General features: G+C 61.8%; 72 protein-coding genes and 1 tRNA gene. 47 read left to right on the top strand and 26 right to left on the bottom strand.

Annotation, left to right across the window (positions count from 1 at the left end; genetic code table 11):
- Window positions 1-216: 216 nt before the first annotated feature.
- The 14 genes from ACTJGZ_RS00365 to ACTJGZ_RS00300 all read left to right on the top strand — a co-directional run bounded on the left by ACTJGZ_RS00365 (window position 217) and on the right by ACTJGZ_RS00300 (window position 16,930).
- Window positions 217-2,340 (top strand): primosomal protein N', encoded by a 2,124-nt coding sequence (locus ACTJGZ_RS00365; RefSeq protein ID WP_441660975.1) that lies wholly within the window; start codon window positions 217-219, stop codon window positions 2,338-2,340.
- Between the two features lie 103 nt (window positions 2,341-2,443).
- Window positions 2,444-4,501, top strand: a complete 2,058-nt coding sequence (locus tag ACTJGZ_RS00360; RefSeq protein WP_441660974.1) for a UvrD-helicase domain-containing protein — start codon at window positions 2,444-2,446, stop codon at window positions 4,499-4,501.
- A 147-nt stretch (window positions 4,502-4,648) separates the two neighbouring features.
- Window positions 4,649-5,593 (top strand): D-2-hydroxyacid dehydrogenase, encoded by a 945-nt coding sequence (locus ACTJGZ_RS00355; protein ID WP_441660973.1) that lies wholly within the window; start codon window positions 4,649-4,651, stop codon window positions 5,591-5,593.
- A gap of 306 nt (window positions 5,594-5,899) precedes the next feature.
- Window positions 5,900-6,934 (top strand): 2-dehydro-3-deoxygalactonokinase, encoded by a 1,035-nt coding sequence (locus ACTJGZ_RS00350; protein WP_441660972.1) that lies wholly within the window; start codon window positions 5,900-5,902, stop codon window positions 6,932-6,934.
- 138 nt (window positions 6,935-7,072) lie between these two features.
- Window positions 7,073-7,723 carry a 2-dehydro-3-deoxy-6-phosphogalactonate aldolase gene (locus ACTJGZ_RS00345; RefSeq protein WP_441660971.1) on the top strand — a complete coding sequence of 217 codons (651 nt, stop codon included), beginning with the start codon at window positions 7,073-7,075 and terminating at the stop codon, window positions 7,721-7,723.
- 97 nt (window positions 7,724-7,820) lie between these two features.
- On the top strand, window positions 7,821-8,969 hold the full coding sequence (gene dgoD, locus ACTJGZ_RS00340) for a galactonate dehydratase (RefSeq protein WP_441660970.1): 1,149 nt from the start codon (window positions 7,821-7,823) through the stop codon (window positions 8,967-8,969).
- Between the two features lie 3 nt (window positions 8,970-8,972).
- Window positions 8,973-9,680, top strand: a complete 708-nt coding sequence (locus ACTJGZ_RS00335) for a FadR/GntR family transcriptional regulator (RefSeq protein WP_441660969.1) — start codon at window positions 8,973-8,975, stop codon at window positions 9,678-9,680.
- A gap of 173 nt (window positions 9,681-9,853) precedes the next feature.
- The gene (locus ACTJGZ_RS00330; RefSeq protein WP_441660968.1) at window positions 9,854-10,801 is read left to right on the top strand and encodes a Bug family tripartite tricarboxylate transporter substrate binding protein; all 948 of its coding nucleotides are present in this window, start codon (window positions 9,854-9,856) and stop codon (window positions 10,799-10,801) included.
- Window positions 10,802-10,940: 139 nt separating this feature from the next.
- Window positions 10,941-11,483, top strand: coding sequence for a tripartite tricarboxylate transporter TctB family protein (locus ACTJGZ_RS00325; protein ID WP_441660967.1), 543 nt, complete (start codon window positions 10,941-10,943; stop codon window positions 11,481-11,483).
- 30 nt (window positions 11,484-11,513) lie between these two features.
- On the top strand, window positions 11,514-13,010 hold the full coding sequence (locus ACTJGZ_RS00320; RefSeq protein WP_441660966.1) for a tripartite tricarboxylate transporter permease: 1,497 nt from the start codon (window positions 11,514-11,516) through the stop codon (window positions 13,008-13,010).
- A 121-nt stretch (window positions 13,011-13,131) separates the two neighbouring features.
- Complete coding sequence (locus ACTJGZ_RS00315; RefSeq protein WP_441660965.1) at window positions 13,132-14,070, top strand: 2-hydroxyacid dehydrogenase; 939 nt, start codon at window positions 13,132-13,134, stop codon at window positions 14,068-14,070.
- A gap of 268 nt (window positions 14,071-14,338) precedes the next feature.
- Entirely contained in the window at window positions 14,339-15,151 is an 813-nt protein-coding gene (locus tag ACTJGZ_RS00310; RefSeq protein ID WP_441660964.1) for an ABC transporter substrate-binding protein, read from the top strand.
- 227 nt (window positions 15,152-15,378) lie between these two features.
- Window positions 15,379-16,098 (top strand): amino acid ABC transporter permease, encoded by a 720-nt coding sequence (locus ACTJGZ_RS00305; protein ID WP_441660963.1) that lies wholly within the window; start codon window positions 15,379-15,381, stop codon window positions 16,096-16,098.
- Between the two features lie 124 nt (window positions 16,099-16,222).
- Window positions 16,223-16,930, top strand: a complete 708-nt coding sequence (locus ACTJGZ_RS00300; RefSeq protein WP_441660962.1) for an amino acid ABC transporter permease — start codon at window positions 16,223-16,225, stop codon at window positions 16,928-16,930.
- A 155-nt stretch (window positions 16,931-17,085) separates the two neighbouring features.
- On the opposite strand, the gene ACTJGZ_RS00295 is transcribed toward ACTJGZ_RS00300, so the two are convergent.
- From ACTJGZ_RS00295 to ACTJGZ_RS00260, 8 genes are all read right to left on the bottom strand, one after another.
- The gene (locus tag ACTJGZ_RS00295; protein ID WP_441660961.1) at window positions 17,086-17,355 is read right to left on the bottom strand and encodes a hypothetical protein; all 270 of its coding nucleotides are present in this window, start codon (window positions 17,353-17,355) and stop codon (window positions 17,086-17,088) included.
- A gap of 439 nt (window positions 17,356-17,794) precedes the next feature.
- Complete coding sequence (locus tag ACTJGZ_RS00290; protein WP_441660960.1) at window positions 17,795-19,153, bottom strand: MFS transporter; 1,359 nt, start codon at window positions 19,151-19,153, stop codon at window positions 17,795-17,797.
- A gap of 350 nt (window positions 19,154-19,503) precedes the next feature.
- Window positions 19,504-19,704 carry a 2-hydroxymuconate tautomerase family protein gene (locus ACTJGZ_RS00285; RefSeq protein ID WP_441660959.1) on the bottom strand — a complete coding sequence of 67 codons (201 nt, stop codon included), beginning with the start codon at window positions 19,702-19,704 and terminating at the stop codon, window positions 19,504-19,506.
- Between the two features lie 17 nt (window positions 19,705-19,721).
- Window positions 19,722-20,528: a 2-oxo-3-hexenedioate decarboxylase gene (dmpH, locus tag ACTJGZ_RS00280; protein ID WP_441660958.1), complete on the bottom strand. Its 807-nt coding sequence runs from the start codon at window positions 20,526-20,528 to the stop codon at window positions 19,722-19,724.
- 11 nt (window positions 20,529-20,539) lie between these two features.
- The gene (gene dmpE, locus ACTJGZ_RS00275) at window positions 20,540-21,325 is read right to left on the bottom strand and encodes a 2-oxopent-4-enoate hydratase (protein ID WP_441660957.1); all 786 of its coding nucleotides are present in this window, start codon (window positions 21,323-21,325) and stop codon (window positions 20,540-20,542) included.
- Window positions 21,326-21,332: 7 nt separating this feature from the next.
- A complete protein-coding gene (locus tag ACTJGZ_RS00270) occupies window positions 21,333-22,793 on the bottom strand; it encodes a 2-hydroxymuconic semialdehyde dehydrogenase (RefSeq protein ID WP_441660956.1) in 1,461 nt (486 codons plus the stop codon).
- Between the two features lie 93 nt (window positions 22,794-22,886).
- A complete protein-coding gene (locus ACTJGZ_RS00265) occupies window positions 22,887-23,579 on the bottom strand; it encodes a class II aldolase/adducin family protein (protein WP_441660955.1) in 693 nt (230 codons plus the stop codon).
- A complete protein-coding gene (locus ACTJGZ_RS00260; RefSeq protein WP_441660954.1) occupies window positions 23,576-24,439 on the bottom strand; it encodes a VOC family protein in 864 nt (287 codons plus the stop codon). Before ACTJGZ_RS00260 ends, ACTJGZ_RS00265 begins: the two co-directional genes overlap by 4 nt.
- Before the next feature lie 98 nt (window positions 24,440-24,537).
- Here ACTJGZ_RS00260 and ACTJGZ_RS00255 point away from each other — a divergent pair, with 98 nt between their 5' ends.
- A complete protein-coding gene (locus ACTJGZ_RS00255; protein WP_441660953.1) occupies window positions 24,538-25,440 on the top strand; it encodes a LysR family transcriptional regulator in 903 nt (300 codons plus the stop codon).
- Window positions 25,441-25,587: 147 nt separating this feature from the next.
- On the opposite strand, the gene ACTJGZ_RS00250 is transcribed toward ACTJGZ_RS00255, so the two are convergent.
- Both ACTJGZ_RS00250 and ACTJGZ_RS00245 read right to left on the bottom strand, forming a co-directional pair.
- A complete protein-coding gene (locus ACTJGZ_RS00250; RefSeq protein WP_441660952.1) occupies window positions 25,588-26,427 on the bottom strand; it encodes a class III extradiol dioxygenase family protein in 840 nt (279 codons plus the stop codon).
- Window positions 26,428-26,466: 39 nt separating this feature from the next.
- Complete coding sequence (locus ACTJGZ_RS00245) at window positions 26,467-26,808, bottom strand: protocatechuate 4,5-dioxygenase subunit alpha (protein WP_441660951.1); 342 nt, start codon at window positions 26,806-26,808, stop codon at window positions 26,467-26,469.
- Between the two features lie 80 nt (window positions 26,809-26,888).
- Here ACTJGZ_RS00245 and ACTJGZ_RS00240 point away from each other — a divergent pair, with 80 nt between their 5' ends.
- Together ACTJGZ_RS00240 and ACTJGZ_RS00235 are read left to right on the top strand one after the other, a co-directional pair.
- The gene (locus tag ACTJGZ_RS00240) at window positions 26,889-27,821 is read left to right on the top strand and encodes a LysR family transcriptional regulator (RefSeq protein WP_441660950.1); all 933 of its coding nucleotides are present in this window, start codon (window positions 26,889-26,891) and stop codon (window positions 27,819-27,821) included.
- Window positions 27,822-28,075: 254 nt separating this feature from the next.
- Window positions 28,076-28,780, top strand: a complete 705-nt coding sequence (locus ACTJGZ_RS00235; protein ID WP_441660949.1) for a TerC family protein — start codon at window positions 28,076-28,078, stop codon at window positions 28,778-28,780.
- 207 nt (window positions 28,781-28,987) lie between these two features.
- Here ACTJGZ_RS00235 and ACTJGZ_RS00230 read toward each other — a convergent pair.
- The 5 genes from ACTJGZ_RS00230 to ACTJGZ_RS00210 all read right to left on the bottom strand — a co-directional run bounded on the left by ACTJGZ_RS00230 (window position 28,988) and on the right by ACTJGZ_RS00210 (window position 32,576).
- Window positions 28,988-29,062, bottom strand: a tRNA-Arg gene (locus ACTJGZ_RS00230).
- Window positions 29,063-29,145: 83 nt separating this feature from the next.
- A complete protein-coding gene (locus ACTJGZ_RS00225; RefSeq protein WP_441660948.1) occupies window positions 29,146-30,642 on the bottom strand; it encodes an amino acid permease in 1,497 nt (498 codons plus the stop codon).
- 94 nt (window positions 30,643-30,736) lie between these two features.
- Window positions 30,737-31,324 carry a YceI family protein gene (locus tag ACTJGZ_RS00220; protein ID WP_441660947.1) on the bottom strand — a complete coding sequence of 196 codons (588 nt, stop codon included), beginning with the start codon at window positions 31,322-31,324 and terminating at the stop codon, window positions 30,737-30,739.
- 122 nt (window positions 31,325-31,446) lie between these two features.
- Window positions 31,447-32,004 carry a YceI family protein gene (locus tag ACTJGZ_RS00215; RefSeq protein ID WP_441660946.1) on the bottom strand — a complete coding sequence of 186 codons (558 nt, stop codon included), beginning with the start codon at window positions 32,002-32,004 and terminating at the stop codon, window positions 31,447-31,449.
- Window positions 32,001-32,576 carry a cytochrome b gene (locus tag ACTJGZ_RS00210; RefSeq protein WP_441660945.1) on the bottom strand — a complete coding sequence of 192 codons (576 nt, stop codon included), beginning with the start codon at window positions 32,574-32,576 and terminating at the stop codon, window positions 32,001-32,003. The genes ACTJGZ_RS00215 and ACTJGZ_RS00210 overlap by 4 nt, the downstream gene beginning before the upstream one ends.
- A gap of 199 nt (window positions 32,577-32,775) precedes the next feature.
- Here ACTJGZ_RS00210 and ACTJGZ_RS00205 point away from each other — a divergent pair, with 199 nt between their 5' ends.
- Together ACTJGZ_RS00205 and ACTJGZ_RS00200 are read left to right on the top strand one after the other, a co-directional pair.
- Window positions 32,776-33,492 carry a heavy metal response regulator transcription factor gene (locus tag ACTJGZ_RS00205; protein WP_441660944.1) on the top strand — a complete coding sequence of 239 codons (717 nt, stop codon included), beginning with the start codon at window positions 32,776-32,778 and terminating at the stop codon, window positions 33,490-33,492.
- Window positions 33,489-34,955: a heavy metal sensor histidine kinase gene (locus ACTJGZ_RS00200; protein ID WP_441660943.1), complete on the top strand. Its 1,467-nt coding sequence runs from the start codon at window positions 33,489-33,491 to the stop codon at window positions 34,953-34,955. Before ACTJGZ_RS00205 ends, ACTJGZ_RS00200 begins: the two co-directional genes overlap by 4 nt.
- Before the next feature lie 123 nt (window positions 34,956-35,078).
- Here ACTJGZ_RS00200 and ACTJGZ_RS00195 read toward each other — a convergent pair whose 3' ends face one another.
- Together ACTJGZ_RS00195 and ACTJGZ_RS00190 are read right to left on the bottom strand one after the other, a co-directional pair.
- Window positions 35,079-35,762, bottom strand: coding sequence for a ProQ/FinO family protein (locus tag ACTJGZ_RS00195; protein WP_441660942.1), 684 nt, complete (start codon window positions 35,760-35,762; stop codon window positions 35,079-35,081).
- A 266-nt stretch (window positions 35,763-36,028) separates the two neighbouring features.
- A complete protein-coding gene (locus tag ACTJGZ_RS00190; RefSeq protein WP_441660941.1) occupies window positions 36,029-36,901 on the bottom strand; it encodes a pirin family protein in 873 nt (290 codons plus the stop codon).
- A 541-nt stretch (window positions 36,902-37,442) separates the two neighbouring features.
- Here ACTJGZ_RS00190 and ACTJGZ_RS00185 point away from each other — a divergent pair.
- The 4 genes from ACTJGZ_RS00185 (at window position 37,443) to ACTJGZ_RS00170 (ending at window position 42,326) form a co-directional block, all read left to right on the top strand.
- Window positions 37,443-37,754, top strand: coding sequence for a DUF485 domain-containing protein (locus ACTJGZ_RS00185; protein WP_441660940.1), 312 nt, complete (start codon window positions 37,443-37,445; stop codon window positions 37,752-37,754).
- Window positions 37,751-39,412: a cation acetate symporter gene (locus tag ACTJGZ_RS00180; protein ID WP_441660939.1), complete on the top strand. Its 1,662-nt coding sequence runs from the start codon at window positions 37,751-37,753 to the stop codon at window positions 39,410-39,412. Before ACTJGZ_RS00185 ends, ACTJGZ_RS00180 begins: the two co-directional genes overlap by 4 nt.
- Before the next feature lie 212 nt (window positions 39,413-39,624).
- Complete coding sequence (acs, locus tag ACTJGZ_RS00175) at window positions 39,625-41,577, top strand: acetate--CoA ligase (RefSeq protein WP_441660938.1); 1,953 nt, start codon at window positions 39,625-39,627, stop codon at window positions 41,575-41,577.
- A 95-nt stretch (window positions 41,578-41,672) separates the two neighbouring features.
- Window positions 41,673-42,326, top strand: coding sequence for a response regulator transcription factor (locus ACTJGZ_RS00170; RefSeq protein ID WP_441660937.1), 654 nt, complete (start codon window positions 41,673-41,675; stop codon window positions 42,324-42,326).
- Between the two features lie 66 nt (window positions 42,327-42,392).
- Here ACTJGZ_RS00170 and nadB read toward each other — a convergent pair whose 3' ends face one another.
- The 5 genes from nadB to def form a co-directional block, all read right to left on the bottom strand.
- Window positions 42,393-44,009: an L-aspartate oxidase gene (gene nadB / locus ACTJGZ_RS00165; protein WP_441660936.1), complete on the bottom strand. Its 1,617-nt coding sequence runs from the start codon at window positions 44,007-44,009 to the stop codon at window positions 42,393-42,395.
- Window positions 43,993-45,156: a quinolinate synthase NadA gene (nadA, locus tag ACTJGZ_RS00160; RefSeq protein WP_441660935.1), complete on the bottom strand. Its 1,164-nt coding sequence runs from the start codon at window positions 45,154-45,156 to the stop codon at window positions 43,993-43,995. The genes nadB and nadA overlap by 17 nt, the downstream gene beginning before the upstream one ends.
- Before the next feature lie 162 nt (window positions 45,157-45,318).
- Window positions 45,319-46,146: a carboxylating nicotinate-nucleotide diphosphorylase gene (nadC, locus tag ACTJGZ_RS00155; RefSeq protein ID WP_441661041.1), complete on the bottom strand. Its 828-nt coding sequence runs from the start codon at window positions 46,144-46,146 to the stop codon at window positions 45,319-45,321.
- 395 nt (window positions 46,147-46,541) lie between these two features.
- Window positions 46,542-49,994: a hybrid sensor histidine kinase/response regulator gene (locus ACTJGZ_RS00150; RefSeq protein ID WP_441660934.1), complete on the bottom strand. Its 3,453-nt coding sequence runs from the start codon at window positions 49,992-49,994 to the stop codon at window positions 46,542-46,544.
- 75 nt (window positions 49,995-50,069) lie between these two features.
- Window positions 50,070-50,603, bottom strand: a complete 534-nt coding sequence (gene def / locus ACTJGZ_RS00145) for a peptide deformylase (protein ID WP_441660933.1) — start codon at window positions 50,601-50,603, stop codon at window positions 50,070-50,072.
- A gap of 320 nt (window positions 50,604-50,923) precedes the next feature.
- Between def and ACTJGZ_RS00140 the strand changes: the two genes are divergently transcribed.
- Together ACTJGZ_RS00140 and ACTJGZ_RS00135 are read left to right on the top strand one after the other, a co-directional pair.
- Entirely contained in the window at window positions 50,924-52,252 is a 1,329-nt protein-coding gene (locus ACTJGZ_RS00140) for a tetratricopeptide repeat protein (RefSeq protein WP_441660932.1), read from the top strand.
- Between the two features lie 374 nt (window positions 52,253-52,626).
- Entirely contained in the window at window positions 52,627-53,385 is a 759-nt protein-coding gene (locus tag ACTJGZ_RS00135) for a Crp/Fnr family transcriptional regulator (RefSeq protein ID WP_441660931.1), read from the top strand.
- On the opposite strand, the gene ACTJGZ_RS00130 is transcribed toward ACTJGZ_RS00135, so the two are convergent.
- Window positions 53,382-54,269, bottom strand: coding sequence for a LysR family transcriptional regulator (locus tag ACTJGZ_RS00130; RefSeq protein ID WP_441660930.1), 888 nt, complete (start codon window positions 54,267-54,269; stop codon window positions 53,382-53,384). The genes ACTJGZ_RS00135 and ACTJGZ_RS00130 overlap by 4 nt on opposite strands.
- Window positions 54,270-54,591: 322 nt before the next feature.
- Here ACTJGZ_RS00130 and ACTJGZ_RS00125 point away from each other — a divergent pair, with 322 nt between their 5' ends.
- Window positions 54,592-55,071: an Lrp/AsnC family transcriptional regulator gene (locus ACTJGZ_RS00125; RefSeq protein ID WP_441660929.1), complete on the top strand. Its 480-nt coding sequence runs from the start codon at window positions 54,592-54,594 to the stop codon at window positions 55,069-55,071.
- Between the two features lie 131 nt (window positions 55,072-55,202).
- Here ACTJGZ_RS00125 and ACTJGZ_RS00120 read toward each other — a convergent pair whose 3' ends face one another.
- Window positions 55,203-56,900, bottom strand: a complete 1,698-nt coding sequence (locus ACTJGZ_RS00120; RefSeq protein ID WP_441660928.1) for an alpha-keto acid decarboxylase family protein — start codon at window positions 56,898-56,900, stop codon at window positions 55,203-55,205.
- 400 nt (window positions 56,901-57,300) lie between these two features.
- Here ACTJGZ_RS00120 and ACTJGZ_RS00115 point away from each other — a divergent pair, with 400 nt between their 5' ends.
- A complete protein-coding gene (locus tag ACTJGZ_RS00115) occupies window positions 57,301-58,326 on the top strand; it encodes a TRAP transporter substrate-binding protein (protein ID WP_441660927.1) in 1,026 nt (341 codons plus the stop codon).
- 95 nt (window positions 58,327-58,421) lie between these two features.
- Here the strand turns inward: ACTJGZ_RS00115 and ACTJGZ_RS00110 are convergent, their stop codons facing one another.
- A complete protein-coding gene (locus tag ACTJGZ_RS00110; protein WP_441660926.1) occupies window positions 58,422-59,969 on the bottom strand; it encodes a purple acid phosphatase family protein in 1,548 nt (515 codons plus the stop codon).
- A gap of 305 nt (window positions 59,970-60,274) precedes the next feature.
- A complete protein-coding gene (locus tag ACTJGZ_RS00105) occupies window positions 60,275-61,441 on the bottom strand; it encodes an SGNH/GDSL hydrolase family protein (protein ID WP_441660925.1) in 1,167 nt (388 codons plus the stop codon).
- Window positions 61,442-61,806: 365 nt separating this feature from the next.
- Here ACTJGZ_RS00105 and brnQ point away from each other — a divergent pair, with 365 nt between their 5' ends.
- The 20 genes from brnQ (at window position 61,807) to acuR (ending at window position 85,675) form a co-directional block, all read left to right on the top strand.
- Entirely contained in the window at window positions 61,807-63,114 is a 1,308-nt protein-coding gene (brnQ, locus tag ACTJGZ_RS00100; RefSeq protein ID WP_441660924.1) for a branched-chain amino acid transport system II carrier protein, read from the top strand.
- Between the two features lie 396 nt (window positions 63,115-63,510).
- Window positions 63,511-64,878 carry an amino acid permease gene (locus ACTJGZ_RS00095; protein WP_441660923.1) on the top strand — a complete coding sequence of 456 codons (1,368 nt, stop codon included), beginning with the start codon at window positions 63,511-63,513 and terminating at the stop codon, window positions 64,876-64,878.
- Between the two features lie 86 nt (window positions 64,879-64,964).
- Window positions 64,965-65,396 (top strand): hypothetical protein, encoded by a 432-nt coding sequence (locus tag ACTJGZ_RS00090; protein WP_441660922.1) that lies wholly within the window; start codon window positions 64,965-64,967, stop codon window positions 65,394-65,396.
- Window positions 65,397-65,445: 49 nt separating this feature from the next.
- A complete protein-coding gene (locus ACTJGZ_RS00085) occupies window positions 65,446-65,964 on the top strand; it encodes a fimbrial protein (protein ID WP_441660921.1) in 519 nt (172 codons plus the stop codon).
- A gap of 109 nt (window positions 65,965-66,073) precedes the next feature.
- On the top strand, window positions 66,074-66,583 hold the full coding sequence (locus tag ACTJGZ_RS00080; RefSeq protein WP_441660920.1) for a fimbrial protein: 510 nt from the start codon (window positions 66,074-66,076) through the stop codon (window positions 66,581-66,583).
- 39 nt (window positions 66,584-66,622) lie between these two features.
- Window positions 66,623-67,366, top strand: a complete 744-nt coding sequence (locus tag ACTJGZ_RS00075; RefSeq protein WP_441660919.1) for a fimbrial biogenesis chaperone — start codon at window positions 66,623-66,625, stop codon at window positions 67,364-67,366.
- Window positions 67,367-67,380: 14 nt separating this feature from the next.
- A complete protein-coding gene (locus ACTJGZ_RS00070) occupies window positions 67,381-69,930 on the top strand; it encodes a fimbria/pilus outer membrane usher protein (RefSeq protein ID WP_441660918.1) in 2,550 nt (849 codons plus the stop codon).
- Window positions 69,931-70,034: 104 nt separating this feature from the next.
- Entirely contained in the window at window positions 70,035-71,039 is a 1,005-nt protein-coding gene (locus tag ACTJGZ_RS00065; RefSeq protein ID WP_441660917.1) for a fimbrial protein, read from the top strand.
- 165 nt (window positions 71,040-71,204) lie between these two features.
- Window positions 71,205-72,038 carry a LuxR C-terminal-related transcriptional regulator gene (locus ACTJGZ_RS00060; protein ID WP_441660916.1) on the top strand — a complete coding sequence of 278 codons (834 nt, stop codon included), beginning with the start codon at window positions 71,205-71,207 and terminating at the stop codon, window positions 72,036-72,038.
- A gap of 30 nt (window positions 72,039-72,068) precedes the next feature.
- On the top strand, window positions 72,069-72,446 hold the full coding sequence (locus ACTJGZ_RS00055) for an acyl carrier protein (protein ID WP_441660915.1): 378 nt from the start codon (window positions 72,069-72,071) through the stop codon (window positions 72,444-72,446).
- Window positions 72,443-73,654, top strand: a complete 1,212-nt coding sequence (locus tag ACTJGZ_RS00050; RefSeq protein WP_441660914.1) for a beta-ketoacyl-[acyl-carrier-protein] synthase family protein — start codon at window positions 72,443-72,445, stop codon at window positions 73,652-73,654. Before ACTJGZ_RS00055 ends, ACTJGZ_RS00050 begins: the two co-directional genes overlap by 4 nt.
- Before the next feature lie 160 nt (window positions 73,655-73,814).
- On the top strand, window positions 73,815-74,672 hold the full coding sequence (gene asd / locus ACTJGZ_RS00045; protein ID WP_441660913.1) for an archaetidylserine decarboxylase: 858 nt from the start codon (window positions 73,815-73,817) through the stop codon (window positions 74,670-74,672).
- 269 nt (window positions 74,673-74,941) lie between these two features.
- Window positions 74,942-77,461: an isoleucine--tRNA ligase gene (locus ACTJGZ_RS00040; protein ID WP_441660912.1), complete on the top strand. Its 2,520-nt coding sequence runs from the start codon at window positions 74,942-74,944 to the stop codon at window positions 77,459-77,461.
- A 283-nt stretch (window positions 77,462-77,744) separates the two neighbouring features.
- The gene (locus tag ACTJGZ_RS00035) at window positions 77,745-78,749 is read left to right on the top strand and encodes an MDR family oxidoreductase (protein ID WP_441660911.1); all 1,005 of its coding nucleotides are present in this window, start codon (window positions 77,745-77,747) and stop codon (window positions 78,747-78,749) included.
- A gap of 64 nt (window positions 78,750-78,813) precedes the next feature.
- Window positions 78,814-79,650 (top strand): enoyl-CoA hydratase/isomerase family protein, encoded by an 837-nt coding sequence (locus ACTJGZ_RS00030; protein ID WP_441660910.1) that lies wholly within the window; start codon window positions 78,814-78,816, stop codon window positions 79,648-79,650.
- A gap of 42 nt (window positions 79,651-79,692) precedes the next feature.
- Entirely contained in the window at window positions 79,693-81,306 is a 1,614-nt protein-coding gene (locus ACTJGZ_RS00025) for a long-chain-fatty-acid--CoA ligase (RefSeq protein WP_441660909.1), read from the top strand.
- Window positions 81,307-81,359: 53 nt separating this feature from the next.
- The gene (locus ACTJGZ_RS00020) at window positions 81,360-81,920 is read left to right on the top strand and encodes an OsmC family protein (RefSeq protein WP_441660908.1); all 561 of its coding nucleotides are present in this window, start codon (window positions 81,360-81,362) and stop codon (window positions 81,918-81,920) included.
- A 354-nt stretch (window positions 81,921-82,274) separates the two neighbouring features.
- Complete coding sequence (locus ACTJGZ_RS00015; protein ID WP_441660907.1) at window positions 82,275-83,699, top strand: TIGR00366 family protein; 1,425 nt, start codon at window positions 82,275-82,277, stop codon at window positions 83,697-83,699.
- 13 nt (window positions 83,700-83,712) lie between these two features.
- Window positions 83,713-84,945: an MFS transporter gene (locus tag ACTJGZ_RS00010; protein WP_441660906.1), complete on the top strand. Its 1,233-nt coding sequence runs from the start codon at window positions 83,713-83,715 to the stop codon at window positions 84,943-84,945.
- A 79-nt stretch (window positions 84,946-85,024) separates the two neighbouring features.
- Entirely contained in the window at window positions 85,025-85,675 is a 651-nt protein-coding gene (acuR, locus tag ACTJGZ_RS00005; RefSeq protein ID WP_441660905.1) for an acrylate utilization transcriptional regulator AcuR, read from the top strand.
- The last annotated feature ends 125 nt before the right edge of the window (window positions 85,676-85,800 follow it).

The raw sequence follows: 85,800 nt of genomic DNA, 5'->3' as shown, positions 1-85,800 counted from the left end.
CTTATTTTTTGCGTTAATTTTATATCTTATTGATTTATAAGATATATTTTTCATTTCTGTGCTTTGGTGATGGGTCGGGCTCGTATTTGTGAGTGCTTTTCATGAAAGGTGGCCCGGCTTTTCCCCAAAGTTATCCACAGGGTGGCAAGGGCTGAAACCCATGTCAGCCATGGGGCTTAACGCAGTTATCCAGAAATGGCTTTAAGTTGGGTGAGCATGGACACAAGTCCGGACAGCAGTGCAGAAACAAACGTGACACCTCCGTGCTGGGTGCGCGTGGTGCTGGATGTTCCTTTGCCCGGGCCGTTCGATTACCGTCATGACCAGCCTCTGGCGCCGGGCTTGCGCGTCATCGTGCCATTCGGCAAGCGGCAGCTGGTCGGTCTGGTAGTGGATAACCCGGCCGAGCCCGCTTACGACCCGGCCCAGGTACGGGCCATCGAACAGGTGCTGGATGATTTGCCGCCATTGGCGGCGGATTGGTTCGCGCTGGCGCGTTTTGCCGCGGATTATTACCAGCGGCCCTTAGGGGAAGTGGCCTTGCCCGCCTTGCCTGGGCCGCTGCGGCGTCCGGCGGCGTATCAGGGCAGCCGGGCCGGTGGCGGGCCGGTGGCGCGTTTGGCGCGCCGCCGTCAGCGTGCCGCCAAGGCCAAGGACGATGGCAATAGCGCAGACAACGGCGCAGGCTTGCCGGGCGCTCAGGCGCCACTGCTGAATGATGCCCAGCGTCTGGCGGTGGATACCATCGCGGCGCAGCAGGGTTTCAAGGCTTTTCTGCTGCACGGCGTGACGGGCAGCGGCAAGACGGAAGTCTATTTGCATGCGGCATCAGAGGTGTTGCGTGCCGGGCGCCAGGTGCTGATGCTGGTGCCGGAAATCAATCTGACGCCGCAGTTCGAGCATGCTTTGCGTGCCCGCCTGGCGCCGCTGGTGGGGCCGGAGGCAGTGGCAGTCATGCATAGCGGCCTGGCCGATGGCGAGCGGCTGGATGCCTGGGTGAAAGCGGTGAATGGCACGGCACGGGTGATGCTGGGGACTCGCATGGCCGTGTTTGCGCCCATGCAGCAACTGGGCCTGATTGTTGTCGATGAAGAGCATGATACGTCTTACAAACAGCAGGACGGCTTGCGTTATTCGGCAAGGGATCTGGCCGTCTGGCGCGCCCATGCGCTGAATATTCCGGTGGTGCTGGGGTCGGCGACGCCTGCGCTGGAAACCTGGCTGCATGCGCAGCGGGGCAATTATCAGCGTTTGAGCCTGCCCGCGCGCGCGCGGGCCAGTGCCTTGCCTGCCATAAGGCTGGTGGATACGCGCCGGCTGGCGATGGAAGAAGGCTTGTCGCCACATTTGTTGACGGCAATAGAAGAACGGCTGGCGCGCGGGGAGCAGTCCCTGGTGTTTCTGAACCGGCGCGGTTATGCGCCCGTACTGCATTGTGACGCCTGCTCCTGGGTCAGCCAGTGCCCGCGCTGCTCGGTGCATACGGTGCTGCACCGGCGCATGCGCGGCGGCAATTATCTGCAGTGCCACCATTGCGGTTACCAGGCGCCGGTGCCTAGGGCTTGCCCCGAGTGCGGCGACCAGGATCTGCGCGCCATGGGGCGTGGCACCCAGCGGGTGGAGGAAGCGCTGGCCGGGCGTTTCCCCGAGGCGCGTATTTTGCGTATTGACGCCGATAGCACGCGGCTCAAGGGCAGTGCGGAAAGAATGTTCGATAGCGTGCGCGCCGGGGAGGTGGATATCCTCATTGGCACGCAGATGGTGGCCAAGGGCCATGATTTCCCGCGCCTGACGCTGGTTGGGGTGCTCAATGCCGATGCCATGCTGTATTCCCAGGATTTCCGGGCGCCGGAGCGGCTGTTCGCGCAATTGATGCAGGTATCGGGCCGCGCCGGGCGGCATGAGCGGCCAGGGGAAGTCCTGATACAGACAGGCTACCCGGACCAGGAGATTTATCAGGCGGTTCTGCGTCACGATTATGAAGGTTTTGCCCGTTATTCTCTGGAAGAACGGGAGGCGGCCGGATTGCCGCCGTTCCTGCACCAGGCCTTGCTCGCCACGGAGGCACGCGAGCTGGCGCAGGCGCTGGATTTCCTGAGCCAGGCGCGTGATCTGGCCGGGCAGGTGATGGCGGATTGCGGCATGGCGCCCAATAGCGTGACCTTGTATGACCCGGTGCCTTTGCGTGTGGTGAAAGTGGCGCATATGGAACGGGCGCAGCTGTTGCTCGAAAGCGCGCACCGCCCGTCATTGCAGTTTTTCCTGCGCGACTGGGTGCCCAGGCTGCAGGGGCTGGGGCGTTTGCGCTGGCAGCTGGAAGTTGATCCGCTCGATATCTAAGTCGCGGGCGGCAGTGCTATTCTGCTAGCCTGCGCCGCAGGCGAGGTGTCTGTCCTGTATGGACGGGCGCGGCGGCGGCGTTTTTTTCGTAATGGAAGCCAAGATGTCGAACGAGGCCGTGGCCGGAATGAACCCGGCGCAGCGCGAGGCCGTGCTGTACCTGGATGGACCCTGTCTGGTGATTGCCGGCGCCGGCTCGGGCAAGACCCGTGTTATCACCCAGAAGATCGCCTATCTGCTGCGGGATTGCGAATATGCCGCTAAGCATGTGGTCGCCCTCACGTTCACCAATAAGGCGTCCCGTGAGATGGCAGAACGTGTGGCGGGGCTGGTGGATAAGCGGCTGGCCCGCGGCTTGACCGTCAGCACCTTTCATTCGCTGGGCATGAAGATTCTGCGCGAGGAAGCCCGCCATGCGGGTCTGAAGCCGCAATTCTCCATTCTGGATGCGGATGATGCGATGGCGATTATCCAGGAGCTGCTGGATACCACGGACAAAGGGCGTCTGCGTTCCGTGCAATCGACGATTTCGTTGTGGAAAAATGCCTTGCTGGACCCGGATGGCGCCGCGGCGGTGGCAAGCACGCCCGATAATGCCGAGGCTGCCCATGTCTATCGCAGTTATGACGCGACCTTGCGCGCCTATCAGTCTGTGGATTTCGATGACCTGATCCGCATCCCTGCCTTGCTATTCGAACATAATGAAGAGGTGCGGCGGCGCTGGCAGGCGCGGGTGCGTTACCTGCTGGTTGATGAATACCAGGATACCAATGAATGCCAGTACCGCCTGGTGCGCTGGCTGACAGGGGAGCGGGCGCGTTTTACGGCGGTCGGGGATGACGACCAGGCCATTTATGCCTGGCGCGGGGCGACGCTGGAAAATCTGGCGCGCCTGACCACGGATTACCCGGGGATGAAGGTCATCAAGCTGGAACAGAATTACCGTTCGGTGCGGCGCATTCTGCACGCGGCCAACCAGGTCATCGAACGTAATCCCAAATTGTTTGAAAAGAAGTTGTGGTCGGAGCTGGGCGAGGGCGAGCCGATTACTGTCACGGCTTATGGCGATGAGGCGGTCGAGGCGGAATCCATCGCCATGAAAATTTCGGCTGCGCGCTTCGAGCGGCAGGCCGCCTGGCGTGATTTCGCGATTCTTTACCGCAGCAACCATCAGTCGCGCATTCTGGAACAGGCGCTGCGCAATCTGCGCATTCCTTATACGATTTCTGGCGGGCAGAGTTTTTTCGACAAGGCAGAGGTGCGCGACATCCTGGCCTACCTGCGCATTCTGGCCAATGAGGAAGATGATCCGGCTTTTATCCGCGCGGCGACCACGCCCAAGCGCGGGATCGGGCAGGCGACCTTGCAGGTGCTGGGGGAGCATGCCGCCGCGCGGGGGATCGCGCTGGCGCGGGCCGTCACGGAAACCGGTGTGGCGGCCAAACTGGCGGCGCGCCAGTATGAGCCATTGAAAGTTTTCGGTGAATTCCTGGATCGTTTGCGCCGCCGTTCGGTGCGGGATGATGCGACAGGCATGCCCGCCGCGCCGGCATCCGAATTGCTGGATGAATTGCTGGGCGCCATTCAGTATGAGCGCTATTTGTTCGATACCTGGGACGAGCGCCCGGCCCAGACGCGCTGGATGAATGTGCTGGAACTGGTGGATTGGCTCAAGCGCAAAGCCGACGAAGATGGGCTGAGCCTGCATGAGCTGGTGCAGCGTGTGGCGCTGATTACCATGCTGGATCGCCAGGAAGACGAGGAAGAGCCCGATGCCGTGAAACTTTCCACGCTGCATGCGTCCAAAGGGCTGGAGTATCCGCATGTCTATATGGCGGGCGTGGAAGAAGGCCTGTTGCCGCACTGGGGACGTGATGATGAGGATGGTGACCCGTCCCAGGCGGCGGAGTCGCTGGCGGCGCGTATCGAAGAGGAGCGCCGGCTGATGTATGTCGGCATCACGCGGGCGCAGCGCACCTTATCCATCAGCTGGTGCCGCAAGCGCCGCCGGGCGCGGGAAGACCTGGTGCGCGAACCGTCGCGGTTCATCGAGGAGATGGGGCTGGAGGCGCCAGGCATGGGCTTGCCGGATGAGGATGCGGCCTTGTCGCCGCGCGCCCGCCTGGACATGCTGAAGGCTTTGCTGCAAAAGAAGGATTGAGAACGTCCAGGCGTTCTACGGCCGGGCCGCGCCGTGTTGCCGGGGCGGCGCCGGGTTTTGTTTCGCGCGGGCGGCATGGCCTGGGCCATGATTGCCATTCCCTGTTTTGCCACGGATGATGGGACAGGACTGAACAGAGGATGACTCATGAACGCTATTCTGATTGTTGATAAACGTGCCGACCATTACGCGGAGCTGATTGCAGGCGCTTTGCCGCAGGCCCGGATCTCTGGCTTTGCCTCGCCGGAGGATAGCGGCCTGGCCCAGGCGGCGGCGGAGTCGCCGGTATGGCTGGCCAGCGCCAGCTATGCGGCGCGCGCGCTGGCTCGCGGCGTGACGGTGCCCGCATGGCTGCAAACCACCTCAGCAGGGGTGGAGCCGCTGTTTGCGCCGGGGCTGCCGCGTCCGCAACGTGCCAGCCGGGCGGTAGATGTATTCGGGCAGCTCATGGCCGAGTATGTGCTGACGTATCTGCTGGCCTGGCGCCGCCATGTGTTTATCTGGGCTGGGGCGCAACGCCAGGAAGTGTGGGAAGGCCCGGAGCCGGGCAGCCTGAGGGGGCTGCGTATCGTGATCGCCGGGGCAGGCGTGATCGGCCAGGAAGTCGCCAGTTTTCTGGCGCCCTTTGGCGTCTGCGTGCGCGGCGTAGCGCGCCAGGCCAGGCCAGTGGCGGGTTTTGATCACATCTATGCGCAGGCTGATCTGCTGGAAGCGGCAGCCTGGGCCGAGGTGGTCATCAATGTGCTGCCCGAAACCCCTGAAACGCAGGACGTGTTCGATGCCCGTTTTTTCGCGGCGATGCCGGCTGGCGGCTTGTTCATTAACGCGGGCCGGGGCACCGCCGTACAGGATATGGATTTGGTGCATGCCCTGGAAAGCGGGCATTTGGGGGCGGCGGCGATTGATGTGTGCCGCACAGAGCCTTTGCCAGCGGCCCATCCCTTTTGGCGTGCCCCCCGATTGTGGCTGACGGGCCACAGTGCGGCACCGACTTTGCCGGTATTGCTGACGCCTTTGTTTCTGGACAATTTGAAACGCTGGGAACGCGGCGAACCGCTGCGGGGGGAGCTGCATTTTGAGCGCGGCTATTGAAGCGCCGCAGCCGCATTACAGAATTGTCCCGGAAGCGGGCGCTGGCCGTGCTCTGGCTCCAAGCTGAGTGTCCGCGCTGGCCGGGCAAGGCGCAGGGCCGTTATCTAGCCGCCGGTTTGCCGTGCTGGCCAGGGGGGGGGCGCCTGCGGGCCTGCCGCCAGGCCAAAAGGAGTCCGGCGCGGCAAGGGGGCGTTGGGCGCGTGCCATGACAACTAGGGGGCGCTGAGGGGAAACACCATGTGATTCCCGGATGCAGCGCGTCGCTGATTTGTATTATGATAATTCGATTACAAGGATGCGTATCCCGTGAAGAGTCAGATTTCCTCTTTTTGCCGCGCTGTCAGCGATGGCGTTACCCAGTTTGTGGCCCTGGATTGGGGCACGAGTTCTTTGCGTGCCTATTTGTTGTCGGCGTCGGGTGTCATCCTGGATGTCCGGGGCAACGATTGGGGCATCATGGGCCTGCCCGGCAGCGGTGATGATGCCGCCAGCCGTTCGGCGCGTTTTGCCCAGGCGTTCTGGCAGATAGCGGGCGATTGGCTGGCGCAGCCCAATACCTCGCGCCATGTCGTGGCCTGTGGCATGGTCGGCAGCGCCCAGGGTTGGCGCGAAGCGGCCTATATCCCCTTGCCTGCGACCACGGATGGCCTGGCTGGCGCCATGGTCAGTGTTGATGCGGGCAATGGCGTGCAAGTCCATATTGCGCCGGGCCTGATTGAGCATGGCGAGCTGCCTAATGTCATGCGTGGCGAGGAAACGCAGATAGCCGGCGTGTTGTCGCATCTGGAGCATGCCGGTCTGGGAACCAGCGGACGCTGGCTGATCGGGTTGCCGGGCACGCATAGCAAATGGGTGCGGGTCGAAGACGGCGTGATCGTTCATTTCGATACGTTCATGACAGGCGAGGTCTTTGCGCTGCTGTCGCGTCACAGCGTGCTGGGCCGCTCCATGGCCGAGCAAGGCCTGGAAGCCAGCGATCCTGCCGCCCGCCAGGCGTTTGACCGCGGCATCCGCAATGCGGCCTCCCAGCATGGTGACCGCGGTTTGCTTTCGACAATTTTCAGCAGCCGTACCCTGGGCCTGACCAATGTGCTGTCTGGGGCGGAACAAATTGATTATCTCTCCGGCTTGCTGATCGGGCATGAGATCCGCGGCCTGCTGGCCGGTCTGCCCGAAGAGTGGCGGACGGCGCGGGTGGCCGTGGTTGGGCGCGAACATCTGTGCCAGCGCTACCGCCAGGCCATGATCGTCAACGATCTGGATGCCATTTCGGTGGATGAGGATGCCACGGTGCGTGGCCTCTGGGCGCTGATCAGCGCCCAGGCGGAACAAGCGGATTAAGGCGGCGCGGCCGCGGGTGGCGGCTTGACGCAGCCAGGCAGAAAAAAACGGCGGGTCCGGATGCCGGGGCCTGCCCTTGTCTTCAGGCGGCAAGCTGACCGGGTCGGCTCGCCGGGTTAACAGGAATCAGAAATAGCCATGAATCACGAATTATCAGCCCAGTTCAAGCAAACCTTGTCCGCAACCGGCATGGTTGCCATTTTGCGCGGCGTGCGTCCCGATGAGGTGGTCGCCATTGGCGAGGCCTTGTATGCCGCCGGTTTTCGCCTGATCGAGGTGCCGTTGAATTCGCCGGAACCGCTGGAAAGCATCCGCCGCCTGCTGGCCGCTTTGCCGCAGGACGTGATTATTGGCGCCGGGACGGTGATGAGCCCGGCGGCTGTGCAGGAAGTGTATGAGGTGGGCGGCCGCTTGGTCGTGATGCCGCATGCCGATCTGGCTGTCGTGCGTGCCGCGCATGCTGCGGGGATGGTTGTGACGCCGGGCGTGGCGACGCCGACGGAAGCCTTCGCGGCGCTGGACGCGGGTGCCGATGGCCTGAAAGCCTTCCCGGCCGAAGCCATGCCGCCAGTGGTCATCAAGGCTTGGCGCGCCGTGGTGCCCAAGTCTGTGCCTTTGCTGCCGGTAGGCGGCATCAAGCCGCAAAGCATGCAGGCATACCTGGAAGCCGGCGCGTCGGGCTTCGGCTTGGGGTCGGCGCTGTACCGGACGGGTGACGATGCGGCGACGGTAGGCCGGAATGCGGAAGCATTCATGACGGCCTGGCGTGCCTTGCGCCAGCCCGCCTGAGGCACGCGATTTCTTTCCGGGCCGCTTGCCCCATTGACGCAAGCGGCCCATTCCTTTTGAGGCGTGCCCGGTGGGGCGCCTGACGGCAGGATGCACGATGAAGATTACCCGTTTGACCACCTATATGGTGCCGCCGCGCTGGCTATTCCTGAAGATTGAAACCGATACCGGCATCGTGGGCTGGGGCGAGCCTGTGCTGGAAGGCAAGGCGGCCAGCGTCGCGGCTGTCGTTGAGGAAATGGCCGACTACCTGATAGGCCGTGACCCGCGCACGATCGAGGACCACTGGAACGTGCTTTACCGTGGCGGTTTTTACCGTGGCGGCGGCCTGCACATGAGCGCGCTGGCCGGGATCGACCAGGCGCTTTGGGATATCAAGGGCAAGGCGCTGGGCGTGCCTGTGGCCGACCTGCTGGGCGGTCCGGTGCGCCATAGCATCAAGGTGTATTCGTGGATTGGCGGCGACCGGCCTGCCGATACGGCGCGCGCGGCGCAAGAAGCGGTGGCGCGGGGTTTCCAGGCCGTGAAGATGAACGGCACCGAGGAAATGCAGTACATCGACAGTTTCGATAAAGTCACGGCCGCGCTGGCCAATGTGGCGGCTGTGCGTGATGCTGTCGGCCCGAACATCGGCATAGGCGTGGATTTCCATGGCCGCGTGCACAAACCGATGGCGAAAGTGCTGATGCGCGAACTGGCGCCCTATAACCTGATGTTCATTGAGGAGCCTGTGCTGTCGGAGCACTACGAGGCCCTGAAGGAACTGGCGCCGCATGCCAGCGCGCCGATTGCGCTGGGCGAGCGTCTGTATTCACGCTGGGATTTCAAGCATATCCTGAGCCAGGGTTATGTTGATATTGTGCAGCCGGATGCCTCGCACGCTGGCGGGATTACGGAGTGCCGCAAGATCGCGGCCATGGCGGAAGCCTATGATGTCGGGCTGGCCCTGCATTGCCCGCTGGGCCCGATCGCATTGGCCGCCTGCTTGCAGATAGATGCAGTGTCATACAATGCGTTCATTCAGGAACAGAGCCTGGGTATCCATTACAACGCCAGCAATGATTTGCTGGACTATGTCAGCAACCCCGAAGCGTTCGCTTACGAGGACGGCTATGTACGGATTCCGCAGGGCCCGGGTCTGGGAATTGAAGTGAACGAGGATTATGTCGCGGAGCGCGCCAAAATTGGCCATCGCTGGCGTAATCCTGTGTGGCGTCATCGGGACGGTAGCGTAGCGGAGTGGTAGGGCTTGGCAACTTATTCGGGTCGTAGCCTGCATGGGCAGGTGGTGCATGAGCTGGGGCGGCGCATTGCGGCAGGCCGTTATGCGCCGGGCACGGCTTTGCCCAGTGAGGAAGAGCTGGCCCTGGAATTGAGTGTCAGCCGGACGGCTTTGCGGGAGGCGACCAAAGTGCTGGTCGCCAAAGGCCTGCTGGACGTCAAGCCGCGGCTGGGCATGCGTGTGCGGCCCCTGGAAACCTGGAACCTGCTGGACCCGGATATCCTGGCCTGGCGGGCAGCCGCCGGCCTCAGCCTGGAATTCCTGCGGCAGTTGGCGGAAGTGAGGGAAGTGCTGGAGCCAGGTGTGGCGGCGCTGGCAGCGCGCAAGCGTACCCCGGAGCAGTTGCGGCGTATCGAGCATGCGTATGCATTGATGGAAGGCGCCAAGGATCAGCACGCCTGGGTGGAAGCGGATCTGGCATTTCACCGGGCAGTGCTGACTGCCGGCGGCAATGCCATGCTCAATACCCTGGTATCCCTGATTGAAATGGTGCTGGAAGGTGTGCTGGTGCTCAATGCCAAACACGCTTCCAGTTTCAATCTGTCGTTGCCGGAACATGGCCAGGTATGCGCGGCCATTGCCCGGCAAGATGAAGTGGCGGCGCACAAGGCCATGCTTGGCATGCTGGTGGATGCGCGCAGGCGCTTGCCGGATGGGCAGGCGCCGCGTCAATAGTACCGACGCAGCATCGGTCGGAGGGGGGGCGGGTAAATTCGGAGAAGTCTGCCGGACCTTAGCCCCAAGTTAATTGTATGATGATATTTTTATATCTCTAATGGCTGCGGAGCACCCGGCGGCGCAGACCGGAAAATAGAGTGCTCTCGACTGGAGGAAACATGAAACAAGGCATGATTCGATGGGCTGGCGCGATGGTCGCGGCAGTGATGTTTGCAGGCAGCGCCCAAGCGGCGGATTATCCGACCCGTTCTATCGAACTGGTGGTGCCGACGGCTGCGGGCGGCGGCACCGATGCGGTGGCGCGCGCATTCGCAGAAGCCATTAAACCGCATCTGGGCCAGGCCATGGGCGTGGTGAACAAGCCGGGTGGCGGCACGGCCATCGGCACGGCAGACGTCGCCAAGGCGCGCCCCAATGGTTACAAGCTGGGGATGGTCGTGGTGGAAATGGCCATTTTGCCCAGCCTGGGCCTGGCGCCGTTCAAAACCAGTGATTTCACGCCCATCGCCCGTATCAACGCCGACCCGGCTGCCGTCACCGTGCGCGCGGATGCGCCGTGGCAGACGCTGGAAGAGTTCAATGAGTACGTCAAGCAGAACCCGGGCAAGGTGCGTGTCGGTAACGCGGGCACCGGCTCGATCTGGCACCTGGCGGCCATCGCCTATGAGCAGAAGCTGGACAGCAAGTTCAATCACGTGCCTTATGATGGCGCCGCGCCGGCCGTGACGGCCTTGCTGGGCGACCACATCGAAGCCGTGACGGTCAGCCCGGCGGAAGTCGCGACCCACGTTTCCTCGGGCACCTTGCGCACGCTGGGCGTGATGGCTGATGAGCGTGCCCGTGGCTTCGAAGAAGTGCCCACCCTGAAGGAAAAGGGCATTGATCTGTCCATCGGCACCTGGCGCGCCCTGGTCGGCCCGAAGGGCTTGCCGCCTGAAGTCGTGGCCAAGCTGCGCGAGGCTGCCCGTCAGGCGGCGGAAGAGCCGGCATTCATCGAAGTGCTGGAGCGTCTGGACCTGGGGCGTGTGTTTGATGATGCCGATGCCTTCCAGGCCAGCCTGGTCCAGGAAGAGGCCACTTTCAAGGCCTTGATCGACGAACTGGGTCTGCGTCGCTAAACGTTGTCGGATGGCCAAAAGCGCCCGTTGCATATGCCGGGCGCTTTTTGCCGTCATGCCGCCGGTATGATGTCCCGAGCAGCTGTTCAGCCTGGTGGCGGCAGCCGGCGGAAAATTGAGTCCTGTCAGGAAAATCATCGTGTTGATAAAAAATAAAGCTAGCGCCCTGGCGGGCCTGTTGTCCATTGTCGGCGGCCTTGCTGCTGCCGTGGTGGCGCGGGGCTTTCCTCCTAGCTTGACCGATACCGATATTGGGCCCAGCGTGTTCCCGATGGCTTACGGCCTGGTGCTGGCGCTGCTGGGCTTGCTGCTGCTCGTCAAGAGCCTGTGGGCGCGTGAGCCGGCGGCACCCAAGGCCGACCCCTCAGCTGTGGTCAGCGAAGCTTTGCAAGAGGCGGCCGATAGCGCCGACCCGGAACATGCGCCGGTGCATCTGGGGCGTTTGTTACTGGGTGTTCTGGGGGCTGCCCTGTATATCGCGGCCATTGTGTATGCCGGATTTGCCTTGTCCACAGTGCTGTATCTGTGGCTGATGATCTCCCTGCTCAAGGGGCCGGGCGCCATGTGGCGTTTCTCTACCATCGCGCTGGCCGTTTTTATCGGCCTGGTGGTCTATGGCGTATTCGTCGAACTGTTGCAAGTGCCGCTGCCCGCAGGCGAGTGGTTTCTTGGCGACGATTGACGCACGGAGTCAGGAAGAATGGATAATTTGATGTCACTTTTGCAAGGCGCGCAAAGCCTTGTGATGCAGTGGGACGCCATGGTGCTGGCCATTGCCGGCGTGGCGCTGGGGATTCTGGTTGGCGCCTTGCCGGGCCTGTCGGTCACCATGGGCGTGGCCATCATGCTGCCCTTTACTTATGGCATGGAGCCTTTGCACGGCCTGCTGTTGTTGTCCGGGATTTTCTTTGGCGGTGTCTATGGCGGTTCGATTACTGCCATTTTGCTGCGTATCCCTGGTACCCCGGCAGCGGCGGCCACGGCGCTGGATGGCTATGTCATGACGCGCCGCGGCGAGGCCGGGCAGGCGCTGGGCGTGGCGGTGTTTTCTTCCGTGACGGGCGGCATCATCAGCGTGCTGGTGCTGATTTTCCTGGCCCCCATGCTCGCTAATTTTGCGCTGCGGTTCAGTGCTGCCGAATCGTTCGCGCTGGCGGTGTTCGGGCTGAGCATTATTTCCAGCGTGTCGGGCGGCTCGGTGCTCAAGGGCTTGCTGGCGGGTTTTGCCGGCTTGCTGCTGGCGACAGTCGGTATGGATCCGCTGGTGGGGCTGCCCCGGTTTACCGGGGGCATGTCCGAACTGTATTCGGTGCCTTTCATTCCGATCATGATTGGTTTGTTTGCGGCAGCCGAAGCATTCAAAATGCTGTCGGAAAGCAGCAAGGTCAATGAAGTCAAAACGATGATCGGGCGCATTCTGCCCACCCGGGCGAATTGCCGCAAGGTCTGGGGCACGATTTTGCGTTCCAGCGGTTTGGGCACGGCTATCGGCATCATTCCGGGTGCCGGGGCGGATATCGCGGCCTTTGTGGCCTATGGGGAAGCACGCCGTTTCAGCAAGCAGCCCGATACCTTTGGCAAGGGGGCGGTGGAAGGCGTCGCTGCTGCCGAGGCCGGTGCCAATGGCTGCACGGGCGGCGCCATGCTGCCCATGCTGACGCTCGGGATTCCGGGCGATGCCGTGACGGCCATCATGCTGGGCGCGCTGACGTTGCAAGGCATGCAGCCCGGCCCGCGTTTGTTCCAGGAGCATGGCGATCTGGTTTACACCCTGTTTGCCGGTTTGCTGTTCTGCTATGTGATGCTGCTGGTGGTGGCCTTGATGTCCATGCGCTTCGTGGCCCGCATTGTGCAGATCCCGAAAACCGTCCTGATGCCGCTGATTATGGTGCTGGCGGTGGCGGGCGCCTATGCCATCGGCAATAGCCTGTTCGATGTGGGCATCATGATGGTCGCGGGTGTGGCGGGGTATCTGATGATCAAGGCCTCCATCCCGGTATCGCCCATGGTGCTGGGCCTGGTGTTGGGCCCTATGGCGGAAAGCAATTTCCGCCGCGCCCTGGCCTTGTCCGAAGGCAGTTACGATTTCCTGTATGAGCGCCCCATTACCCTGGGCCTGCTCAGCCTGGCCGCGCTGACGGTGCTGGCGCCGGGGTTCAGCGCCTGGCGCAAACGCCGGGCAGCGCGTCAAGCGGCAGGGCAAGCCTGAACCGCGCCTGGGCAGCGTGCCTGGGTGAGCCTTGGCAGTGCAGCTTGGGGCTGCGCCGCCAAGGCCGGTTTCAGGATGCCTTGAGCATGCATTAAGCAAGAATGATTGAGGAGACAGATTGATGGAACAGGTCCATGTGCTGCAGGTCGCCTATGTGCCGCATTTCCTGGAAGAGCAAATGAACCGCCACTTCCAGGTACACCGGGCCAGCGAAGATGCGGCTCCGGGGTCGCTGGGCGAGGCGGCATCCCGCATTCGCATTCTGGTTGCCAATGGTGAATCCACGATTCGGGCTGCCTTGCTGGATCAGTTGCCGGCGCTGGAGCTGATCGTGGTGTTCGGTGTCGGCTATGACGGCGTGGATGTCGCGGCGGCACGGGCGCGCGGTATTGCCGTGACCCATACCCCGGATGTGCTCACGGATGACGTGGCCGATATGGCGTTTGCGCTGTTGCTGGCGCAGGCCCGCCGGGTGGTGGAGGCCGATGCCTTCGTGCGCGCGCAGCGCTGGCAGGAAGGTCCGTTCCCCTGGTCTTTCAAGGTATCGCGGCAAAAATTGGGCGTGGTTGGCATGGGCCGTATCGGCCGTGCCGTGGCGGAGCGGGCGGCAGCCTTCTCCATGGAGGTGAGCTACACCGCGCGGCGCCAGGCGGCAGATGTCAGCTGGCGTTACGAGCCTTCCTTGCTGGCCTTGGCCAGGGACGTTGATTTTCTGGTGGTGTGCACCTATGGCGGCGCGAGCACGCAGGGGCTGATCAGCGCGGAAGTGCTGGACGCCCTGGGGCCGGGTGGCCGCTTGATCAATATTGCGCGCGGCTCGGTGGTGGATGAGGCTGCCTTGATCTCTGCCTTGCAGCAAGGGCGTTTGGGCGGCGCGGCGCTGGATGTCTATGCGCATGAGCCGCAGGTGCCGCAAGCGCTGTGCGCCTTGCCTAACGTGGTGCTGACACCGCATTCGGCCAGCGCGACCACGCAGACGCGCAAGGCAATGAGCGATCTGGTGTTTGCCAATATGCAAGCGCATCTGGAAGGGCGGCCTTTGCCAACGCCTGTGCCCTGAATCCGGGGCTGAGGCTGAGCCGGGTGTGAAGCCCGGCACAGCTTTGAGCCGGAGTCTGATTTGCCCGCCGCAGCGCGCTTGCCGCTGCGGCTTTTTTTCGCCCTGGCGCGGCATTGCGCGCAGCTGGGGTTTCTTTATTTCCATAAAGAATAAGTAATAATAAATTCTGTATATCCTGGTTTTAAGAAGCCGTGTTTATATAACACCCATGCCAAGCCCTGCGGGTTTTCCCCAGCGAGCGCATGGCGCAACTTTGGAGCAGATTGAGATGAAAAAGACTTTGAAAGCCGTGGCTGCGCTGTCCCTGGCCCTGGTCGCCGGTCTGGCGCATGCGGATCGCCTGGATGACATCAAAAAGGCGGGCGTCCTGAAAGTCGCCGCTTTCGACAGCAACCCCCCGTTTGGCTTTGTGGATGAGAAGAGCCGCCAGATCTCTGGCCTGGATGTGGATTTCGGCAAGGCTTTTGCTGACAAGCTGGGCGTCAAGCTGGAAATCGTGCCGACCAACCCGGCCAACCGCGTGCCGCTGCTGACTTCCAATAAGGTGGATCTGGTGCTGGCCAACTTCACCATCACCGAAGAGCGCGCCAAACAGGTGGATTTCAGCATTCCGTATTTTGCTTCCGGCACCCAGTTCATCGCCCGCAAGGGGACGTTGACCTCGCCCGATCAGCTGAATTCGCTGCGTGTGGGCGTGGATAAGGGCACGGTCAATGAAATCGTGCTGCGCGAAAAGTATCCCGGCGCCACCATCGTGGCCTATGACGATACGCCGTTTGCCTTCACCGCGCTGCGCAATGGCAACGTGCAGGCCATCACGCAGGACGGCCCCAAGCTGATCGGCCTGCTGGCCAATGTGCCGGACAAGGAAACCTGGGAAATCCCGGCATTCGCGATCTCCAGCGATTTGATTGGTGTGGGCATTCCCAAGGGTGAAGACAGCCTGAAGGCTTTTGTCGATGAGACGCTGGTGGAGCTTGAGCAAGGCGGCAAGGCCCAGGAAATCTATGATGCCTGGTTCGGCCCGGAAACCAAAACCCCGCTGACCCGCATCTATCGTATCGGCGACAAGCAGCCCTGATTGCTGATGCGGCACCGATTCGCTGTGCCTGGCGGCTGAGTCTGCCCGGCCACTGATGCAGGCCCGGACGGTATCCAGACTGTCCGGGCCTGCGTGTGATTGTGCCGCGGGCTGCTGCCAGCCTGCCGGTACAATCGCACGCAGGCATCTTGCGCTTATGTCATACACGGTTTGTTTTCTGGCCCTCGCCATGCAAGGCGGCAGGGCCGCCTGATTTTTCCTCGCCCATGTTTGCAGACTGGCTCGCGCCCAAATATCTCGATTGGCTCTTTGAGGGCTTCAAGGTCACCCTGCTGCTGTCCCTGATGGCCTGTGTTGCAGCCACGGTGCTGGGCGCCGTGTTGTGCCTGGCACGTTATTCGCGCTGGCGCGCAGTACGGCTGCCGGTATCGCTGGGACTGAGCTTCTTTCGTAATACGCCGCTGCTGGTGCAGCTATTTTTCTGGTATTTCGGGGTGTCGGCATTGCTGCCGCAATCCTGGATGCTTTGGCTCAATAGCGTGCATCGTTTTGAATTCGGCATCTTTGGCGTGCAATGGCCGAGCTTCGAGTTTCTGGCCGGCTGGTGGGGGCTGACGCTCTACACCACCGCTTTCATTGCTGAAGAACTGCGCGCCGGCATCCAGGCGGTGCCGCATGGGCAGTGGGAAGCCGGGCGGGCGCTGGGCTTGCCGGGGCGTGATATCTGGCGCCGGATTGTGCTGCCGCAGGCATTCCGGGTGTCCTTGCCGCCCTTGCTGGGGCAATACATGAACGCAGTCAAGAATTCCTCGCTGACCATGGCCATAGGGCTGGCGGAATTGTCTTACGCGTCACGCCAGGTAGAAACCGAAACGTTCAAGACCTTTCAGGCCTTTGGCGTGGCCACTCTGTTGTATATCGCGATTATTGCCGTGATCGAAGCGGTGGGTTACTGGATGCAGCATCGTTATCGTTTGAAAACGTGACGCCGTGCCATGAGAAAACGCATTGCCGTTCCCTGAAAGGCTGCGGCGCGGCCTCATGAGTGTCACCCAAGGTTATTGAAGCTGCCGCCCGGCCGGTACTGGCGCGGCGGGAAATGGATAAAGCATGGATTTCAGTGTCATTGCCAACAACTGGCTGTATTTCCTGGTGGGGGCCTATCCCTATGGCCCGCTGGGCGGCTTGTCGCTGACGCTGCTGCTTAGCCTGCTGTCTGGTCTGGCGGCCAGTATTCTGGGCCTGTTTCTGGGCATGGCGCTGGCATTGGGGCGCGGCCCGCTGCATGGTCTGTTAACGCTGCTTATCGGTTTTCTGCGGGCCATTCCCGTTTTGATGCTGATTTTCTGGGTGTATTTCCTGCTGCCCATGCTGTTCCAGGTGGATATCCCCAAACTGGTGACGGTTGTGGCGGCGCTGTCGCTGATAGGCGGCGCGTATCTGGCGCATTCCGTGGCGGCCGGCATACGCAGCCTGCCGGCAGGCCAGTGGGAGGCGTCGCGTTCGCTTGGGCTGAGCGTGTGGGAAACCTTGCGTTTTGTGGTGTTACCCCAGGCCTTGCCCATCATGGCGCCTTCTTTCATTAATCAGTGGGTGGCCTTGATCAAGGATACGTCGCTGGCCTATGTCGTGGGAGTAGCGGAGCTGTCATTTGTCGCCACGCAAGTCAGTAACCGCACGATGATTTATCCGCTGGAAATCTACCTGTTCGTGGCTTTTGTGTATTTCCTGCTGTGTTCGGCACTGGAAATGGCGGCCAACCGTATGGCGGCGCGTTATGGCGCGCGCCATGCCCAGGCGGGGGGTGTGCCGGCCTGAGTGCTTGCCGCTTGAATATGAAAAAGCCCGGTTTCCAGAAGGAAACCGGGCTTTTTTCTTACCGCACGGGCCTGCGTCAGACAGCGCGATTGCAAGCAGCGCGCTGCCGCAGCATGTGCCTGCTGCGGGCAGGTACTACAGGGAGCCGCGTGGAATTATGCTGCTTTGCCGTGAAGGCTGGCCGAGCGGGCCATGCTGCTGCGCAATGCGGCGCGGGCTTGATGCTTGCGCGCTTCGACGATGGTGTTGAAAACAGCCTTGAACGTGCGGTTCACGCCATTGCCGATGGCGCGGAACATGGCGCGCATGGCTTCGGCGCGTTGAGCGTCGATTTCATCCAGCATGGCGCGTTGCAGCAGCGCACGCTCCAGCGAGTCGGTCATGCGGATGTCGGAATACAGTTCGGTGTTGGTTTGCTTGGTCATGGTGGCGGCTCCTTATTGTTTGTGATGTGTCATACAGTGCGGTCTTGGATAAGACAGACTTCTATATGACCTAGGGAAAACCCTTGAGACGAATTATAGGGAAAACCCTGAATTCATGCAAGGGTTTTCCCTAGGGCTTCTTAGTATCGTGTTGTTATATAGAAGAAAACCGCCGGAATAAGCCGGAAAGGCGCAGCAAAGCCGCCGGTGCGGGCAGGCCTGGTGATTGCGGGGAAAGAGGAGGAGGCCGGGCGGGAAGGAAGGCCGGAAGGCGCGCAGGCAGAAAGGCAGGAGCCAGCAGAGCGGAGAGCAGGGGGAGGAAGGGCGAGGAAGGGCGAGTCTGGCAAACGCCTTGGCAAGCGGACCGCCGGCCAGGCCGGCGGACAGCAGGAGGAAGAGCGCAAGGGGCGGCAAGCGCTATGCCGCCCCGGACAGCCTATCAGGAGTGGTGAGCGGCAGGCACCGTGCCAGGCAGGTTGCGGCGGCGGGCCAGGCTCATGCGGTACAGCACGAAGATGGCAGCCGAACCGATCAGCACCGGCAGCGCGAGCCAGTGGAAAAACACTTGCGATGAACCGGCAGAGGCAATCATCCAGGCGCCCAGCATGGAGCCGACGATGGAACCGAAGCGGCCGCTGGCCATTGCGTAGCTGACACCGGTGACGCGGGCCGTCGTGGGGTAAATCGTGGCGGAAACCAGGTTCAGGCCATTCTGCGCGCCGGCGACACCGAAACCGATCAGGAAGACGGCGGCAGCCAATTCATAAATATCGCCCATCATGTAGCCAGTCAGCGCGATGATGACGGCAGCGCCCAGGTACGACAGGGCCAGCACGCGGTAAGGGCCGACGCGATCCATCAGCAGGGCCATCAGAATGGCGCCCACCGTGCCGCCCAGCGGCACCATGGCGCCGATACGCGAGGCATGGGCAATGTCATAGCCCGCATCCTTCAGAATGGTCGGCAGCCAGCTGGTCAGCAGATAGAACACGAACAGCGAGCAGAAGAAGGCCACCCACAGCAGCAGCGTCTGGAGCGTGCGGCCTTCCGCGAACAGATTGCTGACGGGGGAGCGGCTTTGCGCGGGGCGCTCATCGTCCAGGATCGTGACGCCTTGCCAGGATTTGCCGGTGATGCGTTGCACGACTTTATGCAGGGCGTCGGCATGCTTGGGGCTGGACGCCAGGAAACGCACCGATTCAGGCATCAGCCAGGCCAGCAGCGGCAGCATCAGCAGCGGCACGGCGCCGCCGAACATCAGCACACCACGCCAGCCGTAGGCGGGAATGATCTGGCCAGCCAGCAGGCCGCCCAGCGCCAGGCCGGCAGTAAAGCCGCTCCAGCTCAGGGTCACCATAATCATGCGGCGGCGTGCGGGCGAATACTCGGAACTGAGCGTAATGCAGGTCGGCATGGCGCCGCCCAGGCCGATACCGGTCAGGAATCGCAGAACGGTCAGGGATTCGATGGAGTGGGCATAAGCCGTGGCCAGGGTGCCCAGGCCGAAGATCAGAACGGAAACCAGCAGCACGCGTTTGCGGCCGATGGCGTCGGCGACTGGCCCGAAAATCAGGCTGCCGACCATCAGGCCGATCAGCCCGGCGCCGAAGGCGGGGGAAAGCTGCGCGGCCTGAAGACCCCATTCCTCACGCAAAGAAGGCGCGATATAGCCGATGACGGCGGTATCGAAACCATCCACCAGGACGATAAGGAAACACAGGGAAAGAATAATGATCTGAAAGGGCGAGATTCTCGCGTTGTCGATGATGTCGCCAATTCTGGCGGTGTTCTGGCTCATGGTGTCTCCTCGTTGCTCGGTTCTTTTTTTACCGCCTGTCTGTCATTGCGCAGGGGTTTTTTATGGGTTTTCAGATACTGCTCAGGGACTGCGTGCTGCGGGATAGTGTTAAGTCAGTGGGGGTATTTTGTGTCCGGTGTTGGTCGGGCCGGGAAAACATGCCAGCCCGGCCATTGCATTCACGCAGTGGCCGGGCCAGGCAAACGACGCCTCCGGATTCCAGGCCGGGACGTTCATCTGCCCGGCGCGGCACAGTCCGGGGCCGGACGCGCGGGGCGGATGGTAGATCGGTTTTGTTCTTGATGGCGCTAGTCTGTCCTGGCAAAGTTAAGGGGGCTTGCGGGCGGCTGTCAGCCGCTCGCCTGGTGGCGTTCAGCCAGCGTGACACCGCCGGATGCCCATTGGGTTTCCGGCACTTCCTGCAGCAATACGCGCACGCTGGCGATGGGAGCATCCAGGCTGCGGGCGATGGCTTCGGTGACATTGCTCAGCAATGCGCGCTTGGCCTCTTCGCTGCGGCCGGCGGCAATGTGGATCATGGCGATGGGCATGGCGGCGGTGTCCAGGGTCAGGCAGGTTTGCTGCCGGAAACAAAACGCATGGAAACGCTGCCCAGATGCTGGTAGCGCACCGTGACGCAATCGCCCGCGGCCACAGCAATGGCTTCGGTGATGCCGCCAGTCATGATGAAGGTGCCTGCCGGAATTTCGCGGCCTTGCGCGCCCAGCATGTTGGCCAGCATCGCAACGCTTTGCGCCGGGTGGCCCAGTACAGCGGCGCCAGCGCCGGTGGCGACCACTTCGCCGTTCTTTTCCAGCACGACGCCCAGGCATTTCAGATCCAGGCCTTCGACGCCGGCCATCTGGCCGCCAGTCACGAAACGCGCCGAGGAAGTATTGTCCGCGATCACGCTCTTCAGATCGAAGTTGAAATTCTTGTAGCGCGAGTCAATGACTTCAACGGCGGGCAACACGAAATCGGTCGCGGCCAGCACGTCGCCGATATGACAGCCCGGCCCCTTGAGCGGATGCTTCAGGACAAAGGCGATTTCGGCTTCGACCTTGGGGTGGATCAGGGTATCGACATCAATGGCCGACCCTTCCAGGCAGGAACCGTAGTCGGTCAGGAAGCCATGGATGGGTTCGGTCACGCCCATTTGCCGCATTTTGGCAAAGGACGTCAGGCCCATTTTCAGACCGGCGATACGCACGCCGCGGGCTTCCTTGCGCTGGCGGATGGCGTTCTGGATCGCGTAGGCATCGTCCCAGTCCATGTCGGGATGGGCTTCGGTGATCTTGGTCACTTCCGTGCGCGTCAGCTCGGCCTGTTCCAGGTGTTCGGCCAGTTGGGTAATGGTGTCAGCGGAGAGTTTCATGATGCATTCCTTCAAGCAAAACGGACGGAGGCAGCGCCTATGCCGCCCAGACTGATGCGCAGATGGTCGCCGGCCTGCACCGGCACCATGGCGGCCAGGGAGCCGGACAAGATGACTTCGCCCGGTTCCAGGGCAATACCCAGTTGTCCCAGGGTATTGGCCAGCCAGGCCACAGCATTGGCCGGATGGCCCAGCGCGGCAGCGCCGGCGCCGGTGGCGACGATCTCGCCGTTCTTTTCCAGCGTCATGCCGACGCAGGCCAGATCCACATCACGCGGATCGGCGCCGCGGTCGCCCAGCACGAACACGCCGGCCGAGGCGTTATCGGCCACGGTGTCCTGGATCTTGATCTTCCAGTCGCGGATGCGCGAATCGACGATTTCGAAGCAGGGCATGACATAAGCGGTGGCGCGCAGCACATCGGCCACGGTCACGCCCGGGCCGCGCAGCGCATGCTTGAGCACGAAGGCGATTTCGCCTTCGGCCTTGGGTGCAATGAGGCTGCTGGCGGGGATGCTGGCGCCGTCGTCATACAGCATGTCGGACAGCAGCATGCCGAAATCGGGCTGGTCAACTTTCAGCATATCCATGACGACCTTGCTGGTGACACCTATTTTCTTGCCGATGATGCGGGCGCCGGCCGCCAGGCGTGGCGCCAGCATAGCTTGCTGGACTTCATAGGCCTGCGCCAGCGTCATGTCCGGATGCGATTCGGTCAGCGGCGCCACGGCCTGGCGCATACTCAGCGCCAGGTGCAGTTCCTGGCCCAGTGCCTGGATGTGTTGGGAGTTCAGCATGCCGGTCTCACAGACGCACGCAGACGTTGCGCAGCTCGGTGTAGAACTCCAGCGAATGCACACCGCCTTCGCGGCCGATGCCGGATTGCTTGGCGCCGCCGAAAGCCGTGCGCAGGTCGCGCAGGAACCAGGAGTTGATCCAGCACACGCCGACTTCCAGCGCGCTGCCCATGCGGTGCGCGACTTGCAGGTCGGTGGTCCAGACGCTGGCTGCCAGGCCATACGGCGTGTCATTGGCCAGTTCGATTACTTCTTCTTCCGTATCGAAGGGGGCGATATGGCAGCACGGCCCGAAGATTTCCTCACGCACGACGGCGGAAGATTCCGGCAGGCCGGTCCAGATGGTCGGCTCGAACCAGGCGCCTTCGGCCAGGTGGGCGGGCATCTCGGGAACCTTGCCGCCGTGCACCACGGTGGCGCCGTCAGCAACGGCCTGGCGGCAGTAGGACAGGATTTTTTCGCGGTGCCCCAGGGACACCACCGGGCCCATTTGGGTATCCGGGTTCTGCGGATCGCCAATGCGGATGCTGGCCGCGTAGGCCTTGAATTCGGCAACGAAGCGTTCGAACAGCGGGCGCTGAACGTAGATGCGCTCGGTGCCCAGGCAAACCTGGCCGCTGTTCTCGAACACGGCGCGGCCCAGGCCCTTGATGGTCTTTTCCAGGTCGGCATCCGCGAACACGATACCGGCGTTCTTGCCGCCCAGTTCCAGCGAGACCGGGCGGATACCCTTGGCAGCCGCCTTAGTGATGATTTCGCCGGTACGGGTTTCGCCCGTGAAAGTCACGCCATCGACGTCCGGGTGCGCGGTCAGGAAGGCGCCGGCGGAGTCGCCGCCGAAGCCATGCACCACGTTATAGACGCCCGGCGGAATACCGGCTTCATTCATGACTTCGCCCAGCAGCGTCGCGGTGGCAGGGGTTTCTTCCGAAGGTTTGACGACTACCGTATTGCCGCAGGCCAGCGCCGGGCCGACCTTCCAGGTCATCAGCAGCAGCGGCAGGTTCCAGGGACAGACCACGGCGATCACGCCGCGCGGCGCGCGCACCGCGTAGTTCACGGCCTTGCCGCCGTCAGGCGTGTCCATCATGAAGCTTTCAGTCGGCACGTTCTTCATCAGGTCAGCGAAGACCTTGAAGTTCGCCGCGCCGCGCGGAATGTCCAGATGGCCGGCCAGATGGACGGGTTTGCCGGTATCGGCCACTTCGGCTGCCAGGAATTCGGCATGGCGGCGCTGGATGCCATCGGCGACCTTGTGCAACAGTTCCATGCGTTGCGCGACGGTCATCTTGCCCCAGGGGCCGCGCAGCGCGGCGCGGGCAGCGCGCACGGCAGCATCGACTTCCTGTTCGCCGGCTTCATGGATCATGCCGACCAGGCTATTGTCGGCCGGGTTGCGGTTTTCGAAAGTGCGGGGGCTGGAGACCCACTCGCCATTGATGAAGTGACGGAATTCTTTGGCAGACATACTGTATTCCTTTGTGTTGCTGATCTATGGATTCAGGCCATTGCGATGGCCGGCCAGGTGATCTCACCAGGCCGGGCAGGGCGGGGGCGGGCGTCAGGCCGCTTCGGGGTCGCCCACCGTGAGGTAATCCCACATGCGTTCGTAAATCCGGCCATTGCGGGTGGCGCGCTGGGCGCAGGTCTGGGCATCCAGGGCCGGACGGCCCTGTTCAAGGCCGGCGCTGCGCAGCGTCAATTCAATGCGCGCGGCGTCTTCCAGATACCAGGTCAGCGTCAGCGCTTCGACCAGCGAATCGCCTGCGACGATGGCGCCATTGCCGCGCATGGCCAGCGCTTTGCCGGCGCCGAACAGTTCGCCCAGGGCACTGGCCTGCTCATCGGTGCGCAGTAATTGCACATCGTCCCAGAGCGGAATGCCGGGCTGGAAATAGGTGCCCATGCCGTGCCGCGGCTGCGGCGTCAGGCCAGCACAGGACAACGCCATGAGCTGGGGCGGCATGCTACGGATGACGGCGCCGATATCGTCACGGCGCTGGTAGATTTGCTGGTGGATGCGGACTTCGCCCAGCACGCCTTCGGGCAGCTCGCCGCGCACAGGCACCAGGGTGCCTTCATCGCCAGGCAGGATCAGCCCCATGGGCTTGGCTGCGCAGACCAGGAAATAATCGGCGTTCAGCCGCAGGCTGCAATGGCCATAGGCATGGGCCAGCCCGGCGCGCGACAAGGCGCGCGCCGCCATGCGGACGTCGCGCTGCTGGGCCGCGCTTGCGGCGGGCAGCGGGCTCATGAACGGAACTCCGGGATGTCCGGCTTGGCGCCCCACATGCAGAAGGATTCAGGAATGCCGGGGAACTGGCGCGGCTGGTGGGTGGCTTCCTGCTCCGGGCTGATATGGCTGACCCCGGTGGAATACTCGTAGGTCATGCCGTCCGGGCCTTCGAAATACAGGAAGACGGCGCCGGAAGTCGGGTGACGGCCCGGGCCGAAGAGGATCTTGACGCCGCGGGACAGCAGGAAATAGTAAGCGCGCATCACGTCGTCGATGCTTTCGACCTGGTGATTGATGTGCTGCACGCCAGGGTGCTTGGACGGGAACAGGGCGATCTTGTGGTGCACTTCGTCAATGCGCAGCAACGGCGCTTCGCCGATGCGGTCGCTGACGCGGGCGCTGGCCAGGCCTGTCCAGAATTGCTCATCGCGGCGCGCATCCATGGTGCGCAGGCCGATATGGCTGAAGCCGGTAATACCGGCATCACGGCTGGCAAAATAGCGCCGGCCGCTGGCTTGCGGGCGCAACACCAGTTCGATATTGTTGCCGCTGGGGTCCTGAAAGCGGATCAGATCATCGACGTAGCGGACTTCGGCATCCGCACGCGTGCCGTGCACGACCTGGAATTTGTTCTGTTCCAGCAGAATGGCAGCGCTTTCCAGCTCGTCGGACGAAGTCACCTCGAATGCCGTCGTGGTTTCGTTGGGGTCGCCTTCGTAATAGCACAGTGTGTGGTCCCGGTCATCGGACCGGAAGTAAATCGCGCCATTGGCCTCCCGGGCAACCTGCAGACCGAGGATTTCGGTTGCGTAGCTGCGTGCGTCTCCGAGATTTTTAGTGCCAAGGCGGACATAGCGTATGTCGTGCAGATTGATCATTTGTCTGCTCCTTGATTGCTTTTTTAGTGGACTCATTCTGGCAGTTGCCTTCTAATCAGAAAAGCCGCTTCTGTTTATTCGCACTATTTGATTTGCTTATGGTTCCCCGTACCGACCTCAATCTGCTCCGCGTCCTGCTTGCCATTTATGAGACGGGCAATGTCACGGCGGCGGCCAAACAGCTGGGCATCAGCCAGCCGGCGGCCAGCGCGGCGCTTGCGCGCTTGCGCCATTCGCTGGGCGACCCGCTGTTCATCCGTTCGGGCGCGCGCATGGAAGCCACGCCCCGGGCGCTGGGGGTGATAGAACGCACCCGCGAAGTGCTGGAAATCATCGACCGCGATATCTTGCGGGGGCCGCAGTTCGACCCTGCCCAGACCGAACATGAGTTTGTCCTGTGCCTGAGTGAAGTAGGCGAGATCGTCTTTTTGCCGGCCTTATTCGAGCAGCTGCGCCGCGCCGCGCCCAAGGCCAGGCTGCGCACCATCAGCCTGGATGCGGATGCTCTGACTGAGCATCTGCACGACGGCAAGGTGGATGCTGTTTTGGGCTATTTCCCGGATCTGAACGACCCGCATATCTACCAGCAGCGTCTCTTTTCCCACGAGCTGACCTGCATGCTGCGCGAAGGCCATCCGTTTGCGGGCGAGCGCCTGTCCATGGCGGATTTCTGCGCTGCCGACCATCTGCAAGTGCGTGATGGCACCCGGCGCCAGGAAATGTTTGATGCCTATCTGGCCAGCACCGGGGTCCGTCTGAATGTGGTCCTGAAAACGGCGCACTACATGAGCGTGCCTTCGCTGATCGAGCAATCCGACCTGGTGGTGGTGCTGCCGCGCACCGTGGCGGATCTGTATGCGCACAGCGTCAATGTGCAGACCATAGAGCCGCCGATAGATATTGCGCGCTACGACCTGAAGCAATACTGGCATGCCCGTTTCCAGCAGGCCCCCAGGAATGTCTGGTTCCGGCGCTTGATCACGGATGTGTTTGCGGAATAGTTGCCGGGCCGGGCCGGGCCGGGCCGGGCCGAGCTGGGCAGGGCAAGCGGCGCAACGGCCAAAAAAAAGCCAGACACAGCTGTGTCTGGCGAAAAACCAGGCCATGACTGGCCTGGGGCCGGATGAGGAGGCACCTGGCGTTAAAAATCAGTCAAGCGGCTCCAGCAGTTGCACGCCGGAGGCCGTGTTGGAAATCGGGATGTGATAGTTGCGGTGAACTTCACGCACTTGTTCGCCCAGGGCGCCGCGCGTGGCCAGCCACATCAGCAGTTCTATGCCTTGGGTGCCCGCGCGTTCCACCAGTTCATGAATACTGAACTGCGTGGCCCAGCGCGGATCCTTGACCAGGCTGTCCATGAATTCCAGATCGAAATTCTTGTTGATGAAACCGGCGCGTTCGCCATCAAGCTGGTGCGACAGGCCGCCAGTGCCCAGGAAGGCCACGCGCTTGTTGCTATCCCAGTTGCGCACGGCCTGGCCGATGGTCGCGCCCAGGTCGTAGCAACGCTTGGCCGAGGGCAGCGGGAACTGCACAGTATTGATGTTGACGGGGACCACCGTGACAGGCCACTTCTGGTCGGGCCAGAGCAAGGCCATGGGCAAGGTGAAAGCGTGATCGACCAGCATCTCCTGACAGGAGACAGGGTCGAATTCATTGGCGACCAGCGCTTCGATCAGATGCCACGACAAGGTCTGCTCGCCCTTGAATTCCGGCACCTGGGGAATGCCCCAGCCTTCGTCCGCGTTGTTGTAGAACGGCGCGGCGCCGATGGCGAAGGTCGGCATTTTGTCGAGAAAGAAGTTCAGGCCGTGGTCGTTGTAGAACACGACGACGACGTCCGGGCGCTGGCGGGCCAGCCACTCGCGCACTGGCGGAAAACCGTCGAAAAAGGGTTTCCAGTAAGGGTCTTGTTGCAGTTCCTGCGCGATGGCGCGGCCGATAGCGGGAACGTGTGAAGTCAGAATGCCGCCGACGATGGTTGCCATGATGAATGTCCTTGTATCTTGTGTCTGCGGGAAAGGGGCTCAGTCCTTGGCATAGGCCAGCAATTTGGCCTTGAATGCTTCTTTGGTCATGCCGGTTTGCTGGGCGCCCAGATCCTGCACATCGAGTTTCAGGATGCCGGCGAACTTCGCCAGGTAATAGACATTGCCGCCAGCGTCTATCAGTTGCAGCACATTGCGGTTGCGGATGGCGTCCCGCTGGGCTTCATTCAGCCCATAGCTGGCACAGTAAGCGTCTTCGTCAGCGAGAAAGGCAGCACGGTTGGCCGCATCGTTGAAGGAAAAACACATCTTGTTCAGCGCGTAGCCGCGCATGGCCAATTCGCCGTCGAACAATTTGGTACCTGGAATTTCGTGTGACATGCCTGCCTCCGCAAGGGGATAATGGCATCAGTATTCCCTTATTAGCAGTATGGATAAAGGCCGGTTCAGTCATGAAACCCATGAACGATTTCGATCATTTGGACCTGGATGGCAGGTTGTTGCAGTTGCTATGGGTGGTGTATGAGGAAGGTTCCGTCACCCGCGCGGCGCAGCGTCTGGGGGTCACGCAGTCCGCCGTCAGCCACGGGCTGGACAAACTGCGCGCCATTGCCGGTGATGCGCTGTTCGTCAAATCCGGCCGCGGCATCGCGCCGACCGCCATGGCTGGCGTGCTGGCGGAGCGCGCCCGGGGCCTGTTGGATGAGTTGCGGCATTTCACGCTGGCGGCAGGCTTCGAGCCGGCACGCCTGAACATGAGCCTGACCATCGCGGCCAATGATTTGCAGCGCGATGTGCTGCTTCCCGCGCTGTTGCGGCGCTTGCGTGAGCAGGCGCCCGGCGTGAGCCTGCATGTGGTGCCTTCTGGCGCGCCCACGCCTGCCGTGCTGCGCGAGCAGCATTGCGATTTGCTGATTACGCCGCGTCCGCCGCTGGGGGATGATATTTACCAGAAGCGCCTGTTTGAAGATCGTTATTGCATCTTCTATGACGCGGCCCTGTGTGCGGCGCCCGCCAGCATGAAGGCCTACCGGGCCGCCGAGCATGTGACGGTGCTGTACGAACCCCGGCGCATGCTGGATATCGACGAATGGATGCTGCGCAAAGGCGTGCAGCGCCGTTTTGTGGCGACGGTGCCAGGCATGGCGGCGCTGGGGGCGATGCTGCATGGCGGCCCGTGGATCGCGACAGCGCCTTCCTTGCTGGCGGTGGGGGCCTTGCGGGGCCTGGCGACGGCGCCGCTGCCCCTGGAAACGCCATCAATGCCCATGTATATGGTGTGGCATCAGCGGCATCAGGATGACCCCGTGCATCGCTGGTTGCGGGCGCACGTTGCAGAAGTTGCGCAGCAGCGCGGCGAAGTGAGCTATACTCAGCCCCATCAAGGGGAGTAGCTTACCTCCGAGTCATCGTCATGACGGATAACTGCCTGTGTCTTGGCCTTTATCCCGGTGTCCGGGCGGCATTTATGCCGCAAGCAAGACCTTGCCGTAAGGGCAAGGTTCGTGCGTGAAAAACCCTCTTCAGCATGTGGCCTGGTCCTGGTGGATCGGGCCATTTTTGTTTCCGGGTGTCACCATGCGGAAAGGCAAAAGTTCCGATCTGGTTTTCAGATTAATGAATTGCCTGTTTTGAGGATAGACGAACCATGCTGGAATTTTTTCAGACCCTGAGCTGGGCTGCCGTTTTCCAGATTATCTTGATTGATATTCTGCTGGGCGGCGACAACGCCGTGGTCATTGCGCTGGCTTGCCGCAACCTGCCGGCGGACAAGCGCATGAAGGGTATTCTGTGGGGAACGGCTGGCGCGATCGTGCTGCGCGTTGCCTTGATCGCTTTTGCGCTGACCTTGCTGGAAGTGCCGTTCCTGAAGATAGTCGGCGCGGTGCTGCTGGTCTGGATCGGTATCAAGCTGCTGATCCCCGAGGACGACGCGCACGGCAAGATCACAGGCGGCGCTTCAGTGTTTGCCGCGGTCAAGACCATCATCATTGCCGACCTGGTCATGAGCCTGGATAACGTCATCGCCATTGCTGGCGCGGCCCAGGGCGCGCATGCCGATCATCAGCTGGGCCTGGTGGTCTTCGGGTTGCTGGTCAGCGTTCCCATCATTATCTGGGGCAGCACGCTGGTGCTCAAGCTGATCGACCGTTTCCCGCTGGTAGTGGTGTTCGGCGCCGGTTTGCTGGGCTGGCTGGCGGGCGGCATGCTGCTGACCGATGCCGTGCTCAAGAACCATATCGGCGAACCGTCCAGCCTGACGCATATTGGCGCAGGTGTGGCTGGCGCCCTGCTAGTCGTTGGGGTAGGCCTGGGCTTGGGCCGCCGCAAGCGGGCCAGCGCCGCACATTGACGGTCAGGACTGAGTGAGCGGGCGGCATGAATTGCGCTGCTCGGATGGGGTGCCGGTGGGCACCCCATGAAAAAACCCCGTTGGCAAACGCGAACGGGGTTTTTTATCTCTGATGCTGTCATCAGCCTGGATTGCCGTTGTGGACGGCTGCCGGTCCAGTTGCCAGCAGGCTGAACCAGGCTTGTTGCGCAAGCACCAGGGGAAATCTGGCGCGCCCGACAGGAATCGAACCTGTATCGAGAGCTTCGGAAACTCCTATTCTATCCATTGAACTACGGGCGCAGAGCCAACGATTGTACTCTGCTTTTCCTATTCCGTGTGCGGCCTGTGATCAGACGCGCAACAGGGGCAGCGCAACAGCGCGCTTAGGGCTGTGTGGCGTCATTGGGGAAAGTCATTTCCGAGTAACGGACAAAGCGGGTTTTCCTGGCCAGACGGTAACCCAGCCAGATGAGCAGGAACAAGGGAATGCCGACATAAGTGGCGATGGCGCCGACCCAATCAATGCGCTCTTGCAGGAAGGCGTTGTAGTTTTGCCCCAGCGTAATGATGAGGCACAGGACGAAGGCGAAAATCGGCCCGAAGGGAAACAGCCCGGCGCGATACGGCAGGTCGTCCAGATTGAGGCCGCGTTTGATGTAGCCTTTGCGGAACCGGTAGTGGCTGACCGAGATACTGATCCAGGCGATGAATTCTGTCATGCCTGCGGTATTGAGCAGCCAGATATAAACGACCTTGGGGCTGAAGATGGAACTGACGAAGCACAGCGCGGCCAGTGCTGTGGTGGCGAGCAGCGCGTACAGCGGAACGCCGTTGCGGGTCAGGCGCGCCAGCGCGCGCGGCGCTTTTCCCTCGGTGGCGAGATTGAACAGCATGCGCGTGGCGGCATACATGCCGGAATTGCCTGCCGAGAGAACCGAGGTCAGGATGACGGCATTCATGACCGCTGCGGCCGACAACAGGCCCGCGCGTTCGAAGACCAGGGTGAAGGGGCTGACGCTGACATCGGTGACGTCACTGCGCAGCAGCTGAGGGTCGGTGTAGGGAATGAGCAGGCCTATCACCAGAATCGCCAGCACATAGAACAGCAGGATGCGCCAGAACACCTGTTTGGCGGCCTTGGGGATGTTCACCCTGGGGTTTTCCGACTCGCCGGCGGCCACGCCAATCAGCTCCGTGCCCTGGAAGGAAAAGGCCACGATCATGGCGACGCCTACCATGGCGGCAAAATTGCCTGCGAAGGGCGCATCGCCGATGGTCCAGTTGGACACGCCAGTGCCCTGGGCGCCATGGATGATGCCGCTCAGCATGGCCAGGCCAGTGATGATGAAGATCACCACCGCCACCACCTTGATCAGCGCAAACCAGAACTCGCTTTCGCCAAAGCCTTTGACGGAGATCGCATTCAGGCCGAACATCAGCGCCAGAAACAGGGCGCTCCAGAGAATGCCGGGCACATCGGGCAGCCAGTAAGCCATGACCAGTTGGGCCGCGACCAGATCGACAGCCACGGTAATGGCCCAGGAATACCAGAAATTCCAGCCTAGCGCGAAGCCGAATCCCTCTTCGACGTAGCGCGCGCCGTAGGTGGCGAAAGAGCCGGAAACCGGCATGAATGCCGCCAGTTCGCCCAGGCTGGTCATGATGAAATACACCATGCAGCCTATCAGCGCGTAGGCCAGCAGGGCGCCGCCGGGGCCGACTTGGGCAATGGTCGCGCCCGAAGCCACGAACAGGCCGGTGCCAATGGCGCCGCCGATGGCGATCATGGTCAGGTGGCGGGTTTTGAGGGAGCGTTGCAGATGGGGCGCGCGAGCGCTGTCTTGGCTGTCGCCAGACGGGGATGGAGCGGGGTGAGTCATAAAAGCGGTTGCATACCGGTACGGTTCGGCATCATACCGCCTGGGCCAGCGTGATGCAGGACGGCGGCCGGAATTGGCCGCCGTCCATGCCAGCTTATTGCTGGATGGCTTCCAGGGTGACGCGCAGCGTGACTTCATCGCTGTTGACCGGGACAAACTTGCCCATATCAAATTCCGAGCGCGTCAGTTTCACGCTGCCGGCGGCGCCCAGCGCGGGTTTTTTCGCCATCGGGTGATCCGCCAGCACGACATCGTCGATGGTGACGGTGACATCCTGGGTGATGCCTTTGATGGTCAGCTTGCCGTCGATGGCCACGGGGCGCTCGCCGTCGAATACGACTTTATCGGACACGAAGGTCGCGGTGGGGTAGGCGGCGGTATCGAGGAAATCCTTGGCCTGGATATGGCCATTGAAGCTTTCCAGGCCGGTATTCACCGAACGGGTATCCACGGTGATGTTTACCTTGCCGGTTTTGGCCGCTGTGTCGAGCACGATGGTGCCGGTGGCATTGTTGAAGCGGCTGGTCTGGGTGCTCAGGCCGACATGGCGATAGGAGAAGCTGACAGCCGTATGGGTGCCGTCCAGCACATAGGTGACAGGCGCGGCGAAGGCGGGCAGCGTGGCGCCGAGGGTCAGGGCAGCGGCCAGGCCGAGGCGGGTGCTGAGGCGGGAAAAATTCATGGTGGCTCCGTGTTGGGGGGAAACGGCAGGTGCCGTTTCCAGGCTGGGGTGAAGGGTTGCGCCGGGCCCGGGCAGCTGGGCTGGCGCGGCGCGGCGGGAATTCAGGGCGAAGGCCGGCAGCGTCAGGGGGCCGGGCGGGCGCTCAGGGTGAAGGAAATGCCGACCTGGCCGGCCACGATATCGGTGGCAGCCCAGGGGCCTTCGCCAATGCCGTAGTCGCCGCGGGTGATATCGAAGCGGCCTTCGAAAATGCCCAGGCCATCTTTTTCGGTGAAGCTGGCCGGGATGGTCACGGGCTGGCTTTTGCCTTTGATGTTCAGGGTGCCGCTGGCTTCGTACTTGCCGTCGCCCACGGCCTTGATGGCTGTCGTGGTGAAGCTGGCGACCGGGTGGCCGCCAACATCCAGCCACGAAGCGGTGCGGACTTCGTCATTGCCTTCGTCGGTGCCGGTGTCCACGCTGTCGAGGAAAACCTCGACCGACGCGCTGCCTTGTTCGGGCTTGGCCGGATCGAATTGGATCTTGCCGGCAAAGCGCGGGAAGTCACCATCCATGGCGACGCCCATTTGCGAATAATGGAAGCGGATCTGGCTCTTGTCCGCATCGACATCCTGATAGGATGCTGCCATGGCGTGCCAGGGCAGCAAGGCGGCAACGGCCGCGGCGATCAGTGTTTTCATGCTTGGGGGCTCCTTTTTCCGGCGGCATAAGCGCAGCGCGGCAACATGCGCGCCAGCAGGCCGTCCTTGTCGATGAACTGGTGTTTCAGGGCTGCCAGGGTATGCAGCAGCAGCATGCCGAGAAAAGCGAAATTCAGGTAGGCGTGGATTTGCGCCAGGGTAGCGCCCAGGGCGCGGTCGCGTGCCAGCAGGTCGGGCAGCGGCAGCACGCCGAACCAGACAGTTTGCACACCCTTGGCCGAACTCATGAGCCAGCCAGACAGGGGTATGCCCAGCATCAGGGCGTACAGCACGAGATGGCCGCCATGGGCCGCCAGGCGCTCCAGGCGGTTCATGTGCGCGGGCAACACAGGCGGCGGATGGCCCAGGCGATAGCCGATACGCGCCAGCGCCAGCAGGAACACGCTTACCCCCAGCCATTTATGCCAGGAGTAGAGTTCCAGCTTGCCTGGGGAAAAGGGCAGATCCTGCATATAGAACCCCAGCGCTAGAATGCCGGGCATCAGCAGGGCGATCAGCCAGTGCAGCAGCTTGGCGAAAGAGGTGTATTGGGCGTTGCGTGAATGGGACATCTCGTTGCGGCGCTTCCGGGCGCCATGAAACTTGGAATGGCAGCCATCTTAGGCTGGCGGCTCTGACCTGAAGATGACCGCTGGCTGACATTTTTGTCAGTCAGCGGTCAGCGGCCTGACGGCTGCTGCATGGTAGTTTTAACGCAGAATCACGGTTGCCTGGCAGAGAGTGCCGGGCGCCGCCAGGGAGAATGAAAGCGTGCGTTTGCTGATTGTCGAAGATGAGGAAAAGACCGCGTCCTATCTGTACCGTGGCCTGACGGAGCAGGGATATACCGTGGACATGGCCAACAATGGGGTCGATGGTTTGCACTGCGCGCTGGAGCAGGACTATGACGTCGTCGTGCTGGATGTCATGCTGCCTTTGCAGGATGGTTTCCAGGTGCTGGCCGCCTTGCGCCAGCGCAAGTGCACGCCGGTGCTGATGCTGTCGGCGCGCGGCGATGTGAATGACAGAGTGCGCGGTTTGCGCCTGGGGGCGGATGATTATCTGCCCAAGCCTTTTTCTTTTACTGAACTGGTGGCGCGTGTGCAGGCCCTGGCCCGCCGCCGCGGCGCGGAGGCGCAGCAACAGGATGCGACCAGTCTTCAGGTCGGCGATCTGCATATGGACTTGCTGGCGCGCAAGGTGACGCGTGCCGGGCAGCGGCTGGATCTGACAGCCAAGGAGTTCGCCTTGTTGAGCCTGCTGGCGCGCCACGAGGGCGAGGTCATGTCCAAGTTGATGATTGCGGAGCAGGTCTGGGATATGAATTTCGATAGCGATGCCAATGTGGTGGAAGTCGCGGTGAAGCGTTTGCGCGCCAAAGTGGATGCGCCGTTTGCAACGCGGCTGCTGCACACGGTGCGCGGCATGGGTTATGTGCTGGAAGAGCGGGGCGAGCCCAGCGGCCGGAGCGGGGAGCCGGGCGCATGAAGACCGTCACGGCACCGCCAGCCGCGCCCGGGCCTGACCGCCAGGCCGGGGCGCAGCGCCCGGCATCCCCCTCATCTTTTTCATTCCGTTCATCCATCACCCGCCGGCTGGTGTGCATGTTCATCTTGCTGGGCACGCTGGTGTTCGCCGCCAGCGGGGTCTGGCTGTACCGGTACCTGGAACGCACCCTGCTGGAGCAGATCAGCGGCGAGCTGGAATTTCGCCATTCGCTTTTGGATCCCTTGCTGGCCGCCAGCGGCACGCCGGACCAATGGCTGGCAGTCCGCCGCAAGCTGGAAGACCTGGGCGGGCGGGATTCCCGCACCCGTTATTGGGTGCTGAGCGACACCCCTGCCTATACCTTCGGTTCCGGCCCGGCGCAGCCCGAGTGGCTGGGTAAACCGGAAGGCATTTCCGTCATTCCGAATCTGACTGGCGGCCGGGCCTGGGTGATATTTACCCGTCTGATCCCGGCCCATGGCGAACGGCCGGCCATACGCTTTGTCACCGTGTCGGATTGCACGCCGTATTTCCAGACGCTCGGGAAATTCCGCCAGAGCATGGTGCTGACTTACCTGGTCGGGGTGCTGCTGATTGCCCTGCTGGCCTATGGCATTGCGCGTTTCGGGCTGGCGCCTTTGCGCCGCCTGAGCGCCCAGGCACGCCAGTTGCCGGTAGGGAATTTCAGCCAGCGCCTGGATGTGCCGGCGTTACCGGCAGAGCTGTGCGAACTGGCGACAGCTTTCAATGGGGCGCTGGCGCGCCAGGAGGCGGCCTGGCAGCAGCTGGAGGCTTTCAACGCCAATGTGGCGCATGAACTGCGCACCCCGCTGGGCAACCTGATGGGGCAAACGCAAGTCATGCTGGCGCAACGCCGCAGTGTGGAAGAACTGGAAAACCTGCTGGAGTCGAATATCGAGGAAATCGAGCGGCTGACAGGAATCGTCAATGACATGCTGTTTTTGTCATGCGCGGGCAGCGGCCAGCGTGCGGCTGATCTTAGCGATGTGTCGCTGCGCGAAGAAGCCTTGAAAACGGTGGAGTACCTGGAGCCGGTGTTTGCCGATCACCAGGTCGATGTCAGGGTGAGCGGCGATGCGCGTGCGTCCATAGACCGCCGCCTGTTTCACCGCGCGCTGGGCAATCTGCTGCAGAATGCGGCGCGGCATGCGGTGCCCGGCAGTTGCCTGGAGGTATTGCTGAACCGGCAGGCGGGCGTGGTGACAGCGGCAGTGGCCAACGCTGGCGCAGCCATTGCGCCGGACATAGAGGCGCGTTTGTTCGAGCGCTTTTACCGGGCCGACAGTTCCAGGGCGCAAAGCGATATGCACCACGGCTTGGGTTTATCCATTGTGGCGGCGGTCGCGCGCATGCATGGCGGCAGCGCCAGCGTCCGGCGCGAGCAGGGGCGCAATGTGTTTGTCTTTACGATGCAGGATGGCGCTGCGGCTGCGGCGCAATAGCGCCAGCGCTGCCGGCCTGCCTCGAAAAACCGGCTGGTGCCGCGCTGCGGAAAGGCCGGGTGTGCTGTCAGCGGTGTTTGTCATGGCGGGCTGCTTGCGGCAGCCCGCCAGTGACTGGCCGGGTTATTGCGCGGTATCCGGGGCAGCGTCGTGGCCGACGGCTTCCGCCTGGGCTGGCACGGCGGGCGTGGCCTCAGGTGCGGCGGCCGGGGCGGCCGGGGCGGCAGCGGGCGGCGTGGCGGTGTCAGCGGTTGCGTCAGCTGCTGCGTCAACGGCTGCGTCAGAGGCGGCGCTGCCTTCGGCTTCGGCGGGCTTGCGGGCGGCCGCGGCTGCCTTGCGGGCTTCATTGCGCTGGCGCCATGCCAGTTGGCGGGCGCGCTGCGCTTCAGGCGCGGTGACTGTGCCGGCGGCGGTGCCTTCGAGATCGACACGCGTCGCGCCTTCCGTCAGGCAAGCCCAGTAGCGGCTGCCCTGGCACCAGGTCTTGACCGCTTCTTTCAGTTCTTCCTGGCTCAGCTTCAGGGCTTCGCCTTGCGCATACAGATCATTATGGATGCCCAGCTTGAGCGGCACCTTATCGGCGGGCTTGCGCGGGAAGGCATTGGGGAATTGCCGTTGCAGACGGGCAATGGTCAGAACGACCGGATCTGCCGGAGGCGTGTCGCGGCGAGGGCCTTTGGCGGCACTCTTCGGGCCGCGAGCAGGCGCCTTGCGCTGGCCGCGGCGTTGCTGTGGCTGGGCGTCGGCCTGAGCCTTGGCAGCCAGTTCAAGCTCCCGCTTGAGCGCGGCAAGTTGTTCAAATCCCATAATGCCTTTGATTTCCGTTGATTTTGCGACCGGCCAGCCTGATGCCCGATCGCGGGCCAGGGGGCGGGGTGACTGCATTCCGCCCGTTGGCCGGGCGCAGAATCTTCCCGCCGCAGGTTTGCAGCAGGAAGGGCTGTGTGGGGGGATTGTAGTAGTTCTTGGCCCAGGCGCCAGCCCTGGCCGCAGCGCTGCGGTGTCATTGCAACGGGCTGTGATGGGAATGCGGCGCCGCGCCAACACTGGCGCGGCGAGCACCGGGGGGCGCGTCAGGCGTGCGTGGCGGGCATCAGGCCGAAGCGGCCCGCGCGGAAATCGGCATAGGCCTGGCGTATTTCGGCGGAATCGTTCATGACGAACGGCCCGTGCCCCACGACGGTTTCGGTTAATGGCGGCGCGCTGAGCAGCAGGAAGTCGGCGCCCTCCCGGCTGCCCAGGCGCAACTGGGTGCCCGTGAGCCCCAGATGGGCGAGATGCGCCTGGTCCAGCGTGGCCGCATCGTTCAGCTGCAGGATGCCGCGCCGGGTCACGACGGCGGCAATGTGGCCTTCCGGCAGGGTGAGATCTACCGTGGAACCGGCGGCGATGCGGCCGTCCCAGACATTCATGGGAGAGAAGGTCAGCGCCGGGCCGCGTGCGCCGCCATGTTCGCCTGCGATCAGACGCAGGTGGCCGCCACCAGGCAGCGCCTGAACGGGAAGGGTGGCGCCGGCCAGGGTCTGATAGCGCGGCTGCGCAGACTTGTGCGCGGCAGGCAGGTTTACCCACAGCTGGAACATTTCGAACAGGCCGCCCTGGCGGGCGAATGAGGCCGCGTGGAACTCTTCGTGCAGGATGCCGGAGGCCGCTGTCATCCATTGCACATCGCCGGGGCCTATCGTGCCGCCGCCGCCCGTGGAGTCACGGTGTTCGACTTCGCCGTGATAGACGATGGTGACGGTTTCAAAGCCGCGGTGCGGATGCTGGCCGATGCCGCGCCGTTCGGTGGTCGGCGCGAAATGCGTGGGGCCGGCATAGTCCAACAGCAGAAAAGGATTGATCTGCTGGCCCAGGCCGTTATAGGTAAAGAGGGAGCGCACGGGAAAACCGTCGCCGACCCAATGGCCGGCGGGCGGGGCGTGGAGCGACAGGATAGGTTTCATGCGGGGTTCTCCAGAAGCGGCGAAAGCCGGGGGGGCTGCCAGGGACATCCGCCGGAAATATCAGCGGTCTGGCTGCGTGGCGGTATGGCGCCCATGTCATGAAGGTAAGGGCAAATATGCCTTGCGGCTAGGGCTGGATTTGGATTGCAGTGTTCCATTTCCGGGGCCTTGCCGTTTTGCGCGGGGTGTGACGGCCTGGCAGGGCAGGGTAAGTGCCCAGGCCAGGCGGCAGGGGAATCCCTTAGAAGTTAAGGAAAGCTTGATGTAAATCAAGCAGCGGCTTTCATGCTGCGTTCGCACCTGTTTGCCCGCTCTGCGGCGCAAGAGTGGCGGAATCACTGATTGTCGTGTCATGTTGCGATGCAATGCGAGCCGCGCCGCGCCCATTGACCCATGGTTTTCCTGTACGACCAAAGTCGCCTGTTCCCTTGGCTGAGTGAGGTCTAAATTGCCAATCAGAGGATTTCCGGCGCGTGCCGTTTTCCGGTGGGGCGCATGGCAAATCCCGAGACTCAAATAAAAAATACAGGAGACAGGCGACATGCAACCTAATGACGTTGTGCCCGCCGTAATGCGGCATCCGAAGTACCAGGAGCTGCTGCAAAAACGTAGTCGCATCAGCATGACCTTCTTCATCATCACGCTCATTCTTTATGCAGGCTTCGTGCTGACACTGGCATTCAATCCGGTGCTGTTCGGCCAGCCCATCGCACCCGGCTACACGCTCAGTATCGGCGTGGCTTCCGGTGTGTTGATGTGTGTGATTGCCGTGGTGCTGATTGCTGTGTATGTCAGCATTTCCAATCGTGTGTTCGATCCGCTGATCGAAGCCATTGTGAAGGATGTGTCATGAAGAAGCTGCTTACTGCCACACTGCTTTCGCTGGCTTGTTCATCGCCCGCCTGGGCGGCGCAGGGCCAGGCCAGTACCTCGGCCATTGTCATGTTCCTGGCGTTCATCGCCGCGACCATGTTCATCACCTACTGGGCGGCGCGCCGCACCCGGACAACCTCCGATTTCTATACGGCTGGCGGCGGCATTACCGGCTTCCAGAATGGCCTGGCGATTGCCGGCGACTACCTTTCCGCTGCGTCCTTCCTGGGCATTATCGGCATGGTTTATGTCAGCGGCTTTGATGGCGTGATCTACGCCATCGGCTTCCTGTTTGGCTGGCCGGTGGTGATGTTCCTGATCGCCGAGCGCCTGCGCAACCTGGGCCGCTACAACTTTGCCGACGTGACCTCGTTCCGCCTGGAACAGAAGCCCATGCGCATTCTGGCGGCCAGCGCGTCGCTCATCATCATCGCGCTCTACCTGATCGCGCAGATGGTCGGGGCAGGCAAGCTGATCCAGCTGCTGTTCGGTCTGGAGTACAAGTTCGCGATTCTGATCGTGGGCGCCCTGATGATGATTTATGTGACCTTCGGCGGCATGACTGCCACGACCTGGGTGCAGATCATCAAGGCCGTGCTGATGCTGTTCGGCGCAACCCTGATGGCGGTGCTGGTGCTGGCGGCCTTCCGCTGGGATCCTAACGCCATGGTGGCTGAAGCGGTTCGTGTCCACCCGGCAGGTATTGCCATCATGTCCCCCGGCGCGTCGGTCAGCAGCAACCCGATCAACGCGTTGTCGTTGGGCCTGGCGCTGGCCTTCGGTACCGCGGGCTTGCCGCACATCCTGATGCGTTTCTTCACCGTGGCCAATGCCAAGGAAGCGCGCAAGTCGGTGATTTGGGCCAGTACCTTCATGGGGTACTTCTACATCCTGACCTTTATTCTGGGCTTTGGCGCCGTGGCCTTCCTGGTGCGTCACCCTGAGTTCTTCCAGACCGGCCCGGATGGCAGCTTCGACATCATCAAGAGCCTGATCGGCGGCACCAACATGGTGGCCGTGCACTTGGCCAATGCGGTTGGCGGCAGCTTGCTGCTGGGCTTCCTGGCGGCAGTGACCTTCGCGACCATCGTGGCGGTGGTGGCTGGCCTGACGCTGGCTGGGGCTGCGGCGATTTCGCATGACCTGTATGCCAACGTGATTGCCAAGGGCCGTGCTTCCGAGCGTGACCAGTTCCGCATCTCGCGTATTTCCACCGTCGTGCTGGGGGTGCTGGCCATTCTGCTGGGCATCATCTTCGAGAACCAGAACGTGGCCTTCATGGTGGGCCTGGCCTTTGCCATCGCGGCCAGCTCCAACTTCCCGGTGCTGGTGCTGTCGATCTCCTGGCGCGGCTGCACCACCCGCGGCGCAACGATCGGCGGTTTCCTGGGCCTGGTAACGGCGGCTGGCTGGGTGGTTCTGAGCCAGACGGTATGGGTGGATGTGCTGGGCTTTGCCGAGCCGATCACGCCTTTCCCCAACCCCGGCATTCTGTCCATCCCGCTGGCCTTTGTTGCGATCTGGGTTTTCTCCAAGCTCGATAACAGCAAGCGTGCGAAGTCCGAGCAGGCCGCTTTCGATGCCCTGACCGTGCGCAGCCAAACCGGTATCGGTGCCGCCCAGGCTTCCGATCACTAAGGAGGGGCAACCGGCAGCCGCAAGGCTGGCCGGTTGCTGCAATGCGGCATGATTTTGTGCCCAGCACCCGGCACATGTCAGGCAGAAAAAGCGGTAATGTAGAAGTGATGCCGCCAGCGCCGGCGTCAGTCCGGCGCTGATTCGACACCTCACATATAACCATGTCCTGCGCCCAGGTAGCGCAGGAGGATTGACAAGAGAAGAGGCAATTCATGACTGAGCAGCAAGAACGCTATCCGGTGCCCCAGGGCTTCGCGGGGCCCAATACGGTGACGAAGGAACAATACGAGCGCCAGTATGCGGAATCCGTCAGTGACCCGGACGGTTTCTGGCGCAAGGTGGCCAAACGCGTGGACTGGTTCCGCGAGCCCACCGAGATCCGCGATGTCAGCTTCCTGGAGGAAGATTTCCGCATTCGCTGGTTCGCCGATGGCGAACTGAACGTCAGCGTGAATTGCCTGGACCGCCACCTGGCCGAGCGCGGCGACAAGACCGCCATCATCTGGGAACCGGATGATCCTTCCCAGCCCGCCCGCCATGTGACCTACCGCCAGCTGTATGAGCGCGTGTGCCGTTTTGCGAATGTCTTGCGCGCCGAAGGCGTGAAGAAGGGCGATCGCGTCACCATCTACCTGCCGATGATTGTTGATGCTGCGGTCGCCATGCTGGCCTGCGCGCGCATCGGCGCCGTGCATAACGTGGTGTTTGGCGGTTTTTCGCCGACCTCCATCGCCGACCGCATCCGCGATTGCGGCGCGTCGGTCGTGATTACTGCCGACGAAGGCTTGCGCGCTGGCCGCAGCATCGCGCTCAAGGCCAATGTCGATGCCGCGCTGAAATTGCCGGGCGTGGACACGGTCAAGCGCGTACTGGTGGTGCGTCATACCGGCAATGAAGTGGCTTTCGACAGCACTATCGACCGCTGGGTGCATGAGCTGATCGAAAAAGTTCCGGCCGAGTGCGAACCCGAGCGCATGAATGCGGAAGACCCGCTGTTCATCCTCTATACCTCCGGCAGTACCGGCAAGCCCAAGGGCGTACTGCATACCACTGGCGGTTATGTGGTGTATGCCAGCTTCACGCACGAGAAGGTCTTTGACCTGCGCGAGAATGATGTTTACTGGTGCACTGCCGATATCGGCTGGATCACCGGCCACAGCTATATCGTCTATGGGCCGCTGGCCAATGGCGCTACCACCGTGGTCTTCGAGGGCGTGCCCAGTTACCCGGATGCTTCGCGTTTCTGGGAGACGGTAGATAAGCATCAGGTCACCATTTTCTACACGGCGCCCACGGCCATCCGTTCGCTGATGCGCGAAGGCGAAGGCCCGGTCAAGAAATCGTCGCGCAAGTCCTTGCGTTTGCTGGGCACGGTGGGCGAACCGATCAATCCGGAAGCCTGGCGCTGGTATTACGAGGTGGTGGGCGACAGCCGTGTGCCCATTGTCGATACCTGGTGGCAGACGGAAAACGGCGGCGCGCTGATCGCGCCGTTGCCGGGCGCCATGGATCTCAAGCCGGGTTCGGCCACCAAGCCGTTCTTCGGGGTGAAGCCCGCGCTGGTCAATGCCAATGGCGAAGCGCTGGAAGGGCCGGGTGAAGGCAATCTGGTCATTCTGGATTCCTGGCCAGGCCAGGCGCGCACGGTATATGGCGACCACCAGCGCTTCATCGACACCTACTTCAAGACCTATCCCGGCACCTATTTCACCGGGGATGGCGCGCGCCGCGATGCCGATGGTTACTACTGGATCACCGGGCGCGTGGATGACGTGATTAACGTCAGCGGTCACCGCATCGGCACGGCGGAACTGGAAAGCGCGCTGGTCGAGCATCCGCTGGTGGCTGAGGCCGCTGCCGTGGGGTTCACGCATGACCTGAAGGGACAAGGCATTTATGTCTATGTCACGCTGGTTGCCGGTCATGAGGGCAACGAGGATCTGCGCAAGGAACTGGTGGCGCATGTGCGCAAGATCATCGGCCCGATTGCCACGCCAGATCATCTGCAATGGGCGCCGGCATTGCCGAAGACGCGCTCCGGGAAAATCATGCGCCGCATTCTGCGTAAAATCGCGGAAAACGCGCCGGATCAACTGGGCGATACGACGACATTGGCGGATCCGTCTGTGGTCGAGGACCTGCTGGAAGGCCGCCGCGTTTCTTGAGATAACGCCGGCCGTAGCACCCATCCGGCCAACTGGCCGGATGGGGGTTCCGGACACATCATGCCGCGGCGGATCGCGCAGAGAGTCAGGAACACATGAAAGAACTGTTGATTGCCGATGACCACCCTTTGTTCCGCGAAGCCTTGCGCGGTGTGGTGGCGCGGGCGTTTCCCGAGGCCGCCATCCTTGAGGCGGACAAGCTGGAACAGCTATATGACCTGGTGGATGCCCACCCGGATGCAGACATCTTGCTGCTGGATCTGGATATGCCAGGCGCGCAGGGGTTTGGCGCACTGGCACATGTGCGCGCGCAGCACCCGCAACTGCCCATTGTTATTGTGTCTGCCCATGAAGAACCGGCAGTGATCCGGCGCGCGCTGGATCATGGTGCGATGGGCTTCATTCCGAAGTCGGCCAACGCGGGCCTGATGGGCAAGGCGTTGCTGCAAGTGCTGGACGGCACGCCCTGGGTGCCTGAAGGCATGTTGCTGGCAGCTGGGGCTGGCGCGGAAGAGCAGGATGTCGGCCGCCGTGTCGGCGAACTGACGCCGCAGCAGTTCCGCGTGCTGCAAATGGTTGGGGCAGGGCGCCTGAACAAGCAGATTGCAGACGACCTGGGCGTATCGGAAGCCACAGTCAAGGCGCATATGACGGCCATCATGCGCAAACTGGGTGTTTCCAATCGCACCCAGGCGGTTTCGCTGGTCGCGCGTCTGGGCTTGTCGCAGGATAGCGTCGAAAACGCCTGATCCTGCTGCCGGGGGCGTTAGGGGGGCAGGCGCGTTTCGGGCGTTTCTGGTGTTTCTGGTGTTTCTTCAGGCCGCCAGGGCATGGGCGCCGCAGCTCTGCGGGCGCGCAAGCGCTGCTTCCAGTGTCAGGCAGGCCAGATCCAGCAAATTGCGCAGCTCCAGCCAGGCCAGGGATGGCACGCCGGGCTGGCCATGGGCGTGAAACTCGCCGCGCAACTGCTCAAGGTCTGCGCGGGCGCGGGCCATGGTCTGGGTCTGGCGCAGAATACCCGCCCCTTGCCACATCAGTTGCTGCAATGCCGCACGGGCCTGCTGGCAACGCGCGCCGCTCCAGGGGGAGGCGTCATGGGGCGCCGCCACCGGCAGGGGCGGAGCCAGGCTTTGATCTGGCCAGGGCTGGCCGCGAGTGTCGCGCGCCGCCATCTCCTGCGCGGCAGCCTGGCCCAGCACGATACATTCCAGCAGCGAATTGCTGGCCAGGCGGTTCGCGCCATGCAGGCCGGTGCAGGCGCATTCGCCAATGGCGTACAGGCCGGGCAATGAGGTGCGCCCATGCAAATCCGTCAGAATGCCGCCGCAGGCATAGTGGGCCAGCGGCGCGACCGGTATCGGCTCGCGTTCCGGTTCTATGCCATGCGCGCGGCAGGCTGCCAGGATATTGGGGAAGTGGCGCGCCAGGAAGGCGGGCTGCCGGTGGCTGATGTCCAGATGAACATGAGGCAGTTGATGCTGCTGCATTTCCTGGTAAATGGCGCGGGCGACGATGTCGCGCGGCGCCAGCTCGGCGCGGGTGTCGTAGCCTGGCATGAAGCGGCTGCCGTCGGGGAGCCGCAACAGGGCGCCTTCACCGCGCAAGGCTTCAGAAATCAGCGGGGTCGTGTGCGGCAGGGACTGCGGGGGGCGGGTCTGCGGCGGCGCGGACAGGGCCAGGCCGGTCGGGTGAAACTGAATGAATTCCAGCCCGGAAAGCCGGCATCCGGCACGCCAGGCCATAGCCTGGCCGTCACCGGTGGCGCCAGCCGGATTGCTGGTGCGCGGGTAGAGCTGCCCGCTGCCGCCGGTGGCCAGGACGACCTGCCCGGCGTAGAGGGGGACCAGCCGGTTTTGCCGCAAATCGACAGCCAGCACGCCTGCGCAGCGCCGCCCGGCCGCCGGGTCTGTGGCGCTGATCAGATCCAGCGCGGCATGCTGTTGCAGAAGGGTCAGATTGGGCCGTTGCCGCGCCAGCGGCCAAAGCGTGGCCATGACGGCCTGGCCAGTGGCATCGGCCGCATGGGCAATACGGCGCTTGCCGTGCCCACCTTCGCGTGTCAGATGCAATTGCCCGTTTTCTTCGGAAAACGGCACACCGGCTTGCCGCAGCCAGGCGATGGCCTGGGCGGCCTGCGACAGAATACCTTGCGTATTGCCGGGGTCGCAGCAGCCCGCCCCGGCGGTCAGGGTGTCCTGCACATGCTCGGCGACGCTGTCGCCAGGATCCAGGACGGCTGCAATGCCGCCCTGAGCCAGGCAGCTGGCGCTGGCCTGCCAATCCTGTTTGATCACTAGCGCGACGCGCCAGCTGGCAGGCAGGCTCAGGGCTGTGCTCAAGCCGGCCAGGCCCGCGCCGACGATGATGGCGTCATAGTGCTGCGGCGCGTCATGGCGGGCGCCGCTTGTGCTGGTATCAGACTGCGCCCACATGGCTGTAAAGCTCCGTATCCTGTTCAAAGTCGCCGCTGGCCTGGACGCGGGCTTGCCGTGCTGCGGCGAAGTCCAGCATGCGGGCGATGGGCAGGCGGGCAGCGCGTGCCAGTGCCGGGTCCAGGGTGATTTCTCCGCTGCCCTGTTCCAGGGCAGCCGCGACACCTGCGAGGCCGTTCATGGCCATCCAGGGGCAGAAGGCGCAGCTTTTGCAGGCGGCGCTATCCCCGGCGGTGGGGGCGGCCAGAAAGGTTTTGCCAGGCGCCCGCAGGCGCATTTCATGCAGAATGCCCAAATCCGTGGCGACGATGAAATGCGTGGCATCCAGTTCGGCGGCGGCCTGGATCAGGCGGGTGGTGGATCCCACCACATCCGCCTGGCTGACGACACTGTCGGGCGACTCCGGGTGCGCCAGAACTTTGGCATGGGGATATTCCTGGCGCAGGGCATCCAGTTCAAAGCCCTTGAATTCGTTATGCACCAGGCACGAGCCTTGCCATAGCACCATATCGGCCCCGGTCTGGCGCTGAATGTAGCTGCCTAGATGGCGGTCCGGCGCCCAGAGGATTTTCTCGCCGCGCGCATGCAGGCTGGCCACGATATCCAGCCCGACTGACGATGTAACCACCCAGTCGGCCTGGGCTTTCACGGCGGCGCTGGTATTGGCATAGACCACCACGGTGCGGTCCGGGTGCTGGGCGCGGAAGGCGCGGAATTCGTCGGCGGCGCAGCCCAGGTCGAGCGAGCAGGTGGCGCTCAGGTCAGGCATCAGGATGCGCTTTTCCGGGCTGAGTATGCACGCGGTTTCGCCCATGAAGCGCACCCCTGCGACGACGATGGTCGCGGCATCGTGATCCCGCCCGAAGCGGGCCATTTCCAGCGAATCACCGACACAGCCGCCAGTTTCCCGCGCCAGATCCTGCAGATCGGCATCGACATAATAGTGCGCCACCAGCACGGCGTTTTCACGTTGCAGCAGGGTTTTGATGCGTTCGCGATAGCTGGCGCGCAGGGCTGGCGTCAGGGGCGGCGGCAAGGTGGCCCAGGCGCTGCCGGTGGCGCAACTGGCGCTGGCGGAAGGGGTGGCCGCATGCGTGTCGTAATCAAACCAGAGGCGCTGGGCGTTTGGGGAAGTGGCAAGGTTCATGGGGGCGCTCCTTATATGCTCTCAATGAGTATTGATTGGCGGAATGAAGACCAGGGCCAGTGGCGGGGCGGGCCCGTGCAGCCTGGCGCTGATGAAGCGGAAACAGGGCCTGCGGCGGCACTGGCAGCAGGCCGGTGCGCAGGCGAAATACTGCTGACAGGCCTAGGGTGAGAGGCTATCCAGGCCGATATCCAGGGCCCGCACACTGTGCGTCAGGGCACCGATGGCGATGTAATCGACACCGGTGGCGGCGATGCTGGCCGCGCTGGTTTCGGAAACGCCGCCCGACGCTTCGGTAATGGCGCGTCCGCGGGCGAGGGCCACGGCGGCGCGCAAGGTATCGGTGTCCATGTTGTCCAGCAGCACGACGGCGACATTCAGATCCAGCGCCTCGCGCAATTGCGCGAGCGTATCGACTTCAACTTCCAGCGCGGTCAGGTGGCCGGCATGGGCGCGAGCGCGTTCGACGGCTGTCCGCAGGCTGCCGCAAAGGGCAATGTGGTTGTCCTTGATCAGAACGGCATCATCGAGGCCATAGCGGTGATTGCTGCCGCCGCCGACGCGCACCGCGTACTTTTGCAGACTGCGCAGGCCCGGCAAGGTTTTGCGCGTGCAATTGACCCGTGTGCCGTAAGGCCGGATGGCATCCGCGATACGCGCGGTGGCGCTGGCGATGCCGCTGAGGTGGCTCAGATAGTTCAGGGCCGTGCGTTCGGCGCTGAGCAAAGCGCGTGCCGGGCCGTGGATGTGGGCAATGGTATCGCCCGGTGCGAGCCGGCTGCCGTCGGGCATGAAGGTTTCCAGGCGGGCGGCGCTATCCATGAGCTCGAAGCTCAGGCGGGCCGCGTCCAGACCGGCCAGCACACCTGCTTCGCGCGCCCGCAAGGCAAGCGTGGCCTGTGTGTCTGCCGGAATAATCGTATCGCTGGTCACATCGCCGCGCCGGCCCAGGTCTTCCAGCAGGGCGGCGCGTACTTGCGGTTCCAGCATCAGGCGGGGCAGCGGCGGGATGGGCCAGCCGCCATGCTCATGATGGGCTGAAGCAGTGAGGGAAACTGATTTGCTCTGCATGAGCATTATCCTTGCAAAAAAAGTTCTGGCAGCCATGCCTGGCGCTCAGAAGGCAGATTTAGCCCGTGCTGTGCCCGGTTGGCCCGCCCTGCATCCTGACATTGGCTTGCCTGTCAGGCAGACGTGCCAGCGGACTGGGCGCGTGTGAAGCGGGCGCGCCAGCAGGCGGTTCAAGTACATACAAACCGGTGCAACAGATTCAAATGGGGGCGGTAAGCTCGCATCAGGATGGTTATCCTGTCTGTGAGCATAAGTTTTATTCTTTAATTGAGTATAAGTAAAGCCCGGGATTTCCCCGGGGCTGCTTCCTGTGGTTAACCGGCGACAGGGCCGGAGCGGCCTGCCTTGCGCTGCGCGGCCAGATAGGCGCGCAGCGATGCGGGCTTCACGGGTTTGGTCAGCACATGGTAGCCGCGTGAGCGGGCCAGCTGTTTGAGCGTATCGCTGCCATCTGCCGTCAGCAGCGCGCCGCGCAGGCCGGGTTTGAGCGCCCGCAGCGCGTCCAGTGTATCCAGGCCATCCAGCCTGTCATGCAGGTGATAGTCCACCAGCAGAACATCCGGGTTTTGCGTTATGGCGGCCAGCGCTTCGTCCACGGTGGTGGCGCAGTGAATGTCTATTTGCCAGCGTTGCAGCAAGGCGCGCATGCCTTCGAGAATATCGGGGTCGTTGTCCACGCACAGCACTTTCAGGCCTGCGACATTACTGGCGTCGCTTGCCAGCGCCGGGGCGGCCTGGCGAGCTGTCGGGGCAGGCGCCGCCACGCGCGGTACGGCGATGGAGAACATGCTGCCGCGCCCGACGATGGATCTTGCGTCCAGCGCATGGCCCAACAGCAGGGAAATGCGCTGACAGATAGACAAGCCCAGGCCCAGGCCACGGCCATCCCAGTCAAAAGGCTGTTCATAGCGGTGGAATTCTTCGTAGATTTGCCGCAAATGGTGCGAAGGAATGCCCGGCCCGGTGTCCCAGACCTGAAAGACCACGCTGTCGCCGCGCTGCCGCGCCGTCAGCAGAATGCGTCCCTGGCGGGTGTAACGCAAGGCATTGGCCAGGAAGTTCTGCAACACGCGCCGCAGCAGCCGCTGGTCGCTGCGCACATAGTGGGAGCGGGCATGCAGCCGCAACTCCAGCCCCCGGCCCTGGGCCATGGGCGCGTATTGCTCAACCAGCTGGCGCATCAGGATACCGGCATCGAAAACAGTGACATCCGGGCGCAGGGCGCCGGCATCCAGGCGCGACACATCCAGCAGGCCATCGAGCAGTTCTTCGGCGGCACGCAAAGACGTGTCCACACGTTCCGCCAGATGCTTTTGTTCGGCCGCCTGTTCCGACGCCCGCAGGGCTGAAGCGAACAGCCGGGCGGCATTGATGGGTTGCAGCACATCGTGGCTGACGGCGGTCAGGAAGCGGGTGCGGGATTCCTGGGCCTGCTCGGCCTCGCGTGTGCGCTCGGCCACGCGCTGCTCCAGGTTTTCATTCATTTCGCGCAATTCGCCTTCCACATGCTTGTAGGCGCTGATATCGCTGTAGGTGGTGACATAACCGCCAGCAGGCAAAGGCCGGCCGCGTAATTCCAGCACCTGGCCGGATTCCAGGACACGCTGGAAAATATGCGCTGAGCCGGCGCGCATGAAGGCGATGCGCTTGTCGATTTCCTGTTCGATATCCAGGCGCGATGCCGGGCCGAGCTTGCCGTTCTCGACATTGAAGCGGATCAGGTCAGCCACCGGGCGGCCCACATAAAGCATATTGGCCGGGTAGCCGAAGAGTTGCAGATAGCGCTGGTTCCAGGCGACCAGGCGCATCTCGGCATCGACCACACTGACACCCTGATCAATATTTTCCAGCGTGGCCAGCAGGATTTCCCGATTGAAACGCAGCGCCGGAGCCGCTTCGTCGAGGATCGCGACGATGGCGGTAATTTCCATGCCCGAGCCTTCGAGCGCGGTGGTCATGAGCAAGCGTGCCGAGGCCGCCCCGACGGCGGCGGCCAGCAGGAGTTCCGTGGCATGAACCCAGGCCGCGTCGGCGGCCGTGCCCGGGGCCAGTGTTAGGCCGCGTTGGCGGGCCTGTTCTTCAAAGGCCTTCTGGGCGGCGGGTTCACCGATGATGCGGCTGGCCAGCGCCTGCAAGTCTCTGACTTGCAGATTGCCGCGCCACTGGCCGGGGGCCTGGGCGCGGTGCTCTGCATAGGGGTTCAGGAAAGGTTCGGCCCGCAGCCGTTCCGCCAGCCCCGGCGGCCAGCGCATGGAAACCAGCAGCATGGTCAGCCCGTTGAGCAGCAGTGACCAGAACGTGCCATGGGTGAGCGGATCCCAGCCGGTACTGCCGAACAGATGCTGGGGGCGCAGCCAGTGCAGGCCGAACAGTCCTTCATGCATCCAGGCCGGATCCAGCCAGCCGCTTTCAGTGAGGCTGGGCAGCAACAGGGTATAGGTCCAGATGCCGAAGCCGATCAGCAAGCCTGCCTCCACGCCACGGCGGCTGGTGCCGCTCCAATACAGGCCGCCGATCAGGCCAGGGCCGAATTGCGCGACGGCGGCAAAAGCCATCAGGCCAAAGGATGCCAGCGCCGTATCGCTGCCGCTGGCGCGGTAATAGCCGTAGGCCAGCGAGGCCATGAAGAAAATGGCGACTCGGCGCACCCACAGCACGGTGCTGGCGACATTGCGGTCCAGTGACCCGGCGCGGCGGCGGCGCAGCAGGATGGGCATGATCAGGTCGTTGCTGATCATCGTGGACAAGGCCACGCTAGCCACGATGACCATCCCGGTGGCGGCGGAAAAACCGCCGATATAGGCCACCAGGGCCAGCCCGGCATGGTTTTCAGCCAGCGGCAGGGCCAGCACGAAACTGTCTGGCGCGATATTGCTGAAGCCAAACAGCGCCGCGCCGGCGCTGGCAATGGGCAGCACCATCAGGCAGACGATGACCAGATAGCCGCCAAACCACCAGCGCGCCCGCCGGATATCGGCGATGTCGCCACATTCGACAATGGCCACATGGAACTGGCGCGGCAGACAAACCATGGCGGCGAAAGCCAGCAACGTCTGCCCCACGAAACCGACCGGCGGGGTATCCAGCAGGGTATGGGTTGCCTGCACCAGGCTGGTGCCGCTGCCTGAAAACCACAGGATGGAAAAAACGCCTATGGTGATCAAGGCGACCAGCTTCACCAGGGATTCGAAGGCCACGGCCAGGATCAGGCCGGGGCGGTGCTCGGTGGCATCGACCTGGCGGGTGCCGAACATCACTGAAAAAACCGCCATCAGAATGGCGACATAAAAGGCCGGGTCGCCCAGCAAGCTTTGGCTGCGCGCCGGGCCGGTCAGCACGTCCAGGCTGAGCGCCACGGCTTTATATTGCAAGGCCTGGTAGGGCACGGCGGCCAGCAGCGCAATCAGCGCGACCAGCGCGGCCAGCCGTTGCGAACGTCCATACCGGCTGGCAATGAAGTCGGAAATGGAAACCGTATTCTGGGAGCGTGCGATCAGGGCCAGCCGTTCCATGATGCGCCAGCCGAACATCATCATCAGGAACGGGCCGAGATAAATGGGCAGATAGCCTATGCCATAGCGTACCGCCGAGCCGACCGCGCCATAGAAGGTCCAGGAAGAACAATAGACGGCCAGCGCTAGGCTATAGACGGCCGGCCGCAGCCAGGGGCGCTGGGGGTAGAGCGGATAGCGGTCACCGATCCACGCCACGGCAAACAGCAGCGCCGCGTAGCCCAGTGATACCAGCAAAACCCAGGCTGGCAGCATAGATTGTCCTTTTTCCTGCGTGAGGCCAAAAGCCGGGCTGGCCTGTGCATGGCCTGGCCCGGTGTTTGTTCAAGGTCAGCTGCGCGCTTGGGCTAAGCGTTCCGGGAAGAGCACATCGGTATAGCCGAAGAGGCCGAAGTCCTGGATGCGCGAGGGGTACAGACGGCCGATCAGATGATCGTATTCGTGTTGCACCACGCGGGCGTGGAAACCTTCGGCCGTGCGGCTGATTTCTTCGCCGTCGGGCGTATAGCCGGTATAGCGGATCGCGCGGTAGCGCGGCACGACGGCGCGCAGGCCGGGAATGGAAAGGCAGCCTTCCCAGCCGTCTTCGGTTTCTTCGGTCAAAGGTTCGATGATGGGATTGCACAGTGCCGTGCGCGGCACGGGCGGGGCATCGGGGTAGCGCTCGCTGTGCTCGAACCCGAACACCATGAGCTGCAGGCTGACGCCGATCTGCGGCGCGGCCAGGCCGACGCCGTCGGCCTGATCCATGGTTTCGAACATGTCGGCAACCAAGGCGCGCAACGCCGGGGTGGAGTAGTGCTCAATGGGTTCCGCGATCTGCAGCAGTAGCGGATCCCCCATTTTTAGAATCTCTCGAATCATTATTGTTCTCCTGATTCGTTGTCGAAGCCAGGCTCAGGCAAATGGCCTGGGCTGATACTTCCTTCCGGCCTGTCCGGTAATTCTTGGACAGGCTGGCCGCGCAACAGTTGCGGCGCGGCGCCAGGGGCAGGAGGGTGAGGCCTGCGCGCCTGGTCATTGCTATTGTAGGCAGATGGCGCCGTGCCGCACAGTGCCGCAGGAGTGAAATAAATATCTATCTCAATCGTCTTTTTGTCTAAACTTCGGGACGGGACGTCTGTGGCACGGTCAGCCATGACGTATGCAGGCAGACATGCCGTTTCAACAGACCGGATTGATTCATGACTATTCACATCAAACATATCGTGGGGGCTTGCCTGCTGGCGTGGGCAGGAACGGCAGCACAGGCGGCGACGGATGACTGGAAGGGCCAGTATGAGCAGGCGATCCAGCGGTATCAGGCGCAGGATCTGGACGGCGCAGAGAAAGCGGCGCGTGCCGCGCTGAAAATTGCCGAAACCGGCAAAGGCAATACCAAGCCTTATATGGCCAGCAGCCTGAATATGCTTGCCATGATCCACAATGAACGCGGCGAGTATGACAAGGCCATCGAATTGCAGCAGCGCTCGCTGACCTTGAGCGAACAGTCGCTGGGCAAACATACCAATACCGCATCGCTGGCTTACAACCTGGGCAATATGCTGGATGAGCAAGGGCGGCGCGAAGAGGCGCTGGGCTACTATCAGCGGGGCCTGGAAATGGTGTCCAGCCTGCCGTCGAACGCCCAGAACGACACACTCAAGGCCAACTTGAATGCGGCGCTGGGGCGTGTGTATGCGGCCATGGGCAATCAGGCCGAAGCTGAACGCTATACCAGCGCCTTGCTGGGATCGTCGGCGGAATTGCCCCCTCTGGTGCGCGCGGACGGCCTGACACGCCAGGCGCGGGTGCAGGAAGCGCGTGGCGACTGGGAGCAGGCGCGTGTGGCGCTGGACGAGGCCTTGCAATTGCGTCGCCAGGCGCTGGGCGAAAACGATATTTCCGTGGCCCAGAGCCAGGGCGAATTGGCGGCCTTGCTCAACCGCCAGGGCTTGCATGACGAAGCGGCGCCGCTGCACCAGGCTGCCCTGGCCTTGCGTGAACGCATCAATCCTGACGACCCCGGAATGGCCGGGCATTTGAATGAGCTGGCGATCTGGCACATGAGCCGCAAGGAGTATGCGCAAGCCGAGCCCTTGCTGGCGCGCGCGCTGGCTCTGGTGCAGCGCGGGCAGGGTGAGCAGAGCCTGGCGGCGGCGCATCTGCTGTCCAGCCAGGCGCGCCTGCGCGAAGACCAAAATGACGAAGCTGGCGCCAATGCGCTCTATCAGCAGGCGCTGGATGCCTATGCTGCGCATGGCGACGACCAGGAAGCGCTATTGGGACAGGCGCAGATTCTGAACAATATGGCGGGGCCGGTCTATCGCAAACGCCGGTTTGCCGAGGCGGAAAAGCTGTTCCTGCAATCGCTGGCATTGTCGGAGCAGGCGGTGGGCGAAAATGATGCGCGCTTGCTGCCGGTGCTGGAAAACCTGCATGCCCTGTGCGTCAGCCAGGGGCGCAGCGCTGATGCCTCCGGTTATGGCCAGCGCATAGAGGCGATTAAAAAAGAATCGGGCGCAGGCGCTTGAGCTCCGCTGTGAGGAGTTAAGCCGCTGTGCCGCCGGCCGAATCTGGCCAGCGGCGCAGCGACGCTCATTCTGAAATATTTTTCCGAATACAATGCGAAATCCAGACATTAGGAAGATTGTCTGGATAAACATAATGTTATATTCAGAAAAGACTTGTCACCGTCCCCGCCTCTGCGCATCCCTGCTGCAGGAATACGGGCAAGATCTATCAGTTTGCATGTGTGTTCCCTCTTTCTGTCCCTATCCGTGATGCCCATACATGGCGGATAAAAAATTAAGAATCAGACAGATACCGCGCATGCCGACACTGAGTGGGCCGCAGGATCAGCGAGGAATCCTGTTTCAAAGACCCTCCTTTGATGAGTGACGTAGGCATGCGAGATCATGCAACCAGGCCTTGGCGCCGCAAGGTACCGGACATTTTCACCGGGACCAGCACCAAGGCTCGTACGGCTTTCCAATCGCATGCCGTTAGTCTGATATTCCGTTCACGCGCACCTGTTGCCGCCGATGGCGAGCAGGTTTTCCTGCTGGAGCAAGGGCGTGTCAAACAATACCGGCAAGTGCCCGGCGGCCAGACGCTGGTGTCCGGTTTTTGTTTGCCGGGCGATATTTTCGGCGCAGTCGGCGCGGTGCGGCGGCCTGATCCGGCCATACCAGGTGTGCGCAGTGTGGCGGTCGGGCGCTGTGTCGTGAGCGCGATCCCCCGGGATCGGTTTCAGCAGTTGCTGGAAATGTTTCCCCGCTTGCGGCAAAACGTGCTGGCCATCATGGAAGAGCGTCTGTCACAAGCCATTGAACTGGCCAGTGTTGCGGAAATCACGCGCCCGGATGTGCGCTTGGCCGTCGTCTTGCTAGCCTGTGCCCGGCAGTGCGGTGTGCCAGTAGAGGGCGGTGTGTTGCTGGATATGCCCGTGACCCGCCAGGAATTTGTCGATCTGACGAATGTGGGGCGGCATCAATTGACACGGATATTCCAGCAACTGGAACGCCAGGGCTGGCTGACGGTGGTTCAGCGCCGCCTGCTGTTGCGGCAGCCGGGGGCGCTGGCCAGGCTGGCGCACGAAGCCCAGGCCACGATTGCCCTGGGCAGCACTGCCCAATCCTGGCTGCCGCCCTGGTCGGTGCTCTAGGCCTGGCGCCAGGGCGGCGCTTGCAGCGCAGCGGCCAGGAAATCACGCAATAGCTGCACCTTGAGCGGCAGCAGCGTGCGGGTAGGATAAACCGCATGCACAGCGATGGTGCCGGCCTGCCATGAGGGCATCAATTCCACCAGCGCGCCGCTGGCCAAAGCCGCATGGCTGAGGAAATCCGGCTGCAGGATAATGCCCTGGCCAGCCAGCGCCAGGGCCAGGCAAGTCGCGCCGCTATTGGCGTAGGCGCGCGGTTGCACACGCTGGCTGCTGCGCTGCCCGTCGGCGTGCGTAAAGCGCCAGTCATCGCCATGGGATGAGTAGCTGTAACTGATGACGGCATGCCGGCTTAAATCCCCGGGCTGCTCGGGCGCGCCATGACGCGCCAGGTAATCCGGCGCAGCGCACAGCACCATGCGGGTCTGGGCCAGCGGGCGGGCTACCAGCCCGCTGGCGCTCAGGTTGCCGATCCGCACTACCATGTCGTAGCCTTCTTCAACCAGATCGACCACGCGGTCGGACAGCACAATGTCCATCTCGACTTGCGGGTTGAGCGCCATGAATTGCGCCCACAGAGGGGCCAGATGCAGAATGCCGAAATCATGGGGCGCGCCAATGCGCAGCCGGCCATGGGCTTGCTTGGCCCGCGCGCCAGCCTCATCTTCGGCCTCGCGCACGGCTGCCAGCACTTCTTTGCAGCGCAGGTAATACAGCCGGCCTTCATCGGTGAGGGAAAGACGGCGTGTCGTGCGGTGCAACAAGCGGATGCCCAGGTGCTGTTCCAGCTCGGCAACCTGGCGGGACACGGCAGGCTTGGACAGGCCGGTCGAGTCCATGGCGCCGACAAAGCTGCCGGCATCCACGACGGCAACAAACGTATTCATGGCCTGAAGCCTATCCATGTGCGCTCGCGAAGACGAAAAAGTGGCGGGAGTATGGCGGAAATTTTATGACGGAAGCCGGGGTTATCCCTGGTTCTGACGGAATTTATGCCAGGTTACAGGTATTTTGACGGGGCAGAAGGGGCATGCAGGCAGCATGCATGATTTAGAATTTGTGACATGCTTGCCGGGAAGCCGGTCTTGGGTCTTGGGTCTCGGGCCCCGGGTCTTCAGGACAGGGCGCGGGCAAGGCATGGATGAGAGGCGTGGCGCTCGGATACGGGTTGCGTTTCTTGGCACTCATTTCAAATCCAAGTGGAAATCAATGCAGCTTGATAAAGCGGATCTGGGCATCCTTAGGCTCTTGCAGGAAAACGCGCGTTCTTCATTTGATGTCCTGGCAGCGGAAGTCGGCTTGTCCTCTTCAGCCGTGCTGCGGCGCGTGAAGCGTCTGGAATCCGAAGGCCTGATCAAGGGCTATCGGGCCGTGATCAACGCCGAGGCAGCGGGCATAGGCCTGATGGCTTATGTCAATGTGCGGCTGGAAAAACAGGTGGGCGCTGCGCAGGTCGGCCCCAAGGAGTTGTTCCAGACGTCAGTGCAAGCTTGGCCGGAAGTGGTCGAATGTGTGTCCCTGACCGGCGAGATGGATTTCCTGCTGCACGTGGCAGTGCGCGACATGAATCATTTCTCGCGCTTTATTTCCGACAAGCTGCTGCACCATGAAAGCGTGCGCGACTGCCGCTCCAGTTTCGTCATGGATTGGGTCAAGGAAAACAATGGTTTGCCGCTGGAAGAAAACTGATTCTTCAGGCGCGGCCTGAAGAATCAGCAAAGAAATTCCAGCGGGTTGAAGCGCCGCCGGTCTTTCGGAGAGACAGCCCCGGCTGGGGCTGAAGAAACATCATCGGACAGGGCGTCAAAACGCCCGGACAATCATGCGGGGACGGTTGTTTGCGGCAGGCGTTGCGGGCCCAGCGGGCCGTAATCGAACTCGGCCGTGGCAGGGCCGAATTTCTTCAGCCCTTCAGGGGCATCGAAGGGGTCCAGGTGCAGTTCAACAAACACCAGGCGGCCTGGCGTGCTTTCCGCGCGTTGCAGCACCTGTTCCAGTTCCGTTTCCGTGCGTGCCGAAAGCGTCAGGTATTTATCCTGGCCGGCAAACACCCCGGGCAGCGCCTGGTAGTCCCAATTGGCGACATCGTTATAGGCGTCGCGCATGCCCAGAATGAAACGCTCGATGGTGTAGCCGCGGTTGTTCACCAGGAAGATGATGGGCGTTTGTTCGTAGCGCAGCAGGGTGGAGAGTTCCTGCGCGGTCAGCTGGAATGAACCGTCGCCAATGAACAGCAGATGCCGCCGTGCCGGCGCGGCCAGGCAGGTGCCCAGCATGGCGGGCAGGGTATGGCCGATGGCTCCCCAGATGCTGGCATTGATATAGCTGACTTGCTCAGGCAGGGCCTGCGGCATCAAACCAATATTCGACGTGCCGGCTTCGGCAACCACCACATCGCCCGCACGAACAAAACGCGCAATGCGCGGCCACAGGCGGGCCTGGCTCAAAGGCGCATCCGTGGCCGGGCTGGTGGCCGCGAGACGCGGCGCCTGGCCTTCCGGGACGGCGGCGGGGGAATTGAGCAGCGCAGTCTTCAGCGCGGCCAGCAAATCATGCGGTTCGACGGCGTAATAGGCGGTGCCGTCGATTTCCACGGAATGGCCGAATAGACGGATGCCGCCCTTGGCGGGCAAACGGGCCGTGAACAGCCCGGAGTTGCCTTCGATGAAGCGCGGCGAGACATACAGCAGGCAATCCGAGTTTTCAATCAGTGCACGCGTGGCGGGGGCCGAGTTGCGGCCGCCATAAAGGCCGCGCGAGAGCGGATGCGTTTCCGGCAGCACGGCTTTGCCGCTGCCCAGGGCGGCATACGGTGTGCCGGTTGCGGCGGCGAAGTCCAGCAGGGCGTCGGCGTATCCATAGCGCTCGGCATCCATGTCAACCAGGATGGCGGGTTGCTGGGCCTCGTTCCAGATCGTCAGAATGTGGCGGACAGCTTCTTGCAGACGGGCGGCATCATTTTTCGCGCGCGGTTGCAGCGGCGCGGCCGGCGCCTCGATGGTGACATGGGAAACATCGGACGGCAGCTGCAGGTAAACCGGCTTTTTCTCCAGCAGGCAGGCAGTCAGGACGCGGTCGATTTCAATCACCGCATTTTCCGGCGTCAGGCGTGCCTGGGCCACGGTGAATTGCTGCAGGCAGATCATGACATCGTCGTAATTGCCTTCGGCCAGCGTGTGGTGCAGCGGCAGGTTGCGGCGCATCGCGTGCAGCGGCGGTGCCCCCGTAATGCAAACCATCGGGACATGTTCAGTGGCTGCGCCGGCAATCCCGCAGATGGCGCTCAAGTCGCCCACGCCGTAGGTGGTCAGCAGCGCCGAGACGCCGCGCAGGCGGGCATAGCCATCCGCGGCATAGGCCGCGTTGAGTTCATTGCAGCAGCCGACAAATTCCACGCTGCCGTCGTTTTGCAGCTGATCAAGGAATTGCAGGTTGTAGTCGCCGGGAACACCGAACATATGTTCGATGCCGAGTTCCCGGAGGCGGCGAATAAGGAAGTCTCCGACGGTGATTTGCATGGATAGTCCTTGTTGTTCTGAATTGGCCCTTCAAGGGGCGGCGGGCTGTCCAGGCGCTTGTCTCCTGGTATGCGCAGATTATAAGCATCAAATCAGACTGCTGTGCAATAATCCGTCTTATAAATTGGTTGCATTGCGGCATAACTGCGTATTTGTGGTTGTGCTTGCAGTAATGGTGTGAGGCTGGCGAGCGTTTGCGATGGGGCGGGGAGGCCCGGCGCAATCCTTCGGAAAGACGGAAGAACCGCGGCGCCACGGAAGCACGGATGCGATTTGTCCCTCGTCCGGGTGCCTATATCACTAGTAACTTATTATCAACAGCGTTATGCTGCGGCGCACACTTTTGTTTGGAACAGTGGAACAGCGCGTCGTAGCGGACCACTATCTGGAGACAGCAGTCATGAAACTACTCAGCAAGGCAGCCGGTGTTTGCGCGGTGACATTTATTGCCGCCGCACCGGTACAGGCGCAGGATGTCACCCTGAAAATCGCCCACTTTCTGCCTTCGAACTCGAATGCTCAGGTCAATGTCATTGAGCCTTGGTGCGAGCAGCTGGGGGCGGAGTCGAACGGCCGCATCAAGTGCCAGATTTATCCGTCCTTGCAATTGGGCGGTACCGCGGCCACTTTGCCGGACCAGGCGCGTAATGGCGTGGCCGATATCGTCTGGATGGGGCCTGGCTTTTCCACGGGCAAGTTCCCGCGTACGGAAGTGCTGGAGCTGCCCTTTGTCCTGCCCACTGGCAATGAGGCCAGCAACAAGCTGATCTGGCAGTTCTATAAAGACCACCTCAAGGATGAATACAAGGCCTATGAAGTGCTGGCCATGTTTACCGGCGGCGGCATGGATCTGCACATGCGCAATCAGCCGGTGCGAAAATTGGAAGACCTCAAGGGCATGAAGGTCCGCGCGTCGCATCGTGTTGGCGCCAATATTCTGGAAGCCTGGGGCGCCGCGCCGGTCAGCATGCCGCCGGCGCAAATGACCGAAGCCATTTCCAAGGGAGTGGTGGATGGGGCGCTGGCATCGTGGGAAGTCGTGCCTTCGACCAAACTGGATGAAGTCACGCAATATCACAGCGCCATTGCGGAAGGGGATCCCGCCATCAGCCACACCATTCTGGCGATGCTGATGAACAAACGCAAATACGATCAGATGCCGGCCGATCTGCGTGAAATCCTGGATCGCAACAGCGGCGATGCGCTGGTCACGCGCTTTGGCGTTGCCTGGGACAAGTTCACGCGTGACGCCAAGGCAGCGTCGGCCCCTGGCAGTCTGATCGACATTGCGCCGGAAGACTACGCGGCCCTGCAGCAGGCTGCAGCAGGGGTGTCGCAGGATTGGGTCAAGGATGCGTCGCGCCGTGGCATCAATGCGGCAGAATTGCTGGAAGCGGCACAGAAACTCACGGCACCGGCCCAATAACATAGGGCAAGAACCGGAGCCTGTGCCATGCCGCCAGGCACTGGTTGCGGCGGCCTCGTCCGGTAGGACGGGCCAGCCGCTGGCCAGGCGGGGTGTCAATCGTCGTGTTCCAGGCCTTCTTCATGCAGGTCGTGGTCGCGATTGCGCTGGATCGTATGCAGCAGCATGGCATGCAAGTCGATTTCCATGTCTTCCAGGCGCCTGGCTTTGCGCAAGGGCAAGGCCAAAGGGCTGGCCAGGGCGGCGCCCGCCACGGGCGCGGCACGGGCTGGGCTGGCCGCAGGCACACGGGCATTGATCTCGAAACTGTCTATCAGCTGGTCGGCGCCGGGCTCGAATAGCTCGCCCGCGCTATCGCTGACGGCATAGCTTAGTGCGCGCAAGGTGCGGCCTTCGACTTCCAGCACGGTATAGCCATGGCAAACGCGCGAAACGGCTGCCCAGGCAGCGGGTTTGTCTATCAATGAATACAGCGATTTGCCGCCGCCTCCTTGCGTGACCTGGATATATCCTCCTTGCGCCTGCTTGCCGCGCATCATGGGATGCGAGCGCTCATAGAGGTGGTCGTGACCGGCCAGCACCAGGTCAACCTCATAGCGCAACAGCATCTTCTCTTCCAGCGCCACCAGCGAAAAATTGGCGGGACTGCGGCCTTCGGTGTTCGTCCACAGCGGGTAGTGCTGCACCAGGACGATAAAGTCGATTTCGCCGTTCTGGCGGCGCTGGTAGGCATCAGCCAGATCCTTTTCCATGAAGTCGAGTTCTTCCATCAGCTCTTTGGAGGTGGAGATATCGCGCAGCAGGGAACCGCCAGTGCTGAACAGGAAGTGCACGCGGTGCACATCCCAGGTGAAATAGGTGCCTTCACCGGGCTGGCTTACCCGGCTGCGGTAGCCTTGGCCGCGCCCGTCCTTGGCTTCATGGTTGCCGGGGCAGGACATCATCGGGATGGTGGAGGTATAGGGCGCCAGCATGTCGAAATAGCGGTCCCATACTGGCTGATCGCCGTTGGCATAGGAAAGGTCGCCCGCGATGACAAAGAAGTCAGGCTGCTGGGCCTGCACGCTTTCCATGACACGGACACTGGAATCGCGCACGGCTTGGTCGCCGAAGTGGCAAAACCGGAATTTTTGCGTGGGGAAGGGGGGCAGCGTCTGCACCGGGCTCCAGCCGCCAGCGGAGGAACCGACGCGATAACGGACTCCTTGCTTGGGGTCCAGACTGCTGATGGTGGCGGCGTGCGTCAGCGCATCGACGCCGTAAGTTTGATGGCTCAGGCCGCTGGCGCGGAAGGGGAAGGGCGCGGTGGCCCGCTGGCATTCGTCCATGCCGGCATCCAGCGGGCCATATTCCACCAGGCTGCCCGGGTCGCGGCTGCCATCAGTAAACCAGGTCATGGTGCGGGTGGTGAATAAATCATCCGTCCAGCTGACATGCAGGCCGCGGGGCTGTTGCGGCCCGATCTGGGGGGAGGGCAGAACACAGGGTTCCGGGCCCGTGCCGGGGTCAGGCGTCGGTTCGCCGGTGTCTGGCGGAACGCCCGAATCGCTGTCGCTGCCGCCGCCACAGGCGGGAAGGGTGGCTGAAGCCAAGCCCAGCATCGCTGCCTTGACCAGCTTGCGGCGGGAAAAATGTGTCGTCATGTCATGCTCCTGGTGGAAAAGAGCGCACTGTAGGCTGCGGTTTTTTCCGTGGCATGACGTGATATTTTTGTTAAGTATTACTTGATGTATTCTTTGAAAGAATTATTTTTTTGGAGTTAATGCCATGTTTTATATGGAATTTATATCTGCATGAAGAGCTTGCCCTGGTATTTTGGATCTTGAGAAATACTGCATTGAAATGACGATCTGCGCACTCCCTGTCCGGCAGGCAGCCGGACAGGGAGTGCCGCGCCTGGCCCGGGCGGCGATTGAGGCCGGGCCAGCATCAATGCGCCGGGCCTGATTCAGTACCAGCCTTTGGCGCGTATGACATCGGCGGCGGCCTGTGCCATGACTCTATGCCCCAGCGGAGAGGGGTGGAAGCCATCGGCGAAGGCGTAGCTTTGCCACCAGCCGCTGCCCTGCGAAGCCGGCGCGTGCGCATCAAGATAGCGGTCGGTGCATTGCGCGATGTCATAGTCAGGTATCAGCGCCGCAGGGTCCACGGCCGGGCAGATGGCATGGCGGGTATCGGTGAAACCGAAATCGGCACCGGCTTCAGCCCACCTGCCTAACTGGCCGAAGGCATCAATAATCACGACCTCATCGGTGTGTTCGAATGCCATGGCCAGTTCCTGGTTGAAAGCGCGCACCCAGGTTTGAAACAGCGTTTGCATCTGCTGGGCCAGAGCGGGGCTGCCGCCAGGCATCGCCGCGAGCCATTGCAGCATGGGTTGAAAGCGCGGTGTCAGCGTGATATCCGGAATATTCAGGATGGCGATGCGCGGCGCGCCGGCATCCAGCAACTCTTGCCGGATGGCATGGGAAAACTGTTGGGCCAGCGCTTGCATATAGGCTTGTGCGGCATGTTCCGCGCCTTGAGGGCCGGATTGCAGCCATGCCTGAACCGCCGAACTGCCCAGCACCGGCGTCAGAAAGGCGGCATAGGCGCTTGGGTCAGGCGTGCCTGTGCCCTGGGCGCTGAGCAGCAGGGCGAGATAGGCTTCGATCAGGTCGGCAGCGTCATTGCCGCCGCCATCGAGCAGCAGCAACTGTCCGGCGTCAAAACCTTCAGAGCCGGTAATGGCGCGGGCCTGTTGCATCTGCGTCAGAATATGGAAAGGAGAGGCGGGCAGCGAGGCATGAATGCGGCTGCCAGCCACCGCATAATTGGTGCAGCCGCTGATTTGATTGAAGGTCGTCGGACTGCTTAACAGATAGTAGCTGCAGGCCGCAGGCGCTTGCGTCTGGCTGCGGATGATATCGGTCCAGAGCGGGTAGGGCTCGCCCTGGGCGGCTTGGACCGTATATCGGATACCAGTGGCGCCGATATCAGACAAACTGTCGCCGATGACGGTGACGCTGTTGATGGCAACGGGTGTGGCGGGTGCGTCATCCTTGTCGCTGCCGCCGCATGCGCTCAGTACCAGGGCGCTGCATGTCGAGAGTATGAGTGTGGTCAGACTACGCATCTGGAATTCCCCTTTGATGTGTTGTGGTGGTCATCGCTCTGTCCAGGGACAAGAGCCGATTGAACGCTGAACCTCGGGCACAGGGAATCACCGGAACAAGGGGTTTCTTGCCGGGGTGGCCGGCCGGGCAGAGGGGGGCGCTGTGCTACATTTGCAACCCTCGCCCGCCGCGCAGTACCTCATTCTCCCTTCCCGCTTCCTGTCATGACGGCGATCCGTGCCATGATCGCGCCAGCCGTTCCGGTTGACCTGTGTCCTGGTGCCGGAAAGCTTGCCAGGCGCGGGAGCCGGGGGTATCCGCCGTGCTGCCGCCGTTCTGGCGATGACTTCTGACAAGCCGCATTGCACGCGGTCTCATATCCAAGATGGCATCATTGAAATCCCAGGATATCCTGGCTCTAAGCTTCATGACTTTTGCCCTGTTTGTCGGGGCAGGCAACATCATTTTTCCGCCCATTATTGGCCTGCAGGCCGGGCCGCATGTCTGGACGGCCGCATTGGGTTTTCTGATCACCGCCGTCGGTTTGCCGGTCATAACTATCGTGGCGCTGGCGCGCGTAGGCGGCCCTATGGATGCCCTGAGCGGGCCGATAGGGCGCACGGCAGGCGGCATACTGGCCGCAGCCTGCTATTTGCTGGTTGGCCCCTTGTTTGCCACACCCAGAACGGCAACGGCGTCTTTTGAAGCCGGCATCGCGCCATTGGCTGGCGACACGCCGTTAACGCTATTTATCTATACGCTGCTGTATTTCATGGTGGTGCTGCTTGTATCGCTGTATCCCGGCAGATTGCTCGATACGGTGGGTCGTTTCCTGGCACCCCTGAAAATTCTGGCGCTGGGTGTGTTGGGCGTGGCTGCTTTTCTGTTGCCGCAGGGCATGGCGGGGGAAGCGAGTCCGGTTTACCAGGCGGCGCCGTTTGCTCAAGGCTTCATCAAGGGCTATCTCACCATGGATACGCTGGGCGCCCTTGTGTTCGGCATCGTGATTGTCAATGCCATCCGTTCCAAAGGCGTCGATTCGCCCCGGCTGATTACCCGTTACGCCATTATTGCCGGGCTGTCCGCCGGCCTGGGGCTGGCCTTGGTCTATATGAGCCTGTTCCGCCTGGGGGCGAGCAGCCATGAAATTGCCGGGTCTGCGAGTAATGGCGCGGCGGTGCTGCATGCGTATGTGCAGACGGTATTTGGCGATGTGGGCAGCGCTTTCTTTGCCATTCTCATGTTCCTGGCCTGCCTGGTGACAGCAGTGGGGCTGACTTGCGCTTGCGCCGACTATTTCAGCGGGATCTTGCCGATCTCTTACCGGCGCCTGGTTTTCCTGCTCACGGGTTTTGGCTTGCTGGTCTCCAACCTGGGCCTGACGAAACTCATCCAATTGTCGGAACCAGTACTGGCGGCGATCTATCCCCCCTGCATCGTCATGGTGGCGCTCAGTTTCTGCTGGAAGTACTGGCATGCGCCGGGGCGGGTGGTGGCGCCTGCCATGGCGGTGGCACTGGTATTTGGCGCCATTCATGCGCTGGATGGCATGGGGATGGGGCATTGGCAGCCAGATTGGCTGGCTGTCTTGCCGCTGGCTGCGCAGGGCTTGGCCTGGCTGCTGCCCGTGCTGATGGTGGTCTTATTGGCGAGCGTGCTGGACGCGTGGCGGGGGCCGATTATCCGGGCGTAAATGCGGCGCCGTGATTCGTTAAAAAAACAGAGGGGTCTGTGGAAACAGACCCCTCTGTTTTTTTTCGCTTATCTGGTAATTGCGGTGACAGGAACGGGCAATTCCTGATTGACGTATTTGTTCATTGCCTTGGATTTTTCAATATAGATTAAAAGCTAGCCAAAAATAGACATTGTTCGATCTGCTGATATCCCATATTCGGGTGAGTCGATGTAGGCTTTCATGGATGTTTGAAGGAAATTATTGAGTTTCTCTTGATGCGGCATTTTTTATCTATTCAGCCGCATAGGCTTTTCACAAAATTGCAATGTGTGATGGCTGGAGGGATTCGTCTGTTATGTCATTATTGTGAAATGAAATTCTGAAACTTTACGATACAAATAAAGGGCCTGAAGAATGGAGTCTTTTAATTCGATCATCAAGAGAGAATCGGGTTTACCCCAGGGGATTTCTCGTCAGGCCTGGTTCTGGATGGCGGTTGGGGGGGGAATCAGTGGCGGCCTGATTCAAGGCGGGCAATTGGTGCGCTTTATGGCGGGGCCCTGGCTCTGGCTGTGTTATGCGCTGGCTGCCGGGTTCATGGTGCTGCTGGCATTGGAACTGCGCGCGGTGATCCGGCTGGGGGCGCCAGTCAGTGGATTCGCTGCCTACATCGAGGCCAGGCTGGGCAGCTATGCCGGCTATGCCGCCAGGGTGACCTATTGCTGCGCCTTCATTCTTATCGTTGGCAGCGAAATCGGTGTATTGGGCAGCTACCTGTCGCAGGTCTGGGGCGGGCCGGTCAGCGTATCCATGGGGGTGTTGTTTTTTGGACTGGTATGGATACAGGCGAGCGGCATCCGTATTTTTTCTCGGCTGGCGCTATTTTTCTCTTATTTCAAGCTGTTGATATTTATAGGTTTTGTTGTTGTTGCCTGCTATGTGGCCTGGGTGATCCAGCCCTATCAACAGCCGCCGGAACTCTCTTGGCCTACAGAGGATTGGAGCTTGGCTGCATTGGGTTCCGTGTTGCTGATGGCCTTGTTCAGCTTTCAGGGGGTAGAGATGCTGTCGCTGAGTGCCGCCCAGGCGCAGGAGCCGCCAGCGACGCGGGCCGCACGGCTTTTTCGCGGCGGGCTCAGCATGATAGTGATTTATATGCTGGTGCTGCTGGCGTCGGTCTGGCTGGTGCCATGGCAGGTCTCCACGACGCAGCCTTCGCCGCTAGTCGTGCTGATGACAATGGCACAAGTGCCTTATATGAAAGAGATTTTTTATTTTGTGGTGGTGCTATTCGGGGCCGGTGTTCTGAATGCGCAGCTCTATGTGGCCGCCCGTCTGCTGTTCAGCCTGTCACGCGCAGGGCACTTGCCCCCCGCGCTGGCCGCGCTGGACGCGCGGGGAACGCCAGTGCGCGCGGTCGCGCTGGCGACACTGCTGGTCGCCTTGGTCGCGGGGCTGGTCTGGCTGTGGCCGCTGCGCATGGGCGCAGTGATCCTGGGGGTGGCAGGAAACGGCGTATTGCTGTGCTGGCTGCTGTTGTTTGCGGCACGCGCATTGCCGCAAACCTGGCATGAAGAAGGTTATTGGGCAGGTGCCAGGGCATGTCTGGGCGTGCTGATATTAATGCCAGCATTACTTTTAATGCCTTTCAGTGATCTGCATGACGCCACTTCATATTTTGGGTGGTTATTTCAGGTCATTATTTGTTTCATTTATTTGGCGGGATCTTTTTATGTTTCCCGGAAATTAAGGTTTGGCAGGTATAAAAATTCATTGATCTAGAAGTTTTCTGATGGTTGAAGGGAACTGTGCTGCTTAATATGGCCGTGCCTGTCCAATTACGGCGGGTAGCAGAGGCGGGAACGCCGATGCATGAAGTGGATGATCACAGTCGGAGATCAAAGATGCGAGTTAGCCATTTGTGGGAAGACAGTGCAAACAAAATCGTTTGCAATGAATTGCGGCGCCAGAATCTCATTTCCTTTCAGGATTGGGTGCATGACTCGCGTTATTGCATCGAAAGGATGCCTGCTTCTGTTTATCAGGGCTATCGCGTCTGGGCCATTCCGTGTCAGCGTTTGATGCGCCGTTATCCAGCTTTTGCACGCGGTATTGCAATTCCGGCTGGCTGGTACATCGAAGACGTCAAGTTTGCGCTTGGCGTCAGGCAGTCACGGCACTGGCGCGGCAGGCTCCTGCGGTACGGCCTTTTCGTTCCTGGCAGTTGGCTGCTGGGGCGGGGGCAGTACTTGTTGGGACGCCTGGCTGGCGTCAGCCGGCCCGCGGTCGAAGGTTCGTGATCACGTCACTGCTCCTTGTCGTCAACTATTTTTCCTTAAAGGAAATGACATGAAAAAGTCCGTTCTGAGCGCTCTGCTGGCCGTTGGCCTGGCTTCCGCTGCTGGTACCGCCATGGCTGATGGCGGTGAAATTTTCTTCAAGGGCAATATCACCACGTCGCCTTGCTCCATCGGGGGTAACTCCGCCAGCATCAACGTGCCGCTGGGTGATATCTCCAACAACATCTTCAGCGCTGTCGGCGTGAAGTCGCCGGTGCGCAACTTCGACATCGTGCTGTCGGGTTGCGACACCTCGACCCTGGACACGGCCACCTTCTTGTTCGAGTCCGTCAACGGTTCGGGCGTGCTGCTGCCGCTGGACAACACCTCGACGGCTGATGGCGTCGCCATCGGTCTGCGCCCCGTAGGCGGCCAGCCGGTCGAGTTCGGTAATACGACGGGTATCGCCTTCCAACTGCATGACGGTGATAACCGTCTGCAGTTCGAGGCTTACTACGAGTCCACCGCTGCGGCGGTGACGGCTGGTACCGCGAACTCCTCCGCCACCTACACGGTGACCTACTCGTAATCGGGTTGGGGCAAGACCTGTTACTGGCAGGTCTTGCCCCTTTTTTTGGACTGGCCGGGCGGTCATATGTCACTGGGAGGGCAGAGTGTCTATTGCCATCAGATATGCAGTGCCTATCGTGTGTGGCATGGCGCTGTTTGGTGCCGTGCCGGAAAAAGTGCATGCCCAGATCAATCAGACTGTGATCACGATTACCGGGTCCGTTTTGGGGCCGACTTGCGTGCTGTCCAGTGTGAGTCAGGAAATCCTGCTGCCGGATGTCGGGACGAGTTCCTTTACGCATGTCGGGCAAAGCGTGGCAACCGGAAAAACGGCTCAGATCGTTCTGACGAATTGCGCGGTCTCTACCGCCAGCCGGGTGACTGTGTCTTTTACCGGGCCGTATGTTGCCGGGTCGCCTACGCATTTGACGACGTCGGTGACGGGTTTGTCGCTGGTGCTGACGTCCACCTTGCCGGGGGTAACCGGGGACGTTGCCATGAACGGCAGCGCGAATAATTACAACCTGCAAGGGGCAACGACGACTTTGCCTTTCTCGATTCGCTATGTCGTGGATAGTTTGCCGATAACGACCGGAACGTTGACAGCCAGAGCCACGTTTACCGTGAGTTATTCCTGAGTTCCGTATTGAAGAGACCGTATTTAGGAGCAGATCACCATGCGCAAGTTTGTGTATGTAGTTGCCGTTGCAGGGGCCGCAATGCTGTTGGCAGCGCAGGGCGCCCAGGCCGCCGTGCAGCTTTCCAATACCCGGGTGGTGATGAAGGAACAGGATAAGCACGCTTCGATTTATGCAACAAACCGGACGGACTACCCCTATGTCATGCAGACCTGGATGGAAGGCCCGGACGGCGGGATGGACACGCCGTTTTTCGTGACGCCGCCCTTGAGCCGCATGGACGGGCAGGCCGAGCGTGGCCTGAGTATTACCAAGGTTGGCGAGGGTTTGCCCCCGGACCGTGAATCCTATTTCTGGCTGAATGTTCTGGAAGTGCCGCAAAAAGCCAGTGGTGAGGACAACACCCTGAGCATTGCAACGCGCACCCGCATCAAGTTTTTCTACCGTCCGACAGCGATTCAGGACGGGTTGCGCGGGCCGCAACAATTGCTGTGGGATCTGGAACGCAATGGGGCGGCGGGTTGCGCGCTGTCGATCCAGAATACATCGCCTTATATCGTGAACTTCTCGACGATAGAAGTCAGCGGCGAAGGCGAGGAATTTGGTCGTGGCGCCATGGCCATGCCGTTTGCCACCTTGCAGTTGCCATTGAGCGTGTGCCCGGCGAGTAACGCTGCGCTCAGCATCGTTCCCAAAGTCATCAATGATTACGGCGCCGTGATTGATTGGCCTAACCCGGCGGTCGGGGCCAGTAGCAGAACGGCGGATAGCGCCGCCCACTAATTAGGGAGTCTGCCGTGAGAAAGCAAGTGCGCCTGGCAAGCCCAGGTTGGCTGTTTGCGCCTGTTCAAAGCGTAACGCCCTATATATTTGGTTGTTTGCTGGCGCCGCTGGCCGCCCAGGCAGACCCTGCTGCGCCGCAGGCACAAGGCGCAACGCAGTTCGACAGTGCGTTTTTGCATCGCACGGGCGGGGCCGAAACGGTCGATCTGTCGGTGTTTTCCTTTGCCAACCGGGTGTTGCCTGGCGTGCATGTCGTTATGCTGGAACTCAATCGCCGTGAGATCGGGCAGCGTGAAGTGTTGTTCCGGGCGCAGCAGGGCAGCGATGACGCGCAGCCTTGTATCACCAAAGCGCTGCTGGAAGAGCTGGGCTTCGCCGTGGCTGCTTTCCCTTCGGTGGAAGCCATGGCGGCGGACGACTGTGTCGATCTTGCTTCTGTCCTGCCGGACACCTCGGTGGTCTATCGGGTGGAAGACAATCTGCTGGCAATCAGCATTCCCCAGGCGGCCTTGCCGCGTGAGCCCCGCGGCTACGTTTCCCCGTCCCTCTGGAATCCGGGTGAGAACGTGTTCTGGACTTCCTACCGTGTGAATTACCAGCACGGCAAGAACAAGGGCGATTGGGGGGACAATACTTTCAATTCCACGTTTGCTTCAGTCCGCAGCGGCCTCAATCTCGGCGCCTGGCGTGTCCGCGCTCTGATGAACTATTACCACAGCAACGGGGAAGGCCACTTCGACATGAGCGAGGTCTATGCCGAGCGCGATATTACGCCGTGGATGGCGCGAGTGCGCTTGGGCGATAGCGTGACGCCGTCCTCGGCTTTTGGCTCCACGCGTTTTCGCGGGGTTCAGGTATTTTCCGATGAGGGCATGCGGCCGGACAGCCAGCGCGGCTATGCGCCTACTGTGCATGGCATGGCATCCAGCAATGCGCGCGTGACCATCCGGCAGAACGGTTTCGTGGTTTATACGGCGTTTGTACCGCCAGGGCCTTTTGTTATCAGCGATTTGTATTCCACGACAGGCGGGGGCGACCTGGAGGTTGAAGTACAGGAAGCCGATGGCCAGATTTCACGTTATATCCAGCCCTATGCCAGTGTGCCGGATATGGTGCGTGAAGGTGTCTGGAACTACAGCGTTCTGGCAGGTGAATACCGGCATGGCGTGGGCAACTCGGAACGTCCCTGGATGGCGCAGGGAACTTTTGGGTATGGCTTGTTGAGCGGTGTGACGGTCTATGGGGGCTGGAGCAGCGCCAAGCGCTATAACGCCGGCTCCATGGGGCTGGCATTCAACCTGGAAGACATGGGGGCCATTTCTTCGGACTTCACGCATGCGCGCTCTGAAGTCCTGCGCAGCGAAACGCATAGCGGCAATGCCTTCCGGCTGCAGTATTCGAAAATCGTGGCCAGCACCGGGACCGATATCCGTATGATCGGCTACCGCTATACCTCATCCGGCTATCGCAGTTTGAACGATGCCATGCAGGAAAAAATCAGCTGGCGGCCCGATTATTACTATGGCGCGCGGCGCTCGCAGGAATACCAGTTGTCCATCGGCCAGAATCTTGGTTCCTATGGGCACTTCAGTGTGAACGCTTACCGCACCAGTTTCCATAATTTGTCGGGCCACAGCACGACTTTCCGGTTCGGGTATGGCGGGGCCTACCGCGATATCTCGTATTACCTTTCTTACGATCTGCAGAAAGATCCCTGGCAGAAGCGCAGTAACCAGGTCATGTTGCAGCTGACGATTCCGTTCGCCAGCGGGATGCATACGGCGGGCTATTCGTTGGCGCATAGCTCGGGGAATGGCGGCGTGCAGCAGCAGGCTTCTCTCAACGGCGTGCTGACGGATGATTTCTCGACGTCGTATTCGGTCAGAGCAGGGATAGGGCGTGATGACGGCCATTTCCGCCATGACGGCTATGGGTCGATTTCTCATTCCGGTCCGGTGGGCGCAGTGAACGTCAGCCATGGTTACAGTCACAATTCTTCGACCTCGCAAGTGGAAGTCAGCGGCGCTTTCCTGGCGGACAGCAAGGGCATTCTGCTGGGGCAATCCATGAATGAAACGGCTGTGATCGTGGATGCCAAGGGCGCTGCCGGTGTTGTGGTAGAGAACTATCCGGGCGTGAAGACCAATGGGGCGGGACGGGCCTTGCTGCCCTATGCCACGCCCTATCGGGAAAACCGCATTTCACTGGAACCCGGTTATCGCGCAGAAGATGTGGTGCTGCGGCAGAACGTTCAGACGGTGGTGCCCACTGCCGGCGCGGTGGTCGTGGCCGAATTCGATACCGAAGAAGGCAAGACATTGCTGCTGGCATTGAGAACCGCGGAGGGAGTGGTGCCGTTCGGCGCGATGTTGTTGAAATCCGATGGTGATCAGATCGGGATTGTCGGGCCGGTAGGCCGGACCTGGCTGACGGGCCTGCGTGAAACGACGCCACTGACGGTGAAATGGGGCAATGCTGAGCATCAGCAATGTCATGTCGTCGTGGAAATCAGCGATGCGGAGCCCACGGATGCACTCAAGCCCAAGGAGTTGCTATGCGAGTAAGACGTTCCCGTGCCCAGTGGCGGGCACATTCCTTTCCAGTCGGTTGCCTGATTCTTGCTTTGTTCGGCACCAGTCTGGCCACAGAGCCAGCCCAGGCGGGGCCTATGGATACACGCGCGGCCCCGACAAAATGCCAGATGAATGTCAACAACTCGACCGCCTATAAAGCGTCATTGTTTGATCTGAAATTCAATGCTGATACCTCTTTGACGGTATCGGAAAGTGCTCAGGTCGGAGCGGTTCTGGCGAGGTATTTTTTGTCATTGCCTACCATTCAGGACCGCACGGTGGTGCCTTTGGGGCACTGCCCGCCCGGCACAATTGAAATATTTGAAATGTCGCGCGGCACACCGGTTTCTGTTCCGGGTTTGACTGACGTGTATTCGACAAGCGTGGCGGGTGTCGGGTATCAGGTCAGCTATCCAGGAGAGAACCTCAACTTCGGGCCAAAAACCTACATCAACACCTATCTGGATGGCTTTCTGTATTGGCCGCCAGGGACGTTGAGCATCATGCAGTTGGTGAAAACAGGGCCGATTACAGGGGGCACGATTGCCGCTGGAGTCTATGGCAATGTCCGCGTGACGGGCACAGGCATTACATCGAATATGACCATCCCGCAGCTATTGCGGGTGGGCTTGGCGCAAACGATCCGTATTTCCATGCCGACCTGCTCATTCTTGCCTGAGGATCGGGCGAAGACATTTCAGTTGCAGCCGGTCAATAAAGACCGTTTCACTGGTATCGGGTCCCAGATGTATCCCAAGGAATTTAGCGTATCAGCGCGGTGTGCTGGAGGCAGTGCCCGGCCCAATGTGCGTTTTACGGCGACATCCGGTGTGGTCAGCGGCTCGGACGGCGTATTGGCATTGACAGCGGATTCGACGGCCAAAGGGGTTGGGGTGTTTCTGAAACGGCGGGATCCTAATGGCCAGTATGTCCCCGTTAAGTTTGATGGCGGCATGGTCGCTATGGGTGTTGGGCAGGGACAAGTCAGCGGAAGCTATGTCTGGCGCCTGGATATGCAGGCGGGTTATCAGCAGACGTCCAATCCGGTGGAGGAAGGTTCCGTCAAATCCTTAGTGACTCTCGCAGTTACTTACAATTGAGGCGTGACAAAGTGTATGTTTTGCAAATTCTGGCAAGTGGACATAGATATACTTAATTCACACTTATTAATTATTTGCTGAGTCATCCGCGGGATATTGCGGCAATGTTTTTGTCGCATTGATTAGGCAATAATTTATAAGGCTCTGTATATCCACTTTATATTCATGGTCTTTTGGATTCAGTGGAAAAAGGCGCTTTTCTTCCAGGAGAATCATTCCGGTGTTCTGACCGCCGGCGCCGTAAATGTGTGTCTCCATGCGGCTTGTCAAGGGATGAACCTGGGCAGGGAGACTCTTTTAACAGCACGTGATTGCCATACGGGAGTTGAGATGTTAGTGACTCGCATAGCCGTTGCTGACGAGTATCAGATTGTTCTGACTGCACTGGTTGATTATTTGAGTGTATGTGGCGGTTTCATTCTGTGCCATCAATCTGATTCAAGTGAAAAACTATTTGAAAACCTAAAGAATGATCCGTGTGAAGTGATTGTTACGGATTTTTACCTTGGTGATTCCAATGGGCCGGAAGGTTTGCAATTAATTGATGGGCTGCGCAAGAACTGGCCCAGCGCCAAAATTGTGCTATTCACTGCCATGAGTAATCCGTCCGTGTTGCGGCGGGTAGTCAGAATGGGGGTGCAGGCTATTGTCAGCAAGCGCGATTCCGTCGCGGAATTGCGTGAAGCCCTGAATTACCGCCGCCGCCTGCAAGGCCCTTATCTGTCATCGTCGGTGCAATACATCACGGCCGATAGCGGTGGCGCGCAGGATGGTTTGCGCGATGCGGCGCTGACGCGCCGGGAAGTCGAAGTCTTGCGCTTTGTCGGCGAAGGCGTGCGCCTGGTTCATATTGCCAGCCGCCTGGGGGTGTCGGTCAGCACGATCGCCACACATAAAGCCAACATCATGAGAAAGCTGGGCGTGGAAAGCGACCTGGTGCTGGCGCAGTACGCGCAGCAGTGTGGGATTGCGGATCAGCGCAGCCCGTGCCGGATCTGAAGCTCTGAGTGATTTACCGGGGAGGTCGAGATGGTGGCAATAGCAATAGAAAACACGCCCGAGGTGCGCGAGCGCCTGGCACGGATTATTGCTGAAACGTGTCGTTGCGATGCCGAGCCTTTGCTGGAGGGCATGCCGTTTGCTTCGGTGATCGAACAGTTCGATTCATTGGCCATGCTGGAAATCCTGTTGGCCATCGAGACGGAACTGGGGGTCGATTCCGAATCCCTGATGCGGCGCGCAGATAGCGAGACCGTCAATCTGGAGGAAACATTTCCCGAGGATTTGAGCAGCCTGATTCAGTTGATGAAAGTGGTTCTGGACAACAACCCTGGGGCGCAGAGTGCTGTGCTGCAGAAACCAGAACAAGCGAAGGCAAAAACGGTGATGGAGGCCAGTGCTCAATGAAACGACGCGTGGTTGTGACGGCGATTGGTATGGCGTCGCCGGTGGGCGATACGGCACAGGCTGCCTTTGAGGCGCTGGTGCGCGCCCAGTGCGGCGTTGCTCCCTATCCGGATGGGTCCTTGAACCGCGAGGTGGGCTTTGTGCACACCGATGTCGATATCGGCCTGCCCGGCAATCAATCCCTCATGCTGGACCGGGTATCCACGCTGGCCATGTATGCGGCGCGGCAGGCCTTGGAGCAAGGGGGGCTGGAGGCGCGGGAGCAGACAAACTGCGGGGTCTTTGTCGGAACTGGGATCGGGGGCGTTTCCGCGCTGTGTGACGCGGTGGCCGGTTTTTATAATGTCATCAAGAAAAAAATTCAGCTGGTGATTCCCGCGGCGATGCCGAATGCGCCCGCTGCGCATATTGCTCAACGCATGGTTTCGACACAGGAAGCGCAGACCTACGCAACCGCATGCACTGCGGGCGCGGTTGCCATCGGTGAAGCTTTCCGCCGCATTCGTGATGGCTATCTGGACGTTGCCGTGGCGGGAGGAACAGAAGCCATGTTGCGGCCGGAATTGTTGCAGGCCTGGGGGCAGTTGCAGGTTCTGTGCGTGGACGCGGAAAAGTCGGAACAGGGCGGGTGCCGGCCGTTCAGCAAAGGCCGTACCGGATTTGCGCTGGGGGAAGGGGCCGCGATGATGCTGATCGAATCCTACGAGCACGCTTTGGCGCGCGGGGCCACGCCGATTGCCGAGATTTGCGGTTATGGCGTCAGCAATGACGGCACGCATGCCTTGCGTCCCAATCACGAGGGCCAGGCCCTGGCAATTCAGCGGGCGCTGGATGATGCGCGTCTGCCGCTGGCCGATGTGCGTTACATCAATGCGCATGCCACCGGCACCATGACTGGCGACCGTGTCGAAACGCGGGCGATCCGGCATGTGTTTGGCAGTCATGCCGATTCCTTGGCTGTCAGCAGCATCAAGGGTGCGATAGGCCACCTGATCGGCGCTGGCGGTGCAGTGGAAGCGGCGGTCACGGCAATGTCACTGCAAAAGCAGGTGTTGGCGCCCACCTTGAAATACGAGGCGGGTGACCCCGAGTGTGATCTGGATTATGTGCCTAATGTCGCGCGCAATGTGCACGGCCTGGGGGCAGCATTGAGCAATTCGTTCGGGATGGGCGGCAATAATGCCGTGCTGGCGTTTGCCGCCATCTGAGAACTGAAAAAGGGTTGTTATAGGGTGTTCAGCCGGCTGCGCCTCGGGCGCGCCGGCTGTTTTTTTCCTGTCCTGGCAGGCAGTTGCCACATCGGCGCGGGAAACACGGTATTCTCCCTGCTTCCGTGTTCTCCGCCACTGTTGCGGACCTCCCGTCTCCATGTCTATCAAACCTTCCATCCTGCTCCAGCATCTGGCGCCCAAACTGTTGTTGACGCGCTTTGCCGGCTTTATGGCTGATTGCCGCACGCCCTGGTTGGCGCAGTATCTGATCCGGTCTTTTGTGCGCAAGTATCAGGTCAATCTGGGCGAAGCCTTGCTCTCTGACCCAGCGCAATTCGGCAGTTTCAATGAGTTCTTCACGCGCGAGCTCAAACCGGGCGCACGGCCCTTGGCCAATGCTGACTGGATCTGTCCGGTCGATGGCAAGGTCAGCCAGTTCGGGCCGCTGCGCGAAGGGCGTTTGATTCAGGCCAAGGGGCAGGAATATACGGCGGCGGCATTGCTGGGGGATGCGGCCTTGGCGGAACAGTTCCAGGGCGGGCATTTCGCCACCTTGTACCTCAGCCCGCGTGACTACCATCGTATTCACATGCCATGCGCCGGAAAGCTGCTGGGGATGCGGCACATTCCTGGCGAGCTGTTTTCTGTCAATCCGGTCGTCGTGGAAGGAATACCGGGCCTCTTTGCGCGCAATGAGCGCCTGGTGTGCTGGTTCGAACATCCTGAGCACGGGGTTTTCGTGCTGGTGCTGGTGGGCGCCGCGATTGTGGGCAGTATCGCCACGACCTGGCACGGCCTGGTCACGCCGCCGAGGCGGCGCGAAGCGCGTGAATGGCGCTATGGCGGCGCGGGACAAGCGCAGGCCGCGCAATTTGAAACCGGCCAGGAAATGGGGCGCTTTCAGCTGGGTTCGACGGTGGTGGCTTTGTTGCCCCCGGGGGATTGGCGCTTCAACCCGCAATGGCAGGAAGGCAGTGCCATCCGCCTGGGTGAAACCATGGCAAACCTGACCTGAGCGCTGGTGTCTGGCAGTTGCTCTGCGCCATCTGGCGGGCGCAGCTTGCTGGCGGTCAGGGTGCGTGCTAGAGTAAATAAACCAATTTCATCATCAGGCTAGAGGTTCCAGCCGTGTCCAGAGTTCCGTTCATCGTGATTATTCGCACCTCCGCTGCCATTGGGCACCGGGGGCGAATTACGTTGGGCGTTTGAGCCCCGCCTTCGCACCTCACCTCCCAAGGGCAGCGTACAGAACGCTGCCCTTTTTGCTTTTCTGGACATGGCAATATGTACAAATTGAACCTTTTCAAACACGGGCTGCCGCTCAATGCGGTGCATACCGACAAATCCGCCTATTTGCAGCGCTGGCGCCTTCCTGCTGTGGTGCGTGATCTGCACCGGGAACAGGCGGGCCGCCCTTTGTTCCTGCTGCATGACGGCCCGCCTTATGCCAATGGCTCCTTGCATTTGGGTCACGCCGTGAATAAAGGCCTGAAAGATACGGTCGTGAAATTCAAGCGCTTGCAGGGCTGCTTCGCGCCCTATGTGCCGGGCTTTGACTGCCATGGCTTGCCTGTCGAGCTGGAGGTTGAGCGGCAGGGGCAGCGCAAGGAGCAGCCGCTTGCCTTTGTGGCAGCGTGCCGCGCCTATGCGCAGTCACAGGTGGACTTGCAGACTGCGCAGTTCCAGGCGTTGGGCGTCGCGGCGGATTGGGATCAGCGCTACCTGACCATGGACCCTGCCTTCGAAGCGGGTGCCGCGCAATGGTTCCAGCGTTTGCCTGGCGTGGTGCAGCGCCTGCGGCCGGTGCATTGGTGCCCGGCGTGCGGTTCCTCTCTGGCGGAAGCCGAGGTGGAGTATCAGACCAAAGTGGGGGATAGCCTGGTCGTGTTGTTTCCGGTCGAGGGGGAAACGTCGGTCTTTCTGGAGGTCTGGACCACCACGCCGTACACCCTGCCTGCGAACAAAGCGGTGGCCTATCACCCGGCGCTGGAATATGTCGCGGTGCAGGTTGGCGGCCGGACGCATGTGCGGGTGCGCCGGCCCGATGAGCCAGATTTGCCCGTGTTCCCGCTGGCAGGGCGCGAGGTGCGCAGCCCTTATACCGGGCAGACCGTGCCAGTTTTGCCGGCGGATTTCGTCAGCCGCGCGGGGACCGGGCTGGTGCATATGGCGCCGGCATTCGGTATGGATGATTTCCGCGTATGTGAACAATACGGCCTGGAGGCCGAGCCATTTCTGGATGAAGCAGGCCGTTTCATGAATGAAGAGATGGCGGGCATGACGCTGGCGCAAGCGCGCGATCATGTGCTGGAACGGGTGGCCGCGCTGGTGGTGACGCTCGATACGCTGGAGCATGAATATCCGCATTGCTGGCGTCACAAAACACCGGTTTTCTTCAGAGCGTCGGAGGAGTGGTTTCTGGACTTGACGCAAACACGGGAACGCGCGTTGCAAGCCTTGGCGTCTGTCAATTTTGTGCCGGCCACAGGCAGGGAACGGTTGAGCAGCATGTTGCAGGGGAGGGGAGCCTGGTGTGTGTCGCGCAATCGTTTGTGGGGGACGCCGCTGGCGGATCCGGAAAACCCGGATGACCAGCGCTTGCTGGCGCGTGTCGCGCAGGAAGGCGTGGCTGCCTGGCAAAGCGAGGGGCCGCGCCGGACGCTGGATGTCTGGTTCGATAGCGGCGTCACGCATCAGTTGGTGCTGATGCAGCGTTTCGGGCGTATGGCGGACGTGTATCTGGAAGGGGCAGACCAGCACCGGGGCTGGTTCCAGTCGTCGTTGCTGACCTGCGCAGCCCATAGCGGGGCGGCGCCTTACGCGCAGGTTGTGACACATGGGTTTGTGGTGGATGGCCAGGGCCAGAAATTCTCCAAATCCAACAAGAACTATCAGCCGCTGGATCAGTTGCTGCAAACGCTCAGCCCCGATGTGTTGCGCCTCTGGACCTTGCAGCAGGACTTTACGCGGGAGCTGAAGTTTTCGCCGGAAGCGGTGGCATTGACTCAGGAGCGCTATCGTAAGTTGCGCAATACCATGCGTTTTTGCCTGCAGAATTTGCAGGACTTCGATTGGCAGCCAGTGTCTTTGCATCATCCGCTGGACTGGGCGCAAGTGGCATTGTTGCGCCGCTTGCAGACACGGGTGTGCGTAGCGGCGGAACAGTACGATTTTGCGGCGGCGGTCGCGCATCTGCTGCATTTTGCCGAAGAGACCTCCAGCCATTATTTTCCTGCCATCAAGGATGCCCTGTATTGTGAGCGCGCTGAGGCGCCGCGCCGGCGCCAGGTGCAGCAGGTCTTGGCCTGGCAGGTGCGCCTGCTGGTGCGTTTATTGGCGCCGGTTCTGGCTTTTTCCAGCGAGGAGGTGTTTCAGTACCTGCGCGAAGCGGGCGCGGAAAGCCATGAAAGCGTGTTGCAGGCGACTTTGCAGGAGGTGCTTTTGCCTGAGGACGTTCAGGCACATGAACGCCTGGCTGCCTATGAGGAAGCCTTGGGGCTCAAGGCCGCCTTGTATCGCTGGGTGGAGACGCAACGGGAGGCCGGCGTGAAGTCCGCCGCGCAAGTGGAAGTGACCGTGCCGCAGGCAGTGGTGCGGCGGGCTGGAGCGATACTGGAAGTCTTGGCAGCGGCAGCGGTGCAGGCCGTGCCCGATCGGCAGGAGCAGGCAGCGCCGGACTTCCGGCCTACGCGCTGGCTGGCATGCCCGTGCTGCCGGCGGCATGATCCCGCTGTGACCACAAGCCTGTGCCCGCGTTGCCTGGAGGTGCAGGCGGAGGCTTGGGCCCAAGCCGGGGCAAAATAGCCAGGGACGGGCCCAGCAGCAAGCTAGGCCCGTCTTCCCGCCGGGAGCGATCGCCGGATTTTCCTCTCGTTTGCGTACAAACCCTGTGGTGCGCTGGCTTGACAGCTTTTTTTCTCATCAATATAGTTGACTGGTCGTCTAGTAAAAAGAAGTGCATGTCTGGCTGCAGGGGCTGTCATGCTGCTTCGGTCACGGCCGACGCTGGTTCTGTGCATGTGCCGGAGTCTTCATTCAACAGGCAGTCATTGCGCCCTCAGCCGGGGGTTTCATACAAGGAGTCAATATGTCCATCGAACGCTTTCGTGCCATGGTTCTCAGGGAAGAAGAGGGCAAGACCCGCGCCGCTGTTGAGCAGCTGGGGCGGGATGCTCTGCCGGCCGAAGATACGCTGGTGAAAGTCGAGTATTCCACCGTCAATTTCAAGGATGCGCTGGCGGTGACGGGGCGCGGCAAGATTGTGCGCAGTTGGCCCCTGGTGCCGGGGATCGACCTGGCGGGCGAGGTTGTGGAATCCAGCAACCCGGCACTGCGGCCAGGCATGAAAGTGGTGCTGACAGGCTGGAGCGTGGGGGAGAAGTACTGGGGCGGCTATTCCCAATATCAGCGTGTCAAAAGCGAGTGGCTGGTGCCTTTGCCTGATGGCCTGAGCACGCGGCAGGCCATGATGGTGGGGACGGCTGGCTTTACCGCCATGCTGTGCGTCAATGCGCTGGAAGAGGCAGGCGTGACGCCGGAGCGCGGCACGGTGCTGGTGACAGGCGCGGCGGGCGGCGTGGGAAGCGTGGCGACCGCCATTTTGCACAAACTGGGCTACACGGTAACGGCGCTGACCGGCAACCCGGCCAAGCATGACTATGTGAAGAAACTGGGCGCGGCCGATTTTGCGGACGGGCCGCAATGGGCCGAGGCAGCCCGGCCGCTGGAAGGCCAACGCTGGGCGGCGGCGATAGATACGGTGGGGTCCAAGGTGCTGGCGCGGGTGCTGGCGGAAATGCACTACGGCGGGGTGGTGGCGGCGTGCGGCCTGGCGGGCGGCGCGGACCTGCCGACGACGGTGATGCCCTTCATCCTGCGCAATGTCAGCCTGCTGGGCATGGATTCAGTGATGCAGCCCACCGCCAACCGCATTGGCATCTGGAGCCGGGTCGTGGATGACTTGCCGCTGGAAAAGCTGGAAGGCATCACCGCGCGGACGGTGTCGCTCGACGAGGTGGCGCAAGCCTGCGCCGATATGCTGGACGGCAAGCTGCAAGGGCGTGTGCTGGTGGATGTGAACGCGGGCGCTTAGCGCAACCGCAAGACAAGCAGGCAATAAGAAAAAAGCAGGAACCATCAATAGACAGGAGACGATGATGAGTACAGGTGCAGCGGTAGTGCAGATGGAAATGCGCGGTTCGACGGCCTGGCTGACCGTTAACCGGCCAGGCAAGCTGAATGCCTTGTCGTCGGAGGTGGTCAAGACCATGACGGCGCGGATACGCGAGCTGGAAGCCGATGATGCGGTTCGTGTCATTGTGATCACCGGCGCCGGGCGGAATTTTTCCGTGGGTTATGACATTGCCGAGGAAGTGGAGGTCGGCCTGGAACGGGCGGAGGATTGGCATGGCGCCCTGACGCGCAATGTCGGGTTGTCGATGGCGGTGTGGGCATCGACCAAGCCGACCATCGCCGCGGTGGATGGCTGGTGTCTGGCTGGGGCGTGCGAACTGGCCATGGCTTGCGACATGATTGTGGCGACCGACAGGGCGCAGTTCGGGGAGCCGGAAATCCGTTTCGGCTCCGGCCCGGTCACCTTGCTGATGCCTTTTCTGATCGGCCAGAAAAAGACCAACGAACTGCTGTTGACGGGGGATGTCATCGGCGCGGCCGAAGCCGAACGTATCGGCATGATTAACCGGGTGACGGCGCCGGATGCCTTGCAGTCAACGGTGGAGCGCCTGGCTGAACGGATCAGCGTGACACCTCTGGTTACCTTGAGACTGACCAAAATCGCATTGACGCGGGCCTATGAGGCCATGGGGCTGCGCAATGCCGTCAACGCCAATATGGACATGGCGGCCACGCTCAATGCCGCGTATTCCCCTGAGAAAGCCGAGTTCGTGGAGAAGGTCAGCAAGGAAGGCCTGCGCAGCGCCCTGAACTGGCGCGATGCCCGTTACGGCAAGCTGGATGCCGAGACAACGGCCTAGGCGGATGCCGCCGGTGCCACCATCGTGCCAGGGAGAATAACAATGCAATCCACGATGCAACGGCAGCAACTGGGCGTGCCCCGTTTGCTGCGTCATATCACGCGAATTACGGCGCGTTCGCGTGTCTATACGCCGGAGCAACCGGCAGGCATTTCCTTCGGAGAACTGGGCGCCCGCGCGGCGCGCCTGGCCAATGCGCTGGCCCAGCGCGGGGTATCGGCTGGGGCGGTCGTGGGCACGTTGTGCGCAGCGACCCAGGAACACCTGGAAGCGTATCTGGGCGTGCCCGGTTCCGGCCGGGTACTGCACACCATCAACGTCCGCCTGCATGATGAGCAGATCCGTTATGTGATCGAACATGGCGGGGATGAGGTCATCCTGTGCGACAGCGCTCATAGCGCCAGGCTGCCAGTGATTCTGGCGCAATGCCCCAGCGTGCGCCTGGTCGTAATTGTCGGCGCGGGGCAGGAAGCGCTGCCGGTGTTGCCCGGCAAGACGGTCTGCCGCTACGAGGCGTTGCTGGAAAATGCGCCATCGGCCGTGGCCTGGGAGGATGTCGATGAGCATGCCGCGGCCATCATCTGCTACACCGGCGGCACGACAGGCCTGCCCAAAGGCGTGGCCTACAGCCACCGGGCGCTCTGGTTGCAGGCAAATTCATTATGCACGGCCAATTCGCTGGGCATCAGCGCGGCGACCCGTCTGTTGCCAGCCGTGCCGCTCTATCACGTCAATGGCTGGGGCCTGCCCTATGCCGCCCTGATGGCCGGCGCGGAAATCATTCTGCCAGGCCAGACTTTGCATGCCAGGAATTTGCTGGCGTTGATAGAGCGGCATCAGCCGACGCTGGTGGCCGGGGTGCCCACCATCTGGTCCGACGTGCTGGAACTGCTGCGCGAGCGCGGCGCGAACAGCCTGGGGACGGTCAAGACCATCAGCTGTGGCGGGGCGCCCGTGCCCCATACGCTGGTGGCGGCCTATGCCGCGATGGATATCGGCATGTACCAGGCCTGGGGCATGACTGAAACCCTGTCCATGTCTGCCATTTCCCAATTGCCGCCCTGGGCCGTGACGCGGGCCGAGCAGGAGCACTACCGCCGTAAGCAGGGGCGGGTGATGTGCGGCCTGGAAGTCCGCGTGGCGGAAATCGGCGGCGGGGTATTGCCCTGCGATGGCAGCAGTATGGGGGAAATCCAGATACGCGGCCCCTGGGTGACGGCCAGCTATCTGGGCAGCGACGACCAGGAAAACTTTGACGAAGGCTGGTTGCGCACGGGGGATATCGGCACCGTGGACCCGGATGGTTTCGTGGCGTTGTCCGACCGGGCCAAGGATGCCATCAAGTCGGGCGGCGAATGGATTCCTTCCATGGGGCTGGAACAGGCGATTCGCGGCCATCCGGCCATCGAGGATGTGGCCGTCGTGGGGGTGGAGGACCCGCGCTGGCAGGAACGCCCGGCGGCCGTCATCGTCTTTCGCGACGGCCAGGCGGCGAGCGCCGATGAACTGGCGGCATGGCTGGAAACCCAGGTGGCGCGCTGGTGGGTGCCCAATCAGTGGGTCACGACCGAAGAACTGCCGCGCACGCCGGTCGGCAAGATAGACAAGAAACGCATCCGGCAGATGATGCGCGCAGGAGAGTTCCCGCTGTGCTGAACGCCGGCTGGCGATCAGCGGACGCTTCATGATTTTTCCGAGGAGACATACAAGTGAGCAATCAGCCTTATCTCGATGCCCAGGCGCTGGCCGACACCATTGCTGCCGTCAGCGATAACCCGAATCTGGGGCGGGTCACCTTTTCGCTGGAAAGCACTTCCGGCGGCGGCCTGCGCATGCAATCGCAAACCGGCACGCTGCATCAGGCCGGGCAAGCCGACGGCAGCCGGCGCGGGCGCTTCAGCCTGCAATCGGACGAGCCGGTATCGCTGCTGGGAACGGACAGCGCCGTCAGCCCGGCGGAATATGTGCTGCAGGGGCTGGCAGGGTGCTATGGCGTCACGCTGGCGGCCTGCGCGGCCAAGCGCGGCCTGACGCTGCGCAAGATAGACCTGGATCTGGATTTCGATGTCGATCTGAATGGTTTTCTTGGCATAGACCGTGCCGTGCGCCCTGGCGCGCAGGAAATCCGCGTGCAGGTGCGCCTGGATTGCCCGGGCGCCAGCGCGGCCCAATTGCAGGATTTGATGGCGGCGCTGGAGCAGGCTTCGCCTATCCGCGACACCCTGGCCAACCCGGTCAAGGTGACAACCCGCCTGGCTGCGCAGGCGTAGCGTTCTGGTTTGAACCCGTGCCGCAGCAGACGGCCTGCATGGCCGGTGCGGCTGTCGCTTTATCCCGGAGGGATGGCCGGGCGACACGCCGCACCCGGGCTGGAAGCCCGACGATGCCAAGCCTGCAGGCAGGGCGCGGGAATGTGATTGGCGCAGCAGCACCTGCCCGCCGCTCCTGGCGGGCAGGCTAGACATGCGCAGGGCCGCCGCGCCCGGCAGGCATCACCTGCGCATGCCCCTTACAGGCCATCCAGCCTGATCCCGGATTCAACGTCGTTCCATGAAGTATCAGACCAATCAAAAAATAATTCGGCCAGTCCACACTGCAGTGGCGCAGGCTACGGGAGACAAACGATGGGATTTTCCGATTCCAAAACCGCGGCAGAGATGCCCGCGCCCCAATCCAGGGATACCGAAGCTGTCGTCGGCGGCAGCTTCATCCGGCGCCTGACACGGATTTGTGTCAGCGTGGTCGAGCAGATCATGCCCGACCCTTTTGTCATTGCCGTCATCCTGACGGCGGTGACCTGCCTGCTGGCCTACACCATCGTGCCTGGCGGAACGACCTCCACCATACTGACAGGCTGGTACGAGGGCGTCTTCAACATCGCCAGCTTTGCCTTTCTGGTGGCGCTCACGCTGGTGACCGGGCATGCGCTGTCCACTTCCAGGCCGGTGGCGCGGCTGCTGTCCAGCCTGGCGGGCAAAGCCAAGACACGCGCTGGCGCCATGGTGCTGACTTTTTTTGTTTCGCTGGCGGCGTCTTTGCTCAATTGGGCATTCGGCCTGGTCGTGACAGCGCTGTTCGCCCGGGAAGTCGCCAAGCGGGTCAAGGTGGATTTCGCCTGGCTGGTGGCCGCGGCCTATGCGGCCTGGTCGTTTTATGTCTGCGGCATCTCCAGCTCCATCGCCTTGCTGAGCGCCAGCAGCGGCTCGCCCATGAACATCATCGAAAAACACACGGGCGAAGTGCTGTCGATGAAAGCCTTTCTGCTGTCGCCGCTGAATTACCTGCCGCTGTTGCTGCTGGCTATCCTGATTCCGCTGGCGTTCTGGCTGATGATGCCAGGCCCGGACGAAAGCGTGGCTGCCGACCCGGAAAAACTGCGCCGTGAAGATACGGTAGCGGCCGACCCGCCAGCCCCCGCATCCGTAGCGGGCTGGTTGAATCACAGCTGGATCATCAACATCACCATCGTGGGCCTGGGCGTCTGGTACATAGGCATGAAAGTGGCAACCGGCATGTTCCGCATGGACCTCAATATGCTGGTGCTGATCTTCCTGCTGCTGGGCCTGCTGATGCACCTGACGCCGCGCGCTTATCTCAAGGCCATCAATAACGCCGCCCGCGTGGCCGGGCCCATCCTGCTGCAGTTTCCGCTCTATGGCGGCATCATGGGCATCATGACGGCGACTGGCCTGGCCGACTGGATGTCGGAGATCTTTGTGCGCTACTCCGACGGGCAAACTCTGCCGCTCTGGACGTTCCTGTCGTCGCTGATCATCAGCGTCTTTGTGCCCAGCGCAGGAGGCCACTGGATCGTGCAGGCGCCCTTCGCGGTGCCGGCAGCCGTCAGCCTGGGCGTGCCGCAGGCGTCCGTGGCCATCGCCGTGGCGCTGGGGGAGGGGGCGGCGGACATGATCCAGCCGATGTGGGCCATTCCGCTGCTGGCGATTGCCGGTGTCGGGCTGGGCCGGGTCATGGGCTACACGCTGATTATCTTCTTCCTCATGTGCGCGGTGATGGGGGGCGTGCTGTACCTCTATCCGCACGTCTGACAGCGGGGGCAGCATGGGCACCACGCATACGCGCCGTCTTTCGCCCATAGCCGTGATCGTGGTGGCCCAGCTGCTGGGCACCTCCCTGTGGTTCAGCCCGAACAGCGCGGCCGATGACCTGCGCCGCGCCTGGACGCTGGATTACGCCGGGCTGGGCAGCCTGACCAGCGCCGTGCAACTGGGGTTTATCGCGGGCACCTTGCTGCTGGCTGTATCGGGCCTGGCCGACCGCTACCCGGCCAGCCGCATCTTCGCCGTGTCCTGCGTGCTGGGGGCGTTATGCAACGCAGGCTTTGTGCTGGGCAGCCCGACGCTGGCGCATGCCGTGATCTGGCGGGCAGCAGTGGGAATCTGCCTTGCCGGGATCTACCCCCTGGGCATGAAGCTGGTCATTTCCTGGTCGCAAGGGCGCGCAGGGCAGACCCTGGGGCTGCTGGTGGCCATGCTGACCCTGGGCACAGCGCTGCCGCATGGCGTGAGAGCCTTGGGGGCAGACTGGAGCTGGCAGGCGGTGGTGCTGAGCGCTTCCGGCCTGGCGGTGCTGGGCGGCGCTGCCATCGCCCGCCTGGGGGACGGCCCCTTTCTGCCCGCCGGGCAGGCCAGGCGCGCGCTGCGCTGGGGCGCTGCCCTGGCTGTTTTTCGGGGCCCGGCATTCCGGGCCTGCGCGCTGGGCTACTTTGGCCATATGTGGGAACTGTATGCCTTCTGGACAGTAGTCCCCATGCTGGTGGCGGCGCTAGGGGGAATGTATGGCTGGCCTGCTGCCCAGATCGCGGCGGCCAGCTTTACGGTCATTGCAGCCGGGGCCGTGGGGTGCCTGCTGGCTGGCAGGCTCAGCCAGCGCTGGGGCAGCGCCCGGGTCGCCTGGGGGGCCTTGGCTGTTTCGGGCTGCATGTGCGCGCTCTACCCATTTCTGGCGGCAGTCGGGGGCGCGGGGCTGCTAGGGATAGGCCTGCTTATCTGGGGCATGGCCGTCATCGCGGATTCCGCGCAATTCTCCGCGCTGGCGGCAGCCAACTGCCCGCCGCAACAAATAGGCAGCGCGCTGGCCATCATGAACAGCCTGGGCTTTCTGGTGACTGTCATACCCATCAGCCTGGTCACGGCGCAGATCCAGCACTGGGGGGCTGCGGTCGCCTGGCTGCTCTTGCCAGGGCCGGTACTGGGGCTCTTCTTCTTCCGGCAAATCCTCAGAACAAAGCCAGATTCCCGCACTGATATAGACAGGACTAAAGAAACTAGTTGATCAGTCAGCTAAAATTTTCTACCATGAATTTCACAACAGGCTTACACCCGTTGGAGCAGTGTCGTCAGGGAGAAAAACAGTGGCTGCACACACAAACGAAGCCGCCCGCCCGGTACGGGCCAGGCGCGACAACAACAAGCGTGAAGACCTGCTGCGCATAGGCGTAGCCGTCTTCACGGAAAAAGGCTTTCACAACACCCCCATAGACGAACTGGTCGCCGCGGCAGGCGTCCCGAAAGGCTCTTTTGCCTACTACTTCGGCAGCAAAGACGCCTACACCATCGCCGTCATCGAACGCTATGCCGAATACTTCAATAAAAAACTGGACCGCATTCTGAACGACAGCAGCCGCGCGCCCATAGAGCGCATCCGCGCCTTCATGGACGAAGCCGCGGACGGCATGGAACGCTTCACCTTCCGGCGTGGCTGCCTGGTCGGCAACCTCGGCCAGGAACTGGCCGCGCTGGACGAAAACTTCCGCCAGGCCTTGCTCGCCACCGTCCAAGGCTGGCAGCGCCGTATCGCCCACTGCCTGGAAGCCGCCCAGACCGCCGGAGAACTGGCGCCAGACGCCGACATAGAAGGCCTGGCGCGCTTGTTTTGGTACGCCTGGGAAGGGGCAGTGCTAGGCGCCAAACTAGAAAAATCCCGGGCGCCGCTAGACTCAGTGCGGGAAGCGTTTATTGGGCAGCTGCGGGCGCTGGGGCCGGGGAGGGCAGTGGCGGCCTAGGATGGGGGTGAAGGCGAGGGGGATATATCTCTCGCATTAAAGGAAAAGCCAGACGGAAAGACTGAACTGCCCCCCGAAAGTTGGACATAGATCCAACCTTCGGGGTTTTTTACATGACGAAGTAC

It is taken from the genome of Kerstersia sp., assembly GCF_052103615.1.
Classification (GTDB): Bacteria; Pseudomonadota; Gammaproteobacteria; order Burkholderiales; family Burkholderiaceae_B; genus Kerstersia.
Note: the sequence above shows the minus strand (reverse complement) of the source record. Positions and strands in the feature narration are given on the sequence as shown.

Coding starts and splice junctions, on each gene's coding strand:
- ACTJGZ_RS00365 (WP_441660975.1), top strand. CDS start 217: ATGGACACAAGTCCGGACAGCAGTGCAGAAACAAACGTGACACCTCCG.
- ACTJGZ_RS00360 (WP_441660974.1), top strand. CDS start 2,444: ATGTCGAACGAGGCCGTGGCCGGAATGAACCCGGCGCAGCGCGAGGCC.
- ACTJGZ_RS00355 (WP_441660973.1), top strand. CDS start 4,649: ATGAACGCTATTCTGATTGTTGATAAACGTGCCGACCATTACGCGGAG.
- ACTJGZ_RS00345 (WP_441660971.1), top strand. CDS start 7,073: ATGAATCACGAATTATCAGCCCAGTTCAAGCAAACCTTGTCCGCAACC.
- dgoD (WP_441660970.1), top strand. CDS start 7,821: ATGAAGATTACCCGTTTGACCACCTATATGGTGCCGCCGCGCTGGCTA.
- ACTJGZ_RS00330 (WP_441660968.1), top strand. CDS start 9,854: ATGATTCGATGGGCTGGCGCGATGGTCGCGGCAGTGATGTTTGCAGGC.
- ACTJGZ_RS00320 (WP_441660966.1), top strand. CDS start 11,514: ATGTCACTTTTGCAAGGCGCGCAAAGCCTTGTGATGCAGTGGGACGCC.
- ACTJGZ_RS00315 (WP_441660965.1), top strand. CDS start 13,132: ATGGAACAGGTCCATGTGCTGCAGGTCGCCTATGTGCCGCATTTCCTG.
- ACTJGZ_RS00310 (WP_441660964.1), top strand. CDS start 14,339: ATGAAAAAGACTTTGAAAGCCGTGGCTGCGCTGTCCCTGGCCCTGGTC.
- ACTJGZ_RS00305 (WP_441660963.1), top strand. CDS start 15,379: ATGTTTGCAGACTGGCTCGCGCCCAAATATCTCGATTGGCTCTTTGAG.
- ACTJGZ_RS00300 (WP_441660962.1), top strand. CDS start 16,223: ATGGATTTCAGTGTCATTGCCAACAACTGGCTGTATTTCCTGGTGGGG.
- ACTJGZ_RS00295 (WP_441660961.1), bottom strand. CDS start 17,355: ATGACCAAGCAAACCAACACCGAACTGTATTCCGACATCCGCATGACC.
- ACTJGZ_RS00290 (WP_441660960.1), bottom strand. CDS start 19,153: ATGAGCCAGAACACCGCCAGAATTGGCGACATCATCGACAACGCGAGA.
- ACTJGZ_RS00285 (WP_441660959.1), bottom strand. CDS start 19,704: ATGCCCATCGCCATGATCCACATTGCCGCCGGCCGCAGCGAAGAGGCC.
- dmpH (WP_441660958.1), bottom strand. CDS start 20,528: ATGAAACTCTCCGCTGACACCATTACCCAACTGGCCGAACACCTGGAA.
- dmpE (WP_441660957.1), bottom strand. CDS start 21,325: ATGCTGAACTCCCAACACATCCAGGCACTGGGCCAGGAACTGCACCTG.
- ACTJGZ_RS00270 (WP_441660956.1), bottom strand. CDS start 22,793: ATGTCTGCCAAAGAATTCCGTCACTTCATCAATGGCGAGTGGGTCTCC.
- ACTJGZ_RS00265 (WP_441660955.1), bottom strand. CDS start 23,579: ATGAGCCCGCTGCCCGCCGCAAGCGCGGCCCAGCAGCGCGACGTCCGC.
- ACTJGZ_RS00260 (WP_441660954.1), bottom strand. CDS start 24,439: ATGATCAATCTGCACGACATACGCTATGTCCGCCTTGGCACTAAAAAT.
- ACTJGZ_RS00255 (WP_441660953.1), top strand. CDS start 24,538: ATGGTTCCCCGTACCGACCTCAATCTGCTCCGCGTCCTGCTTGCCATT.
- ACTJGZ_RS00250 (WP_441660952.1), bottom strand. CDS start 26,427: ATGGCAACCATCGTCGGCGGCATTCTGACTTCACACGTTCCCGCTATC.
- ACTJGZ_RS00245 (WP_441660951.1), bottom strand. CDS start 26,808: ATGTCACACGAAATTCCAGGTACCAAATTGTTCGACGGCGAATTGGCC.
- ACTJGZ_RS00240 (WP_441660950.1), top strand. CDS start 26,889: ATGAACGATTTCGATCATTTGGACCTGGATGGCAGGTTGTTGCAGTTG.
- ACTJGZ_RS00235 (WP_441660949.1), top strand. CDS start 28,076: ATGCTGGAATTTTTTCAGACCCTGAGCTGGGCTGCCGTTTTCCAGATT.
- ACTJGZ_RS00225 (WP_441660948.1), bottom strand. CDS start 30,642: ATGACTCACCCCGCTCCATCCCCGTCTGGCGACAGCCAAGACAGCGCT.
- ACTJGZ_RS00220 (WP_441660947.1), bottom strand. CDS start 31,324: ATGAATTTTTCCCGCCTCAGCACCCGCCTCGGCCTGGCCGCTGCCCTG.
- ACTJGZ_RS00215 (WP_441660946.1), bottom strand. CDS start 32,004: ATGAAAACACTGATCGCCGCGGCCGTTGCCGCCTTGCTGCCCTGGCAC.
- ACTJGZ_RS00210 (WP_441660945.1), bottom strand. CDS start 32,576: ATGTCCCATTCACGCAACGCCCAATACACCTCTTTCGCCAAGCTGCTG.
- ACTJGZ_RS00200 (WP_441660943.1), top strand. CDS start 33,489: ATGAAGACCGTCACGGCACCGCCAGCCGCGCCCGGGCCTGACCGCCAG.
- ACTJGZ_RS00195 (WP_441660942.1), bottom strand. CDS start 35,762: ATGGGATTTGAACAACTTGCCGCGCTCAAGCGGGAGCTTGAACTGGCT.
- ACTJGZ_RS00190 (WP_441660941.1), bottom strand. CDS start 36,901: ATGAAACCTATCCTGTCGCTCCACGCCCCGCCCGCCGGCCATTGGGTC.
- ACTJGZ_RS00185 (WP_441660940.1), top strand. CDS start 37,443: ATGCAACCTAATGACGTTGTGCCCGCCGTAATGCGGCATCCGAAGTAC.
- ACTJGZ_RS00180 (WP_441660939.1), top strand. CDS start 37,751: ATGAAGAAGCTGCTTACTGCCACACTGCTTTCGCTGGCTTGTTCATCG.
- acs (WP_441660938.1), top strand. CDS start 39,625: ATGACTGAGCAGCAAGAACGCTATCCGGTGCCCCAGGGCTTCGCGGGG.
- ACTJGZ_RS00170 (WP_441660937.1), top strand. CDS start 41,673: ATGAAAGAACTGTTGATTGCCGATGACCACCCTTTGTTCCGCGAAGCC.
- nadB (WP_441660936.1), bottom strand. CDS start 44,009: ATGTGGGCGCAGTCTGATACCAGCACAAGCGGCGCCCGCCATGACGCG.
- nadA (WP_441660935.1), bottom strand. CDS start 45,156: ATGAACCTTGCCACTTCCCCAAACGCCCAGCGCCTCTGGTTTGATTAC.
- nadC (WP_441661041.1), bottom strand. CDS start 46,146: ATGCTGGAACCGCAAGTACGCGCCGCCCTGCTGGAAGACCTGGGCCGG.
- ACTJGZ_RS00150 (WP_441660934.1), bottom strand. CDS start 49,994: ATGCTGCCAGCCTGGGTTTTGCTGGTATCACTGGGCTACGCGGCGCTG.
- def (WP_441660933.1), bottom strand. CDS start 50,603: ATGATTCGAGAGATTCTAAAAATGGGGGATCCGCTACTGCTGCAGATC.
- ACTJGZ_RS00140 (WP_441660932.1), top strand. CDS start 50,924: ATGACTATTCACATCAAACATATCGTGGGGGCTTGCCTGCTGGCGTGG.
- ACTJGZ_RS00135 (WP_441660931.1), top strand. CDS start 52,627: ATGCGAGATCATGCAACCAGGCCTTGGCGCCGCAAGGTACCGGACATT.
- ACTJGZ_RS00130 (WP_441660930.1), bottom strand. CDS start 54,269: ATGAATACGTTTGTTGCCGTCGTGGATGCCGGCAGCTTTGTCGGCGCC.
- ACTJGZ_RS00125 (WP_441660929.1), top strand. CDS start 54,592: ATGCAGCTTGATAAAGCGGATCTGGGCATCCTTAGGCTCTTGCAGGAA.
- ACTJGZ_RS00120 (WP_441660928.1), bottom strand. CDS start 56,900: ATGCAAATCACCGTCGGAGACTTCCTTATTCGCCGCCTCCGGGAACTC.
- ACTJGZ_RS00115 (WP_441660927.1), top strand. CDS start 57,301: ATGAAACTACTCAGCAAGGCAGCCGGTGTTTGCGCGGTGACATTTATT.
- ACTJGZ_RS00110 (WP_441660926.1), bottom strand. CDS start 59,969: ATGACGACACATTTTTCCCGCCGCAAGCTGGTCAAGGCAGCGATGCTG.
- ACTJGZ_RS00105 (WP_441660925.1), bottom strand. CDS start 61,441: ATGCGTAGTCTGACCACACTCATACTCTCGACATGCAGCGCCCTGGTA.
- brnQ (WP_441660924.1), top strand. CDS start 61,807: ATGGCATCATTGAAATCCCAGGATATCCTGGCTCTAAGCTTCATGACT.
- ACTJGZ_RS00095 (WP_441660923.1), top strand. CDS start 63,511: ATGGAGTCTTTTAATTCGATCATCAAGAGAGAATCGGGTTTACCCCAG.
- ACTJGZ_RS00090 (WP_441660922.1), top strand. CDS start 64,965: ATGCATGAAGTGGATGATCACAGTCGGAGATCAAAGATGCGAGTTAGC.
- ACTJGZ_RS00085 (WP_441660921.1), top strand. CDS start 65,446: ATGAAAAAGTCCGTTCTGAGCGCTCTGCTGGCCGTTGGCCTGGCTTCC.
- ACTJGZ_RS00075 (WP_441660919.1), top strand. CDS start 66,623: ATGCGCAAGTTTGTGTATGTAGTTGCCGTTGCAGGGGCCGCAATGCTG.
- ACTJGZ_RS00065 (WP_441660917.1), top strand. CDS start 70,035: ATGGATACACGCGCGGCCCCGACAAAATGCCAGATGAATGTCAACAAC.
- ACTJGZ_RS00060 (WP_441660916.1), top strand. CDS start 71,205: ATGGTCTTTTGGATTCAGTGGAAAAAGGCGCTTTTCTTCCAGGAGAAT.
- ACTJGZ_RS00055 (WP_441660915.1), top strand. CDS start 72,069: ATGGTGGCAATAGCAATAGAAAACACGCCCGAGGTGCGCGAGCGCCTG.
- ACTJGZ_RS00050 (WP_441660914.1), top strand. CDS start 72,443: ATGAAACGACGCGTGGTTGTGACGGCGATTGGTATGGCGTCGCCGGTG.
- asd (WP_441660913.1), top strand. CDS start 73,815: ATGTCTATCAAACCTTCCATCCTGCTCCAGCATCTGGCGCCCAAACTG.
- ACTJGZ_RS00040 (WP_441660912.1), top strand. CDS start 74,942: ATGTACAAATTGAACCTTTTCAAACACGGGCTGCCGCTCAATGCGGTG.
- ACTJGZ_RS00035 (WP_441660911.1), top strand. CDS start 77,745: ATGTCCATCGAACGCTTTCGTGCCATGGTTCTCAGGGAAGAAGAGGGC.
- ACTJGZ_RS00030 (WP_441660910.1), top strand. CDS start 78,814: ATGAGTACAGGTGCAGCGGTAGTGCAGATGGAAATGCGCGGTTCGACG.
- ACTJGZ_RS00025 (WP_441660909.1), top strand. CDS start 79,693: ATGCAATCCACGATGCAACGGCAGCAACTGGGCGTGCCCCGTTTGCTG.
- ACTJGZ_RS00015 (WP_441660907.1), top strand. CDS start 82,275: ATGGGATTTTCCGATTCCAAAACCGCGGCAGAGATGCCCGCGCCCCAA.
- ACTJGZ_RS00010 (WP_441660906.1), top strand. CDS start 83,713: ATGGGCACCACGCATACGCGCCGTCTTTCGCCCATAGCCGTGATCGTG.